The organism is Lysinibacillus sp. NPDC097214, from assembly GCF_050277945.1.
Lineage (GTDB): Bacteria > Bacillota > Bacilli > Bacillales_A > Planococcaceae > Lysinibacillus > Lysinibacillus xylanilyticus_B.
The window spans coordinates 1-115,343 of sequence record NZ_JBNNSS010000003.1 but is presented as its reverse complement, the minus strand read 5'-3'; the positions used below and the strand labels follow the sequence as shown (position 1 = coordinate 115,343).

The window sequence follows — 115,343 nt, the reverse complement described above, 5'->3', positions numbered from 1 at the left end:
ACGGTACACCATGAGCTTCCCTGTATCTGGCATAAAATCATTAGCAGGGTCTTCCGTTGTGACACGCGCTTGAATCGCATAGCCGATCATTGGAATATCGGCCTGTTGTGGAATATGGATTTCCTCACTATGCAGACCGTAGCCTGCTGCCACTTTGATTTGGGCGTGCACAATATCAACACCTGTAATCATTTCAGTAATCGTATGCTCTACTTGAATACGAGGGTTGACCTCGATGAAATAAAATTCATTGCCTGCAACTAAAAATTCTACTGTCCCTGCATTTATGTATGAGACATTTTTCATTAATTGAACCGCAGCATCGCAAATTCGGTTTCTTAAATCTTCCGAAATTGAATTAGATGGTGCGATTTCAACAACCTTTTGATGACGACGTTGAATCGAGCAATCACGTTCATATAAATGAATAATATTGCCCTGTTGATCGCCAATAATTTGGACTTCAATATGCTTTGGCTTAATAATAGCCTTTTCTACATAGACCTCATCAGAGCCAAATGCTGCCTTCGCCTCTGATTTTGCACGTTCATAGGAGGAAGCTAGCTCCTCTTTAGTATGAACAAGGCGCATTCCACGACCACCGCCGCCTAGTGCTGCCTTAATCATAATTGGATAGTCATATGCGCTAGCAAAAGCTTCTACCTCTGCTAAATTAGCTACTGGACCATCTGTACCAGGAATAACAGGAATACCTGCAGCAATTGCTTGTTCACGCGCCTTCACCTTATCTCCAAACATATCTAAATGTTGGGAATTCGGCCCAATGAAAACAATCCCCTCTTCTTCACATCGACGTGCAAATTCTACGTTTTCTGATAAAAAGCCATAACCTGGATGAATCGCATCAACATTAGCATCTTTCGCGATCGTTATAATGCCCTCGATATCTAAATAAGCATCAATTGGTTTCTTGCCTGCTCCTACTAAATAGGCCTCATCTGCTTTAAAACGATGGAACGCCCCACTGTCCTCCCGCGAATAAATGGCTACAGTTTGGATATTCAACTCCGTACATGCACGGAAAATACGAATTGCAATTTCTCCTCGATTAGCAACGAGAATTTTGTTGATTGATTCCATTGATATCCCCCTTTATGATTGTGTCTTTCTCCTTTCTATCTTTTCAAACATAGAAACATTGATTAATATTCCCATCGCTAAAGATAGAATAATTATAGATGTCCCGCCATAGCTAATAAAAGGTAGCGTTACACCGGTTAACGGGATTAACCCAGTTACCCCCCCAAGATTGATAAACGTTTGCCAGCCAATCCAGCTCGCAATTCCAGCCGTAATCATACGTGCTAGTGGATCTTTCGTACGCAACGCAATCGAAAATCCTTTATATACAATAAACCCTAAACCACCTAAAACGATAAGAACTCCCCAAATTCCTAGTTCCTCCATAATAATCGCCATAATAAAATCGGTTTGTGGTTCAGGTAAATACCCCAATTTTTGAATTGACTGACCGAGACCTCTTCCTTCTAAACCGCCTCCGCCAATGGCATAATAACTATTGACAACTTGGTGACCACTACCAGTCTCATACTCAAACGGATTAATGTATGATTTAAGACGTCCCAAACGGTTTGTCGTTAACATATTTCCTTTAAACAGCATTAGTATACCAAAGATGACTCCTCCAAACGCTCCTAATACCCCAAAAAACTTCCAAAATGTTTTAAATGGAATGCCACTCGCTGCTACAACACAAACAGCAATTCCACAGAGAATAATACTTGCTCCCAAGTCGGTTTCAAATGCTACACCAGCAACAACAAGAATCCAAAGGAATATAGGATAAAATATTTCCGTTGGTTGTAGCTTTTCAAGCGTATATTTTTGTCCTTTCCGATAAAAAGCTGCCGCAAAATATAAAATGATAAATAGCTTCGCATATTCAGAAGGCTGAAAATTACCAAAACCCGGAACATGTATCCAACTTTGAGAACCTATCCCTGCCTCATCACCATTACCAGCAACTTTTACCCAAGTAAATAGGACAACTAGCACAGCCGTCAGTAACAACATAACTTTTTTGTTCGCATAATGCTTATACGGGAAAAATGCCGCTACTAAAAATCCAAGAAAAGCTACAATTAAATTAATGACTTGCTTGTGATAATAGTAATCTGGTTCTTGTCCTTTTTGTGCAATCGCCACCATCATACTGGAGCTATAAATCATTACTAATCCAAATAAACTTAGTAATAGAACAGTAAAAAACAATGGATAATCAAAATTTTGTGCATAACGTTTTAAGTATTGTTTCATCGGAAAACCTCATTCTAGAAAAAAAACTCAAATCGCAAATTGCGTTTGAGTTTTTTCTTTTTATTTGTCTGTATACGCGTCATGTAGTACAGAAAGTTCTTTCTCGAGTGAATCGAGAATTTCTTTGCCTTTTTCGCGATCAATGAGTCCAAGCTTCACAGCAAATTCAATTTCACGTGAAAGACCGAACATTTGTGTATCTAATACTTCTTCATATAGAGGGCATTGTGGCATTGTTAAATGATCCATTTGTACTCGAATGAGGCGAGCAATTTTATCTGCATCAGCAACTAAAAGCTCCAAAGCCTTCTCTTGAAAAGAAGTTTGTGATTTAGTATCCATGAGGACGCCCCCATTATCTGATATTTCTTCGATTCTATCTTAATAAAGTTTATCTTTTAGTCGTTAAAATTGCAAGTGTCTACATTGGAAAATAGAGAAATCGAATTATATTTCTTTATTATCTCTAGTCATTAGCGTTATACTATTTCATGGATATACAAGATTTAAGGAGGATTTCTATTATGGAAACAATAATTCCTATCAAGGGCGCAGTTACATTCCAATTAACATTAGATCCCACTGTTTGGATTTTCGATGATCGTAAATTAGATTTAAAAACGTACTTCGATACAAAAGAGGCTGAGGAAGATTCGGATATTAAATATATGCGCGAGGTAGGTGCTCACTGGTCACGTGAGATTATGGAAGGAGCTACTTTCCCACCAACATTGAAATCAGAACGAAAATTTGACCGCAAAGGGATGGAAACAGGTACTTTCGGAATCGAATTAAGTCACTTCTTGAAAAATGCTGATATCAAACCTGAAGCAACAACAATCGTCATTGAATGTGAAGATAGCAAAGAATATCCATTTACAATCGAAGAAGCTTATACACTAATTTTAAAATATAGCCAAGATGGGAAGCCATTAATGGAAGATGGTCCTGTTCATGTGCTATTTAGAGACGGTTCAAATGTAGACAACCCTATCAAAAATGTATTAGCTATTCGTGCTGAGTAGGAGGGAATGCAATGCGCGTAAAGTGCGTTATTTGCGATACTATTAACAATTTAGATGATAATTTACCGTTAGCAAAAAAATTACGCAATCGACCAATTCATACGTATATGTGTGAAACATGTCATGACCGTATTGAAGATAATACCGTCGCACGCATTGAAACAGGAAATTTCCGTTTTTATCGTACTTCACCACAGATGGATAAAGAATTTTAACTGCAACTAAAGGAGGTGCCTCATTATTTGAGACACCTCCTTTATGTTGTTTAAAACTATTGTGTCAATTAAATAAAGGTGTCCTATTAAATATAGTATGCTCTTCGGCAAAACGAGGGGTTGATTTCCGTTTCGGCTGGGCGCTTTGTTGCTGTCGCTACGTTAGCACTACGCTTTCGCACAGAGCAAAGCTTCCTGGGGGCGTCCGATGAGCCGCTTCGCTTCGCTGCAGGGTCTCGGGCCAACACGATGTTGGTCACGAAGGCGTTATCACAGGATGTGATGGTTTTAGCCTTCGTTCCTCTATCGCTGATCCCCGAGGAGTCGCCCAGCCTCCACTCCAATCAACCACTTCACATAACATGCGTTTTAACAAAATGATATCCAACTTTTTATTTTTATCGACATCCACCTTCAAAACTTGTCAAAACCTTAAAAAGCGCGAGAAATCAATTTTAGAAACGTTGATTTTTCGCACTTTTCTGATGTGAAATTTTTAAATTTTGCTTTAAAGATATACTTATATCCCAGCCTCTTTAACCGTCTAGCCATTATTTTTTACAATCGCCTTCTCAATCAACTCGACAACTTGATACATAATCGTCGCAAAAAATGCGATGATGAGAAGTGACATAAGCACAAGATTAAAATTAAACACCTGGAAGCCATAAATAATTAAATAACCAAGCCCTTTTGAGGCAACTAAAAATTCACCAACTATGACACCTACCCAAGAAAGTCCTACATTTACTTTCAAAGTAGAAATAATCGTTGGGAAGGAAGCAGGTAAAATAACTTCTCTAAAAGTTTGCCATCTGGTTGCCCCAAAAGTTTGTAATACTTTGCTGTAATTTGGATCAACCCCTTTAAAAGCCGTATAAACTACGATCGTTGTAATAATGATTGAAATCAACGCACCCATCGCGACAATCGAAAAATAACCCGGACCAAGGGCGACTATTAAAATGGGTCCTAAAGCAACTTTCGGCATGGCGTTTAAAATGACTAAATATGGATCAAGTACCTTCGATATCATCGGTGACCACCACAATACAATTGCTATTAATGTACCTATTAGTGTGCCAGCAATAAAGCCAATAATTGTTTCCATTAAAGTAACGCCAACGTGAAGTGTTAACGTACCATCGCTCACTTTTTCTACTAATGTGTGCCAGACACGCGTCGGTGAACTAAAAATTAAACGGTCAATCCATCCAAATCTTGAAAGAAGCTCCCACCCACCGAAAAATACAAGTAAGATGATAAGCTGATATAATCGAACATAGCGCTTTTCTTTTTTTAGCATTTGCTGATACTGTTTAAACATTGTATTATCCAAGACTCTCCAGCTCCTTCCAAATAATTTGGAATATGTCTGAATAAGCCGGATGTTGTCGAACATCAAAAGGTGAAAGCTCTTGTAACTCTGAAGGTATTTCAAATACTTTATGCAATGTACCTGGATTTGCAGAAAATAGAAATACTCGTTCACTCATCGCAATGGCTTCACCAATATCATGTGTCACAAGAATTGCAGTTTTTTGATAGGCCTTTAACGTTTCAACAACTAAATCCTCCAGTTTTAATTTAGACTGATAATCAAGTGCCGAAAATGGTTCATCTAGCAATAAAATTTTAGGGTCCACCGCTAAAGTTCTTGCAAGTGCTACTCGTTGACGCATGCCACCCGATAACTCTCTAGGATAGTTGTTCCCTACATGCGGTAAACCAATTTCTTGCAAAAGTGCATTTGCAGTTACTTTATGAGTTTTACTGCTTCGCTCCATGATTTTCAAACCAATCGTGACATTTTCTTCGATGGTTTTCCAAGGAAATAAATAATCTTGCTGAAGCATGTAACCAATGAGCGACTGATTGTGTGTTGCAGTTTCCTCACCATCGATATATACTTTGCCTTCTGTAGACGAAAATAAACCCGCAATAATTGATAATAACGTTGTTTTCCCACATCCACTCGGTCCTATAAAAGAAACAAACTCACCTTTACGAATATCTAAATTAATATCACGTAAAACTTCCTTTGCCTGCGTTTTCGAAAAATAACTATGGTGAATATTTTCTACTTTTAAAAATTCCATCTTACTCAGCTGCCTTTTTAGCAAAGGTTGTATTCACAAGCTTTTCATAATCCACCCGTTGAGGAAGTTCACCAGCTTCTCCCATAATCGTTTGCAAGTTATCCCATTCCCCCTTATCCAAAATAGGATCTGTAGCATAGGAACCTTGTGATTTATAACGCTCTACCACTGTTTCGATTAATCCAATATCTACATTTTCAAAGTATGGCTGAATAATTTTCGCTATTTCTGCTGCACTCGATTTTTGTACAAAATCCTGTGCTCGCTTCAATGCATTTGTGAAACCTTGAACTGTCTTCGCTTTGTCCTTTAAATAGCTGCTTTTCGCCATAAACGATGTATACGGCAATTGCCCAGATTCAGTACCAAACGAAGCGACAATATAGCCCTTACCTTCTTTTTCAAACATACTTGCTGTTGGTTCAAATAGCTGTACATAGTCCCCCGTTCCAGAAGCGAAGGCCGTAGCAATATTAGCAAAATCAATGTTTTGAATGAGGTTTAAATCATTGGCAGGGTTAATGCCATGCTTTTTCAGTACGAACTCACCAGCCATTTGCGGCATTCCACCTTTACGTTGCCCTAAAAATGTAGAGCCTTTCAATTGATCCCATGAAAAGTTATCCATCTTATTGCGTGCAACTAAAAATGTGCCATCTGTTTGTGTTAGCTGCGCAAAATTTTGAATCGGGTCATTGGTACCTTGGAGCGTTACATATATAGAAGTTTCCGATCCAACTAAGGCGATATCAATTCCATCTGATAGTAACGCAGTCATTGTCTTATCGCCACCCGCAATTGTTTGTAGCTCAACGGAAAGCCCTTCATCCTTGAAGTACCCTTTTTCAAGTGCTACATACTGCGGCGCATAGAAAATCGAGCGCGTCACTTCTCCAACTTTGACTTTTTCAAGCTCCGTTTTATTACATGCTGTCAAAGAAAGGAGTAACAAAGCGACAACACTAAATAGTAAACCTTTTTTAAGCCAACGCATTCCATTTCCTCCTTGATTGATGAAATAAGCCTATCGACATTAACTTATTCACACTAGAAGATTTCGGTGCCAATCAATTTAGGTTTGAGAGACACAATCGATTGAAGATGGGTTCCGTAGCCAATCGTTTATATGTAGATGACTTAAAACGATAAAATTTTTTACTATACCAAATAAAACAGCCTTAGCAAATTAATGCTAAGGCTGTTTTATTATTTAAAAACTCAATACAAGTTTCAAGGTGTAGGAGCCAAGCTACTCTCATTGATTGGCAGCTTGTTGCTCTTCTCTTCTTTCACGCCACATACGTATTTTATATACAATCAAAATTAACGCCGCTACGATGAGACCCTCAATCATAGGTAGGAATAACGCGAAAAATGTCAACATAATACATCCCAGGAATAGGAACACATAAATGATAATATTTTGAGATAGCTTTAACTTCTTTGCAAAGCCTAGTTTATAGACAATTGCAGAAAGTACAAATACAAGAAGAAATACAACGTAGCCTGCAATGTCATGGTTCGGTAAATTTTCATATAAAAATCTTGTTATACCAGCCATTCTCTCATAAACCTTTGTTGTTTCCTCTGTATTTGTTGATGCAGCAACTTGAATAACATTTAGTTCACCCAATAAAGCGGACTTTATATCCAAGACTCCTCTTCCTTTCATGTCAGCGGAAAATTATAGTTCTGCGTTACGTAATTTTTTCGCTGCTTTCTCACGTTCGTTTTTATCTAGAATTTGTTTACGAAGGCGAATAGATTCTGGTGTGATTTCTAAGTACTCGTCATCACCTAAGTATTCAAGCGCTTCTTCTAGTGATAAAATACGTGGCTTTTTAATAACATTCGTTTGGTCTTTGTTTGCTGAACGGATGTTTGTTTTTTGTTTCATTTTTGTGATGTTTACAGTGATATCAGCGTCACGAGTATTTTCTCCAACGATCATACCTTCGTAAATATCTGTACCTGGCTCCAAGAACAGTGTACCACGGTCTTCAATTTGCATCATACCATAAGTTGTTGATTTACCAGTTTCCATTGAAACTAGTACACCTTGGTGACGGCCACCAATTTTTCCTGTTATTAATGGTTGATAGCAATCGAACGTATGGTTGATAATACCGAAACCTTTTGTCATCGACATGAATTCAGTTGTATAACCGATTAATCCACGAGCTGGTACTAAGAACGTTAAACGAACTTGACCACTGCCGTTGTTCACCATATCAAGCATTTCACCTTTACGTGTACCAATTGATTCAATAATTGAACCAACATTTTCTTCAGGCACATCGATTTGAACGCGTTCGAAAGGTTCACATTTCACGCCGTCAATTTCACGCACGATTACTTGTGGTTTTGACACTTGTAATTCGAAGCCTTCACGACGCATGTTTTCGATAAGGATAGATAAGTGAAGCTCCCCACGACCTGAAACTGTCCAAGCATCTGGAGAATCAGTATCTTCAACACGTAAAGATACGTCTGTTTGTAATTGAGCACGTAAACGCTCTTCTACTTTACGAGAAGTAACCCATTTCCCTTCACGACCTGCGAATGGAGAATTGTTTACTAAGAAAGTCATTTGTAAAGTTGGCTCATCAATACGTAATGGCGTTAGCGCTTCTGGGTGCTCAACAGGGCAAACTGTTTCACCAACGTTGATGTCTTCCATACCTGAAACGGCGATTAAGTCACCAGCTTTTGCTGTCTCAACTTCTTCACGTTTTAAGCCGAAGAAACCAAAGATTTTCGTTACACGGAAGTTTTTCACTGTTCCGTCTAACTTCATAAGAGATACTTGTTGACCTACAGAAATTGTTCCGCGGAATACGCGACCAATACCGATACGTCCAACGAAGTCATTATAGTCAAGTAAAGCTACTTGGAATTGTAATGGCTCTTCTGAGTTATCAATTGGTGCTGGAATAGCTTCGATAATTTTCTCAAATAGACATTTCATATCCGCTTCTTGCTTAGATGGATCAGCGTCTAAAGAAGCTGTACCATTTACACCTGAAGCATAGACAACAGGGAAGTCTAATTGATCTTCATCTGCACCTAGTTCAATGAATAATTCAAGTACTTCATCTACTACTTCTAGTGGACGAGCTGAATCTTTGTCTACTTTATTAACAACAACGATTGGTGTTAAACGTTGTTCTAATGCTTTTTTCAACACAAAACGTGTTTGTGGCATACAACCCTCATACGCATCGACAACTAGTACAACGCCATCTACCATTTTTAAAATACGTTCTACCTCACCACCGAAGTCAGCGTGTCCAGGCGTATCAAGGATGTTGATACGAGTTCCTTCATAGTTTACTGCTGTATTTTTAGCTAAAATCGTAATACCACGTTCGCGCTCAATATCGTTAGAGTCCATTGCACGTTCTTCAACACGTTCGTTTGAACGGAATGTACCTGATTGTTTTAGTAATTGGTCGACTAAAGTAGTTTTACCATGGTCAACGTGGGCGATTATTGCGATATTGCGAAGATCTTGACGTAAGTTTGTCATTATTCCACTCCATATTCTTTTTTCGAATGTTTAACTGTGATATTATAGCACAAGAAGGATAGAAATGTCCTTATTAGAATTTTCCTCATTCTAAAAAAATATATTTGATTTACAAATTTTACTATAGGAGGCTCGGCTATGAATCGTGCAAAATTCGTAATGGCCATTTACGCATTAGCAGCTGTTTTAGCAATGTGTTCTATCGGGTATTCAGTGGCAATTAGCAGTGTATTAGGTATAATAGCAGGCATTGTGGCTACTTGTGTCATTTTCATGACAGCCTTTAAAATGAAACGCAAACTACGTGAGCAAGGCTTACTTTAATAAGAGTTGATTGCTAAAGTAAGAAGGAGCCTGTCTAAAAAATAGACGGCTCCTTTTTTATTCATAAGGCACAATATAATTTTCTAATAACTCTTTGTGTATAGATGGATTGGCAATGATAAACGTATCCTGATGCAAGAAATCAAAGCCCTCTCCATGTAAATTAGTGGTGATGGCACCAACTTCCTTAGCGATAATAGTGCCCCCAGCAATATCCCATGGTGATAGTCGCATCGATACATAAGCATCTAGTTTACCACTGACAACAAACGCTATTTCCATTGCGGCTGAACCATATGACCGCGTACCGCGTACTTTCCGAATCATTTCAATAACTTTTTCATGGTGAATATGTCGATTGGGTGCTACCCAATGAGCGTTTATACCAATGACCGATTCCTCCATTTTGACTGACTGCAATTTACGTAATGGTGAGTCATTGTACCATGCCCCTTTACCTGCAATAGCATAAAATAAATCTTCACGCATGACATCAAATATGTAACCTAGCTTGCCTACCCCATTAACAAAAATACCGATAGAAATCATAAAATGACGATGTTGCTTCACAAAATTCATCGTGCCATCGATTGGATCAATAATCCATACAACACCTTCTAACGACTCTACTTTCTCTCCCATTCCCTCTTCCCCTAAAATTTTGTGGGTTGGATCGAAACTTCGTATTTTTTCGATAAAAAACAATTCTGTTTCACGGTCAATATTTGTGACAAGGTCATTGGCATTTGATTTTGTCTCAATAACTAAATTGTACGAAAAGGCATCCCGAATACGTCTTCCCGCTTCAAATATAATACTTTTCGCAAACTGATCAATTTGTTGTAAATCCATAAAAACCCACCCTTCGATTATAAGAAAAGGCCTCTTACATTTAGCAAAGCTTTTTAACTTTCTCACTACTTAAGGCTTGATTTCTCATGACGTTTTGTTAATACGTAGCACCTAATACTTCCTTAAAAATATAACTTTCCATTATGATATACTGTCTATTTTACCCTTTATAGCAATAAAAATCACCTGCTGTCGGAATATTCAGCAAGTGATTTTTCAAATCGGTATAAAATTTTGACTACGCATAGACGTGCAAACTCTCGAGTTCAAGCCGAATTTCAGCCAGACGTTTTTTACTTTTTTCAATTTCAAAATCATTTTTTTCATTCATTGCCGAAAAGAGCGAGGCTAATTCATAATCTAATTCTAATTGTAAAATGTGTTCATATTGCTTTTCAATGTCGACTTTACGTATAATTTTTACGATAGGTTTCATAAAAATCACTTCCTTTTTTTATTTTTTCACAATAACTTATCATCTTCGAGAAAGTTCTTGTTATAAGATTTTTTCCCATTTTCGTAATAAAATAAACCTTATAAATCGAAAGGAGTTAATAAAAAATGACGAAAATAAAATGGACGAATAAAGACTTCAATGTTTTTCAAATAGACGGATTAGAACATAGAATGGATGCCTTAAATGAATGTGTACGACCAAAATTCCAAATTCTAGGAGACGATTTTTCTTCCTTCTTTTCGAGTCATCTTGGGGAAGAATTTTATCCTCATGTTGCGAAGCATGCACGAAGAACAGTAAATCCTCCGAATGATAGCTGGGTTGCCTTCGCTCCGTATAAAAGAGGTTATAAATCATTACCTCACTTTCAGATTGGTCTTTGGAGCACACATTTATTCATCGTCTTAGCTATTATTTATGAAGCTCCACAAAAAAATGTGATGGCGGAACGTTTAATCGCCAACAGAGCAATGCTACAGCAACTTCCTGATGATTTCATTGTCTCTGGGGATCACATGTCTCCAGCAGCAATCTCCATGCAAGATGCAAAGGAAGACAAGCTAGATGAATTACTTGTTCGTTTACGTGATGTTAAAAAAGGTGAGTTTTTAGTAGGTCGACATATTCCAAAAGATCAAGCGATCAAGCTGTCAGCTAGTGAACTTCATCAATTAACGGAAGAAACCTTTAGCCGTTTACTCCCTATTTATAACATCATTGTTGGAAAATAAAGTTTGACGGATTGTGCTTCATGCTTGGTGGCATAATAACTAAAAATAATTTTCAATAACAAAACCTTATATTTATATATTGTGGAAAATTTACGTTATTATCCCTAGCAAACGAAAATTTGTTTGTGGAATATTCTTGTCGATGAGAGTTTGAAGGAATTATTATTTTTTCTCTTATTTTCAAAAAAATTGAAAAAGTTTTATATTGTTTAAGTAGTATATGAAATACGCTTATTTTTAACACTGCGATAGGGTAAAGCGATCAGAAAAAAATAGTCAAGAAACATGCTTGTGAAGCAGTTGATTGGAGCAGAGACCGGGGCGACTCCTTGGCCCGAGACCCTGGAGCGAGCAAGTATGGGAACGAAGGCTAAGAACATCACATCCTGTGATAACGCCTTCGTGACCAACATCGTGTTGGCCCAAGCGGCTCATCGGACGCCCCCAAGAAGCTTTGCTCTGTGCGAAAGCGAAGCGGCAGCTACAAATGTTTTACCTGTGCGAAAGCGCAGCGTCAGCAACAAAGCGCCCAGTCGGAGCGGAAATCAACCCCTCGTTTTGCCGGAGGGTCATCTGAATTGACACCTGGCAGCATATTTTTACAAAAAAATTTTAATAATTTCATCAGAAAAGCGCAAGAAATCAATGTTTCTACAATTGATTTCTCGCGCTTTTTAAGTTTTGACCAGTTTTTCCCGGCCTCTTTTTTATCTACGTTGCTTTGGGGCAACTTTAATAATTGTGCCATCAGTTGCATCTTTTGTTTGTTTCACAACAGGATAACTGACATAGCCACTTGCTTCTTCAAATTCACGGAAAATTGTTTTTTCCTCGGCCTGTGAAGGAACAATTTCTTTAAAACGACGATATTTCGCCATCATCACTTCACGCTTAATGCCTTTTTCATAAGCTTGTTCAATTCCTTCAAAAAATTGGACAACATCAACAATTTCCTCAGTTGACCAATCCGTTGAAAACGGATAAGAGTATTCCATTGGACATAACCACCTTTATGTTACTGACCCCATTTTACCCGGATACTTTCTGCTTCTGCAAGCATTCGAGTAATAAGGTCCTCGACTGTTGGAATATCATGAATCATTCCTGTAACTTGTCCAGCCCAGCCAATACCTTCTTCTTTTTCGCCCTCATAAATAAAACGTTTATTTGCTTTCCCGCTAATATAATCTTTTAATGCCTCATACGTAGGTGTAGTGCGTTCAATTTCTAAAATCTTTTCCGTAAATTCACTGCGTAACGCTCTTGCTGGTGCACCTATAGAGCGTTTTATAACAGTCGTATCTGCTTCGGTGCTTGCGACTAATGCTTCTTTATAAGCCTCAGAGGCATCAACACATTCCTTTGTCGCTATAAAACGCGTCCCCATTTCAATTCCCTCTGCTCCTAGTGCATGAGCTGCCATCCAGCCACGGCCATCACCAATACCACCAGAGGCAATGACAGGTATTGTCACACTATCTACAACCTGTGGCACGAGTACCATAGTCCCTATATCATCGCGTCCAAGATGACCTCCGCCCTCTTGCCCAACAACCATAACAGCATCCGCACCTAGTTCTTCAGCCTTTTGAGCTTGTCTACGTGCAGCAACAAGAACTAATTTTTTAATATCCGTTCCTTCCAAAATATCAAAAATAGGTGCAGGATTCCCGCCAGTCATTGTAACAACGGGTACTTGTTCTTCCACCGCTACGCGCACCATATCCTCATAACCAGTGCCATACATACCAATTGCAAAATTTACGCCAAACGGTTTATCCGTTAATGTTCGTACTTTATGAATCTCTGCGCGCAATAAGTCAGGATCCCGTAAACTCATTGCTGTTATTTGCCCTAGCCCTCCAGCATTCGACACAGCAGCTGCTAAATCAGCATAGGCTAAATAAGCTAATCCCCCTTGTATAATTGGATATTTAATATTTAAAAGCTCCGTCACACGTGTATTCCAATTCATAGTACATCCCCTTTCCTACGATACTAATTTCTCGAAATTATCAAAAAATCCTTTTATTTTTATTTTTTTCTGCAAAGTCTGTTTTTTCGTGCAATTAGGTGCTATAATTCATTTGTTTTGTTAGATATTAAAAAGTGAGGTGGTACCTGCGTTGTCACAACTAGAGACTCCATTGTTCGACGTATTACTAAAACATCGGAACAGACACCCTATTCAGTTCCATATTCCAGGCCATAAGAAAGGTCAAGGTATGGATCCTGCGTTCCGAGAATTCGTCGGCGACAACGTTTTATCAATTGATTTAATTAATATTGCTCCACTAGACGATTTACATTCACCAAAGGGCGCTATTAAAGAAGCGCAAGCTCTTGCTGCCCAAGCCTTCGGTGCTGATCATACATTCTTTTCCGTTCAAGGTACTAGTGGCGCTATTATGGCGATGATTCTGACCGTCGTCGGTCCAGGTGATAAAATTCTAGTACCACGGAATGTTCATAAATCCATTATGTCGGCGATTGTTTTCGCTGGAGCAATCCCGATTTTTATTCATCCTGAAGTAGATAGTGAATACGGTATTTCTCATGGAATTTCGCCTGAAGCTGTTGAAAAAGCTTTGAATGCTTATCCAGATACAAAAGCAGTACTTGTTATTAATCCAACGTACTTCGGCTTCACAGCAGACTTAAAGCGTATTGTAGAAATAGTCCATAGTCGTGATATTCCGGTAGTTGTCGATGAAGCACATGGTGTACACATTAAATTTCATGATGATCTCCCATACTCCGCAATGGAGGCTGGGGCAGATATGGCTTCAACAAGCGTACATAAGCTTGGTGGTTCTATGACCCAAACGTCTATTTTAAATGTTCGTGAAGGACTTGTTTCTGCAAAACGTGTACAAGCTGTCCTGTCAATGCTAACAACGACATCGACATCTTATCCATTACTTGCTTCCCTCGACACAGCACGACGTCAGCTAGCAATCCATGGTTATGATTTAATTGGTGATGCACTTCGCTTGGCAAAGGATGCACGTAAACGCATTAACCAAATTCCACATTTAAAATGTGCTGGTACAGAAAAATTAAATTCATCAGCAACTTATGATATGGATCCTTTAAAGCTACTAATAAGTATTAAAGATTTAGGCATCTCTGGTCATCAAGCTGAAGAATGGCTCCGTCACAATGCAAATATTGAAGTAGAATTATCGGACCTATACAATATTTTATGTTTAGTGACATTAGGTGATACAAAAAAGGAAATTAATCTCCTTATCAATGCCCTTAGTCGTATGTCAAAAGCATTCGATTCAGAAGCTGCTATTACTGAAACAATGGTCAATGTACCGGATATTCCTGCACTTGCTATGTCACCACGTGATGCATTTTATGCAGATACTGAAGTTGTTCCTCTTGCAGAAGCAGATAATTGTATTTGTGCAGAATTCGTTATGGTATATCCCCCAGGTATTCCGATTTTTATTCCCGGGGAAATAATTACACAAGAAAATATTCGTTATATTCAAATGAATATTGAAGCTGGTTTACCTGTACAAGGGCCAGAAGATACAACATTAAAAACGATCCGCGTCATAAAAGAACGTAAACCTATTATTTAATGGAGAAAGCTACCTCAGAAAGAGGTAGCTTTTTTTCTCGAATCAATTATGCCTCGGCATAATTGCGTCCGGAATCGGCCGGAGGCTTTGGGCCAACATGATGTTGGTCACTCAGTCGTTGCCACAGGACGTGGCGTTCTTAGACTGAGTTCCTATATTCAGCGGGTGTTTAGACACCCACTGAAAGAAGTTAATAATGGTAATAGAACCAAGAAGAGATCATCCCAAGCATAGGGAAAACGAGCCACCAATACCTCCACAAAAAATCACCAACAGTTTTATGATCGGATTTATTTGAATCAGGGGCTGAAACTGGGGCTGGGGCTAGGGCTTCTAGTTTATGGTATTTTTCTTCACCTGTAATAAGCTGATCTAAAGAAATTTTATATAAATCACTTAACCTTCTTAAATTATCAATATCAGGATAGCCCTTTCCTAACTCCCATTTTGAAACAGATTGTCTTGAAATATTTAAAAAGCGTGCGACATCATCCTGTGTATAATTATGTTGTTCTCTTAATTCCTTTAAACGGTTTTCTAAATTCATTGAACTTCACCTCCAACTTATAGTATTTTGATCAAATAATAATGGATACCTACACTTTATTCTAGAAGTTGTTATTTGCTAATTCGCAACGCATAGTTGCTTTCATGAACGAAGCAAAATATTCGATTCTAGCGCTTACTTCACTTACAATATAATCAATTATGCCTCGGCATAATTGCGTCCAGAATCGGCTTTGTGCTTAGGCCTGCATGAGGGCCGACACGATGTCGGTCATTTCGGTAATGCCACAGGACGTGACGTTCTTAGACTGAGTTCCTATTTTCAGCGGATGTTTGGGAATCTGCTGAAAGAACTTAAAAGGAGTGATGAGATGAATACATGGGATCAGCGATTCAACACAATCGAATATGTCTATGGTGAGCAACCAAATGCTTTTATAGAAGACTATGTTCACTATTTAAAAGATTATACAAACGTGGCTGCATACGCAGAAGGTGAAGGTCGAAATGCAGTATTTTTAGCTTTACAAGGCCATACAGTAACTGCCTTTGATTATGCTGAAAGCGGTCTTGAGAAAACAAATCAGCTCGCGGAAAAACATAATGTTGCAGTTCATACAAAGCTTACTGACTTACTTCAAGATGAATTACCAATCGAAACGTTTGATGCTGCTATTATGGTGTTTGGACATTTTCCGGCTGAGCACCAACAAGAAGTGTTTAAGAAGATTGTCAATTCCGTAAAGTCTGGAGGTCGTATTATGATGGAACTTTATTCAATTTATCAACTACCCTACGCCTCAGGTGGCCCAAGACAGCTTGATTTTTTATATGATCCATTAGATATTCTAAAATGGTGTCAGCCTTATAAAATCATTCATTTTTTCACAGGTGAACAAGTGCGAAATGAAGGTAAGCTCCACACAGGCCTTGCTCATACTATTCAGTTTATTATCGAAAAAAGTTAAAAAAAGCTATATACAGATTCTGTATATAGCTTTTTCACAAAAATAAATAAACAAATAATGGACATAAAAATGCGCCAATAATTGCAGTTAAGGCCATAGATAACGAGCCTACTGATAATTCTTGTTCTCCGTATTCTCTTAATTTAACAAGTCCAACACCGTGTGAAGCGCTACCTACCGCAACACCTCTACTAACGGCGGAGTCAATTTTGCCATATTTAATGACTAACGGCCCTATAATAGCGCCTACAAACCCTGCCAGCATGACAAGAACAGCTGTTAATGGTGGTATGCCTCCAATTGTCTCACTCACCTGCATACCTACAGGTGTCGTTAACGATTTAGGCAAGGCCGTCAGCAACCAGCTTTTATTAACACCAATCCATTTCAGCATAACAAATATTGTCACTAAACCTGTAATCATGGCAATAAAAATACCTGACAAAATAGCATATTTATATTTCATAATAATCGTACGCTGATTATAGAGAGGATAAGCAAGTGCTACAACTGCTGGACCTAGCATTTTTTGAAGCCACTTCCCTCCCTCCATATAAGTAGAATATGGAATATTAAAGACTAATAACATAACTGCACTAACGATAGTTGTCGTCACTAGCGGAATCATTAAAGGATGAGGGAAACGTTGATAAAGTTTTGTAAATAATACGAATAACACAACGGTGCCAACGACAACAATAATTTCAATCAACCGTTAATTCCCCCTTTCCTTCTTCTACAATGGTTTCCGTTTCTTTTTTAGTCAGCTCTTTCTTCTCAACAATTTGACTAAGTAATCCCGTAACATAAATAGAGATTAGCGTGCTTGCTATAACGGCTAGCATAATCAATAGACCAGTTGTTGAAACAAGTTCAGGGTAGTCAATCACTCCTACTGTTGCAGGAATGAAAAACAAGGTTAATACGCCAATTAAAAAGCCTGCTCCATCTTGAATGTATTCTACTTTAATTATTTTAAAATGGAGTGAAAGTGCTAATAATAGTAATCCAATTACACTTCCCGGAAGAGGTACATGTAGTAATGCAACAATACCTACGCCCATGTAATAAAAAATATTGAGTATCCCAATCTGAACAATAATTCGAACAACCTTCTTTAACATCGCAGCATAATTCTCGTTCAACATTTCGCCACATTTCACCCCCCATTACGTTTATTCTACAACTGCAGGAATTTTCTGTCTATTATAATTTTAGAAAAACAATAGAAAAAAGCCTACAATAGAAACAACATTTCAACAAACTATACTATTTAGGCACACGTATCTTTCTACTGTTTCTAGATACAAAAATAATTAGATGCTCCTCAACTCTATCAACCTTTGTATCCTTTTTATAGTTTTTGAACAATCATAGATTATAGAACATATTAGCTGTTATTATAGATTTACTATTTTAAATTTTCTAAATTCCAGCGAAAGGCGATGATTGCTTATTATAAAACCATTAAAATTACAAACACGCTTTGCCTACTATAGTAGTTTTTTCATTCTAATCATTGTAGTCTTTGCTGGCTTATTATTTTATTTAACAATTTCTGATGCACTGCAAACACAACTGGGAAAAAGAGCTCTTTATTTAGCAGAAACAACTGCTGATCGTGGTGATGTTTTAGCTGCGTTTAAAACAGATAATCCAACTGAAGCACTTCAAAAAATCAGCATCACTATTATGAACACAACAGAAGCTGCTTATGTAGTTATTGGCGATAAAAATGGGATTCGTTACTCCCATCCGATTACTGAAAGAATTGGTAAACCCATGGTTGGTGACGACAATGACCGTGCATTATTAGGTGGAGAATCCTATATTTCAATTGCAAATGGCTCTATGGGTGAGTCAATTCGAGGTAAAGCACCTGTGTTAGATACGGATGGAACGATTCTTGGTGTCGTTTCAATTGGCTACTTAACAAGTGAATTAGACCATCTATATTTGCAATATCTCGACAACATTTTTTATATTATGATGATTGCCTTAATAATTGGTATTCTCTGTTCCGTTTTTTTATCTCGTAGCATCAAAAAACAAATTTTCAATCTCGAACCAAATGAAATTGCCAATCTTTTCACAGAGAAAAATGCATTGATTGAATCTGTACGAGAAGCAATTATTACTGTTAATCATAAAGGCGAAATTACAACTCTGAACAATGCCGCCGCTAAAATTTTGCATTTATCTGACAAGGATTCCGTAATTGGCGAAAATATTAAATATCATGTTCCAAATACTCACCTTCTTGAAGTACTTACTTATGGAAAAAAACAACACGATAAACCAATGATTATTAATGGAAATGAAGTAATTGTGAACCGCGTGCCCATAAAGATGAAAGGTAAAATCGTTGGCGCTGTTGCTAGTTTTCGTTTGCAGTCTGAAATTGACCAGCTAGCGATCGAATTATCTCAAGTGAAGCAGTATACCGAAGCCTTACGTGCACAAACACATGAATTTAACAATATTCTCTATACAATATCTGGGCTAATTCAATTGAATGCCTCAGATGAAGCATTATCTATTATTCATAAAGAGGTACAAGGACAATCCTCATTAACTCAGTTCATTACAAATCGTGTCAAAGATCCATTTTTAAATGGACTTATTATTGGATTCTTCAATCGAGCCCGGGAATTAAAAGTCAAACTTATTTTCGATGAAGATAGTTATATAGAAACATTGCCTGATAACATCGAAAAAAGTCTCATCATTTCCATCATGGGTAATTTGTTGACAAATGCTTTTGAAGAGGTTGAGAAAAACAAAGATCGGCCACCAATTGTTAGACTTTTTGTTTTTGACAATGGCGAAGAAATTGTAATAGAGGTTGAAGATTCAGGGAACGGCATAGCACAAGAAAAGCTAGAAATACTCTTCTCAGAAAATATTTCGACAAAAGATACAAAATTTAGAGGATACGGTTTACGTAAAGTTATCTCAAGTGTTCATGAATTAAACGGCACACTGGCTCTTGGAGAAGGAGATTTAAGTGGGGCTTTATTCATTGTATCTATAAACAAAGGGGGCCATTTAGGAGATGCAAAGTATTGAAGTATTGATTATAGAGGATGATGTACGTGTGGCGGACGTGCATCGACGTTTTTTAGAAAAAATTGAAGGATTTCATGTCATTGCCTGTGCAAATACCGGTGAGGAGGCACTAGACTGGCTCATGTCTTTTTCGCCGCACCTTATTCTATTAGATGTTTTTTTACCTGATATTCTTGGCGTTGATTTGATCGATAAGATCCAAGCACTTCGACCATTTACTAACATTATTTTGATTACAGCCGCAACAGAAGCGCATATTGTGCATGACGCTTATCGAAAAAATGTGACGGACTATATTTTAAAACCCTTTACTTTCGAGCAATTGAAGGAGAGTATCGAAAAATTCCGCTTGAAACACGTTATTTTACAAAATGATGAAAAATTCACACAAGAAAAAATTGAACAGCTCTGGCCAAAAGCACCTTCCAATGAAAAAGTAAAATTATCGTTATTGCCAAAGGGGATCGATCCAACAACAATGAATTATGTAGTCAGTCATTTAAATACAATCGAAGATGGTACTACTGCAGAAGTACTAGGAAAAAATATCGGGGTTAGCCGTTCTACAGCTCGGCGTTATTTAGAATTTCTCGTTACACAAAGACAGGCACATACTGAACTTATTTACGGTACCGTCGGTCGACCAGAGCGTAGATACTTCATCACTCAATAAAGCGATACTTTTAGCAGGGGTTTTTCTTCATCCCTACTAATTATTAGTTTTCACCAATCGGGCTTTCACGCACAGTCAATCTCCCGCCTAACTTCTTCTTTTGGTACAGATAATTTACTAATTGTTCATGCAGGATAAACTTTATGATCAAAATGAAATAAATTATCATTATTATCACAACATTGTTATTGTCAGAATATACGGTAAATTTATGGTAGCGCTCGCAATTCCAGCGCTACCATATTTCTTTTACAAGGGGGATTTCTTATGCGGAAAACATTGATTAAATTTGCAACAGCTGCACTTTTATTAGCTACTTTAGCAGGTTGTACTTCTTCAGATTCTTCAAGCGCTGAGGGCACAAAAGAAAAAAAAGTAAGCAATTATCCAAAAAACAATATTACGATTGTTGCTCCTTCTGGCGCTGGAGGTGGCTGGGATCTAACGGCACGTGCAATTTCTAAAACGATGAATGATACGAAACTTATTGAAAAACCAATTCAAGTTGAAAACAAACCTGGTGGCGGAGGCGCAGTATTTATGGCTACTTTTGCAACTAAAGAATCTAATAATGACTACATGCTAATGGTAAAATCGCCACCTATTTTGATTAATCATGAAAAAGCTGAAGGAAACAGTAAATTTGGTTACAAGGATACAACGCCAATAGCACAGTTAACGCGTGACTATGGTGCAATTGTTGTTAAAAAGGATTCGCCTTACAAAACTCTAGATGACATGTTAAATGCTTTAAAAACTAATCCACAAGACGTAACACTTGCAGGAGGATCTGCACCTGGTTCCATGGACCATTTGATAGGTATTATTCCGGCATTTAAATCAGGAATCGATTTAAAAACAGTTAAATACGTTTCTTATGATGGTGGTGGTGAAGCTGTTGCCGCGCTTTTAGGAGGTAATGCCGATGTAATTGCCACAGATGCCTCTACAATTGCAACTTATGTAAAATCAGGTGATGTCCGCGTACTAGCAGTCAGTTCTTCAGATCGTTTAGAAGGTGAACTAGCTGATGTACCAACATTTAAAGAAGCAGGTATTGATGAAGAGTTTACAATTTGGCGCGGTATTTTTGGTCCGAAAAATATGTCTGAAGATGCTTTTGCATACTGGTCTGAAAAATTACAAGCAATGGTAGAAACGGATGAGTGGAAATCTGAAGTAGAGCGTAATGGCTGGCAAAGTGAGTACCGCAACGCTGAAGAATTCACAAAGTATTTAGATCAACAAAATAAAATAATCGTTGAACTTTTAACAGCCTTAGGTATGCAGAAATAAAGAAAAGCGACTTTAATAGTCGCTTTTCTCAGGGGGAGGGTAAAACGTTTGAGCCAAACTTTCGATAAAATTTCAAGTATTGTATTTTTCATCATTGGTATTTTATTTATCACAGAAGCAACACAAATTTCTGATAGTGCATATGGATCCACAGTTGGACCCAAAACATTTCCTTTGGGATTAGGTATAGTTCTAATTTTACTAAGTTTACGGCTCTTCTACGAGACATGGAAACAAGCTGCGAAGTCAAAAATAGTGAGAAACACAAAAACATCATCACAAACAACATCCATTGAACTAAAGAAGTTTTTAATACTATTTATTAGTGCGACCGCCTATGTATTTTTTCTTGAAATAGTAGGTTACGTTATTACAACATTTATCTTTTTATTAATCGGTTTCCAAACGATGGAACGAGGAAAAATATTGGCTTCTATTAGTATTTCAGTCGCTTTTTCAGTTGGCATTTATTATGTATTTTCAGTTATTCTAGGAGGATCTTTGCCTAGTTTCCCAACTTTTTAATGTAAAGGAGTGAACACATGACAACATTGCAATTTCTGGCAGATGGCTTTGCGGTTGCCTTTCAATGGCAAAATTTATTATTTGCGTTCGTCGGTGTTATTATTGGAACTGCGGTTGGAGTACTTCCTGGAATAGGTCCAATGAGTGGAGTTGCTTTACTCATTCCAGTTACTGCAACACTTACGTCAGGGCTACCAACTGAAGCTGCTGCTGCAAGTTCCATTATTTTACTTGCAGGCGTATATTACGGAGCTATGTACGGCGGCTCAACTACTTCTATCTTATTGAATACACCCGGAGAATCTTCTTCTGTTGTTACAACACTAGATGGTTATCAAATGGCGAAACAAGGTCGTGCCGGTAGTGCTCTTGCTATTGCGGCGATTGGCTCATTTTGCGCAGGCATTATAGCATTGCTTGGCCTTGTACTATTAGCAAAGCCTTTATCAAGTATCGCATTGAAATTCGGCCCTGCTGAATATTTTTCTTTAATGCTATTAGGTCTTGCCGCAGTTAGTGGACTAGCTGGGCGCTCGATTACAAAAGCTTTAATCATGACGGTGCTAGGTTTAATGATTGGTACAATTGGGATTGATGCTGTATCTGGAATCGAACGTTTTACATTTGGTCAACCAACGCTGTTCTCTGGGATTGAATTTTTGACAATTGCAGTTGGTTTATTTGCCTTAGGTGAAGTATTCAAAACAATACTTGAAAAAGACGACGATGATGGTCAAATTGCGAAGATTAATCGCATTTTCCCAACAAAGCAAGATTTTAAAGATAGTGTGGTACCCATTGCACGTGGCTCATTTTTAGGATTTTTCATTGGTGTCTTACCGGGAGCTGGGGCAACTCTTGCTTCTTTCTTTTCTTATATTACCGAGAAAAAATTCAGTAAAACACCAGAGCAATTCGGTAAAGGTCATATTGCTGGTGTAGCTGGACCTGAATCAGCGAACAACGCAGCATCTGGTGGTGCAATGATTCCATTATTAACATTAGGTATCCCTGGTTCTGGAACTACCGCTATTTTAATGGGGGCACTCATTATGTATAATATTCAGCCAGGTCCCTTACTTTTCGACGAGCATCCTGAAGTGGCTTGGGGTTTAATTGCGAGTATGTTTATCGGTAACTTAATGTTATTAATTTTGAATATGCCACTTGTTCGTGTTTTTGCAAAGGTCATTGAAACTCCAAAGAAATATTTATTGCCTATAATAATAGCTATATCGTTCTTTGGCGTTTATGCTGTTCAATATACAACGTTCGATTTATATTTATTACTTGCCTGTGGTATACTCGGATATCTTTTCGCCAAGAATGACTATCCTGTAGCACCGCTAGTACTAGCGCTAGTTTTAGGCCCTATGATTGAGAACAATATGCGTCGCGCTTTAACTATTTCAAATGGTGATTTTTCAATTTTTGTAAGTAAGCCATTATCATTAGTATTTCTAATTGTTGCAGTGTCTTGGTTACTCATACCGATTTTTATGAAAATGCGTGGTAAAAATGTCATTATTAATGAAGAAGAATAAAAAAGAGTGGAGAGAACCTATTCTCTTCACTCTTTTATGTATCTATAATGCGTGTCCAGAACCACCATCAATGTTTACAGAAGTGCCTGACACATAACTAGCGGCATCAGATACTAAAAAAGTAATGACATTCGCCGCTTCTTGAGTGTCCCCTACGCGACCAAGTGGAATTGCTTGACCTACCTTGCGAGAATACTGGTCCCACGATAGCTCTGGTTCTGCCTCTTTCCAATTCTTCTCTATTTGGTCACTACGAATAAGCCCAATACAAACAGAGTTCACACGAATATTATCTTTACCTAAGTCTTTGCTCATAGCTTTCGTTAATGCCAGACCTGCCGCACGACTTACAGTAGTAGGAAGTGAGCTTGCTGGTGGTGTTTTAGCCATTACCGCAGTCACATTAACTATTGCACCGCCACCAACATTACGTAAGTGAGGTACAGCATATTTTGAACAATTGACAGCACCAAACACTTTTAAATCTAAATCAGCCTGCCATAGCTCACTACTAACCGATTCAAATGGATTTGCTGAAGCTGTACCAGCGTTATTAATAAGAATATCAAGGCGACCAAAATGCTCTACTGCTCGTTCAATTAAGTACTTACAATCCTTTTCCTTTGTAATATCCGTCGGTACAATCAAAACGTCTTCACCTGTTTCGTTTTTAATACAGCCAGCAGCCACTTGAAGCTGTTTTTCACCACGAGCACAAAGTACAACCTTCGCCCCCTCTTTCACAAGTTGCAGCGCTGTATAATAACCAATTCCCTTACTTGAACCTGTAATAACTGCTACTTTCCCCTTTAAGCCTAGTTCCATTTTTTTCACCCCAGTTTTTTGTTCAATTTCCCTTGTTTCATAGACATCGTTACCATTCCCGGACATCTAGCAGTCAATTACTAGATCCATTGGACACTAAGTCTATCCGGTATTTAATATATTCCCAATCGAATACTATTTTTCGAATATTCATTCGATATAATTACTTTATCAAAATTACAAGTAATATACAAAAAACGGCTACAAAGCAAATGCTTTATAGCCGTCTTCATGAACATTATTATTTTTTTGCTACAATATGGATTGGGTTGCCAAGTAATACTTCAGCAGCTTCCATTGTAATTTCACCTAATGTTGGGTGAGCATGGATTGTTAACGCGATATCTTCAGCAGTCATACCGCCTTCAATTGCTAAGCCCATTTCAGCGATCATATCTGATGCACCAGCACCTACGATTTGAGCACCGATTAATAAGCCATCTTCTTTACGAGCAACAAGCTTCACGAAACCTTCTGTTTGGTTTAATGCAAGTGCACGACCATTTGCTGCGAATGGGAATTTCGCTGCAGTGTATTCAATGCCTTCAGCTTTCGCTTCATCTTCGTTATAACCAACTGTTGCCATTTCTGGATCTGTGAAGCATACAGCAGGAATAGCTAAATAATCAACGATTGATTTTTCACCAGCGATTGCTTCAGCAGCAACTTTACCTTCGTAAGATGCTTTATGAGCAAGCTGAGGACCAGCTACAATATCACCAATTGCATAGATGTTTGGAATATTTGTACGGCATTGTTTGTCAACATTGATAAGACCACGTTCACCGAATTCAACACCGATTTCAGCAAGGCCCATTTCATCTGTATTTGGACGACGACCTACAGTTACTAATACATAGTCAGCTTCAACTTTTTTCTCTTCTCCGCCAACTTCATACGTTACTACTACGCCGTTTTCTGTTTCTTCAACGCCTTTTGCAGATGCGTTTACTTCCATTTCAACGCCTTTCTTCTTAAGGCCTTTTTTCACGATTTGTGTCATTTGTTTTTCGAAGCCAGCTAAGATATCTTTTCCGCCTTCGATAATTGTTACTTGTGAGCCAAGGTTAGCATAAGCTGAGCCTAACTCTGTACCAATATAACCTCCACCGATAACGACTAATTTACCTGGTACTTCTTGTAAAGAAAGTGCGCCAGTAGAATTTAGTACGCGATCAGAGAATTTAAATGTTGGAATTTCAACTGGACGAGAACCCGTTGCGATAATTACATTGTTAAATGTGTAAGTTTGAGCAGATTCACCATTGATGATACGCACTGAATGAGCGTCAACGAAATAAGCTTCACCTTGTACAATTTCAACTTTATTACCTTTAAGTAAGCCTTCAACACCGCCAGTTAATTTTTTAACAACGCTGTCTTTAAATGCTTGTGCTTTTGAGAAGTCTAATTTTACATCAGAAGCGATGATACCCATGTCATCTGAATGTTTAGCATGCTCAAAACGGTGACCTACTGAAATTAATGCTTTTGATGGGATACAACCTACGTTTAAGCACACACCACCAAGTACATTTTTTTCAACGATTGTTACTTTTTGGCCAGTTTGAGCTGCACGAATTGCTGCTACATATCCTCCAGGACCTGAACCAATGACAAGAGTATCTGTTTCGATTGGAAAATCTCCTACTACCATTTTTGTTACGCCTCCATTAATAATAATTCTGGTTCACTTAACAAACGCTTTAAGTGATTTAAAGCATTTTGCGCAGTGGCTCCATCAATCATACGATGATCAAAGCTCAATGATAATGCTAACACAGGTGCGGCTACAATTTCACCATTTTTTATTACAGGTTTTTCTGAAATTCGACCAATACCTAGTATCGCTACTTCAGGATGATTAATTACCGGAGTAAACCATTGTCCTCCTGCAGAGCCGATATTCGTAATCGACATCGAAGCGCCCTTCATTTCATGTGGTGCAAGTTTGCCTTCACGTGCTTTAGTCGCTAATTCATTAATCTCATTTGATACTGCAAAAACAGATTTACGATCCGCGTGCTTAATAACTGGTACTAGTAAGCCTTTTTCTGTATCTGCTGCAATACCAATATTGTAATAATGCTTCTGAATAATTTCTTGTGTTGCATCATCTAATGAGCGGTTAAATTCTGGGAATTCGCGTAAAGTTGAAATAAGCGCTTTAACTACGTATGGTAAGTACGTTAATTTAACACCTTTTTCAGCAGCGATATCTTTGAATTTTTTGCGATGTGCTACTAGAGCTGTTACATCGACTTCATCCATTAGTGTAACATGTGGAGCCGTTTGTTTCGAGTGAACCATCGCTTTTGCAATCGCTTTTCGAATGCCCGACATTTTCTCACGTGTTTCTGGGAATTCACCTTCAAGGACTACTGGTGCTACTTGTGTAGTTGTTTCTTGCTGCACAGCTTCTTCATTAGCCACTGGTGCTGCTGCTTCAGCTTCTACAGCGCCTCCACCTTTTAGGAAATTCTCAATATCTAGTTTTAAAATACGTCCATTTTTGCCTGTACCTTTAACTTCACGAATATTCACATCATTGTCTCGCGCAAATTTACGTACTGAAGGCATTGCAATGATACGCTTATTATCTTCAGCTACCACAACAGCTTCAGTCTTTTCAGGAGTTTTCTCTGGAGCCTGCGCCTCTTCAACAGGTGCCTTTACTACTTCCTTGCCATACTCAGCTGTCGCTTGAACTTGAGCCTCTGTTTTCGCTTCAGCATGGTCATCACCTTTTAGCTTTAAGTCTTCATAGCCAGGTGCATCAAAGCGGATTAAGACATCACCAACAACTGCTACTGTGCCTTCTCCTACTAAAACTTCCTCTACTGTCCCTTCAACTGGAGAAGGAATCTCTACTACTGCTTTATCATTTTGTACTTCACAAAGAATATCGTCTTCTTTTACTGTATCTCCAGCTTTAACGAACCATTTAACGATTTCGCCTTCGTGAATACCCTCGCCAATATCCGGTAATCTAAATTCAAATGCCATGTGTACCCATCCTTTCTATTTGCTGTCCTTCAAGTTTAGAAGTTACATTAGAATGTTAAAACTTTTTTCGCTGTTTCCATTACATCTTTATAGTTCGGTAACCAAACACCTTCAGCTTGTGGGAATGGGTACACAGTATCTGGTGCAGCTACACGAAGTACAGGTGCTTCTAAACTTAAAATCGCGCGCTCTGTAATTTCAGCCACTACGTTTGCAGCAATACCTGCTTGTTTTTGAGCCTCTTGTACAACGATGGCACGACCTGTTTTTTCAACTGACGCAATAATTGTTTCAATATCAATTGGTTGGATTGTACGTAAATCAATTACTTCTACAGAGTGACCTTCTTTTTCTAGCTCCTCTGCTGCCTTTAAGCTTTCGTGAACCATTAAACCATAGGCAATAATTGTTAAATCTTTACCTTCACGTTTTACATCCGCCTTACCTAGTGGAATTTCGTATGCTTCCTCAGGTACCTCTTCACGGAATGAACGATATAATTTTAAATGCTCTAAGAAAATGACTGGGTTATCATTTCGAATAGATGAAATAAGTAAACCTTTAGCATCGTATGGTGTTGATGGGACAACAACCGTTAAACCTGGCTGTGATGTCATTAAGCTTTCTAAGCTATCAGAGTGCATTTCAGGTGTATGCACGCCCCCACCAAACGGAGAACGGATTGTTACTGGTGCATTATAAACACCACCGCTACGATAGCTCATACGTGCTAATTGACCACTGATTGAGTCCATTACTTCATATACGAAGCCGAAGAACTGGATTTCAGGAACCGGACGGAAACCTTGTAGAGAAAGACCTACTGCTAAGCCACCAATACCTGATTCTGCTAACGGTGTATCAAATACACGGTCAACACCAAATTCTTTTTGTAGGCCTTCAGTTGCGCGGAATACCCCACCGTTGACACCTACATCTTCCCCGAATACAAGAACGTTTTCATCATTCTTTAATTCTGTGCGAAGTGCATCTGTAATTGCTTGAATCATCGTCATTTGTGCCATAGGTTATTTCGACTCCTTCTCTTTGTAGATTTCATACTGTTCTTTTAAGTTAGATGGCATTTCGCCTTTATACATGTTTTCCATTAATTCTGTTACTTTTTGTTTTGGAGCAGCATCGGCTTTTTTGATCGCTTCTTTAATTTCTTCTTTTGCACGCTCAATAACAGCTTCTTCTTTTTGCTCATCCCATAGACCTTTCGCCTCTAGGTATTTACGGAAGCGTACAAGTGGGTCTCTTTGTGCCCATTCATTATCTGTATCCGATGTACGGTAACGTGTTGGGTCATCCCCCGCCATTGTATGAGGACCATAGCGATAGCACATTGTTTCAATTAAAGTTGGACCTTCACCATTAACTGCGCGCTCGCGTGCATCACGTGTTGCTACGTAAACTGCTAGCGGATCCATTCCATCTACTAAAATACTTGGCAAGCCTGCTGCTACACCTTTTTGAGCAATTGTTTTCGCAGCTGTTTGTAATTCACGCGGTGTTGAAATGGCAAATTGGTTATTTTGTACAATGAAGATTGCTGGTGATTTAAATGCACCTGCAAAGTTAATGCCTTCATAGAAATCTCCTTGTGATGAACCACCATCACCTGTATAAGTTACTGCCACAGCCTTTTTACCACGTTTTTGAATACCAAGAGCCACACCCGCAGCTTGAATATATTGTGCACCGATAATGATTTGAGGTGCTAATACGTTTACGCCCTCAGGAACTTGGTTCCCTGCAAAATGACCGCGTGAGAATAAGAACGCTTTATCTAAAGGTAAACCATGCCATACGATTTGTGGTACATCACGGTAACCTGGTAAAATCCAATCTTCTTTTTCTAATGCAAAGTGTGACGCAAGTTGTGAAGCTTCTTGCCCAGCCGTTGGTGCATAGAAACCTAAGCGACCTTGACGGTTAAGAGAGATAGAACGTTGGTCTAAAATACGTGTATAAACCATACGTGTCATTAACTCAACTAGTTCCTCATTAGAAAGTTTTGGGTCTGCCTCTTCATTTATAATTTCGCCTTCTTCATTCAAAATTTGAAACATTTCAAACTTATCTTCGATTTCAGTTAGCGTTTGTTTAGCATCAAAAATATTATTGTTTTTCTTGCTCATTTGTGACATCTCCCTTTCAGCTGTATTAAAATAAATCACCGTTTCAACTAGTACAACTTATTCTTTGCACTCAGTATACTGAATAAAATACTGTCGGTCAATCATATATTACGCGTACAAACAAAGATTTTTTCTAAAATAACGACTAAACAACTCTGTTTCATACTGTATCACCAATTAATTATAACTGTATTATAACAATACATTATAGGTAAGTAATTATTAAGTTCTCCTACATGATTACCTATAGTAGAGTGCCCAGTTTCAGACAATCTAATAGCTATTGAAAAATTTTTTAAGTATATTCAAATAAGGTCTTTTTTCATGTGATTGTTTTAATACGTGATGTATACTTATAAGTAAGGCACTACAAAGTTGAAAGGAAGATTCATATATGATTTTAATGGATGATATTATTCGCGAAGGTCATCCGACTTTACGCACAAAAGCTGAGGAGGTAAAATTCCCTTTAACTGATGAAGTAAGACAACTCGCAGAAGACATGCTTCAATATTTAATAAACAGCCAAGATCCCGAAATGGCCGATAAATATAACCTACGTAGCGGCATTGGATTAGCTGCCAATCAAGTAAATAGCCTCCATCGAATGTTTGCCCTTCATTTAACAGACGAGAATGGTGAACAATTAAGTTTTGTAGCAATCAACCCAAAAATCGTTAGTCACTCCGTAGAAAACACATACCTTGCAACAGGCGAGGGCTGTCTTTCTGTAGATCGCAATGTTCCAGGCTATGTACCTCGCCATGCCCGTGTTACAGTTAAATTTAAAACCGTTGACGGTGAAGAGAAAAAAATGCGACTTAAAGGAATGCCTGCTATAGCCTTCCAACACGAATTAGACCACCTTAACGGCATTATGTTTTACGATCGCATCAATGAAAAAAATCCATTTGTTGAAATTCCAGATTCTACACCTTATGAGCGCGATTAGGAGCACAGAAAGAAAGCAAACCCCTGCAGTTATTTTAAACTGTGGGGCTTACTTTCTTTTCGACCTCGTTATGAAGTCCTATCTGACACTCTAACTTCGGGATCAGTCTAACATCCGCCGGAGACTTTAGGCCATTACGATTGCTCGTTCTAAACGCGCATTAATTTTTTCCAACAGCGCAGGGAGCTCTTTCATCGTACGAATCGTATAATGCGCACCTGTTTCTTTAAATATTCGTGCTGTTTTTTCAATAGCCAATTGCTGCTCTTCTTCAGACAAAGCCATATACTCTTCTTTAGATAGCCCCATTTCAGAGCTTCCAATAATAACACCAACAGCCCATACTCCTGCATTTAGAGCCTCTTGAATATCTGAAGTTGTATCACCAACCTTCATCACTTGCTTCGTTGCCTTAATACCCAATGCCTCCATATTTTTGAAAATCATATATGGGTATGGGCGTCCTTTATCTCCTATTTGAGTAGGCGTGACTAAAAAATCAGGTTCATATCCTTTAGCCGCTGCATGTGAAGTCACTACCTCCATCATCGAGTCTGTATATCCCGTCGTGGAACCGATACGAATACCCGCTTCTTTTAATTGCTGTATCGTTTCTTTCACATACTGAATCGGGTCAGTGTAAGTCGCTAATGATTCCATTAATTTCGATTCAAACTGCATATATAAAGCGTGGACATCCTGTTCCGTAAAATCTCGTTCATACTTTTGGTTCCATGCCTCACGAATTCTTGGCATTTCAAGCATTGTACGAATATGATCAATTTTCAACATGCCCATCGGTTTACGCGCTTCCTCTAGCGACACCTCGATTCCCGCATCTTCAAAAACTGTAAGAAAAACATTCACAGGAGCAAAACAACCAAAATCAACAGTTGTACCTGCCCAATCTAAAATAATCGCTTCAATCTTCATTATTTAATCACCGCCATATAATTTTCGATAACCTTACATAATGTTTTCATATCATCTTCATGAATGTCTCCAATATTGCCAATTCGGAATGTATCCACATCTGTTAGTTTCCCCGGATAAATGACAAATCCTGCTTTTTTCATCGCATTATAGAAATGCTCGAAGGAGAACCCTTCATAAGGGAATAAAAACGTTGTAATAATAGGTGATTGTAACTCCTCTGAAATATAGGCATTAAACCCAAGTGCTTGCAATTGAGAACGAAGTATACGATTATTATTCGCATATCGTTCGTAACGAGCATGTATTCCACCTTCTTCCGCAAGCTCCTCTAATGCCTTCGCAAAAGCTGCCACTACATGTGTAGGTGATGTAAAACGCCATTTTCCATCTAGTTTCATCGCTTCCCATTGATTATATAAATCTAATGCAACGCTTCTAGCTTGCCCTTTACACTTTTCTAATTCATCAATCTTCGCTATAACAAATCCAAACCCAGGTACTCCTTGGATACATTTATTAGCACTGCTAATTAAATAATCAATCCCTAATGCTGCCGAATCCATTGGTACGCCACCGAAGCTACTCATCGCATCAACGATAAACGTTTTATCCAACCCTTTCACAACGCCTCCTATTTCTTGAATAGGATTTAAAATGCCAGTTGTCGTCTCACAATGTACAATAGCAACATGCGTTATTGTTGAATCATTTTCCAACAGCGCTTTCACTTCGAGTGGTGATGGCTGTTCATAATAAGGAACACTATAGACCGTATGCTGTAGTTTAAGCACTTTCGCCATTTCAACAATGCGTTCACCGTAAGCACCATTTGTGATAATAAGGACTTTATCTTCTTCTCCAATAGCAGTTGTTAACACAGATTCTACAACAAAACTACCACTTCCCTGCATAAGAACAGTTGTATAATCTGTTCCCTTCACTTGCGCTAACTCTAAAAGCTGCTTACGTATTGTTTGTGTAACATTTTTATAATCATCATCCCATGTGCAACGATCCTTCAACATCTCTTGTTTTACTGTTACAGTTGTCGTTAAAGGTCCCGGCGTTAATAATTTATAGTTGTTCATAAATTAATATCTCCTTATTTTTGCGCTTCTTTAAAGAAAGCTTGATGTTTTTCTAATAGGTCTACCGTTAATGTTGTGTCCCATTTCTTTAAATATTTAGGTATGTACTCTTCATTTACTTGCTCACCTTCATAAAGAGCCACTGGATATTGCTTCAATAAATCGGGGCGGGCCTCCGTCGCTATTACTTTGGCTATTTCGCGCGCTAACGCTTCATCCCCCTCTTTATCTACCACAGCCACTGATTCTGTTAATGTAAAGTTACCTTCTTTTGGATCGATGTAATCAATCGGTAGCCCTTCTTTTTTAGCATCAATAGCTTGAATACGTAGACCAAACCCTACAGCTACTTCACCTGTTTTTACTTTTTTAATAGGCCCTGAACCTGAACTTTCGATATGCGGTCCAGCATTTTTGATTAAATCAGCTAATACTTGTTTGCCCTCATTTTCTCCATACTCATTAATAATGGCCTGCACTAACAACCAACCCGTTGACGAGTCAAGAATATTTGGAAATGACAATAAATCTTTATAGGCAGGGTTTGTTAAATCCTTTATAGATGTTGGAACTGGCAAATCTTTTTGTTTTAATAAATCTGTATTGATAAAAATCGAGCCGATATTCCCTAAAATCGGTAATGCAAATGTAGAACCATCATCTAAAGGCTTTAAATCAGAAGATAAATCTGCAAACATTGACTTAGATTTTTGCGCACTTTCAATAAAATAAGAAGCCGTTGTTACGACATCCGCCTCAATGTCTTTCCCCTCCGCCATTATTTTCCCACCCAGTTCAGAAGTTCCGAATGATTGGATTAAATATTTTCCTTTATACCCCTTGTTATCTAAAGTCGCTTCCATGACATCAATTGCTTCATCATCTGCATTTGAATAAATAATGACCCGATCTTTCGAACCCGCTTCCGCTCCTCCACAAGCAGCCAATACAATCGCTGAACTAACTGTACCTAACATCATTACTGTTGATTTTTTCATCTTTATGCTCCTTTGTTTTTTCTTTAGGTGTTGCTATATAGTCACAACCTAATTTCACAATGAGGTTAGTACATAAAATAAAAATCGATAGAACAAAAATGTCTGTATACTTCGCGAAATGTTGAAGTTCTTTTATACGTGTCGATACAAGCATTGTTTTCGTGCTAACAAGGAAAATTACCCCGCTAACAGTCACCATGGCATTTAAAAAATAATAGCTAAACATTTGATAAATCGTAGGTCTGATATTCGGTAAAATAACGCGAATAACCGTTTTTAACCACGAGTCTTTTAATAGCTCTGCTGTTACTTCCCATGTCGGATCCATTTTTTGCAATGAATTTTTCGCCATTAAATATGGTGTTGTAAAGAAGTGAACAACATTACACGCAATAATGATGAGGAAAGTCCCTTTTAAGGAACTCCCGTTAAAGAAAAACAAGTAAGAAAGACCAAGTACCATGCCTGGCACAGTATTCGTAATCATTGAAGCAAAATCTATGCTTTTCTTTCCTTTAAGTGGTGTTCGTACATTTAATAGAGCAGATACAAATGATACGCCTACACCTAAAACAGCTGTCAAAACAGCCACAATTAGCGAATTCACATAAACTTTCTTCAGGCCTGGTTCAGCTAGTACATTTTTCACATGTTCAAATGTAAAACTGAAATCATATGGATAACCTTTCGTAAAAGGTACTATAAATATTGTTGAAAACATGATTAACACTGCGCCTACACAAACAAATGAGAATGCAGCAAACATCAAGTCACGTAAACGATGGATAACGAGGTCACTTTTAGAAACTTCCTTATATTGAAAATTGAACCGTTCTAAAATCGTTAACATTACAACTCCAAGTACTGCAGGCACTAACATTAAAATCGAAATCACTGCACCTCTCTCGAAATGTACAATGGAGCCAAGCATTGCTTGATATAGCTCGGTAGCAATAACTTTGTAGTTACCCCCAACTGACGCAGGTATCCCGAAATCTGTAAAGCTTAAAACAAACGATAATATGAATGCCCCGCCAATCGTCCCTAGCATCGGTCGAAATACTGTATGATAAAATCTTCGGTATGGACGATCATGCATCAGCATAGAAACTAGCAGAAAGCGTTTATCAATGTACTGCATAGAATTTTGCATTAATATAAAGGCAACTGGTAATGTATAAAGAACATAACCAATTAACAAACCGTTAAATCCATATATAATAAACAAAGGCTGACCAAGTATCTTCGTAATAATCCCTTGATTACCAAAGGTATAAATTAGTACAAAACCATATGTAATGGTTGGTAATAGCATTGGTAATGTAATACCCACTTGGACAAGCTTTTTCGTAAAGCGATGCATCGTTGTAAAATGAACGGCATAAGCCAATAAAAAAGCCAAAATTGTCGTGATCAAAGCTGCCATCAAAGAGACTTGAAAACTATTTAAAAATGCATCACGAATCTCCACATTTTGCAATGTTTCCACATAGTTTTGAATGGTGATGGCCTTCCCCTTTTTTAAAGATTGCCAAAACATATACATTAATGGAACAATTAAAAAGAAGACAAAAAAGAAAAGAATCGGAAGAAAAATCAATTTCATCATTTTATTTGTTTTAAGCATAAGATTCTCCAAATAGCTGATAAATGTTATGACGTTTTATATGAAGCTGTCTTAATATAAAATCTTCAACAAATTGGTTTTTTGGTGTATGTAATATTTCTTGCGGCGTTCCAAATTGCGAAACAGTTCCCTCATTAATAATTAGCACCTTATCTGATAGTGTGAGCGCCTCCTCTGGATCGTGCGTGACAATGATTGTCGTTAAATTAAATTGGCGAGCGATGGATTGAATACGTTCCTTAATCGATTCCTTTATCACGCCATCAAGCGCACTTAACGGTTCATCCAACAATAAAATTTTAGGCTGCATCACAAGTGTTCTAGCAATAGAGACACGCTGTTTTTGTCCACCTGACAACTCATGAATCTTTTTATGTAAATGTGGGGTCAGTTCTAAAAAGTCTATATATTCCTGGACCTCCATTTTTGACATTCCTTCTTTTTTATTTTTCAAACCATACACGATGTTGTCATATGCACTTAAATGCGGAAACAATGCAAAGTCCTGAAAAACAATATTAAACCCTCGATCTTGCATGGATTGTTTCGATATATCTTGTCCATTGTAAAAAAGCTGTCCATCCGTTTGTTGAGTAAGACCTAAAATAATATTGAGTAAAGTTGTTTTTCCACAGCCACTCGGTCCTAGCAACGAAACTATTTCACCCGGTTGAATGTTTAAATTTATATTCATTAAAACTTTTTTATTTTTATAGTTTTTCGAGATATTCTTTAGTTCTAACAAATCGTTCACCTCTCTTTAGTTCTTACCCTTAGTATAGGGATAATTTGTAAAGGGAATTACACATTTGTGTAAATGTTGAGTAAATCTTGACCAATTGTTGACAAAGTCGTGATTACTTTGATTATTATTTAGTAGAGGTGATGAAATGTATACAATAGAAAGGCAACAGCATATTTTGCAATTTGTGCGAAAACATAAGGTAGTAAAATTAGTAACGCTAACAAAAGAGTTTAACGTTTCAATGGAAACAATCCGTCGTGATATTCAACAGCTTGTGCAGGATAAGAAAATAGAGAAGTTTTATGGTGGTGTTAAATATATTGAACCTACCGAGGGGTTGATGGATAACCGACTTCATGAACAGCTACCAGAAAAAATCGCGATCGCAAAAGCTTGCGCTTCTTTAGTACAAGATGGAGAATGTATTTTTTTAGATAGTGGAACGACCACATATCAGATGACACCATTTTTAGTAGAGAAAGAAAAATTAACCGTCATTACAAACTCCCTTCCCGTAGCCTTTGATTTAATTGGCTCCAATATCGAAGTGATCATTATCGGCGGTAAAGTTCGTCATTCCGAAAAGTCTGTAACGTCTAATGATTTCCTCTTCCGCTTCGATCACCTTAATATTAATAAAGCTTTTATTTGCGCTAGTGGGGTGTCGATTGAAAAGGGAATTTCAGATTTCAATCTAGAAGAGGCGATCACCCGAAAACAAATTATAAACATTTCCCAAACTGTATATGTAGCAGCTGACTCTTCAAAATTTGATAAAGATGTCGCTATTCAAGTTTGTCCAGTAGATGAGGTAAATATGATTATCACAGATAACGGACTCTCTAAAGACACGATCAATCATTTCACGGATACAGGTGTACAGCTAAAAATAGTAAGCGCAAACTTAGAAACTGAATAAAATTTACAGGCGTGCTGATTAGGAAAATATAGGTTTATTATTGGTTGATAAAAGGATTTTTTTGTTGATATTTTGCTAATGTATGACCATTTTAACTGATTGTAGCGTAGCTACTCGACTCCCGCGGGAAAGCGAGACAGACGAGACCCTGAGGCCAACATGATGTTGGTCACGAAGGCATTGTCACAGGACGTGACGCATTTAGCCTTCGTTCCTTTAGGGAGGAAGCGGCTCGACGCTCGCCCGCAGGAAGCTTTGCTCTGCGCGAAAGCGAAGCGTCAGCGACAAATGTTTTATCTGTGCGAAAGCGTAGCGGCAGCAACAAAGCGAGTAGCCCGTAGCGGAAATCAGAGTCTTCTAATCAATCAGAGTGGATAAAAATGGTTAATCAACACGCTTGTGAAATTTACTAAAAAAAGCAACTAGCTGTAGTTAATACCCCCAACTAGTTGCTTCTCTTTAATTTCTTTAGATAATATTTAATTGGCGCATGATTTTAGCAAGACCGTCCTCATCTACATGCTCTGCAATATGGGTAGCAACTGCCTTTACGCTCTCATGTCCATTCCCCATCGCCACGCCTGTCCCAACAGCCTGCAGCATTTCTATATCATTGATACCATCTCCAAAAGCAATGGCATCATTTAGTGTCAGCCCCATTTTTTCAAGGACCTTTTCAATACCAGCAGCCTTTGAGCCTCCCTTTGGTAAAATATCACAAGAATAGCGATGCCAGCGCACAAACTGTACGTTAGGAAATGCTTCACAATATAAATGTTCATCTTTTTCTTCCATAAAAATAAGTGTTTGATATACAGCGTTCTGCATATAATAAGTTGAGTCTAAATTTGGATACGGGTATTTTAAAGTATTTAAGCTTTCTGCTACCATATCGTTATTTTCAACAGATGCAATCATTTGCTTGTCATCTAAAAATACTACAGGTTCGTTTCGTGCTTCACCAAAGGCAATGATTTTGGCTAACTCGTCTTTCTCAACACCATTTGTATAGACAACCTCACCACGATAAACAACATATTGTCCATTAAATGTCACATACGTATTAATATCTAACTCTTCTAGTAAAGTTTGAATCATAAAAGGTGCACGGCCAGTTGCAATCGCTAGCTCATAGCCATTACGACGAGCTTCAAAAAGTGCTTCTTTCGCAGAAGCAGGTAATATTTTCTCACTATTATAAAGCGTGCCATCCACATCAAAAAATAATATTTTCTTCATCTTATAGTCCCCTTCATTATGTATTAATCTGCAAAGGCCAATGACTTTACAGAGGTATGATTTTTCATTATAATGATCCTAAGGAGTGATGTGCCATGCTGAAGAAACTCAAACGCAAATTATTGAAGCAACTTCGCGGCATACTCGGAAAAAAATCAATTGCCTAACATTTGCCCTTCATTATTTGAAGGGCTTTTCTTTATTTTAGAGTAACTGCGTGATAATATAAAGGAAATGCATTTATTTGGCTATGTGCAACCACTGTCTCATCGCTTTATTCAATTGCACCTTGTTGTAATTACGTCTGGATTGAAACACAGAGATACAAGAACTTCAAACGCCTAATTTCGCCCTTAGATACTAGAAATTCGCTGTTTTTTCTTGTAGCACGTGCGTGGTATTAGTCAAAGGTGCAATAAAATTGTACGCAATAAAAGGAGAGCAAACTATGATTTACAAAGTTTATTATCAAGAAAAAGCAAATGAAATTCCAGTTCGCGAAAATACTAAAAGTCTATACCTTGAAGCTACTTCAGACCGCGAAGTACGTGAAAAGCTAAAAGACCGAGACTACAACATCGAGTTCATACAACTGCTTGAAGGTAACTATTTAGATTACGAACAAGCAAGTCCGAACTTCATCTTAGAGGAAATTTAACAAACATGAAGTTTGTTAAAAATGACCAAGCAGCTGTTTTCGCGCTCGGCGGACTGGGCGAAATCGGCAAAAACACTTACGGCGTTCAATTTCAAGATGAAATCATTTTAATTGATGCCGGCATTAAATTCCCAGAAGACGATTTACTCGGTATTGACTATGTTATTCCAGATTATACGTATTTAGTACGCAACGTCGACAAGATTAAAGGATTATTCATTACCCATGGACATGAAGACCATATTGGTGGTATTCCCTACTTATTACGTCAATTAAATGTCCCTGTCTACGGCGGTAAGCTTGCACTTGGCTTATTACGCAATAAGTTAGACGAGCATGGCTTGCTTCGTACAACAAAGCTTATCGAAATTAAAGAAGAGGATGTTATTAAGTTCAGAAAAACATCTGTCAGCTTCTTTAGAACAACACATAGTATTCCAGATGCTTACGGGATTGTTGTAAAAACACCACCCGGTAACATCGTGCATACAGGTGACTTTAAATTTGATTTTACACCTGTAGGCGAGCCAGCCAACTTAACAAAAATGGCTGAAATCGGACGTGACGGAGTACTATGCTTACTTTCAGATAGTACAAATGCAGAAAAGCCGAATTTCACTATGTCAGAGCGTACAGTCGGAAAAAGTATCGACGAAATCTTCCGTAAGGTTGATAGTCGTATCATTTTTGCAACTTTCGCATCCAACATTCACCGTTTACAACAAGCAACAGATGCTGCTATAAAATACGGACGAAAAATTGCTGTCTTCGGACGTTCAATGGATAATGCCATTACAATTGGTCGTGAACTAGGCTATATTAATGCACCAAAGGATACATTTATTGATGCCCAAAGCATTAATCGTCTTCCTGCCAATGAAGTAATGATATTATGTACAGGCTCTCAAGGTGAACCGATGGCGGCCCTTTCTCGTATTGCAAATGGTACACATCGTCAAATCCAAATCCAGCCTGGTGACACAGTTATCTTCTCTTCTTCACCAGTGCCAGGAAATACTGTAAGTGTAAACAAAATTATCAACTTACTTTTCCGTGCAGGTGCAGAAGTTATTCATGGTGCACTCAATAATATCCATACTTCTGGTCACGGTTCTCAAGAAGAACAAAAACTAATGCTGCGCTTAATGAAGCCTAAATTCTTTATGCCGATTCACGGTGAATTCCGTATGTTGAAAATGCATACTCATCTAGCAGAAGATTGTGATGTTCTACTTGAAAATACATTCGTTATGGAGAATGGTGACGTGCTAGCACTAAGTGCCAATGAAGCACATGTAGCAGGTCGTATTCCTTCAGGAGACGTTTATATTGATGGTAATGGTATTGGAGATATCGGCAATATCGTCTTACGTGATCGACGTATTCTTTCTGAAGAAGGTTTAGTGATTGTTGTTGTAAGTGTAGATATGGAAAACCAAAAAATGGTTTCCGGCCCAGACATTATTTCACGAGGCTTTGTTTACATGCGTGAGTCAGGTACGATGATTAATGAAGCACAAAAAATGCTAAATCGTCACCTGAACGAGTCAATTCAAAGCAAAACTCCTCAATGGACTGAGCTGAAAAATGAAATTACTGACGTATTAGGACCATATTTATTTGAAAAAACAAAACGTCGACCTATGATTTTACCGATTATTATGGAGGTTTAACCTCATTACAAAAAACTACGCAAAACTGCGTAGTTTTTTATTTCCATTTTTCTGAAACCTCTTTGCTATTTTTTTCGTATATAGTAATAACAACTCAATTCTACTCCCTAGACTATTACATAAGCGCCACTAACACTTCAATTTTTCGTACGACCCCTTAATTTCAATAAAATAGGATTGTTCACTCTTTAGAGTGAGCAATCCTGTTCCATGCCTAAATATTAAAATATTTAGCTATTACATAAGCAACCCATCTATGATCTGGCTGTAAACGTATGTTTTCGATTAAACCTTTTAAAATTGGTTTACTATAGGTTGGATTTTCAACTTGAAATTTTAATAATTCCAGAGACTCGCGTTCTATAGACTCTTCAAAACCATCTAGATGTTGCTCGATTAATTCTAGTAAAGATTCCTGTGAAACTTCTTCATTACAAGGTTTTGCTGTCAATTGAACGAGCTCCTCGGTTATAAACGGGATCGTTGTATACCGGGCAATAATTTCCGTCTTTTCAGCTAGAGATTTAGCCAATAGCTCTAAATCGAGTGGTATATCAGAAAAAATAAAAAGTTCTGAATAACTTTTCATAAATCCTTTAATACAATATATGACATCATATTTTGTCTCGGAGAGTTCATCCTGATATAACTGCTCAAGCATATAGATAATCGATTTAGTAATATCCGCATCATAGACCATTATTTTCTGAAACAACTCGTTTTTTGCAAGAAGTACTTTCTCATTAAAAAACACACGGGCAGATGCAGCATTTTTTTTAAATGCTTGAAAAATACTTTTGTAAAACTCGACTAAAATGATATCTTTACTAAGTGAACTTCTGACTACTTGGTCAATATCAGTAACAAACTGTTGTAGATAATACTCTACCATGGAAATTAGAAGCTCGTCTTTTGTTTTGAAAGATAAATAAAATGCACCTTTTGAAATTCCACATCGTTCTGTAATTTGCTGTACAGATGTAGATTCAAAGCCTTGTTCTGAGAATAGCTCCAATGCTTTCTCCATAATAAGTTGCTTTTTTAACATACTTTTAATTCTCTCCTAATGTATTTCGTTGACAAATGACTGAATAGTCATTAGTATAAATAATTGAATCAAGTTAGTCAATAAAGGGTAGGTGTGAAGGTGAAAGGTTTAGTTAATTTCGTATTGAAAAACAAATTGGCAGTGTGGTTATTAACAATTATCATCACTGTCTCTGGTATTTATTCAGGTACAAAAATGAAAATGGAATCCATACCTGATATTTCTATACCATATTTAATTGTAATGGGTGTTTATCCTGGCGCAACACCTGAACAGGTTATGAATGAGCTTTCCATGCCATTTGAAAAGTCAATAGAAAGCTTAGAAGATGTAAAGGCTGTTTACTCAAACTCCTCTTCAAACGTAGCACAAGTTCAAGTTGAATACGACTACGGAATTGATATGGATGAGAAAAAACGCCAATTAGAGTCCGCTTTAGAATCTATCAAATTACCTGAAGGTGCTCAAAAGCCGACAGTTATGGCAATTAGCATGAATATGATGCCTGTTGTCGCTTTATCAATTAGTAGCTCTAAGGAAGATATTGTTGATTTAACGTCAACAGTCGAAGACATTTTACTTCCTAAAATCGAAAAAATTGATGGCGTTGCTTCAGCAACTATCAATGGCCAGCACATTAACGAAGTATCATTTAAATATGATCAAGCGAAAATGGCTGCTCTCGGCTTAACAGAGGATTCTGTCAAGCAAATGATTCAAGCAAGTGATATGTCACTATCACTTGGTTTATATGAATTTACTGTTGGTGAACAGGCCGTATCAGTAGACGGTAAAGTACAATCTATCGATCAGTTAAAAGAATTATTGATCCCAGTCACACCTTCAGCTACAAATCCTTCACCATTCGTTCGCTTAGGCGATATTGCAACGATTGAAGTCGAAGGTAAAGTACAATCTGTATCACGTACAAATGGCAAAGATGCGATTGCGATTCAAATCGTTAAAGCTCAAGATGCAAATACGGTAAAAGTCGTAAATGCAGTGAAAGATTTAATGAAAGACGAAGAAAAATCATTAGCCGGCTTAAATGTGGATATCACACTTGACCAAGGTAAACCAATTGAAGATTCAGTCTTCACAATGATTGAAAAAGCAGTCTTCGGTGGTGCCATTGCCGTATTAATTATTTTACTATTTTTACGTGATTTCAAATCAACAATTATTTCGATTATTTCTATCCCAGTTTCAGTATTCATGGCATTACTACTATTAAACTGGATGGATATCACATTAAACATTATGACTCTCGGTGCGATTACCGTGGCGATAGGTCGTGTCATCGATGACTCCATTGTAGTTGTTGAAAATATTTATCGACGTATCCATTTAAAAGGAGAAAAACTAACTGGTCGTGCTCTTATTCGTGAAGCGACAATTGAAATGTTCAAACCAATCCTTTCTTCTACATTAGTAACTGTGGCAGTATTCGCCCCACTAATGTTTGTAGGCGGTATGGTTGGTGAATTATTCATGCCATTTGCGTTAACAATGTCATTTGCGCTAGGTGCTTCATTAATAGTGGCGATTACAATAGTTCCAGCTTTATCTCACTTCCTATTCCGTAAAAAAATATACGGCGAGAAAAAAGAAAGTCAACATAAAGAAGTTGGTAAACTAGCTCTTTGGTATAAAGGTGTATTAGCGAAAGCATTAAACCATAAAATCATTACATCCGTTATAGCGATTGTAATGCTTGTTGGTTCTCTTGCTTTAACACCACTTATCGGCTTCAGCTTCATGGGCTCTCAAGAAGAAAAGGTTATGTACTTAACGTATACTCCTGGTACAGGCGAGCTAATGAAAGATACAGAAGCAAATGTTGCAAAAGTAGAAAAAGAATTAATGAAACACAAAGACGTTGATATTTTACAAGTTTCTATCAATGACCCTAAACATGTTGATCCTTCGGCAATGATGATGGGTGGCGGTGCTGGTGGTGCCTTAATGTACCTCATCTTCGATCCAGATATGAAGGACTTCCCTGCAGCACGTCAAGAAGTTGAAGACTATGTAACGAACATCGGTCAATCAGGTGAATGGAAATCTCAAAACTTCTCATCAATGTCGGGGTCTTCAAATGAAGTAAGTTACACATTATATAGTGAAGATCTAGATAAGCTTCGCAAAGCAGTGAAGCAAGTGGAAGGCGCATTAAAAGAAGTTGATGCATTAGAAGAAATTAAGTCTGATAATGAAGATCCATTTGTTGAAAACACTTTAAAAGTAGATCAAAAGAATGTTCTACAATACGGTTTAACTACTGCTCAAATTGTTATGGCTTTAAATGAAAATACATCAACAGAAGTTTTAACTAAAGTTCAGCATAACGGTGAAGATATTGATGTTATTGTACAACGTGAAGAAAAAGCTGCAGCCAAATCTCTTGATGATGTATTAGCTACTAAAATTCAAACAGCTTTAGGCACTACAATGACAATCGGTGAGTTAGTAAAAGTAGAAGAAGGCACTACATTAAACACATTATCTCGCTCAAAAGGTGAATATTTCGCAAAAGTTTCAGGTACGATTATCGGTGACGATATTTCAAAAGCAACTTCAGCTGCTGATAAGAAAATCGATAAATTAGATTTACCTAAAGGTGTAACGACTGGCGTTGGAGGCGTTGCTGCAGACATGCAAGAAACGTTCACACAGCTCGGAATCGCTATGTTAGCTGCAATCGCGATTGTTTACTTCATCCTAGTAGTAACATTCGGTGAAGGTTTAGCACCATTTGCTATTCTGTTCTCACTACCATTCGCAGTAATTGGTGCATTTGTCGGCTTGTACGTTACAAATCAAACAATTTCTGTTTCTGTTATGATGGGACTATTAATGTTAATAGGTATCGTTGTAACAAACGCCATCGTATTAGTAGACCGCATTATTCATATGGAGCGTGACGGACTTCCTATGCGCGAGGCCATTTTAGACGCTGGCGCAACTCGTTTACGTCCAATCCTAATGACTGCTATCGCAACAATCGGTGCGATGATTCCAATGGCGATCGGTAATGGTGGCAGTGGTCTAATTTCAAAAGACCTAGCGATTACCGTAATTGGTGGTTTACTATCTTCGACATTATTAACATTAGTAGTTGTACCAATCGTGTATGAAATGCTATCTAAAATGTTAAAGAAAAACCGAAAAGATACTGAAGAAAATTAATAAATACATGTAAAAACGGGCTCTCCTTTAAAGGGGGCCCTTTTTTCTATATATTGAAGAAACACTATCGTCTTTTATACAAACTACATTCTGTTGATTGGAGTGGAGGCTGGGCGACTCCTTGGGGATCAGCAATAGAGGAACGAAGGCTAAAAGCATCACATCCTGTGATAACGCCTTCGTGACCAACATCGTGCTGCTGCCGCTACGTTGCACTCACGCTTTCGCGCAAAAGACATCTGTTGGCCCGAGACCCTGCAGCGCAGCGGATGGTTTCTGTGCGAAAGCGTAGTGTTAACGTAGCGGCAGCAAATGTTTTAACTGTGCGAAAGCGAAGCGACAGCAACAACAAAAGCGGCTCATCGGACGCCCCAGGAAGCTCTGCTCTGCGCGAAAGCGAAGCGTCAGCGGCAAATGTTTTAACTGTGCGAAAGCGAAGCGGCAGCAACAAAGCGCCCAGCCGTAACGGAAATCAACCCCACGTTATGCTAAAGAGCTATAAAAATTAAAAATAATCAACATGACATACGTTTTAATAAAATGCCATCCCCTATCTATCTCTAATAAAAAGCTTAACGAGAATTTACATATCTTGTTATAATTAAATACACTAAAATGATTTCAAATAAGGGGGAGTTTTGTGAGCGATAATATTTTTATACAAGCACCACCTGTTTTAAAAACTGCAAGATTAACATTAAGACCGATTTCATTAAATGATTTAGAAGCCATGTTTAATTATACGTCCAGTGAAAACGTAGCACGCTATGTTACATGGGATCCTCATAAAAGTTTAGACGAAACAAAAGTGTTTGTAGAATTAGTTTTAAATGGCTATAAACAAGGTAAGCATCTATTATGGGGCATTGAATATGAGCAGAAATTGATCGGCACTATCGACTTTGTTTCTGTTAATGACCAGCATAAATGTGCGGAAATTGGCTATGTTCTTTCTGAAGAATATTGGAATCAAGGGATTACGACCGAAGCAGTAAAAAAATTAATAGACTATGGATTTAACGAATTAAAAATGGTTCGAATACAAGCACGCTGTTTTGAGGACAATATCGGTTCTCAAAAAGTAATGGAAAAATCGGGTATGCTTTTTGAAGGTATTTTACGAAAAAGTATGTTTGTTAAAGGTTATCATCGAAATGTGAAAATGTATGCCATTACAGATGGTGACTATGTTAAATCATAATTGGATTAAGCCCTGCAAAAATTCAGCAGGGCTTATTTAGCTTACAACCATTCCTCAATACAATAGACTTTTTTGGCCGTTGCATCTAGTCTTACTCGAGATGGCTAAACAATGCAGTACCAATTTTCTGTCCTCTATATTTACTATGGATGCCTACGACTATATAGGCACGATGTGAAACACTAGATGGCATATGATTACCTTGAACGATTAAATAACCAACCAACTACCGTCATTTCAATTTCAGCTATAAATAAAGCTGAATGGCTGTTATTGTTCATATTCTCGATAAATTTAGTAAACTGCTCAGTCTCTAACTTTCGTTCGCCTGGCCTGAATAACATAAAATTAGACTCTTCCGCATTTTTTATGACAGCTATTACCTGTTCAGCATCTTGACCTATTGCCTCTCTTACTAACATCTTTATCATACTCCCTTCTTTATCAATTAGAATTTAGTGACATGTATCGTCAAATCTTTCGTATTCATTTGAATTTCACCACCTATAGGAAACGTAAAGATCGGTTGTGTATGTCCGAAATCTACATCATAGATAACTGGAATTCTTTTCAAATTTGGATGCTTATCTAAAATAAAATGTAGCTGCTCCGCTGTCATATTAGAAGCTCTTTGAAAACGCCCTATCGCTATACCTTTAATATTGCTAGTAGCTTGCAATAATGAGGTGAAATCGCGGGCAAATATTTCTGGATTAACTATTTCATCATCCTCTAAAAATAAAATACTATTCGATAGATCAGGCATATACGGTGTCCCTTGAAGTAAATTTAACGTACATAAATTCCCACCAAATAATTGTCCACCTGCTTCTCCGTCAGAATACACCTTCCAGCTAGCTGCTTCAAAATGACGATTATGTTGATCTAAATACCATGCATCATCACTCCAAACGCTGGATGCTTTAATTGTATATGGTTTATTTTCTATTAAACATTTTTGGAAATAGGATAGCTGATAGTCTTGTGCCTCTTCCATTTGAAAGCTAGAAAAATGGGGACCCGAATACGTAACAAATCCACATTTTTTTGTAATCGCTGTTGCTAAAGCTGTGATATCACTGAAGCCACAAAGGATTTTTCGGTTATTTGCTATCATGTCGTAGTCCAAATAGGGTAATACTTCATTACAGTTAAAACCACCAATAGCTGTTAATATAGCCTTTACATTGTTATCACGAAAGGCATCATGAATGTCTGCAACTCGATGCTCAATTGAGGATGAATGTTGTAGATCACATTCAAAAATATGTCGACCAAAAGATACACGAAAGCCTAGCTCTTCAAGCTTTTTCTTTGTTTGTTCAGCGCCTTCTACCGTGATGATTGCCGCACTACGACTAGGTGCGATAACACGTATCTCATCACCAACTGTTAATTTTTCCGAATACGCAAACTGCTCCCTCCTCTAATAAGTTTTAAATTTTTATTATAAGATTGCCTTTCTAATCCGTTCAGCTACCTCACCAGGATTGGTAAGAGGCAAAAAATGATAGCTATTAGGAATAATCTCGACTTGTGCATTTGGTTGTCTCTCTTGAAATCTATTTAACTTCTTGTCTAACAAACTATCTGGATGGTCATCAGCCAACAGTAATAACACCGACAATGGAATTTCATTTTCTATACAATAATTATTTTTTTCAATTGCTTTTGACAAATCATTTAAGGCTTTTACATTGCTGTGATGGTAAAAGATATTATTTTTTTCTACGAAATTACGAAGGAAGTAATTGTACAAATATTCTTGATTTTCAGTCGATACGTTCACCATGTTGCTTACCTCTTCATTAATAGCTTCCTGTAAATCTTCTAATCGATCAATGATTGGTAATTGTATTTCTGCTTTATCATCAGGTTGATATTCACCTATAAAATAATACCCACCGTCTAACAATATTAATGATTTTACTGAATCTGGATAGTTTGTATAAAAATTTTGAATGATCCATGCACCTATTGAATTTCCAAGAAAATGAGCTTTAGTAATTTTTAAATACTCCATAATTTCCTTTATCGCTTTGTTATACGACTGAAATGAAAAATCACTGTCTAGTTGACCATTATGCCCCGGTAAATCGATTGCTACAATATCGGCTTCTGGAAGGGTGCTAGCTAATGCTGCATACATTTCTTTACGTTCACCAAGCGCAGGTATCGCAATGATTACCTCTTTATTCTGAAATGCATTGTATTGAATATAATTTTTCATGATTCTATCCCTTCCCCCTTGTCATCATAATGTTCTCCCTGTAAAGGTCCTACTTTCAAAATTTTAGGTAATTACACTATCATCTAACAACCAAAATTTCCTTTATTATCACAAAGCATTAACGGAAAATCAATGGCACATCACCAAAAGTGTAGATGACATTTGTTAAAACGTATGCCCTGCATATAGGTTGAGTGGCGTATTCTCCACCATTTCTCATTACGAAACGTACCTTCTAAATAAAAAAAGTCCTAATTCTATACCTAACTAGAATTAAGACCGTAAAAATTATTATTTAGATTCCCACTCTTCTCTAAATAAGCAGTGAGATTTCAGCTCTACTTTCTCTTTTTGCCAATCAATAGCGTGACTTGTGCCATTGTAAATGGCAATGAAGATTTCTTTCGATACGCTATATATTTTGGCTCCCAAAAATCTGCATATTTTAATTTAAAGTTTTTTAAGCCTTTAAAATGATAGAAATGCTGCCCATGTAAAAATATTTGTGCTGCAATTTTTTCACTCAAAAAGGAATACCTAGACCGTCCGACATTCGACAATGGCGACATCCCCATATTAAAAACACGATAGCCTTCTTCTTTTGTCCATTCAAAGAGCGATAGGAAAATGAAATCCATCGTTCCAGATGGTGCTCCCGGCTTAAAACGCATGAGATCTACTGAGACTCTTTCGCCATTATCGTACATGGGCATGATACTGGCAAAGCCAATAGCTCCCCCTGTGCCACGTAAAACGGCAATGTTTGAAGTGTTTAAATAGTGTTCATCAAAAAAGCCAAGTGAAAAGCCTTTTTCTGCCCTTCCCTGCAACCATTTCGTTGATACTTCTTTCAATTCATTCATTAATTCCTGGGAGTAAGGAGGGCTTACTATGTCAACAGTAAAATTTTCTCGTTCAAATTTATTTTTTACCGCTCGACGTCCCTTCATTCCCTTGCCTGTAAGTGTAAACTTATCTAAGTCCACAAAAGCTTCCTCGCCCAGCTTAAAAAAACTATATCCATGCTCATGTAAGGAAGGAAAATTTTTATTGTTAATTTCATAAAAGACCGGTGTATAGCCATGCTTGTCCGCCAATTCCAAAAACTCCTGAATAGCAGATGAAAAATCAGCTTCATTTCCCACTGGATCTCCCAGCACAACGATCTTATCAGCATATATTTGATAAGAAAATAAAACTGTTCCTTCTTTATTCCAATGTACAAATTTGTCATGTAAAAAAATTAAATGTGAATACTCTGTCCCTTTATAGGTCATCAAATGATGTTTGATGCGCTCTTCTTGCTCACAAGATAAAAGTTTTTCCATTTTCTTAGGTGCACGGATAAAATAACCTATATAAAAAATAACAATAGCTATTAAGATACCCATTACCGCACTATAAAATAGGTCTCGGTAATCTGTAATGATGTATTCCTGTAGAGTGGCCGTAATACGAATTTTGGAAGTAGGTAAGTTCACATAGCCAATCAATACATACATTGCTGTAATGATTGTCACTGCCGCAAGATCAACTAAAACGATCCCCCATGTCAAAACGTAACTTTCTCGGTAAAATTGTTTTTTGGAGGCAATTAACAACACTGCGACAATCACTAAAAAAATCGCTTCTTCATAGTCGAAGCCTTTAAAAATAGAAAATAGTGCAGAACTACTTAGCACAATAAGGCTAAGCTGATACGCCCTTTTTACTTTATATTTAATCCCCCTACATAGCCCCAAGAGAATAAAGCCCGCTGCAACAGTCAGTTGATGAGAGACATGCATGATTGGCGAAGATAAAAATTCCTGCGCTATTTTTAGCCGACTTAACACTCCCGGCACCGAAGCTGATAGCAATAATACAATGCCCGAAAGAAATACCAATATCGTTAATAACGTGTGACTAAGCTTCTGAGAAATAACATTTGGCAAGTCATCCCACGATTGATTCCAACGATTCCAATATTCTTTTACAAATAAAAGAGCAGACACTAAAAACGGAAGCACAAAGTAGCCCATCCGGTACAAAATTAATAGAAAAAGCACTTTCTCATCAGCGATTCCTACACTTTGAGTCCCCCATAAAAAAACAAGGTCAAATGAGCCAACTCCACCAGGTATCATACTGACAATTCCCGCACAAGAAGCAATTAAAAAGATAGGAATTAAATTAGATAATTCTATTGGTATCTTCAAAATAAAAGTTAAAATCCAGATCACTAAAAAGACCGCAAGCCATTCAGTGACTGAAGTTACCATCAATTGAAGTGAGCTTTTTGGAGTTATAGAACTCGCTTTTTTATAGCGAATGATGTGCATAGCAATAAAAATTGGAACATATAAGCTAACAAGAATAACCGCGATCTTTAACCATCGCACCTCTTTCAGCAATGGGAAGTCCCAAAAGAATATATACATCATCCAAGCTAACAGTGAAATCCCTGTTAAATAAAAAAGTGTGACGGAGGCGATGCTTTTTAACAAGTCTTCCTTATCCTCTTTATATTTCGAGTAGAAATAATTACGCAAAAACACACCAACTAAACCGCCAAAGCCAATAAGATTGGAGAAGGTGTTGACAATAAATGAATGATTCAGCAAAGTACGTTTGTTTATTTTGATTCCTACTATTTTCACTAAAATAACATCATAAAAAATCATCGGTGTAATGGCACAGAAGGTGATGAAAAGAATAAATAAGAGCTCCCATATCTGCAGTTCATTCACTTCTTTCTTAAGTAAATGAACATCTATCCCACTTATCGATTGTAGAATTTCATAAATAGCTATCGCTAAAAGTACTATTGGAAATAGAACTTTCAAAAACTTCAATAGCGCCTCTTTTCGAACGTTGAACATGTGCTAAACCTACTCTCCATAAGCTTTCTTGAAACGTCTAAGTTCATTGACAGTAGATTCTTTCTTTCTTTTGAAGAAATCTTCTGAAAACTAACACACCATTATTGTAGCGTATTCTCTGCTATATGTATCGTCAAAGCAAGTTTGACTCTTGCGATAAAGCTTACTATTCGCTGCATAATGTATTCCTCAATCAATAAATGTCTATAACCCTTCTTCTTTCAAAAATCTATTTCGTATATTGGTGAGATACTAAATGATACTTCCAAAGATTCCTATAGTTGCTATAATAAAAAGGTTTGCCCTATTAAAGATGTCCCTATTAAAGATGTATTAAACCGCTTTATAAGATAACCCAATCTGAATCTGATTAAATAAAATATCGATGGATAGGACGTCCCACACTTCCATATTGTATATCCACTTTTAATAAATTTTGTTTTTCTAAAAAGTCCAAGTAACGTCGAGCCGTTACGCGCGCTGTTCCAATGTATGTAGACACTTCTTCCGCTGAGACCGCTTCGTTACTTTCTTGAATATAGGCAAGCACTTTGCCTAATGTTGCCCGGTTAAAACCCTTTGGTAGCTCTTCTATTACAATTGTCTCAGTGATTGGGGGAGCTGCTACTTGCTCCGGGATACGTTGCTGCATTAGATGATCCACATCATGCTGTGTTAGATCTTGCATACCGCTTATTTTCTTTTTATATGTTTGATAATTCTTTAAAGTTTGCTCAATTCGTTCAAACGTAAAAGGTTTCATAATATAATCATAGACACCTAGATGTAAAATTCGCTGCACAGTAGGCATATCATTCGCAGCAGTTACAGCAATAACATCAACCGGAAGATGTTCTTCACGAATTTTCCCTAGCGTAATGATGCCATCCTGCTCAGGCATAAAAATATCCATAAAGACAAGCTCAGGGTTTAATTGTTTAATCCTCTCAATCCCTTCTATCCCATTACTAGCATAGCCTATTAGCGAAAATCCTTTGATTTGCTCAATAAATTGCCTGTTCACTTCTCGTACCATCGGATCATCCTCAATTAATAACACATTTATTACATCCATCTACTCTTCCCCTAACTCCAATAAGATTAAGAAACTTGTCCCCTTCATAAATTCACTCACTACCTCAATATCACCGTTACCTTTTCTTACAATTTCATGTATTAAATGCAAACCAATACCACGATTCTCATTTGCCTTTGTAGAAAATCCATTTTCGAACATACGAGCTTGCACCTCTTCAGACATCCCAATCCCATTATCAGTTACAGCAATTGCTAGCACACCGTCATGCTCATCTACAGAAATCGCTACATATTTATCATCCTTTGAAAGTGCATTTAGCGCTTCAAAGGCATTTTCAATTAAATTTCCTAACAAGACAACAAAATCGTGGTGATCTAATAATGGTGGAAAGCGTTTAAAATGACTTTTTCGATCGATTTCTACTTGTATGCCTAATTCCTTGCCATAACTAACTTTACTTAGCAATAATCCTGAAATATTTTCATTATGAAAGCGTTCATTTAAAAACTTCGTTAAAGAAGCTTCATTTTCGGTAGTAGCAGTAACGTATTCAAGTGCTTGCTTTGTATGTCCCAATTGTAGAAGTCCTGCAATCGTATGAAGCTTATTTTTATGCTCATGTGTTTGTACACGCAGCGCTTGAACAAAAGCTTTAACTCCCGTTACCTCTTCCGCAAGCTTTTTCACCGCGGTTAAATCTTTAAACATGGCAACTGCTCCGACTAACTCACCATTTACAATAATCGGGACACGATTACTCAAAATACTATGATGATTGATGTAAAGCTCTTGATTGTATACAGGACTTGCTGTTTCAACAATTTCTGGCAATCGTGTGTCAGGCAAAACATCATAAATATTTTCCCCGATACAATCCTCTATCTTTCTAGTAACGCCTAATATATCAGCTGCTTTTTCATTAAAAATTGTAATATTCATTTCTTTATCGACCGCTATAATGCCTTCATGCATAGCATTGAACGTTTCTGTTCGTTCTACATACATCTTCGCAATCTCATGAGGTTCAAGCCCAAACATTTGCTTTTTAATATGTCGGCCAAGTGTATATGCCCCCCAAATACTAAAAACAAGCGATATTAGAATAGTAATAAAAATTTCATGCTCATAATTTTTCAGCATTTCTATAAAAGTTAGCAGTGAATACCCTACAACGACAATGCCTACTTGTTCCTTTTTCTCATCAATAATAGGGACGAACGCTCGAATCATTACACCGGCTTCCCCTTGCGCCTTCGATACATAATAATGCTCACTAAAGGCAGCATTTAAATCCTGCGATTCACTACGCTTCCCTATTTCTTTACTAACTGGGTGAGATAGTTTAATACGGTTCTTATTCATCACAACAATATACTCAGCTTTATTAACAACACGAATTCCATCTACAATTTTATTAACATTTTTCGCCGCTTCTTTCATATTGTCATCTTTCAAATGCACACTAATTTCTGGCACATTTGATACAGTCCGCGCAACGAGCATAGCACGCTGACCAAACTCCTTTTCTTGCTCCGTTAAAAGGTTACCAAGTACAAAAATGCCACCAAATAAAAAGGAGAATGCGATGATTAAAAATGTCACTAACAGTATTTTGCCGTTTACAGGCATTTTCATCATTTGAAATCCTTCCCCTTCCAAATCTGCATTTACACTACAAAAGCCCTTAATCGAACTCGGTTCTACAAATGATATGCTTTTAAGATTATCTTCAAAAAAATCTTTTGACAACACTTTTAGTTGACATAAGTAGGAGAAAGTCATGAACTTAATGAACAATATTACGAAAAATTGGTATAAAACAAAATTTTCTATCACTAATTACTATTGTATTATAACAATAGTAAATTCACTAAACAGTATCATAACAACTTGAGCTATTGAAACACTATGTTCCATTAAAAATATGGATGAATGTACTTAATGAACGATATGTTTCTTATTTTCTAAATCTCTTTTTTTCAAAAGGATTCGCTATGATAATTCTAGTGAAAACGATATCAAAAAGAAAATTCAGAAAAGAGGTAGCATAAAATGAAATTACTGAAAAATTTGACTGTTCAGGTTATAGCTGCGATCATTTTGGGGGTTATTGTTGGAGCCATCTTCCCCGAGTTTGGTGCAAGCCTTAAAATCCTGGCAGACTTATTCATTAAATTAATTAAAATGTTAATCGCCCCTATTATCTTCTTAACAGTTGTCATCGGAATCGGTAGTATGGGAGATATGAAAAAGGTTGGAAAAATCGGAGGAAAGGCGTTACTGTATTTCGAAATTGTCTCTACCATTGCCTTAGCAATCGGGATTGCTGTTGCAATGATCGTTAGTCCTGGTACTGGGTTAGATACATCAGGTGCTTCCGAAGCTGATATCTCTAAATTTACAACAGCTGCAGCAGAAAGTGAGCAAGGTTTAGGCGCTTTCATCTCTAGCATCATTCCTGAAAACGTTGTCGGTGCACTTGCAGCTGGGCAATTACTTCCTGTATTATTCTCTGCAATATTGTTCGGTTTAGCTGCTGCTTCTATTGGCGCACCTGCAAAACCAGTCATTACATTTTTTGAACAAGTGGCAGAAATTTTCTTCAAAATCGTAAGTATGGTGATGAAAATTTCTCCAATCGGTGCCTTTGGTGCAATGGCCTATACGATTGGTAATTTTGGTTTGAAATCTTTAAGCAACTTAGGTCTATTAATGGCTGCCGTCTATATTACTATGTTCTTATTCGTAGTCTTTGTTTTAGGCACGATTGCAAAATTCTTTGGCTTTAATATTTTTAAATTTATCGCTTATATTAAAGATGAAATTTTCTTAGTAATTGGTACTTCATCATCTGAATCTGCCTTGCCATCTATGATGCGTAAATTGGAGAACTTTGGTTGCTCTAAGCAAGTTGTTGGATTAGTAGTACCAACGGGTTATTCCTTCAATCTTGACGGAACTTCCATCTACCTTTCAATGGCTGCATTATTTATTGCACAAGCATACGGAATGGAATTAACGTGGATTCAAATCATTACTCTACTTGGGATTTTAATGATTACATCTAAAGGAGCTGCCGGTGTAACAGGTTCTGGCTTTATCACATTAGCAGCGACACTTGCTGCTTTCCCAATGATTCCAGTCGAAGGGATCGCGCTACTAATTGGCGTTGACCGCTTCATGTCTGAGGCACGTGCCGTAACAAATTTAATTGGTAACGGTGTAGCTTGTGTAGTCGTATCGAAATCTGAAAAAGAATTTGATGTAGAGATGCAAGAACGTGCACTGCAGGGGAAAACTACTATTGTGTCCTAGAAATAAAATCGTTAAGTTAAAAATCTATAGTTTCTAAAAAAAGGGTAGTGATTACAGCTAGTTGCTGTTTTCACTACCCTCTTTATTTAACATATTGTTCAAGTAAGCGTTGCGTATTTGTTGATTGTTCAAGTGCTTTTTTCTCTTTTGCCCAATAGATCAAATATTGCTGATCTCCAACATTAAAAACCATCTGCTGTAATTCCTCATTTAGCTCAGAGCTAATAGCGACCTTTAAAATATCCACCTCATATAAAGGCTCTCCTTTTATTTCGTAGACAATATGATAAAGTGGTTTTTCTTCAAATATAGATCGTTCTTTTTTGCTTAATTTCTTAACATGGCTTAGAGGATAGTTTTCAATATAGGCTGTTGCATCCTGACTTGTTGCTTTAACTACAGATTGCTCCCCTTTAAATAGCTCGATTGCATCAATTTCTGCTGCATGATCTAAAATGTGAGAAATAGCCTCTTCCTCATTTTTTTCGCGAAACTGCAATGTAAAAGCGCCAATCAGAAAAATTGCAGCAAATATAACTAGTTTCCATCTTCGTTTATTCATTTTCATTATCCATTCAATGCCTTTTTAACAAAGCGGTTAATATCTACATCTGCCCCAATGACAAGCATAATATCTCCTAGCAAAATTTTATCACTTGCCTGCGGAGATACGATGATATCCGAACCACGTTTAAGGCCTACAATATTAAGCCCGTACTTCGCACGAATATCTAAATCCATAATGGAGTAACCTGCAATCGCATCATTGGCCTTAAGCTCCATAATGGAATGTTCATCTGAAAGCTCTAAATAATCAAGCACTGTATTAGACAGCATATTATTGGCAATACGTATCCCCATATCACGCTCAGGATGCACGACAAAATCTGCACCAATTTTACGCAGAACTTTTTCATGGTAATCATTTTGAGCCTTTACAGTAATCTGCTGAACACCGATTTCTTTTAAAATAATAGTCGTTAAAATACTGGCTTGAATATCTTCACCAATTGCTACGATCACATGCTCAAAATTACGAATACCTAATGAATTTAATACCGATTCATCCGTCGAATCTGCAATAACGGCCTGTGTGGCAATGGAAGCGAATTCGTCCACTCGCTCTGAGGAATGATCGATCGCCATAACTTGTGCCCCTTGACTCATTAGTTCGCGGACAATACTTCCTCCAAAACGTCCAAGTCCAATGACAGCAAACTCTTTTTTCATCATTATAAATCCCTCCGAAAACTACTATACCCTTATTGTAACGCATTCTCTGCTATATGTATCGCCAAAACAAGAGACTATTCGTCAATAAAAGACAGCTCTTAGAAATATTTGAAGGAATACTCTGGTTATAGTTAAGAGCACTCGATTCTCTTCTTTGCTCAGGGGTACTCTTTTGGACGCTCGAGTTACGTCATCAGGTTGCCCCTTTTTCTTCTTCAAAATTTGGTAGATCAAGTTGCCATATTCATGAACCAAGCACATGAGAGTTGTAGGTTGTCGGATGAACCAAAACACCACATTCCTTCAGGATTTCATCAAAGAAGCCTGCCTGGAACCTTTGCTCATGTATTTGTATAATATTGTCCTCTCCAAAGCCTCGTAAACACCCAGTATAAGGTTGGTGTGTAATAACAATAAAGTTGTTTCATTTCAAAGTGTAAACATGTAAAACACCGTTCAGAAAATAATTGTTTAATTACATAAACCCACACTTATTTTTCGCAAATCAGATATCAATAAAATCTTTTAAAAAATCTTTTAAAATCCTGAGTATTCTTCCACATATCTTAAGAGCACTGCTAGATTACAAAAAAGTGCTTATGGCACTTCAAAGTGCGTACTTCTCAAGTGTGGTTCCTTGATACAAAATAACAGTGAACAAAGTAGATTATAGAAGGAGCTAAAACACTATGAATAATGAATCTCAATCAACACGCAAAGTCGCCTTAGTTGTAGGCGCAAATGGTGTCATCGGTCGCAACCTCATTGATCACCTAATTACTCTCCCTGATTGGGACGTGATAGGTGTATCCCGTCGAGGGGGAGAATCTGTTGGCCGTGTCAGGTATGTGGCTGCGGATCTACTCAATATAGACGACACCCGGGAGAAGTTAGGCGATTTAACTGAGGTAACACACATTTTCTATGCCGCCTATCAGGACCGTCCAACTTGGGCCGAACTTGTTCACCCTAATCTCACCATGCTAGTAAACACCGTAGAAGTGATCGAATCAGCCGCACCAGGCTTAAAACATGTAAGTTTGATGCAGGGTTACAAGGTATATGGCGCACACCTCGGTCCATTCAAGACTCCGGCTCGTGAGACAGACGCTAACCATATGCCGCCCGAGTTCAATGTTGATCAGCAAAATTTCTTAGAACAAAGGCAAAAAGGTAAGGCTTGGACTTGGTCGGCGCTCCGTCCTTCTGTAGTCTGTGGCTTCTCGCTTGGAAATCCAATGAACCTCGCTATGGTTATTGCGATCTACGCTTCAATTTCGAAGGAACTTGGACTGCCGCTGCGGTTTCCGGGCAAGCCAGGTGCTTACGATAGCCTCTTGGAGATGACAGATGCTGGACTTCTCGCGAAGGCAACAGTATGGGCGGCAACTGAAGAGCGTTGTGCTAATCAGGCATTCAACATTACGAATGGCGATTTGTTCCGCTGGAATGAATTATGGCCGAAAATCGCTCACTACTTCGGCTTGGAAACGGCGCCTCCATTGCAAATGTCCCTGGACGTTGTCATGGCGGACAAGGAGCACCTTTGGAACAAAATGGTTGAGAACCATGGGCTTGCTCAGCATTCCTATAAAGACGTATCCTCCTGGGGATTCGGTGATTTTGTGTTCTCTTGGAATTACGATTTCTTCGCTGACGGAACTAAGGCCCGTCGCTTAGGTTTTCATGAATACGTCGATACCGAAGCGATGTTTATGAACATCTTCGACGACTTCCGCAAACGCAAAATCATTCCATAATCGAAAAGCCAGCATTTTTATATAAACTGCATCCCAATTGCTAGACACAGTCTAACAATTGAAGGTGCAGTTTTTCTATGGCTAAATTTTCTTCTCAAGCGGTAAAAAATATTTAAAGGGGACTGAAGGTGGGAAAACAATTGCCAAATCTCAAGGTGTTGCTTCCAGTATATTAATTAAGAATAAGAAAAGCCTATTTTGAAAAAGTTTGTTCAAAATAGGCTTTAATCATATTTTATTAATTTATGTTTTTATAAAAAAGATTGATCAAATTAATTACCATGAACCCTATATGAAAACCGACTAATAATTATTTCATCTGTCCTTTCTATAAATAGACATAAATTCGAGAAATTTCATGATCCTATAACATACAATAGCCTACTTGAATCTAATTGTTCAATACCGTTAAACAGGCTATTTAATGCTAATTATCGAATCTAATATGCTTATTACACTTTAAAATTCATGATTCTAATCGGTCTCTAGTTAAAACATTTATCTAATTACAGATGGCTTCCACCAGTCACATCCATATTATGCCCAGTAATAAAACTCGCTTTTTCACTCGCTAGAAATGAAACAACATTTGCAATTTCTTCTGGTTGACCCTCTCTTTTTAAAGCACTCATATTCTTTGCATTTTCTTGACCTTCTTCTGTATGCAGCCAGTTAGCAGTTGAATCCGTATCAATGATTCCAGGCATTATGGAATTAACCGTAATTCCTTTTTCACCCAATTCCTTTGCTAGCGTAAACGTCATTGTATTAATTGCGCCTTTTGTCATACTGTATACCATCATATGTGGAAACGCGATACGTGTCACACCTGATGATAGATTTATTATCCTACCATTGGATTCGATAAGTCCGATTAAAGATTGTGTGATAAAATATGGTGCTTTAACATTTGCATTAAATAGCCGATCGAATTCATCATAATCTACGTCTCCAAATCCATTTGATGTAGCATGTCCGGCATTGTGAACAATTGTATGCAATGATACATTATTATCTTGGATTATCATTTTTTTGATTTTTATGATAAACTCTTCAATCCCTTCACTGGAATTGAAATCACCTTGAATTAAATGTACTTGTCTGCCAATTGATTCTATTTCTTCTTTGATTCGATTAGCTTTTTCAATATTTTGATTATAATGTAATAGTAAATTGAATCCATCATTTGCAAGTTGGATTGCGATTGCTTTTCCTATCCCTCTAGAAGCACCTGTTACTAATGCGTAATTATTTTTTTTCATGTATTATAACCTCCCTTTAAAGAGAGTGTAAGGGTTAACCTAAGGGGGAAGGTCAATTACTTAATACTTAGACGGAAAAATAAATTCCGAAAGGCGCTTGGAGGAATATAGATACTCATCTGGGTTTAATATACGTTCATAAATATATGGTTCGGATAATTCTATTTCGTTATTTTTCAGGATCTCATTTATTTTTAATACCGATTCTTCTTGATAAGGATCAATTTCATAAAAAAAATTTTGCGTTTGAAAGCCAAAATAACTTGTGATTCCCAATTGATTCAATTTGTGATTTTCCAATTGTAAAGCGACACAAATAGGGTGAATCTTATTATCTATCAGTTTATATTTGATGATTTTTTCATTCTTTTTAACATGAAGTTCGCTAACTAATTCCTCGATGTTATTCAGCGCTACACATATATTTTCATTTGGCAATAATTCATATTCATATACGAGCACTGCTTCTAAATACTCTTTTTGGACTTCATTATTTAACATCATAATTGCAGGACTCAGGGCTTTCAAATTATTTATTGTTTGATTTGCATCTTTTATCTTATTCATTTCCAATTGAAGCTTTTCTTCTATCAAATTATTTATTTCATCATCTGATAATTTTCTATGGATGATTTTACTGATTTCATTTAAGCTAAACCCTGCTTGTTTTAACAAATTTATTCGTTTAGCAGTTAGTAACTGATTCTTATCATAATATCGATAATCATTATTTGGATCAACAAATGTTGGATTCAAAATATTATGTTCATCATACAGATACAAAGTTTTTCGTGATAAGCCAGTCAACTTGCTAAAATTCTTTATTAGAAGCAAATTATTATTCACTAATAAATCACCTACTTTCAATTTTATTTTGATTTATAATACACATTATAGGATTTAAGTTCAATTTATTAAAACGTGGTTCTTCCACTTGAAGAGACGTTCTGAATAAATACAATACGAAAAATAAAACCCATTCATATACAAATGGGTTCAGTTCATCTACTTTCAAACCAATATCTCGTTCGTATGAAGAAAATCGTTCTTATAAAGGGAAAGTTGGAAAAATCGCACCAAATCTTTTACACAGTAACTTCCAAGCGGAAAAAACAAATGAAATATTGGTTACGGAGTTTAAAATTATTAGGCGAGAAATTATACCTATCACCGATGACCCTATATGTCATTTTCGTCTCCAAGCTCTGGATTGGCCAGAACGGTAGCTCTTCCCCCGTACTTTCTTTCGAGATGCGAATCCCCCCACCTACACATCATATGAAGAATCTCCTTTAAACTCCAACCGTAGTCGGTCAACTCATACTCGACTTTTGGTGGAACCTGATTGTACGAAGTGCGTAAGATGACCCCTTCCTCTTGAAGCTCTCGAAGCTGTTGCGATAACATTTTTTGAGTAATTGCAGGTATCAACCTTTTCAATTCATTATTACGTTTCTTGCCAAATGTCAGATGAAAGAGAATCACAGGTTTCCATTTTCCTCCAATTACCTCCAAAGTTGCCTCTACCGCCGTATTGTAAATCTTATGAGAATCCTTCATTACACACCACACCTTACTTTTATGAATAATCCAGCACATGTCACTGTAAATATCCGATGAATTTGATCCATTAGTGTCCATCATTGATATTATAACTGCAACCAAAAAAGCTAACCTCTAGTTCTCGCTCGGAACGAAAGAAATAAGATAAATCAATTTTTTAAAAAATAAAGATTAATCAAAATGGATTTGTCTCTAGCAAATTTAGGCTTTTTAATCTGCTTCATTTAATTCAGCTTTGTTACATTTTTCATCATTAGTCATTTCTATCTCTAAAATTAAATTAAGGGAACTATATTTCTTTTGTATCCTCTACTTCTTTCTTCGGGGTTCGGGACTTGCACCCCATAGTGCATACGCATGCCGGGCGCACATTAAGTATATCTTCGCCAACGCGGCAAAGATATACTAAAAACACACAGATCACCTCTTGATTTGATCGGGTTACTCCCTTTTTTTCCCCTCAGGTAACAACTTAGTGGTGACTAACCGTATATTTTTACATTAAAAAAGACGAGGAATAAAATATCCCCGCCTCTTAATCTGCTATTTTATGCGTTACGCATTTCATCTAATACACGATTTACACGTTTTTCCAGCATTTTCATGCCGCTACCACCAGCTTGCATGTGTCGAAGCTGACCATCTTTATCAAACACAAAATATGCAGGGACGTATTGGTTTTCAAATGCATCTGTAAGCTTTAATTCGCTATCAACAAAGATTGGTTGAACAATGTCATGCTCTGCTGCTACCGATTTGATCGTTTCTAAGTTTGTATCTTCCTCAGAACGTGGCATATGCACGGCAATAACGTTTAACTCATCTTTGTATTGATCACGGAAATTGTTCACATCCGGCATCGCTTCTTTACATAAATGGCAACTAACTGACCAGAAGTGAATTAACGTTGGTTTTTCGCCTACTAATTCTGCTTTTGTTACTTCACCATTTAACCAAGTTGTTGCGCCTACAAGTTCAGGCATTTGTTCACGTAGTTTCATAAAACATTCTCCTTTTTCCTTTTTCTAGGATCATTATCAAAACGTGTGGTTGATTTCCGTTCCGGCTGGGCGCTTTGTTGCTGCCGCTTCGCTTTCGCACAGTTAAAACATTTGCCGCTGACGCTTCGCTTTCGCGCAGAGCAGAGCTTCCTGGGGGCGTCCGATGAGCCACTTCGCTTCGCTGCAGGGTCTCGGGCCAACAGATGTCTTTTGCGCGAAAGCGTGAGTGCAACGTAGCGGCAGCAGAGGGTTTTGTTTGTGCGAAAGCGCAGCGACAGCAACAGCACGATGTTGGTCACGAAGGCGTTATCACAGGATGTGATGCTTTTAGCCTTCGTTCCCCTATCGCTAATCCCCAAGGAGTCGCCCAGCCTCCACTCCAATCAACTTATTTACATAGTAGACGTTTTAACAAAAGTCATCCGCAATTTTTGGTGATGAACCTTTTTCTATATCAAGTTTAAAAAAATCCCCACAAACTTGCTGTGGGGACTCTTTATTTTTGAATGATCAATTTCGCCAAACCTCGAATTCAGTTCAATGCCTGACATAAAAACTCTATTTAAATTATAGAGTTGCTTGACCTGGGCGCCAGTTTGCTGGGCAAAGACCACCAGTTTGTAAAGCTTGAAGTACACGTAAAGTTTCGTCTACATCACGGCCGATGTTGTTATCGAATACTGTTTGGTATTTTAATTCGCCTTCTGGGTTGATGATGAATAAGCCACGTAGTGCGATACCTTCTTCTTCAATTAACACACCATATTCTTTTGAAATTTGGTGATTTGTATCTGCTGCTAATGGGTATTTTAACTCACCAAGACCATTTTTAGTGCGGTCAGTGTTAATCCAAGCTAAGTGAGTATGGATTGTATCAGTAGAAACACCGATTACTTCTGCATCTAAGTCTTCGAACTCATCGTAACGATCGCTCATTGCAGTGATTTCTGTTGGACATACGAAAGTGAAGTCCATTGGATAGAAGAAAAGTACTGTCCATTTGTCTTGTGCTTTGATGTCTTCTAATGATACTTTGCCAAATGATTTGTCTGCAAGTACCGCTTCCATTGTAAAGTCAGGTGCTTGTTTACCTACCATGCGTTCTGCCATTATAAATCCCTCCGATTATATATGTAGTGTATATATTCCATTCGCACCAGCGAACTCGTCTTCTACGATAGCAGAGTAATCGTAGTTTTTCAAACAAGTAAACTTCACAAAAGTGCACACTTTTAATTATCTGACAAATTTTCGTCAAATCCCCAAATGGAATAGCTGCTACAGCCTATTTATTAGCTATTTTTAACAACTTTATTCTAGTTTAAACAAAAATTTTCTATGCGATATTTATGTATAATTTCTAAAAATTTCATCTACTTTTTTTTGATAAAAAACGATTGCAAATTCTTTATTATTATGTATAATTGTAATGGTTTTAGTAAACTAAAAGTTTCGTTAAAGTAAACTTCATATTTCAAAAGTTTATGATTGCTAAACTTCTTCTAGGAGGGAAAAGATGCAAATAGGAGCAAAAATCAAAGCGCTTCGTTTAAAAAAAGGTCTTACCCAAGAGGAACTTGGAGAACGTACAGATTTAAGTAAAGGGTATATCTCTCAATTAGAACGTGATCTAAATTCACCTTCCATTGAAACATTATTTTCACTATTAGAAGTTTTAGGGTCAACACCTAAAGAATTTTTCGATGATGGAGCACCTGAACAAAAGGTTGTATATACAGAGGAAGATCAATCCACTTATACAGATGAAGAAAAAAAATATGAAATTCAGTGGTTGATTCCTACATCAAATGAAAAAGAAATGGAGCCCATTTTCTTAACACTTGCTGCTGATGGTGAATTTAAGCAGTTTGAACCCTCCCTCTCAGAAACATTTATTTATGTTGTTGAAGGGCGTATTCGTCTCGTTTTAGGAGATGAACAGTACATAGCGAGTGAAGGCAATGCTCTCTATTTTGACGCGACAGATCATCATCAAATTTTTAATGCACATGCTGATGAAACCAAAATTTTACTTGTCGCAACGGATTCATATTTATAGCTTAAGGAGGCGCATCTATGACAACTAATTCGATTATCCGCTTTGAAAATGTTTCAAAGTCCTATAATGACGGCACTGTCGTCTTAAAAAACATTAATCTGGAGCTAGAAAAGGGAAAATTCTATACACTTCTAGGTCCGTCCGGTTGTGGTAAAACAACTATTTTACGTATGATTGCTGGATTCACAGAACCAACAACAGGAAATATCTATTTTCATGATAAAAAAATCAACTCAGTGCCAGCAAATGAACGCCAAGTAAATACTGTTTTTCAGGATTATGCGTTGTTTCCTCATTTAAACGTCTTTGAAAACGTCGCATTTGGGCTTCGTATAAAAAAGCTTCCTGAAAGTGAAATTAAAAACCGAGTTGCTGAAGCATTAAAATTCGTTAACTTAGCAGGCTATGGCAATCGTGAAATTTCTGAAATGTCTGGTGGTCAACGTCAACGTGTGGCCATTGCTCGTGCGATTGTGAACGATCCTGAAGTAATTTTACTTGATGAGCCCCTTTCTGCTTTAGATTTAAAGCTACGTACAGAAATGCAGTATGAATTACGTGAGTTACAACAACGACTTGGGAAAACATTCGTATTTGTCACACACGATCAAGAAGAAGCACTTGCCATGAGTGATGAAATCTTTGTCTTAAGTGAAGGTGAAATTCAACAATCTGGTACACCAGTAGATATTTATGACGAGCCAATTAACCGCTTCGTTGCTGATTTTATTGGTGAATCAAATATTGTTCCTGGCGTGATGATTGAAGATTTCAAAGTAGAATTTGCTGGTAAAGTTTTCGAATGTGTTGACCAAGGTATGAAGCAAAACGAAAAAATTGATATTGTCATTCGTCCAGAGGATTTAGAAATGACAACAATCGATAAAGGAAAACTTGTCGTTAAAGTTGATACTCAATTGTTCCGCGGGGTGCACTATGAATTATCTACGTACGACAAAGATGGCAATGAGTGGCTCGTACATTCATTGAAAAAAGCTGAAGTAGGGACAGAAATTGGTTTAGACTTTGATCCGGAAGCAATTCATGTAATGCGCTTAAATGAAACCGAAGAAGAATTCGACAAACGTTTAGAGGCGTACGGGGACGACGAAGATGCAAACTAAGACTTCGAAATCAGCCTTATTTCCTTATGTTTTATGGATTGCGTTTTTCGTTATCGCGCCGATTGCACTTGTTGTTTACTATTCCCTACTAGATATACATGGCAATTTCACGCTCGATAACTATAAAGCATTCTTTACTTCTGTCTATTTAAAAATGACATTAAGTTCATTCTGGTATGCGTTTTTAATTACGTTCTTTACGTTACTTGTTTCGTATCCAACAGCCTATTTTTTAACAAAGACGAAACATAAACAGCTTTGGCTTTTACTAATTATTATTCCTTCTTGGATTAATCTATTGCTAAAAACATATGCCTTTATTGGGATTTTCGGCTTGTACGGCCCATTGAATGCATTTATCGAAGTATTTGGTTTTGATCCGAAGCAAATGCTATTCACTGATATTAGCTTTGTGTTCGTATCCGTTTATATTTTTATTCCATTTATGATTTTACCGATTTTCAACTCATTGGATCGTTTAAATCCGGCTCTTGTTTATGCAGCACGTGATCTAGGGGCATCTGCCTTTACTACATTCCGCCGTGTTGTGTTGCCGTTAACAATGGACGGTGTTAAATCAGGTATTCAAGTTGTATTTATTCCTGCATTATCACTCTTCATGATTACTCGTTTAATTGCAGGAAACCGTGTTATTACACTGGGTACAGCTATTGAACAACAATTCCTTGTCACTCAAAACTGGGGAATGGGTTCAACAATTGCTGTGTTCTTAATTTTATTTATGGTCATCATTATGTTAATTACAGGACAGAAAAAGGATAAAGGAGGTCGCGTACGATGAAAAAACTATCTGCTACAGCAAGAGTGTATTTAGCGATTGTTTTTATCGTTTTGTATGCACCTATCTTCTATTTAATATTCTATTCATTCAATAGTGGCGGAACGATGAATAGTTTTGAGTCCTTTACGTTAGAACATTATAAAGCTGTGTTTGAGGATTCACGTCTACTCGTCATTCTAATTAATACAGTGATCGTGGCATTGCTCTCTGCATTGATTTCTACAATCATCGGGACACTAGGAGCTATTGGCATTGTTACTGTTAAAGATTCTAAAATGCGCAATACACTACTTTCTTTAAACAATGTGTTAATTGTTAGCCCGGATGTCATTATTGGTGCAAGCTTTTTAATTTTATTCACAATGGTTGGTATTAAATTAGGCTTTACCTCTGTGTTATTAGCTCATGTAGCGTTCAGTGTTCCAATTGTTGTTCTGATGGTCTTACCGAAACTATTAGAAATGAATAAATCATTAATCGATGCTGCATTAGATTTAGGCGCAACAAAAAAAGATGTCATGATGCGTGTTATTTTACCGTATATTCAACCTGGTATTTTTGCAGGATTCTTCCTTGCCTTGACGTATTCTCTAGATGATTTTGCAGTAACGTTTTTCGTAACAGGTAACGGCTTTAGTACATTATCTGTTGAAATTTACTCGATGGCACGTGCCGGTATTTCCTTAACGGTTAATGCCATTTCTGGTTTAGTATTCTTTGTAACGGTTATTGTCGTAGTTGGCTATTACTTCATTACAAGCCGCGCTAATAAAAGAACGGGGGGAACACAATGAAGCAATTAATTCAAGCTACAGTCGCAATCCTTGTCGTTTCCGCCCTTTTATTCTATGCTGCTGACGCTCTAAGTGCCGGTGGTGGAAAAAGTGGTAAAGATACGTTAACCATCTTTAACTGGGGAGAATATATTGACCCGGATTTGCTGAAGCAATTTGAAAAAGAAACAGGCATTCACGTCATCTATGAGACATTTGATTCAAATGAAGCAATGATGACAAAAATTCAACAAGGTGGTACAGCTTACGATATTGCGGTACCTTCTGAATATATGATTGAAAAAATGAAGGAAGAAAACTTACTTATTCCTTTAGATAAAACAAAAATTCCTAATTTTAAAAATATCGATCCGTATTTTTTAGATTTACCATTTGATGACGACAATAAATATTCTGTTCCATATTTCTGGGGGACAGTTGGCATTGTCTATAATCCAAAGCTCGTTGGAAACCTTGACTTCTCATCTTGGGAGGACTTATGGGATCCTTCATTAAAGCGTAAAGTCTTTTTAGTAGATGGTGCACGTGAAGTGATTGGTATGGGCTTAAACAGCCTTGGCTACTCTCTCAACTCTTTAAATAAACAGGAGCTACTTCAAGCTACTGATAAACTAATCACATTGGCGCCAAATGTAAAAGCTATTATCGGGGATGAAATTACACCGCTGATGGTTAATAATGAAGCTACCGTGGCACTCACTTGGTCTGGTCAAGCAGCTGACATGTTGTCAGAAAATGAAGATTTAGACTTTGCTGTACCAAAGGAAGGCTCAAACTTATGGTTTGACAATATGGTCATCCCAAAAACGTCAAAAAATATAGATGGCGCACATGCCTTCATTAATTTCATGCTAAAAGCTAAATCAGGGGCTAAAAACGCTGATTATGTAGGCTACTCTACCCCTAATATTGCAGCGATGAAGTTAATGGATAAGGAAGTTGTATCTGATAAGCGATTCTATCCTTCAGAAGAACAACGTAAAACGTTAGAAGTTTATAAAAACTTAGGCCCTGATTACCTAGGTAAATACAATGAGCTGTTTTTAGAATTTAAAATGAGTATTCGATAACCTCAAAACTGAAATCCTTAAAAAGCGCAAGAAATCAATTTTAGAAAAGTTGATTTCTTGCGTTTTTTTGATGTTATATTTTTTAATTTTACTGTCAGGTGTGGGATTCAAATTATTAAAACAACTGCACCAAGTTTCATCATAGAAGTCTACCATTAGCTAATCGAAAAAAGAGGTTAGGATACATCGCCTTATTACTATAAATTAGAGTGATATGTAAGAAAGATACATTCTTGTGAAGTGGTTGATCTTCGTTACGACTGGGCGACTCTTTGGGGATTAGCAATAGAGGAACGAAGGCTAAAACCATCACATCCTGTGATAACGCCTTCGTGACCAACATCGTGCTGTTGCTGTCGCTGCGCTTTCGCACAAACAAAACCCTCTGCTGCCGCTACGTTGCACTCACGCTTTCGCGCAAAAGACATCTGTTGGCCCGAGACCCTGCAACGTAGCGAAGCGGGAGGGGAACGAAGGCTAAAAGCATCACGTCCTGTGATAACGCCTTCGTGACCAACATCCTGTTGCCCCGACGCCCCCAGGAAGCTTTGCTCTGTGCGAAAGCGTAGTGCTAACGTAGCGACAGCAACAAATGTTTTATCTGCGCGAAAGCGAAGCGTCAGCGGCAAAGCGCCCAGTCGGAACGGAAATCAACCCCTCGTTTTGCCGGAAGGTCATCTGAACTCTTATTTCAGACTTATAGTCAATAGTAAACGCACAAACCTTGTGGTAGACTGTAATATATTTCAATAAAGAAAGGGGTATTTGATGACCCAGCAGAAGTCTAATAAGGCGGCTCTATATATTTTAATGTTTAATATGTTTATCGCAATGGGGAGTATTGGAATTATTATTCCTGTCATGCCTGAGTATTTAAAACTATTCGGTGCTGCAGGACAAGTACTTGGCATGTTGATCGCAACGTTCGCCTTAGCGCAATTCGTTTTTTCACCAATTGCTGGGAATCTTTCAGATCAATACGGTCGAAAAAATCTCATTATCTTCGGTCTTATTGTAACAGGACTTGCACAAATTGGTTTCGGGCTTTCTACAGATGTGTGGATGCTCTTCTTGGCACGCTTTTTAGGTGGCCTTGGTTCTGCATTTGTGGCACCTCCTATTATGGCTTTTGTGGCAGACGTCACAACGTACGAGGAACGAGGAAAAGGTATGGGTATGCTAGGAGCAGCAATGTCCTTTGGCTTTATGATTGGACCTGGTATCGGTGGATTCCTCTCAAAAGTTAGTTTACATTTCCCATTTTATACAGCTGGATTTGCAGCTATCTTAGCAGCCATTTTATCGTTCTTTTTATTGCCTGGTACAAAACCAAACACAGCACAAAAAGCGCGGAGGCAGGATAATCTTGCAAAGCAGATGGTGCGTTCAGTCCAAATGCCTTATTTTGTCATGCTAATTATCATGCTAGTATTCTCATTCGGAATTGCGAACTTCCAAACAACATTATCATTATTTGTGACAGAGAAGTTTAATTACACACCTACTGATATCGCCATTATATTAGTTGTCGGTGGCGCTTTTGGTGTTGTTGTTCAAATGTTTGTTATTACACCACTGTTTAATCGCTTCGGCGAAATGAAAGTAGTGTTAGTCAATTTATTTATTGCATCCGTTTCAATTTTCTTAATACTATTTGTATCTGGCTTTGCTCTTATTCTAGTTGTAGCGACAATCTTCTCTACAGCTACGACATTGATTCGTCCAGCAGTCAACACATTGATTTCTAAGCTTGCTGAAAATGAACAAGGCTTTGCAGCTGGTATGAACAATGCGTACATGAGTCTTGGTAATATGATTGGTCCAGCTTTAGCAGGTATATTATTCGATTGGAATATGAACAGTCCTTATATTTTCGGGGCTATTATTTTAATGGCTTGCTTCTTCCTTGCCCTTATTTGGACAATGAAAAAAGCACCTCACCTTATGCATCCTGATACAGAATAGCCTGAAAAGTGATTGACTATTTTTAGTAGCATGCTACATAATTATGAGGAAAACTAACAATTAAATTTTTACCACTAGGGGAGTCTTTAAAAGGCTGAGACGTATATTGTCATATACGGACCCTTTGAACCTGATCTAGTTCACACTAGCGGAGGGAAGTGGCGACACTTGCTTTTTACTTTTTAAATGCAAGGCCGCTTCCTAATGTTTTTAGGGAGCGGCTTTTTTTACGCTCTAGTGGTAAAATTCCCTAGTTTAGTGGGGAAAACCAATAAATTCATATTTCAAAGGAGTGGAAATGATGTCAATTCGAAAATTAACAATCATGGCCTTATTAGTAGCAATTGCCGTAGCAGGTTCTACCTTCGTTTCAATACCAACAGGAATTGCACGCGCCTACCCTGTACAGCATGCTATTAATGTTATTGGTGCGATCATTCTTGGACCAGTACCTACTGTTATGGTCACCTTTGTCACAGCCATTATTCGTATTTTAACAGGCACAGGCTCATTATTAGCTATACCTGGCAGTGTCATTGGTGCTTTATGTGCAGCCCTTGCCTATAAATACAGCGGCAAACAATGGCTAGCAGGTGTCGGTGAAATGTTTGGGACAGGTATTATTGCCTCACTCATTGCAGTGCCCTACGCACATTTATTAATGGGGACATCTGTTGCTGCTTTATTTTTCATGCCAGCCTTTTTAACTTCAAGTACTATTGGTGCTGTAATAGGCATCGTCGTTGCTAACAATTTGCGTAAAACTGTGTTTGTAACTGATCTTAACACTCAGCTTAAATAATGATTTATGGCAATATAAAAACGTTACTTCTTAATAGCAGTTAATTAAGAAAGTAACGTTTTTTTGGCTCATCACCAAAAGTTGTGGATGACATTTGATAAGACCTATGTTTTGTATATAAGTTGATCTTCGTTACGACTGGTCGACTCCTTGGGGATTAGCAATAGAGGAACGAAGACTAAGAGCATCACATCCTGTGATAACGCCTTCGTGACCAATATCGTGCTGCTGCCGCTACGTTGCACTCACGCTTTCGCGCAAAAGACATCTGTTGGCCCGAGACCCTGCAGCGTAGCGGATGTTTTCTGTGCGAAAGCGTAGTGCTAACGTAGCGGCAGCAACAAAAGCGGCTCATCGGACGCCCCCAGGAAGCTTTGCTCTGTGCGAAAGCGAAGCGGCAGCAACAAAGCGCCCAGTTGGAACGGAAATCAACCACACGTTATGGTGATGAGCCGTTTTTTGTCCAACCAAATTCACCCATACTTCAACGGTAATCCCATTTCATGAGCAATTAATAAAAAGTCTTTTTTGCTTATTTCAAAATGACCAAATCTGAATTTATAGCCATATTTCGATTTATCTTCTACAAATTCTAAATAATCTAAGATCCTTTTTATTGGTACAGCCTTAGCATCTTTGTAAAAGTCTATATCTCTTCTAAAAGGAATAAAATTTTCTGCCATTTGAAACTCGTATATTCGCTCGTCTTTTACCCTTCCAATTGCGGTAAATGCTCTTACAGGTTCATTACAATCTAGACTTTTTTTAGGAGAATAATAAATAATCCAATCTCCTTTTTGCATTCGTTTCAAAGGTCTTTCTTTACCATGACATAACTGGCCGAATCCTCCCTCAACCCCTTTTTGTACATGATTAAGAGATACTACGCCAATCCAGTATTTCGTGTCTCTTTCAGGCGTAGGGAGAGGATTTTTATTAGGATATAATGACATAACTTCCTTCTCCTTTTATTTTGGATTCATTGTAAATGATTTAATTTTTTCATTATCAAGAATCAACTTTTCTTCCAAAGTCACTGGGTTTGGCAAACCATCCCAAGTAGTCGAAATGATAGCTCTACATTCTATATCATCACCTTCAATATTTTGGATCGTTAATTTAAAGCCTTTCGGCATAGGTGACATGTAAAAGTTCTGTATTTCTTTTTTTCCTTTAAAAGTTTGACCTTTAAAATTTTTTAATTCCCCATGATCTGCATACATGTCAGATAAGTCTTGTCCCTCTTCTTGCGCTCTTCTTAAATACTCCTTCATAACTTGCACTGCCTTCATATCTCATCACTCTTTCTTTTTTTATTTATAAGGTTTTAATCCCTATGAACGATTTTCATATACTTTTTTCATAATACTTTTCAATAGTTCTTTTTCTTCCAATGAAAGTACGTTTAAAACTTCATTCTCAGAAATCGCAAGGGTCTTCATTAATTCTTCTGCCAAATTTTCACCCTGTTCTGTAAGGCATATTAAATTCTCTCTTCTATTTTCTTGATTTTTCTCCCTATAAACATACTTTCTTTCTTCTAGACCATCGATAAAAAAGCGGACACTATTTTTATCCAACTTTAAAATCTGCCCTATTTGAATTTGGCTAAGTTTTTTTTCTTTTACTGCCATCATGATCCCGACTTCTCTGGATTTCATTTGAAATTTTTCGCTAATATATTGCTCGAGATTTCCCTCTAAAGCCTCCGCTAATTTAAAACTTAGAAAACCAAATGAATTCATTATATTGGTCATACTTGATACCTCAAATCTTTAGTATTTAAAAATGATAGTAATATTTTATTACTATCATCGATTGTTACATTTATACACATTATTTACAAGGTAAATTTTAACCTATCGCAAAAAATTCTCTAATTTCACGAAAGTTGCAATCTAAAATTAGCTCATCATCATAACGTGTGGTTGATTTCCGTTCCGACTGGGCGCTTTATCGCTGCCGCTTCACTCGCGATGCTCGCTCCAGGGTCACGGGCCAACAGATGTTTTTTGCGCAAAAGCGAAGCGGCAGCAGAGGGTTTTGTTTGTGCGAAAGCGCAGCGACAGCAACAGCACGATGTTGGTCACGAAGGCGTTATCACAGGATGTGATGCTCTTAGCCTTCGTTCCTCTATTGCTGACCCCAAGGAGTCGCCCAGTCGTAACGAAGATCAACTTATATACATAGCTCCGTTTTAACAAATGTTATCCCCAAGCTCTTGATGATAGCCCAAAAATAGAATCACAAAAAAAACGATGGCTCATTGCTATATAGCGATGAACCATCGTTTTATTAAGATCGTTTTTTCATGCCCTTTAATAGCTGGGCAACATTTGTGTCCTCTGCCTGTATTGGCTTTTCCTCTACATGCTGTTCTTTTTTCTTCGGTCTTGTTAGGAAGCCCCAACCAAAGCGTCGAATGGTTATATCAATGAAGAATAGTAGCATCCCTGCTAATAAAAGCCATGTTGCAATATTTTGGCGTTCCGCACCTTTTTTAGTAAATTCACGGAACGCTTCGCTTGGTTCTTTCAAAATAGAGCCGCCTGTTTGCTTTGTTAGTTCTTCGACTAGCTTTTCATTCACTGGACGTAATTCATATTCAGCACTATAAGGCACACTTTGGCCAGCCTGGTAAATAGCTTGTTCTTCATCGGCAATGCGGAAGAAGATTAGTCCTGGTTCTGCTTGTACGACTGCCCGAACTTGTGATGCTGAAATTGTTTCAAGCTGTGTTTCAAGTTCTTCACCCGCTTCATTGACAGCAACAATATCTAAGAACGCCGCTTCATTTGTTGGGTCAGTGATGACAAAGGAGCCGTCTGATTCTAGGCGTACATCATAGGCAACATCGTTATAGCTTGGTAGCATTTTTGAAATAAGCGTTTGCCAAAACGTGCCCCAATTTTGCCATCTTGTCCAGTCGCCCGTCCATTTTCCTGTCGAATCAGAAGTAAAGGCAAATGTTTTGCCAAGGCCATATTGCCATTCTGCAAGTACCGGATCTTCCTTCTCACTTTCTGCAATAACAGTAGTTCCCTGCTTTGCTGTCGTACCTATATAAGCATTCATTTTAGGTACCCCATTTGCAAATAGCGTATTCCAGCCAGATGCATTAAATATAGTTGGATAGAATGGGTTGTCTTCAATATATGTGCGTGAAATCATGGCCGTTTCACGAGATAAAATAGAGGGGATCGTCTGCTCATCAATAACATCGTAAAAACGCCCACTGCCCATTTCACTTAGCGCTTCAAGTAAATTGACATCTGCATCCTGACCAATTGCAACTGTTGAAAGAGTCGTACCATTTTCTTTTCCTTGTGCAATTAAGTTTTCATAGTTACCCGACTGTGACTGTCCATCCGTTAATAAAATAATATGCTTACGCTGTAGCTTTAAATCGGCTAGATTTTCATAAGCTTTAGCAAGTGATCCATATATTTCAGTACCCCCACCTGGCGTTACAGATAAAATCGTATCTACAGCTTCTTCCTTATTGCCAAGTGGCCCTGTCTCAATAATTTCCCAAGGTCGGTCATCAAAGGCAATAAATCCGAGCGTATCCTCATCTCGTAGCATTTCAACTGAACGAGCGGCTGCTTCCTTAGCGAGCTCTAGCTTTGCTCCAGACATACTTCCAGAACGGTCAAGTACGATTTCCAGCCCTAATGATGGTAATTGCTCCTTACCTTTAATCTCCATCTCAACAGGTAGTAAAGTTTCGATTGGTGTTTTAAAATAGCCGCCTAAGCCAAAGCTATTTTCGCCACCGACCATTGTAAAACCGACACCAAAATTTTTCACTGCCTGCTCAATAACAGTCATTTTTGCCTCGCCTACTAAATGGCCTGGCACATTATCAAAAATGATTGCATTGTATTGTAAATAACTAGAAAGCTCATTTGGTAGACTTTTAGCATCTACAACATCATAGGAAATGGATTGAGTGCCAAGTGCTACTGCGATTGGTGATGGTGTTTCATAGCCATTAACAATTAGTAAATGTGGTTCACTTTGCACCATCGTGACGCTCGTTAATTTATTATTTTCTAAAATTGCATCTTGATCAACCTGCACGAGTGCCTCATATTTTACAAGCCCTTCAGCCGTTGCGGCATGTTTATACGTAAAAATATTTGAACCTTCTGCAAGCTCCACTGTCTCACGATGGATGAGCTGATCATTTTCGTATAATAATAGCTCACCTCGTTCTGCTACAGTTGCATTTATTTCAGTGACTAACTGCTGCTGTTCACCTGCATAAGCAACTTGTGGTGTTACAAAGCTTTTCATAGATACATCCTTAGCTACAGGTTTGTTAAATGACACTACATCAACACTACTATTCGATCCTTTAAACTTTGATGCAAATTCTAAGGCATCTCCTTTTGTTTCATTGCCATCAGTTAAGAGCACAAGCCTTGTTGCTTTTTTCGGATCTACAATACCTGAAGCGAGCTGTAGACTCTGTTCGATATTTGTTTGATCTGTTGCTTTTATAGCTGTAAACTTCGGCACTTCCTTTAAAGTATTCGATAACATAGCTTCTGTTTGTAATGTCGATGAAAAAGAATATATCCCTGCAAGCTGTTCATCCTTTTTCGACTGTAAACTTTCCGCTATAAAATTGGCCATCTCATCATCTGTACCATTCATCGAAGCAGAACGGTCAACTAAGAATAATACTTGTTCTTCCTTTACAGGCAATAAAATATAGGGCCCCGCAAGTGCAAAAACCAAACAGCATATTGCTACCATACGGATACCTAGAACGACGATATGACTTTTTTTAAGTCGCTGACGCTCACGCCAAAAGGTCCATCCAAAATACACGAGTAACGGAAGTAAAAGCAACAATGCTAATGGCATATCAATTCGTAAATCCACGACGTCGTTGCACCTCCCACTCTAATACAAGTAATACTAAGATGATAAGAATCAGCCAAGGTACGAACGAGGTTTTCGATATTTCTTTCTTCCCATTGTCCTGAAGCTCTCCAAGCGTATAGCTTGTTCCTTTTTCAATAACACGTTCTTGCGCTTGAAGCTGTACGATGAAGCGCTTTTCTTCATCGTTTGAACGAGCTGTATAAATTCCTGGTGTCATTGGAGCTGTTAATAGACCATTTGTAATGGACGTTAAAAACTCATCTTTCTGCGAATATATACTCCAATCACCCTGCGCTAAAGCAACTGCACGTTGCTCATTTGGCGAAAAAATACCAAGTGAACCAATTGACGCTGAAAGCTCCTGTTTGACACTCCATAAAAATAGTGGGAATGAAGGATGTAACGGCCAATCAGTATCTGCAATATCGGCTAATATAACAATATCCCCTTCAGGAGAGCGCTGAATAAATGGCTGGTCTCCAATTGATGCAATCGTTTTATAGTCGTCGAATCCAGGATATACGGCACTGACATAAACATCCTTTAGCTCACTAAATGCAAACAATGAATCGCTTGTCGTACCGATTTCCTCCGTAGCTTCAACTTTCTCAACGTCATCCCGTCCCAATAATACAATTGGCTTATCCATCTTTTCGAGTAGCGCCGTCTGATTTGTCACAACAGTGGCATCCTGATTGTCAATCAATTGTGAAGATGGAACAATTTTCACACTACTATTAATCGTTTGAAAACCTTTTTGAATAAGTTGATGCATACTTTGATCAACAACTACTTTTGAAGTTGCTGTTTGTAACAATACAGTTTGTGAATTATCAACAGCGTAATCGTCCTTAGCATCTATCTTGGCCGTCATAGTATCTTCTAACGGTAGGTCTTTAAAATTTTTGGCTACAGCTTCATTTGGAGGCAATGCGACACTCTCTGAAACTAACTCCTTACCTTTTGCATTTTCTATCGAAAGTGTTACTTGTTGCTCTTCGTCCGTATCATTTTGTACTTGTACAAGTGCCACTGCAGCAGATTGTCCATCTGTAGTAGCAGCAAAACGGGTAATTGCGATGTTGCTTAAATCTTTAGCAGCCCCTCTTACGATCCACTTCACTGTATCTTTTTCCATCGGTAATTGCTTTTTATCGAGCGCATCTGTAAAGACATAAATAGATGTTGGTGTATTACTGACAAAAGCCTGTGCCACATCAAGAGCTTTATTCATTTGAGCTGTTTCATAGGTTACGTGTAATTCTTGTATGGCTTTTTCAATATCTTTTGTATTTGTTTCTTGCTGTAATATAGCTTTTGGGGTATTACCTGTTGTAATGAGTGTCACGGGTCTTCCATCAAGCTCATTGACCAATGACAGCATTTCTTTTTTCTGTGTGTCAAATGTTGACTGCCCTTTCCCTGCTAACATTGTTGCAGACGTGTCTACAATGAAAATCGCCTGCGCGCCAACAATCGTTGACTTTTTAACATAAGGATTCATTAATGCTAGTACAAGTAAAAGAAGAGCTAGCAGTTGTAAATAAAGCAGAGCATTTTTTTGTAAATGTTTTAAGTATGGTGATACACGTGTTTCTTGCATAATTTCCGACCAAAAAAGTGTGGAGGATACGGTTTGATCGGTATATTTTTTTCGAAAGAAATAATATAGAAGGACAATGACCGGGATGATGGCCGTCCAGCTAAAAAGTATTTGACTAAAGCCCAATACGGCTCACCTCACCTAATCCAATGTGCTTTTAATAATTGTTGAAAGATGGCATGCTGTAATCCATCTTCTACTTTAAGCTGTAATTGTCGAACACCGAAACGCCGACAAATTGCCTCAAATTCCTCTTCATGTAATAAACGTCTTGCCAAATATGTGTCTAGAACTTTAGAAGACATCGTAACATTTACATCTCTGCCCGTTTCACGATCGAGTAAGCGCACATCACCCGTATATTCTGGTGATAGTTCTTCTTGCGTCACTATTTGCAAAATACGTACATCCCCTGCAAAGCGTGGTAGCCTTTTTAAAAGTTGCTCCCATTCCTCGATTGGCTCCAGTCCGTCCGTCACAATAAATAGTACTGTACTATCTTTAGGCAATGCTTTTAAAGCTCCCTGTGCGAAGCTATTTGTATAAGTTGCTTGCTCTATGTCTGTGACCACCTGTAAAAAGGCACGACGATACATGGCACCTTTACGACGAAATGGTGGCTTCACCTCATCCTGTACAAAAGAAAATGATAAGCGATCATCGCGACCAAGCACCATTAAACCAAGTGAGGCGACAATTTGCCGGGCAAAAGTCCATTTTGCTTGATCACCCATAGACTTAGTTGTATCTAGTAAAATGTGAACACGCATCTCTTGTTCATCCAAAAAACGTTTAATGAAGTATTTATCCGTTCTCGCAAAGACATTCCAGTCTACCTGACGAACATCATCTCCTAAATGATATTCACGAAAATCTGAAAAATCGAGTGATGCCCCGAAGCGTTGCGAACGGTGCGAGCCCTTGTGCTGCCCACGTAATTTGGAGGCCGTCGCTACTTGGAAGCGACTGATTTTCGCTAGCCAATCCTCGGGCAATAATAATTTTTGTGTCACCTATTAACACCTTGCTGTACTTTTTCTAAAATGACATCAATCACATCGTCTGCTGTTTTACCCGAAGCCTCCCCTTCATAATTCAACAGCATACGATGGCGTAACACTGGCTTCGCCACAGATTTAATATCTGCTACAGAAACGTGGAAACGTCCGTTCATAAGTGCTCTTGCCTTCGCTAATTTGATTAAACTTTGTAAACCTCGAGGGCCGCTACCATACATGGCATATTGCTTGACCTCATCAATGGCATCTACTCTCTCAGGATGTGTAGCCACAACAAGGTCCGTCGCAAATTCGAGCATTTCATCAGCAACAAGTACTTCCTTCACCATTTGCTGCGCTTCAATAAGCTCTTCTGTATTCATAATCTTTTGTAAGCCAATTTCCTGAGCACCTGTTGTACGCTTCATAATTTCCATTAGCTCACTTTTCTCAGGATACGGCACAAGAATTTTACATAGGAAACGGTCCATTTGTGCCTCTGGTAAAGGGTACGTTCCCTCCATCTCAATCGGATTTTGTGTTGCTAACACGAAGAATGGTTTTGCCATCTTCTTCGTATCTCCCAAGATCGTTACCGTTTTTTCACCCATTGCTTCAAGCAATGCACTTTGTGTTTTTGGTGTTGCTCGGTTAATCTCATCCGCTAATACCATTTGGCTAAAAATCGGACCTTGCTGGAACGTAAACTGCTGCTTGCCATCAGATGTGCGCTCAATCATACTTGTCCCTGTAATATCCGCTGGCATTAAGTCTGGTGTAAATTGAATTCGCGAAAATGATAAATCTAGCACTTCAGAAATTGTACGGATTAACATCGTTTTCCCTAAACCCGGTAGGCCCTCTAATAATGCATGCCCATCAGCAAGGACTGCGTATAATGTATAATCAATTGCTTCCTCTTGTCCGACGATAAAGCGATGAATTTCTTCCTTTACTTGTAGTAATTTCGTACTCATTTCAACATATTGTTGCTCTGTAAATGCCATTCCTTTTCCTCCTACTGAGACTCAATTGACGTGAAATAAGATTGCACGACATTTTGTAAATCCTTCGGTAATTGTAAACGCTCTGAGCTTTCTAAATAGCTATCTTTATAGGAGCCTATAACTTCCTCATATGGACGGATAGAACCTTTAGTAATAGGGCCATTTCCTTGTTGCTCTGAAACATGTGATCCATCACCTAATGCTCCACTATCAACTGAAGTCTGACTAGAACCACCCAATCGTTTCGGTGTCGTTAATAAATCGCGGCCACCCTGTCCTGTGCCTGCACCGCTACCACCTGCTGATCCAGAACCATTGCCTTTGCCCTGACCTTGACCTTGACCCTGACCTTGACCTTGACCCTGACCTTGGCCGTTCCCTTGACCTTGCCCTTTTCCTTGTTGAGTGCTTTGACTCGATCCTTGTCCCTGACCTTGACCACTAGGCTGTTGAGAACCATTTTGTGAATTAGGTTGGCCTTGTTGCCCTGTTTGACCTTGCTGATTACTCGGCTGTGAATTCGCTGAAGACTGTTGATTTTGATTTGAATTAGCATTGTTTTGCTGATTGTTATTGGCACTATTGGCACTCGCAATAGCATTTTGTAAGGAATTACTTGCTGGTTTCCCAAGCTTACTCATAGCTGTCTGAGTAGCATTTGCATTTTGCGTTAGCTCCTGCTGCATTTGGGCAAGCTCTTTCAATTGCTCCACTTCTTCTTTCGATAAGCCTTTCTCGTCAGAAGCGCCATCCTTACTAGCCGTTTGCTTATCTTTTAATTGTTGTTCCTTTAAAGCAAGCTCCTTTTGCTTTTTCACGACTTCACGTAATGCTTCTTCAGCTGTTTCTGCCTCTTTTAACGTATTTTGCAGTTCTTTTAATTGCTCTTTCACTTCTTTTGTTTCTGCTGTTTTCTCTAATTTAGCAACTTCCTTCTTAACGTCCTCAATGACAGCCTTTTCTTTTTCCACTTCAATTGCTTCAATTTGTGTAGCTGCTGGGAACATATAAAGAATGGCTAGTACGACAGCTGTTCCAAATAATCCAATCAATGCTTTTGGACGGAATAAGTTTTTCTTTCGAGACTTAAAGTCAGCAAACGCCTTTTCAACATTTTCTACCGCTTTCGTTAATAAAGATTGAACGAGTGGGTCTTGATCATCCTCGAACGATAAGGCTGTCACTAGCTCATTGTGAGAAAAATAATCATCCAGTATATGCAATGCTGCCTTTTCCTTTACACGCTTCCACCACATAAATAGTACGGTTGCTAGTATGACAACGAAAAAGGTTGCAAGAGCCGTTTGGCGATAATACGGCCAAACAAAGAGCCTTGAAACGAGGAAGAGGGAAGCACTCGAAAGCAATGCCAAAAACAAGCCGTACTGTGCAATTGGAATGCTTCTTTCTACTGTTAAACTCTTCTTAGCACGTTGAATATATTTTCGTAATTGCTTACGATGCTCCATAAGATTTCCTCCTTATCGGTTGCTTTTCATATTGGCACGTAATTTTTTAATCGCAATAGTTAAACAAAAAACAATAATCAATGAATAGGCTATTAAGTAACTAATCCATACAGGTAATTCCACTCCCGAAATTTGTGCTAACGCATCGCCCATAGATGGAGAAGTAAGCGTCAGCATTAATGCACCTGGGTTAATAGAAGCCCAAAAGTAAGCCATATAAGAAGTCGTCGTACCTACGGCAGTATTACCCATTTGATGGAAGGCAATTGTTAAAAAGAAGAAAAACGCTGTGATGCCACCTAAAAAGATAATCGAACCATACGTAGAAATCATCGCAACAATTGTTCGCTTTGTAATAGTTGAAAACATAACACCAATACTTCCAATTGCTACGACTGTTAATAAATAAAATAAAAATATCGAGATTAATTGAGATGGTGATACGCCACCAAATAAAAATACTAAACTATATAGTGGTAACCCCGCGATTAGCATTAATACTAAAAATGCTACCGAGGACAATAATTTTCCGATGATGATTTGGGTCGAGCTTTGTGTCGTTGTTAGTAAAATATTTAATGTTTGCCTTTCCCTTTCGCTACTAATTGCACCGGCCGTTAAGCTTGGTGTAATGAAAAGAACAAGAGCCATTTGTAATATTGTTAAAACCGCAAACATCATAAAGCTTGTTTCTGGTTTAAAGAAACCCTTGCCTGTAAATCCAGTAGTGATAAGCAAAAACCCTGCGATAAAAATACAAATAACCGCTAAATAAAACATTAAACCTGAAAAGCTTTTAAAAGAACGGAAGCGCAACTTCAATTCTTTTACGAATACTGGATTATAAAATCGTTCCATCATTGATTGTCCGCTCCCTTCGTAATAGCCATAAAGACGTCCTCTAAATCTTTTTCCTCTTCACTTAACGCATAAATAGGTAAATTCGCAAGTATAGCTTTTTTCAATAGTGCTACCTGATCAGCATCTGTTCCGCGGTAGTTAAAGGCTATCTCTAAGCGATTCTCCATTATATCGATAGAAGAGATCAGTGGATCCTCCTCCAAAAATGCACGTACCTCGTTTAAACAATCCGTTACTTTAACTACGATACGCTTCTCCCCCTGGAGCTGTGCTTGAATGGAAGCCACATTACCATGAGCGATAAGCTTACCATTATCAATTACACCGATTTCATCACACATTTCTGCAAGCTCAGGCAAAATATGTGAGGAGATTAAAATCGTCTTTCCCATGGATTTTAAATTCCGTAAAATATCACGCATTTCTATGCGTGCACGTGGATCCAAACCTGATGCAGGTTCATCTAAAATTAATACTTTAGGATCGTGGATAAGAGCACGTGCTAAACATAGACGCTGCTTCATCCCACGTGACAGTAAATCAACATAGTCATACCGTTTATTTGTTAAATTTACTAGCTCTAGCAGCTGTGGAATAAGTACTTTTCGTTCGGCTGCCCCAATGCCGTAGCTGGCACCGTAAAAGTCTAAGTATTCGTCTACTTTTAGTTGATCATAGACACCAAAGAAATCTGGCATATAACCAATTTGTTTTCGTACTTCCTTTGGTTCCTTAATAACGCTTTTCCCATTAATAAGAGCATCGCCTGAAGTTGGAGACAGCAACGTTGCTAAAATCGAGAATGTAGTCGATTTCCCTGCCCCATTGGCACCTACAAAGCCAAAGACAACCCCTTCCTCCAAAGATAGATTCAAATGATCTAGTGCTGTAAAGGAGCCATACCTTTTCGTTAAATCACGAATTTCAATCATTATTTCGCCACTCCCTTCAGCTCTACATCTGGTAATTTTGTTTCATCACCCGTTTGATCTGGTCCAAATTTAACCTCAATTAACAATTCATCATTTTCATTGAAGTATTTTTTTACATTATCTGCAAACACCTGTTTCGTATCTACCAATGGCTCATAAGTTTTCGTCTCGTTATTCCAAATCGATAGCTGCATACGATTGCTATCCTTATTCGAAATCGTCAGTTCGTTTAATGTTTGAACTACATTCATAAAATGATCTGGCATCGCAATGGATACTTCATATGAACCATCAGACAAGCGCCAATTATTTAACTGTTCATCCATTTTTTCAGCATACGAATTAGGAGATAATGGGTTTACTGAATACGTAAAGTTGTTACGTTTCATCGTGAATGGACCTGATAGCTCTACTTTGCCATCAAATGGCTGAACAAAATAAGTAAGAGGAGACATATCGGCACCTTTTTCCAGCTCAACCCCAGCAATAGCTTGATCAGCCCATGCTGTAATGACAGGCTTCTTATCACTTTCTACAAGCGGTAATGCCATCGTTTTCATTGATTCGATACGTGAAGGATTCACTTCTTCCTTCTTCGTTGGATAAATACCGTAATTGTAATTAATAAAAGCAGATGGTTTTTGAAGAACTGTTGCTTTTAGCTCTTTATCGACTTTAAGTGTACCGTTCGCTTCAATGTCGCCAAGTTTAACTTCTTTAATGCCAGAGATTAACGTAACGTCCTTTAGGGCAAACGGGAAATTATTCTTAATTGTCCCAGTCAGCTTTTCATTTTTTAACGTAATATCGATATCCATTTTGCCAATATTTTGTGCCGCCGTCTTCCCTGCAAACGACTGAATAGACCAATAGCTTAAATCACGTAGTGTTAACGTTGACCCATTGGCATTTTCCTTAATATAGGATATTTCATGTAAATCCTCCATTGTCCCTGCGAAATTATTAGAATTTCGCAGCGCGAATGCACTTGTATTCTTATCTGTATTCACAACAAAATCACCACTACGATTTGTTAAAATGGACTCTACATAATAACCATTTAAACTACTATCTGCATTTATTTTATAAAATGCAGATTGTTGAATTTGCGGTTGCCCAATTCGATCTTTTGCACCAAAAATAAATAGAGCAATAGATAACACAATCGATATCGCAGGAATGATCCACCATGCATGCTCACGTTTGTCTATTTTCTTTAAAATGAAATATAAAATAGGTCCGATAATTAAAATATATAAAATGATAACAATGAGCATATAGCTAACAGATACTTCAAACGAAGGGAATAATTCATTTATATAACTCAGGTCATTTGAAATTTGCTCCAGCGATGACTGTCCATGAACCACTTGTTGTGACATCTTTTGAATATTTATCAATTTCGCCACTAATGATGGGTAACCAGCCATAGACGCAAGTGGTTGGTCCCCTAAAGAAAAGGCTGTTTGAATAATTTCTCCACTGCCCACTTTTTTCTTAGACGCTAAAATCTTATTGTTTTCTGCTAATACAGGAATACTTCCTTGATTTTCAGTTGCTCCATAAATAGAAATAGGCTGTGTAAAAGCTCCTCCGCCTGATAATTTCGATAGGCTATCTGCGGAAACAGATGTCATTTGTTGTGATAATGTTAATGGTAAATAATCCTTAAAAATCTCTGCTGTAGCATTTAATTGATCAGCAGCTCCTATTAATAATGTTCCACCATTCTGTACCCATTTTAGTAAAGACTCTTGTTGCTTTTGGGATAAATCAGCACTAGCAATTTCATCGATGACGATAACATTCGCCATTGCAAATCCTTGTGTATCCTCTGGCAATGTGTAATCCTTGATTTGCTTTAAATTGAACACTTCAACATTATTTTGAGGAGCTAATTGAGAAAGGCGCAAAAATGCTGATAAACGATCACTTTTATCCGTTAATGTATAAATAAAAACGGATGAAGGATCTAAAAGATTACTTTGTAGCTGCTTTGTTCCTTTATATGCAACCTTTTTTCCTTTTTCTATGCCTCCTTCAAAAAATGCAAACACATCTGAATTCGAGTAATTATAGTTATCGATACCATCTAGATAAATATCAAATGTTTTTTCTTCTCCTGCCGCTATATCTATCGGAAGCACCTTTGCTGTTGCAGCTTGATAGGAACCGGAAGCATTGATGACCATATCTCCAGAAAAATCTGCACCAATATTTTTTACTGTTACTTGAAGTGGCACAACTGATTGGTATTTAGCCTTACCTGCAATCCCTACTTTAGCCTGTACTTCTAACGTAGCAGTTGCAGTAGCACTCGCCTGCTCCACAGGCAGAATAAGGCTAATCACAAGCATGAATAGTAGTATGAGTGCCGTTATATTCGTTTTTTTCAAAAACTCAACCCCTTTTTATACAAATTGATGGTTAAATAATTATACGTTTTATTTTGCATTTTGTTCCATTTCTTATGACATCTTCATGAATATTCATAAACTCTTAAGAATTAGCTAATCAATAAGGTTAGGCATGTCATTTGTCAAAACTTAGATTGGAGGCTGGGTGACACCTGGGGATTAGCTTCGCAGATTAGACCCTGAAGCGAAGCGGCAGCAATAAAGCAACAAAGCGCCTAGTCGGAACGGAAACCAACCCAACTTTATAGCAATTGGTTGCATTAATAAATTTTTGTTCATTATTGCATGTTAGGAATGACATTCTCTTAAAACGTATGTGATATGAATTAGTTGATTGGAGTGGAGACTGGGCGACTCCTTGGGGATTAGCGTCACAGATGAGACCCTGCAGCGAAGCTAAGCGGCTCATCGGACGCCCCCAGGAAAGCGCCCAGTCGGAACGGAAATCAACCTCACGCTATGGTGAGATTAAAAATTGGCTAAAAAAAGCAGCCCCTAGTGAAAATAATCACTTGAGACTGCCTTGAGAGTATTCTTATTTCGTATAATCAAACAAACATCGTGCATGGTCTTGTACTACCTCTACGAAAGCCTCTACTTGTCGTAACTCAAATGAGGATTCATAGCCAATTAACCAAGTATCGCGCGTTAAACCAAATTCTTTTTCATTATTAGTTAATGCTATTTTATTAATACCATCATTATCATTTAACGTTATTGAAGGCAAAATAGCATAACCGATACCATTCAATGCCATTTGCTTACAAATTTCAATTTGATCAACTAAAATTTGTTTGCTTGGATTTGAAGCGAAATGCTGCCGCCACCATTGTTGAATTTCCTGATAGTAATTGGAATCACTTTTAAATTGAATAAAAGGTCGGTCTGTCGTCAGAACATCTTCTATCGTTTTTAACTCTTTATCTACTAAATAAAGGGTGTCACGAAAAAGGTGAATTTTTTCCCCTTTCCAATCAACCTGCCCACGTACAATCCCTACATGAGCCTCACCCTCATAAAGTGCTTCTACAATTTCAGAGCTCCAACCGGTCATAAGAGAAATTTTTGCCTCAGGATATTTCGATACAAAATCCTTTAATATGATCGGAAGCCAGTTTTGTCCGACAATCGATGCACAGGCAATCTTCAATGTCCCGTTTACTTTCGTCGTTAGTGATTGGATTGTTTCATAAATCTCTTCTTTTTTGCTGAGCATTTCTGTTGCATAGGCAATAATAAGCTCTCCAGCAGGTGTCGCCGTAAGTCCTTTTTGCGAACGAATAAATAACTGCGTGCCCCAGTCTTTTTCAATAGTTTGGAGCCTTTGAGAAAGTGCTGGTTGCGATAAAAATAAACGTTCTGCTGCTTTACGCATATTACGTTCCTCTGCTAGTACTTTTAAAACTTCAGCCTCCGTTGCCATCAATCAGTAAACCTCCGATACAAGCAAAGAGGGCCTCATGATTTTCATCTGAGTCCCCTCTTAAACTACTACTCTTTTTGATAAATATATTTTTTCAATTGCTTTAGAATAACTCGTCTCGTTAAAATTCCTGCAAATGTTCCATCTTCGTCCACAACACATAAAAAGGCGTGGTTAATAACTAAGTCTAGAGCCCGCTGAAAAGTATCCGTCAACTTTAATACAGCGATATCTTTATCCATTATCGTATCCACTTTAATATCGGGTAGCTTTTCATATTCAATATGTTCTAGTCCAAGAATGGATTCAGTAATCATTTTCATACTTAGTAAACCTTGAAGTCGATATTTCAAATCTAAAACAGGTATCGAAGAATACCCTGTACGTGTCAGTACTAGGAGTGCATGTTCCGCACTATTTCCACTTTGTACATGCGCAACCTTTTCAGATGAAATAATAAATTCACTAATTGGCATTGCTAATAAGTCTTTGCTGTTAGTTGAAATCATGAACTTCTTCTCCTTTTCTGTCCCCGCTTTGCAGAACAGGATGCTTCCCTTTTATCATATCATAACTTTTCCTTATATGACCACGACAAGGCCGAGAAGAGTTTTTATTAGCAACGAATTATTTAAGCAATTTGAAGCAAAACTAAGTATCGAAAGTGCATATATAAAGAGGGTTTCACCTGAGGGAAATGGAAATATCTTCATTCAGCTATATTGAAAAATATGAACTGAATGAAGAAAAAAATCTTTTTAATAGCCAGCCTTACTCCAATAATAAAAAATCATTATCCCTAGAAAAAGTAAAAAAATGATATATACCCAAACAACCGGGTTGAGCATCGTCGAATACTCTTCAACGGTTTCTGAAATCGGCGTATCATTTTCCGATTTCCGCTGAGACGTCATTTTGGCAATCTTCAGCGTTGACACAAGCGAAATAGCAGAAATAATCGTAATGGCAATAAGAGCCGGTATTAACCACATACCCATCGGCAAAACTCCTTTCTTTACCCTTAGTATGCGTCAACCCAGCTCTCCATTATGCAAAGATTTTTTGTTATCAATTATCCCCGGCATAATTACATCCGGAATCGGCTTTGTGTGAAGTTAGAATGGATACTGATTGAGCCATTGCCCGCCATCAAGTGTCACACATTCCCCATTCATATATCTTGCCTTATCAGACATCATAAATGTTGCCAAATCAGCAATTTCTTCAGGCGTCCCTATACGACCTAACGGAACAGAGTCCAATGTACGAGCAGCTGCAGCCTCTGACTCCCAAAGCTTATCTGCACCACCTGTACGCTCAATTGGACCTGGAGCAATTGCATTGACTCGAACGCCATATTGTTTTCCCCATTCAACAGCCAACGTTCGAGTCATTGACAATACACCCGCTTTCGCTGCTGCAGAATGAATAACACCAGCTCCTGCACTCCATGCGTAAGTTGCAACCATATTAAGAATAGATCCTTTAATATTATGTTGAATCCAGTACTTACCGACCGCAGAAGAACAAAAGAATGTCCCATTTAAAACGATATCAACAACAGTCTTCCAACCATTTGGTGATAAATCCTCTGCACGTACGATAAAATTCCCAGCTGCATTATTCACAAGCCCATCAACCTGTCCAAACTTTTCAACAGCAAATGCTAACATTGCCTCCGCATGCTCAGGCACTCGAACATCCATTTGGAATGTTTCAATCGTATTTCCCGCCTCTAAAATAAAAGCTTTCGCCTCTGCCAACCGCTCCTCATTTCGACCTGTAATGACAACATTTGCCCCTTCAGCAACGAATTGCTTCGCCATATAAAGCCCCATTCCATTTGATCCACCTGTAATAATAATTGTTTTCCCCTGCAACATACGATTTCCCCTTCCGAAAAATGAATGATGATTCACTTAAAATATTACTATATTTTCTCGAATATGTCATATTAATTCTACAAACCAACAGAGTGGATGCAAGATTGAAAGGTCTTGCTAGCTGGGATTCTTATGTTGCTGGGTATTCGCGGGTGTTTTATTGCTATGCGCGGATTTCCGCTTCTCTTTCGCGGGTATTTCACTGCTACGCGCGGGTTTTCTCTTCTCTTCCGCAGGCACTAGACTCCATTAATCTTGATTACTCGCTCTAGTGGCTTCCTTTGAAATATTCACTTTCCAGAAAACTATAGTAGTGCTATCTCTGACACCATTTTTTTTGATATTCTTTAACATTGACCCAATGCTTTCTTTATCCTTAGCGTTACAAAAGGAATTGTAAATGTTAATCGGGTTAGCGTATGGTTCATGAGGACATTCAAGTAAGCCATCTGTGGTTAGAAATAGACGATTTTCTCCTTTTCTTAATTCTTTAATTCCAACGCTATAGCAAGGGACGTCCTGTTCAAACGTGTTGATTTGTCCTATCCATTCATAAAATTGCCTTTGATTTAATTGAAACTGACCTAATGCAGCCAATTCTTCGTGAAATAAAAAAAGAACACAGTCTCCAACTGAAAACCACCATACATATTTATCCTTTCTTACGACAATTAAACATGCAGTTTCTCCGGTAATATTCCTGCAAACAGACAAGAACTCTTCCGATTGAAATATAGTTAAAATCTTCTCTTCAATCCTTTTAAAGGTTTGATGGTTTGTCGGTAAAGATAATAAATGTTTAATTCCATTTTTATGATAAAAAAATTGTTCGATAATTATTTGGGCACTCTCAGATGTATTATGAGCATCCAATAAAACTGAGAATTCCCAATCTTGCTTTTCATCTAGCCATACTAAGCAACCGTCTTCGTTTTTATATTGTCCTGCATCGGAGTTACCGCCATATCGTCCAACAATAACATGTTTGATTTGATAAAGATTTGGATGATCTATGAAGTTGTCCTGGCTACCTATCCAGCTAAAATCTTCTACGGATTTACTCATACGCATTATTCTCTAGATATGTTTTTATTCGAGTACAAAGCTTAACAACTTCGCTATTGTCGCCCATCGGAGCATCTTCCCAATCATAAACATCATTTGGTCCCCAATACTGTTGAGGGGTATGAGGATATCGAGGAACTAAATGCATATGTAAATGTGGCACTGAATTCCCAGAAACCAATGAATAGATATGCTCTGCCTTTTCACATCCAATTATTGCCTTACTGACTCTAGCCATAATGACACCAAATGCTTTTGCCTCGTCTATAGTCATATCTCCTAGAGTAGGAGCATGTCTTTTTAAATCAATCATGATATGACCTAAATAATTAGGTGCTCCATTTCTGTCTATATGCCCAACATAAACATATTCGTCTTCATAAATCATGACCCCTGAGGTTTGAATGTTGCCCTTGTGTTTATTGCAAATAAAACATTGTTCCATTAAACCCATCCCCTTAGTGTTTCAAAATTATAATATGCAATTAATAAAAAATAGAGTTACAAATTACATATGATTTGTAACTCTATTTTAGACAGATTCCTTTCGTAACCCTAAAACTCATAATGATAGGCAATTTTATAAAGTTCCATAAGCTCTGCCTCTGTCGGAACTTTAGGATTATTTCCGGGGCTACCGCTGGCAATTGCATCAGCTGCCATTTTCGGAATCGCATCGTAAAAGGAATCTTCATTAATGCCCCATTGTTTTAAATTACCTATATCCATCTTCTTGCACATTTCCTTAATCGAAACAATAGCTAAATCGGCAAGCGCTTCTTGAGATAACTGCTCATTATCTTTATTGAAAAACTTACCGAGATCCGCGAGCCGATCGACACAAGCATCCTTTGAAAATTCTAATACTGCCGGTAAGAGCATGGCATTTGAAATACCATGAGGTACATGGAATAATGCTCCTATTGGTCGAGACATGCCATGTACTAAAGCGACAGAAGCATTTGAGAATGAAAGACCTGCTTGCATGGAGCCTAGCGACATTGCTTCCCGAGCATCAATATCATGACCTTGCTCGTAAGCTTTTAAAATATTATGAACGATTAACTCCATGGCTGATAGTGCAAGTACATTCGAGTAAGGATGTGCTAAACGAGATAAATAACTTTCAATAGCATGACTTAATGCATCGATACCTGTCGCCGCAGTGATGGAGGGTGGAGAGGTAACCGTTAAAATCGGATCTACAATAGCGATGTTTGGCATAAATGCAGGCTGCTTAATCATCATTTTCACTTCATTTTTCGTATTAGTAATGACTGTTACATCCGTCGCTTCTGAGCCAGTCCCCGCAGTTGTCGGTATCGCAATATGTGGAATCGGTGCTTGCTCTGCGATTTTTGCCAGTTTCATATAATCGCCAATATAGCCACCGTTCGTTGCAACTACTGCAATTGCTTTGGCTGTATCGATACAGCTCCCGCCACCGACAGAAATAATAAGATCACAGCCCTCAGCTTGTAAAATATGAAGCCCCTCTGCTACATACGTATCCACTGGTTCCGTTGTTACGCCTAAATATGAAAATGTTTCTACTCCATTAGCTCTTAATAAAGTGCTACATTGATTAACAAAGCCTAAGCTATCCATGATCGGGTCACTAATGATAAGAGCCTTAGTCCCTAATTTTTTTGCGTATTCGCCTAGTTCATTAAAAGAATCTCGACCATAAACGATCGTTCCTGGCGAATGAACCGTATAGATTGTTTTTGTTTGAATCATATTTCACCCTCCTAAGCTATTGTGCTGTATAACCGCCATCCAAAATAATTGCTTGACCTGTTAACCCCTTTGCCATATCACTAGCTAAATAAAGCGCAAGTCCTGTAATTTCCGATACATCTAGTAAACGTTTTTGAGGAACGAGTGGATAAAGTACCTGCTCAAGCACTTCCTCTACTTGGATTCCCCTTGTTTTTGCTAACTCCGTAAACTGATTACGCACTAATTCTGTATCGACATACCCTGGACAAATCGCATTCACTGTTATATCTTCATTTGCTACCTCCAATGCAGCAACTTTTGTTAAACCAATAACGCCATGCTTTGCCGCATTGTATCCAGCCTTACCGGCAAACCCGATAACGCCATTAATGGATGCCATATTAATAATGCGTCCAAACTTATTTTTCTTCATATGCGGTAACACATATTTCATTGCTATAAAAGGTGCAACAAGCATCACTTTTTGCATGGATTCAAAGATTTCTGTCGCGAAATCCTCTATAAGAGAAACATGCTGAAACCCTGCGTTGTTAATGACAATATCTATTGTCTTGAACTTTTGAACCGTAAAGTCAATCGCATCACATATTGCCTGTTCATCCGTAACATCACATGTGTATGCAGTTAATTGCGGATTGTGTTTAATCACCTCCGCTAAAAGCTGTTCATTCATATCTGTTATCACTACATTCGCTCCCTGTTCAGCAAACGCTAATGCCATAGATAACCCAATACCACGTGCTGCTCCAGTAATAAAAACTGTTTTTCCTTTCACGCAATCCCTCCTGAGAATAAAGGATTATACCTATTATTTGAGCCATTTAAAAAGAGCTGTAAAAGAATACAGCTCTTCATTTGTATTAGTCGTTATTACTTGGGAATGCAAACGTAGATGCTGTCGATGCCTGACCTGTCATCCAACGCTCTGATATTGTTTTTGTTTTTGTGAAGAAGCGTGCTTGATCTGGGCCAAACATATGACCTTCTCCGAAGCGAGAACCTTTAAATCCAGCAAAGTTATGGTAACCAACAGGAATTGGAATTGGTACATTCACGCCCACCATACCAACATCGATTTCTGTTGTAAATTTACGAGCTGCTAAACCGTCATTCGTAAAGATTGTGACCCCATTTCCAAGCTCATGCTTATTAATAAGTTGGATGGCTTCGTCCAATGAATCAACACGTACAACATTTCGAGCTGGACCGAATATTTCTTGTTCATAAATTTCCATGCCTGGTTTTACGTTATCTAGCAATGTTGGCCCTACAAAAAATCCTTTTGACTCTTTGACAATATCGAGTTCACGACCATCACAAATAACTGTTGCCCCTTCAGACTCGCCTCGTTTGATAGCCGCAATAATCGCTTCCTTCGATTGCTGTGAAATGACAGGGCCAAAGTCTGACTCTGGATCTGTATATGAACCTACCTTCAAGTTAGCGATTTTCTCCTTTAAGATTTCAACAAGACGATCTGCTGTATCCTTTCCGACAGGCATAATCGTGGAAATGGCCATACAACGCTGAGAGGCTGCCCCATAAGCTGCTCCGATAAATGCATTTGCTACCTGATCAAGATCCGCATCAGGCATCACAACCATATTGTTTTTCCCTCCACCAAGCGCTGTAACACGTTTACCGTATTTCGAGCCTGTTTCATAAATATATTGGGCAACTGGTGTCGATCCTACAAATGAAATTGCTTGTACAATCGAGTTTTCTAATAGTTCATTTACTGCATCTTTATCTCCATTTACTACCGTCCATATACCATCTGGTAACCCAGCTTTTTTCCAAAGCTCACTCACGTACAAAGCAGTCATAGGTACACGCTCGGAAGCTTTTAAAATAACTGCATTGCCGACAGCAATTGCCATACTTGTTTGTGCTAAAGGCACCATGATTGGGAAGTTAAATGGCGAAATAGCCGCTACTACACCTAATGGATACTTTGCAGAGTAGGCATTAATCTGACCACCGACATTGACAGAATACTCCCCCTTCATTAAATGAGGTGCACCAATAGCTAAGTCAACAGACTCCAAACCACGTGTAATTTCGCCTTTCGCATCCTCAATTGTTTTACCGCTCTCTGTACAAATAATTTGTAAAAGCTCCTCCATATTTTCAGTAATAAGATGACGGAACTTTAATACAATCTCAGCACGTTTAGCTACTGACGTATCTCTCCACTGCGGAAATGCTTCCTGTGCTTTATCAATTGCCTCCCGAGTTTCTTCTACAGTTGCAAGTGGCACCTTGGCAATCACCTCACCCGTCGTAGGATTGTATACAGAACCAAAGCGATTACTTTTTCCTTCCACAAGCTCTCCACCAATGAAATGTGTTAATGTTTTAACCTCATGTGCTGTTGTCATATTTATTGTCCCCCTTAAAATTGTTCAATTTTAGACTTAAAAAGCTATAGAAATATCATTTTGAAAATCCAATGCACACTAGCCAACTCCAGTTTTTTATCGTAACATTAGTACGATAAAATTCGAATGACCACAGTCATTGACTTCGGTCAATTAAATCATAATCAAATTAATTCCATATCGTCAATCAAAATTTTTATATTTTCAGAATTTTTAACAAAAACATTTTATTCTATTTTTATTCGGAGGAATACGAGAACATGAATTCATTAACGAGCCGTCAAAAAAAGGCATTAGAAACACGGGAAAAGTTACTCAAAGCATCATTAGATTTATTTTATAAACATGGATTTGAGCATGTATCTATTGAACAAATTACGAAAGCATGTAATGTATCGAAGGGAACGTTTTACACCCATTTCCCATCTAAGTACGATGTTATTTTAGAAAAATTTAAGGAACTTGATAGTTTTTATAGCACTGTAGAAAAAAATATCGACTCTACTTTACCAGCAAGCGAAAAAATTTTAACGCTTTATAAAGAGCAGATGATGTATTTAACAAACGTTGTAGGCAAGGATTTAATGCGCACAGTCTATACTGCGGCGATGACAAATCAAGTGGAACAAGATCATTATTTAATTAATCCACAAAGAACAATATTCCAAATTATTAATACCTATATAGAGGATGGCGTTCGACTTGGAGAATTTCGTCAAGATTTGCAGGTTACTCAAGTGCAGGCTATTATTCAGCGTTGCATGCGTGCAAATGTCTATGATTGGTTAATTCATAATGAAGACTTCAATTTATCAGTCGAAATGGCGCAATTTACAGTTATTGTGTTAGATGGATTGAAAGTAGACAATAAATAGCTAATTTTAGAAGAGTTTGCATAGGTCGAAACTGCTTGAGCTCGGGTGAAGCTATTTTCTAATCCGGTTGTATCTTCGTTCGCTCAGGCTACCGGGAGAAGTGATCAGGTTGAGCCACTATTCGATCGGGTAGCCCGGAGAACTGATCGGGTTGAGCCACTATTCGATCGGGTAGCTCGGAGATTTGATCGGGTAATCGGAAGAAGTGATCAGCTCAAGCTTTTTTTGATCGGGTTGAGCCTACTCGAATTGTACCTTCGTTTCGCCTAGATCTCCCAAGCCTCTACAACAAAGTAGCACTTCACCCAATTTCATGATGAAGTGCTACTTTGTTTGTTGGCTTTAGCTAACAAAATATTTATTCACAATAGTTTCTACGGGTAATGGCTTGTTATATAAATAGCCTTGCCCTTTTTGGCATCGGTGGCGTTTTAGAAAATCAACTTGTGATGGTTCCTCGATCCCTTCAGCTACGACCTCCAACCCCAAATTATGGGACATTGAAATGATGGCTTTAATAATGGCCTCATTTTTATCATCTTTTGTAATATCCGCTATAAACGATTGATCAATTTTTATAATATCTATCGGATAACGCTTTAAATAGCTTAGAGATGAATAGCCCGTTCCAAAATCATCAACGGAAACATAAACACCTAGCTGCTTCAATTCGGTTAAAATTGAAAATGTTTCATGGACATTTGTCATGGAGCTTTCGGTAATTTCCACCTCTAATAATTCAGGTGGGACATTATATTTTTTCAAGGCCGCTTTAATTTTCCGAGCAAAATTTTCTTTTCTAAATTGTTTTGGCGAAATATTGATGGCAATTCGTACTGGTCGATAGCCATTCATCCGCCACTCTTTTTGATAACGACACACCTCGTCAATAATCCAATCACCGATTTCAATGATTAAGCCTGATGCCTCTGCAATAGGTATAAACTGTGCAGGAGACACAAAGCCAAATTTTCGGTTATTCCATCGTAATAATGCCTCAAAGCTATTTATACTATTATTCGTTAAATCCATTTGCGGCTGTAAATGAATACTTAGTTCATTAAATTCGATAGCACGACGTAAATGCGCCTCCATCAGTGCCTCATTTGCAAAAATAGTTGTCGTATCTTCACGATAGTAACGGTAGTGTGAACGACCATGCTCTTTTACAGAAAATAATGCTTTATCTGCTTTACGTACAAGTGTTTCTAAATCTTTGCCATCCGCGGGACTTTGGGAGATACCAATCGACACGCTAATAAAATATTCCTGCCCATCAATTATGAATGGCTGTTTTAATGCATCTAAAATAGCGTTAGCCGTCTGTTCAATTTTGTTGACGGTTGCATTTTTTAGAACAAAAATAAATTCATCGCTATTATAACGATAAAGAGAGCATTTTGAGTAACAGAGCTCATGAAGTCTTTGACTAAACATTCGTATAAGTTCATCCCCCTTACTTTCACCAAGGGATTCATTAAACTTCTTAAAACGATCAATATCCATTAAAATAATAGCGGCTTGCTTATTTTGCTTCTTATCATTTAAATGTTGAAGCCACTGTTCCTTTAAAGCCTTACGATTCCAAATACCCGTTAATTCATCCATTAATGCTAGGTAATAAAAGGCCTGATGATCATTCATAAATGACGTGGCGTCTTTCACAAATAAATGCACACCTATAATTTCACCATTAAAGTATGTTGGATGCGTTCTTAAATAAAATGGTTCTTTACTTAACAGTTGCTGTTTAAACAAGCATTTTGGCATCCCAAATGCTGAGCCCTCAATAGTTTTTGCAAATAGTAATTTAAATTCGTTGATATACTTGCTCTCTAATAATGAAAAAATATTTTGTCCAATCAAGCTTTGTTGTTCTTTTTGCAAGAGAGAAGTGGCAGCAACGTTTTGATGAATAATGCGACCTTGCAAATCAGTTGTTAACACCGGACATACGTGCTGTTCCACAAATTGCAAATAGGGTTCTACTTCATTCTGCTTCTCACGGAAAATAACTGCTACAACTGAATTTTCTAAGTGCTGTACACGAACAATAAATGTTTTTACTTTGTGTTCTGTATAAACCTCTAGCCTTTGCTCTATATTCAATTCTTGTTGTACTATATTCGATAATTGCAGCCAGCATTGCTCCGTAAAAAATTGTTCAGCATTGGTGGCTTTCACATCTTGTAGCGTCATAAATGACGGTAGTTTATCGTTAAAATTAACGACTTCAAACGCTTTTGTATCCACTTTTCTCAAACATACGACCGCATCAAATGGATTAAGTTGTATGATTTGATGATAGTCTGCAAATTGCGCTACACTCTCTTTATATTTTTTCATTATATCCCTCACTAAGTAGCGTGTTTGCTTATTCTTCGTCTAGCGTAGGTTTTAGTGCATCCTTTAGGAAAATTTCCTGACTATTAATCGGATCTTCACCACGATCAAATTCTTTGTAATGATATTTCCCATTGGAGTCTTGAATACGCGCTTTTGCTGTATCCTCAAGTTGTGTATTCATTATGTTAATAATACGAGCTTTCGCTTCGCTTGCATATACTGGGAATAAAATTTCCACACGTTTAATCATATTACGAGTCATCATATCTGCAGAAGACAAGTATACTTTATTTTCCCCATTATGGTGGAACCAATAAATACGCGAATGCTCAAGGAAACGACCAACAATACTCGTTACTGTTATGTTTTCACTAATACCAGGGATGCCTGGTCTAATGCAACAAATACCACGAATGATAAGCTCTACTTTCACACCTGCAATGGACGCCTCATAAAGCTTCATCATTAAGTCTTTGTCCGTTAGTGAATTCATTTTAGCTCGAATAAAACCATTACCATGCTTCTTATGACATGCAATTTCCTCATCCATTAAGCGGATAAATTCATCTCGAATATCAAACGGGGCCACAACTAAATGATTAAACGTTGGTTTCTCCGTATAACCACTTAAATAGTTAAAGAAGTTAGTGGCATCAATGCCAAATTCCTTATCTGTCGTTATGATACCCATATCTGTATAAATTTTTGCAGTTGCATCATTATAATTTCCTGTGCCAAGATGAACAAAACGCTCAATTTTTCCATTTCGACGACTTACAACAAGCGTTATTTTCGAGTGTGTTTTTAAGTTATTCATGCCGTAAATAACAAGGCAGCCAGCTTGTTCAAGTTGCTTTGCCCAAAGCACATTATTTTCTTCATCAAAACGTGCTTTCAATTCAACTAAAACTGTTACCTGTTTACCGTTTTCTGCTGCAAACTTTAAGGCTTGTATAATGGGTGAATTACCACTTACACGATATAATGTTTGTTTGATAGCTAAAACGTTCGGATTAACGGCCGCTTCTGCAATAAAATCTACTATTGGCGCAAACGACTCAAATGGGTGATGGAAAAAAATATCTTGTTGCAGAGCTTTTTCAAAAATATTTTCATCCGACTGCAAATCTAATGGCGGCTGTGGGATAAAGCTTTCATATTCTAGATGTTCTCGGCCAACAGATATGCCTTTTACAAAAGAGAACATAAATGTTAAATCTAGCGGTCCATCTATATGAAAAACATCCGTTTCTTCAATTTCAAATTCATCTAGTAAGTATGTAAGAACTTCCTCGCTCATCTCGCCCTCACGAACTTCGAGACGACTGCCTACACCCCACTTACGTTTTTTCAGCTCTTTTTCGATTTCTACAAGTAAATCTCTTGCACCTTCTTCATGAATCGTTAAATCGGCATTACGTGTCAAACGGAAAGCCTGCGCTGATTTGACACTGTAACCATAAAAGAGTTTTTCTATATGCGCTACAATCACGTCTTCTAATAAGACAATAACTGTCTCTCCGTCTGCTGATGGTACTTTAATATAACGATCTAAAACAGATGGAACTTGTACAATGGCTACCCTTTCACGATTCTCTAAGAATGTTTCATCTTGCTCTAATAAAACAAGTAAATTTAATGTTTTACCAAGCAAAGTTGGGAAAGGACGGTACGCATCTACAGCTACGGGTGTTAAAACAGGGAAGATGGTTTCTGCAAACATTTCATTGACAAATGCTTTCTGTGTACTAGTTAAATCTTTCATGTCTGCGATATGTACATTATGTTGTGGTAATAAATCATATATTAAGTGTCTATAAACTTCAGTTTGTCGGCGCACTAATGCCTGCGTTCGCTCTGCAATTTTCGCTAATTGCTCTTTTGGTGTTAAACCTGACTTATTTTCGGCCTTATGAAAACCTGCACGTACTTGATCCTGTAGACCTGCAACACGTACCATGAAAAATTCATCTAAATTCGAACTAAATATTGCTAAAAATTTCAATCGTTCTAGCAGAGGATTATCAACATCCTCTGCTTCCTCTAAAACACGTTCATTGAAGGCGAGCCAGCTTAATTCACGATTATTATAATATTGCGGTTTAGCGATTTCCTCTAGTAATCGACCTTGTATTTCTGTTGATTCTTCTTCACTTAGCTGATTTTTCGTAACTTCAGTTGTCATAATTGTTCACCCTACTTCCACAAAGTTTATTTTTATCGGTATCTTTAATGCGCGTTCTAGATGTTTTTTTTGTCGGTTTGCTTGGTATTCTTCAGCGGCCGCATTGTGTTTCACATAGATGCTAAGCTGTATATAATCCTCTTTTGTTTGCATTTTAATAGCTTTGACAATTCTTCTTTTAGATACATTTAACGCATAGACAAATTTCAAAAAAGCACCAAAGTCTCGTATTTTACGATACTCCTCACGACTCATCCATTCTGTAAACGGAGCAGCGAATCGCTGATAATAATCTTTATTTTTATATGAGGCTAAAAGTGCTAATTTTACACGTTCCTTATGACTTAGCCCATCGATAGATTGGTTCGCAATTAAATAGAAAGTATGCTGACTCGCCGAACTTAACTCAATATACTCCCCGATATTAAGCACCCTTGCCGCTTTCGCCAATAAGTGCAAATCTTTCGGATGATGTTGCAAATAACCAAAGCGACAACATTCACGGTACAATTGATCCGTTAAATGCATCAAATAGTCCGCTTCTTCTTCAGAACGGCCATACTGACGAGCCAATCTTTTAGCGTTTCCCTCAAACACATTGTACTTATCAAACGCACTTTTATCTGTTTGCAAAATACGCTTTATAATGAGCCCTTCTCGCAAACCCTTCTTTGTTATTTGGAACAATTCACTACCGACAACTTCCATTAACACATTGAAAACCTCTAATGCAGGGACAATGATATCCGCACGATCTGCCGAAAGCCCATCTAACTGTTTCAAATCATGGAAGCTTAAATTATTTAAAAATACACTGAGCTCATCTAAATTTCCCTTCGTCATTTCGTAGCCATGTACACTTGCGATTGGATATGCATGTTTTTGTTGATGAATTTGGGCAATATTTCGAGCACTACCACCAATAGCGATAATCGGTAAACCGATATCCTGAATCCATGAAAGTGATTTGAACTGTTCCTTCACAAATGCAATAAGTTCCTTTTTTTCACTTCCATTCATAATCTCGCCCTTTACAAAACGTTGCTTTAAAGAAACGGTACCAAACGGAAAACTATGAGATTTCTGTAGTTCTTTATTTTCAAAAAACGTTATTTCTGTACTACCGCCACCAATATCGATCGTTATAGCGGACTTCGTGCCCATTGAATGAGCTACCGCAACAAAGCCATAATATGCCTCTTCTTCTTCAGATAAAAGCTCTATTTGAATGCCTGTCTGTTTTTTCATTAAGGTCATTATTTTTTCTCTATTGGTCGCCTGACGGATTGCAGCTGTTGCAGCAGCTTTAACATCAGTCACTTCATAATCATCAAGTATTGCTTTAAAAGTCAATAATGTTTCTGTTAATACTTGTATACCTTCTTCAGACATTTCACCAGATGGCTGTATATATGTACGTAAACGTGCAACCGTCTTAATATTTCCAATCTCACGAAGCCCCTCTTCTTTATCGTATTGATACAATACTAATCGAACGGTGTTTGAGCCAATATCGATGATAGCGGTTTTTAATTCATTCAAATAATCACTTCCTTAATGCATGCATAGTATTATTGGTTCTACATCAAATATTGAGGGAACCGTATCTATGACCATTGTATAGACACCTCAACATATAGAACCTTATTATTTTGTTCCTAGCCTCATGTATCTATACAAAAAAGCCGGAGCCTATAAAGAGGCATCCGACTTTCTTACATTATTATTATACTTTCAGGATACCCATTATTAATATTGTGAAGTACCTTTTCCAACTTTATCTTTATTGTAAAATCCTGATCTTTATATGATAAGTTGGTCGATTCGTAAAATAAGCTCCGCAATTTCTGGCTTACTAATTTGATCCTCTGCACCTACTTGGTCACCTTTATGACGAAGATCGTCCGTAATTAAGCTTGAGAAAATAATGACAGGAAGCTTTTGGAGATCTGGATGCTCCTTTATTTTACGCGTTAAATGATGCCCATCCATTTGTGGCATTTCAATGTCCGTCACAACTAATTGAATATGCTCGGATATATCGCTACCACTCTTGACGATAGCTTGGAGGTATTCATAAGCATCATGGCCGTTTTCAAAGAATTCAACATTCTCATAACCTGCTTCTTTCATAGTATCGAACAAGAGCTTACGTAGTAATGGTGAATCCTCTGCAATTAAAATTCGTTTTTCAGAGCGCTCACGTTTACCAAGCTTTTTAACGGCTTCTACACTAATGCCAGAGTCTGGATTTATGTCTACCATAATTCTTTCGAAATCAAGCAATAAAATCATTTGCTCATTTTGCTTAATAACACCTATTACTTGTGATGTTCCTCCCTGATACATATCAGAAGGTTTCTCGATTTGATTCCATGAAATACGGTGAATCTGTGTTACATTATCTACATGAAATACTACACGCTGTTTATTAAACTCAGCTACAATATATTTTTGCTGAGAACTACGCTCTTGACTTTGAATACCTAATACTCGGAGCATATCAACTACTGGTAAAACCTCACCTCGTAATTGAATAATCCCTTCTACATGCGGGTGCGCGTGTGGAATAAATGTTACTGGAATCGGTTGAATAATTTCCTTTACTTTAATAACGTTAATACCAAATTTATTATTAGCTACTTCAAATTCAACAATTTCTAGCTCATTTGTGCCACTTTCTAATAATATACCTTTATGTTCCATAGCAACACCGCTCCTTTCTATCCAACTTCTATTTATAATTCAATTGTATCATAGGCACTACATTTCTCCCACTTGCTTTTCCCAATTTTATTATTAACATGGCTCGCCATCCATAACACGGGTTGATTTCCATGCAGATAACAGTTAGTGCTGCCGCTTCGCTTTCGCACAAAAAACTATCCTTTAGCCCAGGTGGCTCATCAGATGCCTTCAGGTAAGCGCTCAGCCGATATTCATGGCTTACGTGGATGTTTTATCAAATATCATCTCCAACTTTTGAGCCATTGACTTTTAGATGTATCAATAAGCCAATTATCGTCATCACAATTAATGTTGATAGCGCAACACGACTTGCTAGCGTTCCGTAATCTTTCATCCATAACGTAACCGTTCCGTAGACTGCTGGCCCGATAATGGAGGATACTTTACCTGAAAATGCAAATAAGCCAAAAAACTGACCTCGTTTTTCTTCTGGAGACAATTCAATAATATATGTTCTAGATGTTACCCACATGGATCCTAGCGATACGCCAAACATACTACCTGCAAGCCAAAACATCCATTGCTCTGTCGCAAAGACAGCAAATGTTAAAGCAACAATCATTAATATTGCCACGATAGTTATCGCACGTTTGGCTCCGATTGCTTTTGTAATATACCCAAATGCAAAAGAGCCAATAATAGTTGAAACCGTAGACACTAAATAAAGCACGATAAATTGACCTGAAGTAAAACCTACGATTGTTGTTGCATATACAGCCATCATTGCAATCGTTGTTGCAATTGCATCGTTTAAAAAGAAGTACGCAATCATAAAAGTGAAAATAGCTTTATATTGCTTCATGTCCTTAAACGTTTGAACAATTTCCTTATACCCATCTAAAAATTTAATAGGCTTTCGTTGAGACGTTGGTATCGGTGTATCTTTATTAATAAAAAATAATGGCAAAGAAAATAATAAATATAAAATGGCAGTCGGAATAAATGCTCGATGGAAGTCACTGTTTCCTACGTATAAATAAACAAGTAGTCCCAAAATTGTTCCAAGATACCCAATCGCTACACCATAGCCAGAAATAAGGGGCATTTCCTCTTTTGTCCCTAAATCACCCATCATGGAATCATAGAATACTAGACTGGAATTAAAGAAAAATTTAGCAATGATAAAACTAGCTACAACTAAAAATAAACTAAGTGGCACACCTGAAAAATTTGTTGGCATTTGTAAATTCGCAAAAACCCCCATCATAAAGGTAAAGAAGATGGAAATAGATGCAAACCATACGATAAATCTCTTTTTATAGCCGGTCTGATCTATCCATACACCAAAAAGTGGCGAAAAGATAACGAGGAAAAAGCTAGCAATCGCATTCGCATAAGAAATAAATGTGCTTGCCACCTGCTGCATTACCTCATTCGTCCCTAAAACCTCATCCATATAAAACGGGAAAAATATCGTATTAATATTTGAAGAAAATATTGTATTCGCAAAATCATAAAATGCCCACGACAAAATTGGCAATGATAAATAAAGAGCTAACTGACTGCGATGTTGAACGTCCACTGTTGAATTTCGCTTCATAAAACCCTCCTCCCATTCTCTATACTATTAAATAAATTCCCCCATGTAATAAAAAATACCTTTTATTTAATGAAAATTAACACTATTTACAATATACATTCATTTTTATTTTACTAACACTCTAAAATGAACAAATCTTCTCCTTTGCTGCGAGCTACTTAAAATTTACTTAATAAACAATGACTTTAGTACTTTTATAAGAGAAACAGTATCTCCTATATCTTCATAATAAAAAAAGGATATCCAAGCCCCTCCTCGCTGAATATCCTTTTATTATTGAAAAACTATTGTCTTAAAATAGGATGTCTATCCATGCTATTCGCTTTCTTGCGGGGAGAGTCGAGCCGCATACTTCGCTTTGTAGCTGTTGTCGCTAAGTTAGCACTCCGTTTTCGCATATAAAAAACATTGCTGAAGTTTTGTCTTGTCAATTTTATTAGTGCTCATACTAGATGATACACGCTATGTGAAGTGATTGATTGGAGTGGAGGCTGGGCGACTCCTTGGGGATTAGCGTCACAGATGAGACCCTGCAGCGAAGCGAAGCGGCTCATCGGACGCCCCCAGGAAAGCGCCCAGCCGGAACGGAAATCAACCCCTCGTTGCGCAGAAGAGAGCCATACTTTTGAAAATTACCCTCAATTTCCTTGACCATTTTTTCAACACTCAAAAAAATATCCAAGCCCCCTCGCTTGGATATCCTTTGTCTATTCTTCTATATTCACCCACATAGAAGACCATTGTTCAATTGCTTTAAGAACCGGTGCAAGTGCATGTCCTTTTTCTGTTAGCTTATATTCAATCACGACTGGTGTTGATGGAATAACTGTGCGCTCCACAATATTCTCAATTTCTAATTCTTTTAATCTCTCCGTTAACACACGACTGCTAATACCCACCTGATTTTTTATCGTTGAGTATCGTTGAGGTCCTTCTAATAACTGATAAATAAGCAGGGTGTTCCAGCTATGATTCAATATTTTTAATGCTTTTTCAAATCGTGGACAAATATTTTTTTGATCCAATTTTCCTGCCTCCAATGTATTTTGTTCTTATATAAGAGTATATCATTTTTTAAAAAATCATTTTTAAAAATAAAATTTAGTTACTTGACAAAAGTTGTTTTTAAAAATAAACTAAGTTACGAAATGTAAGCTAAAAACAAAAAGGAGTTTATTAAACTATGCAAAATATCGGTTCAACTATTTTACGTGTGGTGCTTGGCATTATTTTTGCAACTCACGGTTTCCAAAAGTTTCAGGGAGGTATCAGCTTCACAGCAGATTATTTTGATTCCATTGGTATTCCAGGCTTCATGGCTTATATTGTTGCCATTATAGAACTAGTCGGTGGTGTAGCCATTATTCTAGGTTTAGGCACAAGACTTATCGGCGCTTTATTGACAGTGACAATGATTGTTGCCATTTTTACAGCGAAGCTTAGCGTTGGCTTTATCGGAGAAAACGGCTTAGCTGGATATGAATTAGATTTAGCTTTAGCTGCAATGGCTTTATACTTTGCACTTGCAGGGGCATCTAGTTTTTCTTTAGACACAAAACTTTTTGAAAAAGAGTGATGCATCCGTAGTTAACTATTTTCTCAGGTGTGTTGATTAAGCATTTTTATCCACTTGAATTCATTGGAAAACACTGTTTTCCGCTACGGGCAATACTCAACAAGCATGCTATTTTATATGTGTTAATGAGCTGCTTTATATAGAAAAACCCGAAGTATTCATCCTTCCAAAAGATGATACTTCGGGCTTTCTAAAATTAGAATTCTTCGTTTTGTTAACCTTTAAGATAGGCCTTTAAAAGTGCCTGAGTACCGTTTTCACCATAGCCCTCTTCTATTAGCCTTTCATACATATCATAAGCAAGTGTTAGACCTGGTAATGTAATCCCCATTTTTTTAGATTCATCTAATGCTATTTTCATATCCTTTACAAAATGCTTTATATAAAAGCCTGGTGCGAAATCTTCTTTGATCATACGGGGTGCTAAATTACTTAACGACCAAGAACCTGCTGCACCAGACGAAATGGATTGCAATACTGTCGGTAAATCAAGTCCAGCCTTTAAACCGTAAGCCAGTGACTCACACACACCAATCATTCCAGAAGCAATAACGACCTGATTACACATTTTAGCATGCTGCCCTGCACCAGCTTCTCCTTGATAAACAATATTTTCACCGAACTGTTTCATGATTGATAAAACTTTATTGAATGTAGCTTGGCTACCTCCAACCATAATTGATAATGTCCCATTTTGAGCACCAATATCACCTCCGGAAACAGGTGCATCAAGCGTTTCTACTCCAAGTTTTTGGGCATGCTCAAAAATTTCCTTTGCCAATGTTGGTTCGGAAGTGGTCATATCAATAACGATATTGCCGGATTCAGCTGTTTGAAATAAACCGTTATCTCCAAAATAAACTTCCTCTACATCCGAAGGGTATCCAACCATCGTAAAGGCAATATCCTTATGTTTAAATGCTTCTGCTGGTGTACTTGCCCAAGTTGCACCTAACGCCAACAGCGGCTCAGCTTTCTCCTTTGTGCGTGTATAAACTGTTACCTCATGACCATTTTTTAATAAATGCTTGATGATACTGGCACCCATAACACCAGTGCCGATAAATGCAATACTCTCTTTTCCCATATGTACATACTCCTTTGTGATCAAGGCATCGATTGATTTTTCACATCATTAACCAAAAGAGCGCTTATTCTTATACTTCAGTGTAGTTGAATAGGTCAGATAATTCAAACTTCTTTTGGTAAGTTGTACTAAAAACTTTAGACGCTGCATATATACGAGTAAATCAATTTCACTTTGACCTAATGAAGACAAAAAAAAGAGCAGTTGATGGGGTATCACTGCTCAAAAGGGGAAATGAGAATGTTGCTGTGTTCAAAATAAGTATTCCCCACCAAATGCTTTTTAAACATATTATTTAAAAAGTTTATACGCTGAATACTGGAACATTCTTTCAGTCTTCTTGACTTTCTTCTTCTTCAAATGTTGTCTGTCTATAATAAGTATTCATTAACTGATCTAATCTGCGACTCAGTTGAATGGTTTTCGCATTTTGTAACCCGTTCTCTACACCTGAGCGAATCATCATCTCACGAGTTTGTTCCATTTGTTTCAAGAGTAGATTGACCATTCATATAACCCTCCACACACAAATAATCATACCATTATTATACATTTATATTTCATTTCTTACAGCATTAACTTACGACAATGTTCGACAAATTAGCTTCTTGGAATTTCTTGATAAGTATAGATTACACGTCCATTTTGTTTGGCCTCACCTCTAAAATGTTTAAATAAAGGATGTTTTACAAGTACTTCTCGAAACTCATAAAATTGTTCCTTTTCTATTTCTATACTGTTTAATTCCCCATTTTGTAATTGTTTAAGCATATTTTCGTATTTTTCCATTTTTCTATTCCTCTCTTTTTTTAGCATTCTGTGTAATTAATTATGAATTATTCAAAAAAGGCTTTACGTTTTCCATTTTTTCATGCAAACTGTATATTATTAGTCGATGAAGGAGCTGACTGTCTGTGAAAATAGCTGAAGTTGGAAATATTATCGAGTTTAAAGATGGCTTACAAGGTATAGTCGAAAAAGTAAATGAAAATTCGGTGATCGTTGATTTAACATACATGGAGAATTTTGATTCTCTTGAAATTGAAGAAAAGACGGTCGTCAACCATAAACGTTACAAAATTTTATATACAAATGAAGCTTAATAGTCTGAATAGTCCCTATTTGTCTTTATAGATGATAAGGGACTTTTTTTTTGATAAAATTAAAAGCATGGAGGTCGAATGATGCTTACAAATTCGAAACAAACAATAATATGGCTCCTTTCTTTATTATTCGTTTATGGCATGCTTGCTTTTACCTTTGCTAACCAAGCTGTATTTTGGCACCTATATGCATTTACTTTACTTGTATGTATTGCCATTGCCATTTTGACTGGTAAAATTGAAGATCAGTTACCAACCTGGAAATTTTTACTTTTCGGTATTGGATACGGTACAATAACATACGGTATTATACGCTTGGGCTATTGGCTTGCACCATATATTAATTCTTCATTGGTACAATCAGTACAAAAGTTTTTAGCAAATTACGGACCACAGACTATTTGGCACTATATTTTACTCGTATTCATTGTTGCTATTGGTGAAGAGCTCTTTTGGCGTGGCTATGTTCAACAACAGCTAAAACGCTTTATGCGACCTACTTTTGCCGTCATTGTAACAGCGATTTTATGTGCAATCGCTATTGCAATAAGCGGCTTTATGCTTGGTATGATTGCTGCACTTGTAACTGGTCTTATTTGGGGCTTTTTATATGAATGGCGTAAGAGTATGCCACTTGTTATTGTATCCCATGTAGTTTTTGTACTACTCTTGTTTTTAGTGTTACCTTTAACATAATAACATTAAAATTTGGAAACATTTTCTCTTTACCAACGTTTAATTAAAAAAGGAGGGCTTTTCATGCAAAAAAAATTATTTACTCTACCTGCATTATTTCTAACAGCCATTTTAGTCGTAGGATGTAATACTTCTGATAAAACAGAGGATTCTGATGTTCAAAAAAATGAGCCATCAAATACTGAACAACAACAAAAACCAACAACTGAGGATAAAACTGTAGAGGACTCAAAAGAGACTCCTACATCAACTGAAACAGATAAAGGCACTACAGAAACTACTGATAGTGCAACTGCACCAAAACAAGAAGTTAACTATGTTCAAAAAGGCAAAGACAAAACTGAAACAGCAACCGAATCAAAAAGTGCTGATCAAGGCTATAAAATGCAACAACTACCTGGATTTACACTTTCTCAAGAAGAACCAGGTAAAGACATGTTAGTTTCTAATGAAAATGCTGAAGTATTCATGCGTATCGAAGATGTGTCACAATCAAGCTATGATGAAGCAAAAACATCTATGCAAGATTATATGAATGCTGTTGGTGAAACATCATCTTTATCTTCTGAGGATTTAGCTGCATTTAAAGGTATTAAAAACATTGAAGGTTATGTTGTGAATTTTGAGGAAGACAAAGAAAAAGTAATCGGCGTTGTTTTTGAAAAAGATGGTTTAATTATAAAATTAACAATTCACGATAACGACGAACTAGATTTAACAGATGCTATGTTTAAAATGGCAGCAACTATTTCTAAAAAATAATAATTCAAAAAAGACTGTAGACAAACTTGTTTGCTCTACAGTCTTTTTATTATTATCAATTATACCTCGGCATAATTGCATCCAAAATCGGCTTGAGGCCTTAGACCAACATGATGTCGGTCACTCAGTCGTATGTTGTTGTTGTTGTTGCTGTTGTTGCTGTCGCTTCGCTTTCGCACAGTTAAAGCCGTGTTGCTGTCGCTTCGCTTTCGCACAGATAAATTGCCACAGGACGTTGTTAAATAGGTTTTTACCATATCGTGAGGCTCATTTCCCTTCCGATTGGTCGATTGGTGCGATGGGTGGCTAGGAGCGGTTACAAGGGCGGATACGCTGGACGGGATACGTTTGTCGCTCTCTCCATTCCCTTATCTATGACGCTAATCTCCAAAAGGTCTAGAATCAAATTTAAGATTCACCGTGTTCTCCCTCTACATGTATAAGCCTTTTAAAGAAAGTATTTGTTCAAAATAAAAAGTTGCCTCAAATTCATTGAGACAACCCTTTTTAATAAGACAAATCCTTAATAGACAGTCCTAATTTTTTTAATAAAGTGATAGCTTGATCTTTTTCCTCAATAGATAGCACACTCATCAATTCATGTAAATGCAGTTCATGTTTCGGAAATAGTTCGCCCATAAATGCTTCACCTTTGTCCGTAATTTCTGCATAAGTGACACGGCGATCTGACGGACAGGAAACACGTAATAAATATCCTCTTTTTTCAAGTTTGTCAATGACATACGTAATAGACCCACTAGCAAGCAAAATTTTATTGCCAATTTGCTGTAATGGCTGTCTTCCTTTATGATAAAGAAGCTCTAAGACAGCGAATTCAGTAGGGTTTAGTCCATTCTCTTGAAAAAATTGTTGGGTTGTCTCATTAATTGCTTTATGCGCACGTGATAATACGATATATAATTTTAAAGATTGCTTTATATCTTCTGACGTCATATCCTTTTCCTTTCATTTCGCTTTTATACATGCCATTATAGCGATATTAGAAAAGCCTTGTCAAAAGCAATATATGATTTTAAGCCTTGAATGGTCGTTTACGGTGCACATTGACTCTTTTTATGTTACTAAATAAGCAGAATCTTTCGTGGATACATCCATCGTATCCACCTGATTAAATGTGTAAATTGGGAATTGTAAGTGGAAGCATGTCCCCTTTTGTAATTCACTATTCACACCTATTACACCTTCATGCTCTTCAATCACCTTTTTCACGAAAGCAAGGCCTAGTCCTGTCCCTGCTGATTTCGTCGTGTAAAAAGGTTGGAATAAGTTTTGAAGGGTAGCGCTGTCCATGCCGACACCTTCGTCTTTAATCAGTAATTCTACAATCGCACAGTCAGCATTCATTTCTACCGTGATCGTTCCACCATTATTCATGGATTCCATCGCATTTTTAATAAGATTCATGAATACTTGCTTTAAGCGATTCTCATTGCCACCAATGTATACTTGTGTAGAAGGAGAAATGTATTGAATCATAATATTTTTCATAAGTGCATCTGGAAGCATAAACTCAATCACTTGCTTCACAATGTTATTTAGCTCTAATAATTCTACTTTCATACTTGTTGGCTTGGACAATACTAAAAGCTCGGATAAAATTTGTTCCATCCGTTGGAGTTCACTATCGATGACAGATAAATACATACGGGACTCTTCATCAGCATTTAGCTTTAATAATTCGGTAAAGCCCTTTAAAGAAGTTAATGGATTACGAATTTCATGGGCGATACTTGCGGCCATTTGACCGACAACATTTAAAGCTTGCTGATGTTCAACTTTATGTTGAAGTTGTTTCTTTTCTGTTTCATCATTAATGACTGTGACAATAATATTGTTATATTCATCATAGATACTTGAAATTTCATAATAGCAAGGGTTTATAACTGGCGTTTCATCGACTACATGAATATTTGCATGCTTTTCACCCATCAGTTTAGAAAGGTACGATGTAATTTGGCCTTTCTTGAGTGTAAATGTATCAAAGATGTGCTGGTGTGCTTTATGAAGTAGCTGCGATTTTTCTATTTTTAAATACATCTCAGCATACTTATTTAGCCCAAGAATAATCCCGCTAGCGTCACTTATAATAACAGCGTACGGTAAGTGATCATAAGCATGGAAAAATTGTGATCTCTCTTGCTCTTGACTAACATATAATTCATGAGCCATGTCATTATTTAATGGTGAAATTTGCGCAACAATTTCTTCTGTGTTCGGATCATAAAAACATTTAAAAGACATCATTTCAAACTCATTACTAGCTGTTTGAATATTGAAGATTTCTTCTGATCTCAACTCACTTTGTAATTGCTTAACGAACTTTGCCCAATTTAAATTAGATGACTCGTCCATTGTTAAATATCCAATATACGTTGAATCGAGGTTAAAAAGTTTCATAGCAGCCTCATTCACGTTCAAAATTTTACCTACTTTATTAAGAATAAGTGTTGGTGACGAAGTACTTGTCATAAGATTTCCAAAACATTGATTAATATCATTTTGCTTCAACTTTCTCACCGAACCTTTCAATAGAGTAAAAAACCTCTTAATCGAATTTTGAGCCTTTACTATACTTTATGACTGCACGATTCTATTATTACAAAATTTAGTAAATTTAAGTATTTAAAATTATTTCACGAACTGTTCACAAAATAAATAGGCAAAAAGGATTATATTGTTTGACAGCAACTTGACTGTTACAATTAGAAATTGAAAGGAAGATTATTTCATGAATACTATTTTAACTACTTTAAATGCAAAGTATATTCACACAAATTTAGCACTGCGTTATTTAAAAGGTGCTGCTTTACCAGAATTTAATCCAATCATTGCAGAATATACAATTAAAGATCCTGCTTTTAATATTGTATCAGATTTATTTCAAAAAAAACCTGATATTGTAGGATTCAGTTGCTATATTTGGAATATTGAAGAAACTATTCACGTCATCAAAATGTTAAAAACTGTCTGTCCAAATGTTAAAATTTTGCTCGGCGGACCTGAAGTTTCTTACGATTCCCACCATTGGTTACGTAGAATTGAAGAGGTTGATTTCATTGTTATGGGTGAAGGAGAAACTTCCTTTAAACAGTTACTACGCCATTTGCATGGAGAAATTGCATTGGAGGATGTTCCAGGGATTTGTTACTTAGAGGATGGTAAAGTACGGATTCACGCACAAGCACCAAAGATAGATTTACGTGAATTGCCAAGTCCATTTCGTTTTGAGGAGGACCGCCCTCATCTAAGCAAACGAATTCAATATATCGAAACAAGTCGAGGCTGTCCATTTAGCTGTCAATTTTGTTTATCTTCTATTGAAGTAGGGGTTCGATATTTTAACCGAGAAAAAATAAAAGAAGATATTCGATTCTTAATGGACAATGGTGCACGTACTATTAAATTTGTTGACCGTACGTTTAATATAAGCCGCAGCTATGCAATGGAAATGTTCCAATTTTTAATTGATGAACATAAGCCAGGGGTTGTATTCCAATTTGAAATTACCGCAGATATTATGCGTCCTGAGGTTATCCAGTTTTTAAATGATAACGCACCAAAAGGTCTTTTCCGTTTTGAAATCGGTGTTCAATCAACGAACGATTTAACAAATACTCTTGTGCAGCGCCGTCAAAACTTTGAAAAACTAACGCGTACAGTAACGATGGTCAAAGAAGGTGGAAAGATTGATCAGCATTTAGATTTAATCGCTGGTTTACCAGAGGAGGATTATGCAAGCTTCCGTCAAACCTTTAATGACGTTTTCGCAATGCGACCAGAAGAATTACAGCTTGGATTCCTTAAGCTTTTACGTGGTACAGGCCTTCGTCTAGAAGCTGAAAAGTTCGGCTATACGTATGTGGACCAATCTCCTTACGAGATTTTCTCTAACAATGTCTTAACATTTGATGATATCGTACGCATTAAACATGCGGAGGATGTGCTTGAGAAATACTGGAACGATCACCGTATGGATCATACGATTGAATATTTAGTAACTGAAGTGTTTGAAACACCATTTGATTTCTTCCAAAACTTCGGTACTTATTGGGAAACAAAAGGTTGGTCGCGTATCGGACATCAGCTCGAGGACTTATTCCTTCGTTTATTAATGTTTTTAGAAACTGTTGAGGGTGCTGATTTAACTATCGTTCAAAGCCTAATGCAACTAGATTATTTAATGATTCAACAGTTCCAGCCTCGTAAATTATGGTGGAAGGAGCGCCCTACAGAGGAGCAACAAAAAGCACTTTATACGGCTTTACGTGAAAATCCTGCCATTGCAGGTGAGCCATTCGCCAACTTCAATCTATCAGAAAAAGAGTTGTTTAAACATACGCTCATTATTCCGCATCACATTGATTACCAGAATTTTTCAAAAGGCAAAATTGTACAAAAAAGTGGCTATCTTTTAACTTACTTCCGTCACGGTCAAGCACCATATTTTGCAACAATCAACTCTATATAATAAGAAACGCTAGTCCATAATAAAATTTAGGACTAGCATTTTTTATACATCACAAATACCTAAATTTCCCAATAACCTTCAAACACAATCTTGTGATTACATTTTTTACCGAATATACGTAGTCAAAAAAATCATAGTTTTATTGCGCTTAACAGATGTTTTTTGAGGTAATACAATTATCCTAAAAAAGCTTAGTTCGAAAATCTCAAAGCATTGACACCTATTTCTTGTAAATATTACCTATTAAAAAGTCATAATAACCAGGAAAAAATAATTTAAAATCTTTCGACAATTTTGTGTCAACAGCAATTTTTCGTCAATTAAGCAATCAAAACTCATTTTTATGAATAGATTTTCTACTAAGATAACCTATCAATTATGCCTCACATAATTGCGTCCGGAATCGGCTTTGTCACAAAGAACTCCTTTCCGATTCGGTGACACCCGCTGAAAGAAGTTAAAATCCTCATTTTCATTTATGGTATTTCAATAAACTTATGGGTAATCGGGAAAATAGTACGGAAATTAAAAAAGAGCTAAATTAGTAACCGGTTCTGTTTTGAAGTACAAAAAGCTAAATCGCGTTGTACAACTTGGTTTGATATTTCGTGAATCAAAATTTAACTAAATCCCCCGGTAATTTAAGAAGAACAGCGAAGCTTATTAAACAATCGCGCCCTGTTGAAGATCACAAAATATAAAAAGTGACGACTGCATACATACGTTGTAATGAAGTAAACTATATTATCAAAAGCACAAATGATTTTGTGCATTTTAAAATATAGTTTGACTCTTCAATAGGAGTTGGGTAATTATTTAATATAAGGTAGGAATTATTAAGAAAAGAAGGAGAGATACGATGTTCGATCAAGTTGCGTATTTTATTTTTGAAGCCCTGGTAATTCTAACGGTTTTGGTTGTTGTGGTTGGAATCCCTCTTGGGGATACACTGTTAAGAAAAAAATAAAACTGCATCCAAATGGATGCAGTTTTTTGATTTTACATCTTGCTTCGTTTCTATAAAAGATTTAGGGATTGGTGAAAAATAGTGGACCATATTGAAGTAAAGCCCTCCGTTAGTTTAAGAAGAACAGCGATTTTAATGGCGCCTGTTAATGGAACAACTAAAATTATGCCATATTCAAATTCCTTATGATGGGTTTACCGGTTTCATACCAAACCCCTAAATCTTTGATTGAGAATAGTTCATCTGTCATAATCTTCCCCTTATTTCGTATTTGTTTTTCTTTTAGCTGTGACGACAAATACTACACCAACTAACAAGCAAAAAGCAGCCGTTAAAAAATTAGATTTAACTAAACATACGATTGCACCGATGATCCAAATCAAACCAATCAATAATCTGAATGTTATCCTGTTCACTCTTTTCATCTCCATTATTTTTCAAAGTCAAAATGGAACAAGTCGTCAATTGAGGCGTCCAATTCTCTTGCGATTCGAACGGCTAATTCCAAAGAGGGATTATATTTTGCGTTCTCCAAACGCATAATCGTTTCTCTACGAACACCCACACGCTGCGCAAGTTCTTCTTGGGTAAAATCTTTTAAAAGACGATATTTTTTTATCTGTGTTGTAAAAGCTGTCATAATTATTCACCCATATCATATTTGTAAGTCAAATACGCCCACAAATTAGTTCCCAAAGCGAAGGTCAGAGCTAAAATGATCAATTCAGCTCGATATAAAAACGCATAATCGTGAGAAAGAAAACTTAATACCAAGCTGCTTAGAAATCCAAAACAGAAAGCAATGCGAAAAGCGATTGTCCCCGCAATATTGCGATTTTCGATTAAACGTTCATCTTCCCCTGCGCCTAATTTATACCACCAGTAATATTGAAACCCTCCAAAAAAGGCAAAAAATAAATACATAGCAGGGGACTCGTTAGTCCCTGAAAACCCCAAAAATCCTAACAGCCCGATGAGCCAACTCTTGTTAGTCAATGTTCGTTTCATTAGTTATACCCCTCCTAAGTGATATATTTATCTCTCTATGAGATAAATATATCACTTTTACAAATAATTGTAAATGAAAAGACAGCCCCAGCGGACTGTCTTAAATAAAAAATCATTAGTGATAATCTTGTTGCAATGATTGGCCTTAATAAGCGCACTAATTGTTGCTTTTTTCCGCACAAGTGGCTATTTTGTGTCGCAATATCCACACAAGTTAAACAGCATTCTTCAACTATCCTGCCCCGTTAGTTCAATAAAGAAAAAAAGAGCTGCATATGCAACTCAATGATCTTCAAGTAAAGCCTCCGTTAGTTGAACAAGAAAAGTGAAGCTTATTCAACAATCGCGCCCGATCGTATTATAAGGTCAGCCAGAAAATATTTCTGGTTGACCATTTTTTATATCGATATATGATAACGGTAGCCGGGGTAGAACGTTCGCGCCCGT

The 115,343-nt window shown here is 37.5% G+C and carries 107 protein-coding genes, 2 pseudogenes and 1 riboswitch (1 of these 110 running past the window's edge); of the genes and pseudogenes, 33 read left to right on the top strand and 76 right to left on the bottom strand.

Translation table 11 applies throughout. The features are described 5' to 3' along the window. The 3 genes in view from pyc to ACQKMI_RS07805 are tightly spaced (at most 60 nt apart) and all read right to left on the bottom strand, a layout consistent with a single transcriptional unit that may run on beyond the window. Positions 1 to 1,101: the 5' end (the start) of a pyruvate carboxylase gene (gene pyc / locus ACQKMI_RS07815; protein ID WP_427488059.1), read on the bottom strand. It extends 2,334 nt beyond the left edge of the window; only the first 1,101 of its 3,435 coding nucleotides appear in the window; its start codon is at positions 1,099 to 1,101; its stop codon lies beyond the left edge, outside the window. Between the two features lie 12 nt (positions 1,102 to 1,113). Beyond that, on the bottom strand, positions 1,114 to 2,298 hold the full coding sequence (locus ACQKMI_RS07810; protein WP_427488058.1) for an FtsW/RodA/SpoVE family cell cycle protein: 1,185 nt from the start codon (positions 2,296 to 2,298) through the stop codon (positions 1,114 to 1,116). 60 nt (positions 2,299 to 2,358) lie between these two features. Then, positions 2,359 to 2,640, bottom strand: coding sequence for a DUF1507 family protein (locus tag ACQKMI_RS07805; RefSeq protein WP_427488057.1), 282 nt, complete (start codon positions 2,638 to 2,640; stop codon positions 2,359 to 2,361). A gap of 182 nt (positions 2,641 to 2,822) precedes the next feature. Here ACQKMI_RS07805 and ACQKMI_RS07800 point away from each other — a divergent pair, with 182 nt between their 5' ends. Together ACQKMI_RS07800 and ACQKMI_RS07795 are read left to right on the top strand one after the other, a co-directional pair. After that, on the top strand, positions 2,823 to 3,323 hold the full coding sequence (locus tag ACQKMI_RS07800) for a peptidyl-prolyl cis-trans isomerase (protein ID WP_427488056.1): 501 nt from the start codon (positions 2,823 to 2,825) through the stop codon (positions 3,321 to 3,323). A gap of 11 nt (positions 3,324 to 3,334) precedes the next feature. After that, entirely contained in the window at positions 3,335 to 3,538 is a 204-nt protein-coding gene (locus tag ACQKMI_RS07795) for a YlaI family protein (RefSeq protein ID WP_079559728.1), read from the top strand. A gap of 544 nt (positions 3,539 to 4,082) precedes the next feature. Here the strand turns inward: ACQKMI_RS07795 and ACQKMI_RS07790 are convergent. The 5 genes from ACQKMI_RS07790 to typA form a co-directional block, all read right to left on the bottom strand. After that, on the bottom strand, positions 4,083 to 4,877 hold the full coding sequence (locus tag ACQKMI_RS07790; RefSeq protein WP_427488055.1) for an ABC transporter permease: 795 nt from the start codon (positions 4,875 to 4,877) through the stop codon (positions 4,083 to 4,085). Further along, a complete protein-coding gene (locus tag ACQKMI_RS07785) occupies positions 4,870 to 5,637 on the bottom strand; it encodes an ABC transporter ATP-binding protein (protein ID WP_427488054.1) in 768 nt (255 codons plus the stop codon). The genes ACQKMI_RS07790 and ACQKMI_RS07785 overlap by 8 nt, the downstream gene beginning before the upstream one ends. Position 5,638: 1 nt before the next feature. Further along, positions 5,639 to 6,631 (bottom strand): ABC transporter substrate-binding protein, encoded by a 993-nt coding sequence (locus ACQKMI_RS07780; protein ID WP_427488053.1) that lies wholly within the window; start codon positions 6,629 to 6,631, stop codon positions 5,639 to 5,641. A 261-nt stretch (positions 6,632 to 6,892) separates the two neighbouring features. Further along, positions 6,893 to 7,291, bottom strand: coding sequence for a YlaH-like family protein (locus tag ACQKMI_RS07775; protein ID WP_427488052.1), 399 nt, complete (start codon positions 7,289 to 7,291; stop codon positions 6,893 to 6,895). A gap of 30 nt (positions 7,292 to 7,321) precedes the next feature. Beyond that, positions 7,322 to 9,166: a translational GTPase TypA gene (gene typA, locus ACQKMI_RS07770; RefSeq protein WP_427488051.1), complete on the bottom strand. Its 1,845-nt coding sequence runs from the start codon at positions 9,164 to 9,166 to the stop codon at positions 7,322 to 7,324. 138 nt (positions 9,167 to 9,304) lie between these two features. Between typA and ACQKMI_RS07765 the strand changes: the two genes are divergently transcribed. After that, positions 9,305 to 9,490 carry a DUF5325 family protein gene (locus tag ACQKMI_RS07765; RefSeq protein WP_079559722.1) on the top strand — a complete coding sequence of 62 codons (186 nt, stop codon included), beginning with the start codon at positions 9,305 to 9,307 and terminating at the stop codon, positions 9,488 to 9,490. 57 nt (positions 9,491 to 9,547) lie between these two features. Here the strand turns inward: ACQKMI_RS07765 and ACQKMI_RS07760 are convergent, their stop codons facing one another. Beyond that, positions 9,548 to 10,342, bottom strand: a complete 795-nt coding sequence (locus ACQKMI_RS07760; protein ID WP_323645334.1) for an inositol monophosphatase family protein — start codon at positions 10,340 to 10,342, stop codon at positions 9,548 to 9,550. Between the two features lie 238 nt (positions 10,343 to 10,580). After that, the gene (locus ACQKMI_RS07755; protein WP_323645335.1) at positions 10,581 to 10,778 is read right to left on the bottom strand and encodes a hypothetical protein; all 198 of its coding nucleotides are present in this window, start codon (positions 10,776 to 10,778) and stop codon (positions 10,581 to 10,583) included. Positions 10,779 to 10,903: 125 nt separating this feature from the next. Here ACQKMI_RS07755 and ACQKMI_RS07750 point away from each other — a divergent pair, with 125 nt between their 5' ends. Then, entirely contained in the window at positions 10,904 to 11,530 is a 627-nt protein-coding gene (locus tag ACQKMI_RS07750; protein ID WP_323645336.1) for a DUF1054 domain-containing protein, read from the top strand. 707 nt (positions 11,531 to 12,237) lie between these two features. Here the strand turns inward: ACQKMI_RS07750 and ACQKMI_RS07745 are convergent. Together ACQKMI_RS07745 and ACQKMI_RS07740 are read right to left on the bottom strand one after the other, a co-directional pair. Then, positions 12,238 to 12,525, bottom strand: a complete 288-nt coding sequence (locus ACQKMI_RS07745) for a UPF0223 family protein (RefSeq protein ID WP_079559718.1) — start codon at positions 12,523 to 12,525, stop codon at positions 12,238 to 12,240. A 20-nt stretch (positions 12,526 to 12,545) separates the two neighbouring features. Continuing rightward, on the bottom strand, positions 12,546 to 13,505 hold the full coding sequence (locus ACQKMI_RS07740; RefSeq protein WP_427488050.1) for an NAD(P)H-dependent flavin oxidoreductase: 960 nt from the start codon (positions 13,503 to 13,505) through the stop codon (positions 12,546 to 12,548). Positions 13,506 to 13,656: 151 nt separating this feature from the next. Here ACQKMI_RS07740 and ACQKMI_RS07735 point away from each other — a divergent pair, with 151 nt between their 5' ends. Then, positions 13,657 to 15,126: an aminotransferase class I/II-fold pyridoxal phosphate-dependent enzyme gene (locus tag ACQKMI_RS07735; protein ID WP_427488049.1), complete on the top strand. Its 1,470-nt coding sequence runs from the start codon at positions 13,657 to 13,659 to the stop codon at positions 15,124 to 15,126. Between the two features lie 190 nt (positions 15,127 to 15,316). Here the strand turns inward: ACQKMI_RS07735 and ACQKMI_RS07730 are convergent, their stop codons facing one another. Then, the gene (locus tag ACQKMI_RS07730; RefSeq protein WP_427488048.1) at positions 15,317 to 15,673 is read right to left on the bottom strand and encodes a helix-turn-helix transcriptional regulator; all 357 of its coding nucleotides are present in this window, start codon (positions 15,671 to 15,673) and stop codon (positions 15,317 to 15,319) included. Positions 15,674 to 16,004: 331 nt separating this feature from the next. Between ACQKMI_RS07730 and ACQKMI_RS07725 the strand changes: the two genes are divergently transcribed. Next, on the top strand, positions 16,005 to 16,601 hold the full coding sequence (locus ACQKMI_RS07725) for a class I SAM-dependent methyltransferase (RefSeq protein WP_427488047.1): 597 nt from the start codon (positions 16,005 to 16,007) through the stop codon (positions 16,599 to 16,601). Positions 16,602 to 16,635: 34 nt separating this feature from the next. On the opposite strand, the gene ACQKMI_RS07720 is transcribed toward ACQKMI_RS07725, so the two are convergent. After that, positions 16,636 to 17,313, bottom strand: coding sequence for an LrgB family protein (locus tag ACQKMI_RS07720; RefSeq protein ID WP_427488046.1), 678 nt, complete (start codon positions 17,311 to 17,313; stop codon positions 16,636 to 16,638). Continuing rightward, positions 17,306 to 17,749 carry a CidA/LrgA family protein gene (locus ACQKMI_RS07715; protein WP_427488045.1) on the bottom strand — a complete coding sequence of 148 codons (444 nt, stop codon included), beginning with the start codon at positions 17,747 to 17,749 and terminating at the stop codon, positions 17,306 to 17,308. Before ACQKMI_RS07715 ends, ACQKMI_RS07720 begins: the two co-directional genes overlap by 8 nt. A gap of 301 nt (positions 17,750 to 18,050) precedes the next feature. On the opposite strand from ACQKMI_RS07715, the gene ACQKMI_RS07710 reads away from it, so the two are divergent. The 5 genes from ACQKMI_RS07710 (at position 18,051) to ACQKMI_RS07690 (ending at position 23,708) form a co-directional block, all read left to right on the top strand. Further along, a complete protein-coding gene (locus ACQKMI_RS07710; protein WP_427488044.1) occupies positions 18,051 to 19,670 on the top strand; it encodes an ATP-binding protein in 1,620 nt (539 codons plus the stop codon). Beyond that, positions 19,657 to 20,343, top strand: a complete 687-nt coding sequence (locus tag ACQKMI_RS07705) for a response regulator (RefSeq protein WP_427488043.1) — start codon at positions 19,657 to 19,659, stop codon at positions 20,341 to 20,343. The genes ACQKMI_RS07710 and ACQKMI_RS07705 overlap by 14 nt, the downstream gene beginning before the upstream one ends. 267 nt (positions 20,344 to 20,610) lie before the next feature. Further along, the gene (locus ACQKMI_RS07700; protein WP_427488042.1) at positions 20,611 to 21,639 is read left to right on the top strand and encodes a tripartite tricarboxylate transporter substrate binding protein; all 1,029 of its coding nucleotides are present in this window, start codon (positions 20,611 to 20,613) and stop codon (positions 21,637 to 21,639) included. Positions 21,640 to 21,687: 48 nt separating this feature from the next. Further along, entirely contained in the window at positions 21,688 to 22,164 is a 477-nt protein-coding gene (locus tag ACQKMI_RS07695; protein ID WP_427488041.1) for a tripartite tricarboxylate transporter TctB family protein, read from the top strand. Positions 22,165 to 22,181: 17 nt separating this feature from the next. Then, on the top strand, positions 22,182 to 23,708 hold the full coding sequence (locus ACQKMI_RS07690) for a tripartite tricarboxylate transporter permease (RefSeq protein WP_427488040.1): 1,527 nt from the start codon (positions 22,182 to 22,184) through the stop codon (positions 23,706 to 23,708). 42 nt (positions 23,709 to 23,750) lie between these two features. On the opposite strand, the gene ACQKMI_RS07685 is transcribed toward ACQKMI_RS07690, so the two are convergent. The 5 genes from ACQKMI_RS07685 to pdhA all read right to left on the bottom strand — a co-directional run bounded on the left by ACQKMI_RS07685 (position 23,751) and on the right by pdhA (position 29,683). Beyond that, positions 23,751 to 24,533, bottom strand: coding sequence for an SDR family NAD(P)-dependent oxidoreductase (locus ACQKMI_RS07685; protein WP_427488419.1), 783 nt, complete (start codon positions 24,531 to 24,533; stop codon positions 23,751 to 23,753). 241 nt (positions 24,534 to 24,774) lie between these two features. Continuing rightward, on the bottom strand, positions 24,775 to 26,190 hold the full coding sequence (gene lpdA / locus ACQKMI_RS07680) for a dihydrolipoyl dehydrogenase (RefSeq protein WP_053483451.1): 1,416 nt from the start codon (positions 26,188 to 26,190) through the stop codon (positions 24,775 to 24,777). A gap of 5 nt (positions 26,191 to 26,195) precedes the next feature. Then, complete coding sequence (locus ACQKMI_RS07675; RefSeq protein WP_427488039.1) at positions 26,196 to 27,539, bottom strand: dihydrolipoamide acetyltransferase family protein; 1,344 nt, start codon at positions 27,537 to 27,539, stop codon at positions 26,196 to 26,198. 47 nt (positions 27,540 to 27,586) lie between these two features. Continuing rightward, positions 27,587 to 28,564 carry an alpha-ketoacid dehydrogenase subunit beta gene (locus tag ACQKMI_RS07670; RefSeq protein ID WP_323645350.1) on the bottom strand — a complete coding sequence of 326 codons (978 nt, stop codon included), beginning with the start codon at positions 28,562 to 28,564 and terminating at the stop codon, positions 27,587 to 27,589. A 3-nt stretch (positions 28,565 to 28,567) separates the two neighbouring features. Continuing rightward, positions 28,568 to 29,683: a pyruvate dehydrogenase (acetyl-transferring) E1 component subunit alpha gene (gene pdhA, locus ACQKMI_RS07665; RefSeq protein ID WP_427488038.1), complete on the bottom strand. Its 1,116-nt coding sequence runs from the start codon at positions 29,681 to 29,683 to the stop codon at positions 28,568 to 28,570. A gap of 394 nt (positions 29,684 to 30,077) precedes the next feature. On the opposite strand from pdhA, the gene def reads away from it, so the two are divergent. Next, a complete protein-coding gene (gene def, locus ACQKMI_RS07660; RefSeq protein WP_323645352.1) occupies positions 30,078 to 30,635 on the top strand; it encodes a peptide deformylase in 558 nt (185 codons plus the stop codon). 126 nt (positions 30,636 to 30,761) lie between these two features. On the opposite strand, the gene phnX is transcribed toward def, so the two are convergent. From phnX to ACQKMI_RS07635, 5 genes are read right to left on the bottom strand one after another with little or no spacing between them, the layout of a single operon-like run. Then, positions 30,762 to 31,568: a phosphonoacetaldehyde hydrolase gene (phnX, locus tag ACQKMI_RS07655; protein ID WP_427488037.1), complete on the bottom strand. Its 807-nt coding sequence runs from the start codon at positions 31,566 to 31,568 to the stop codon at positions 30,762 to 30,764. After that, a complete protein-coding gene (gene phnW / locus ACQKMI_RS07650; protein ID WP_427488036.1) occupies positions 31,568 to 32,659 on the bottom strand; it encodes a 2-aminoethylphosphonate--pyruvate transaminase in 1,092 nt (363 codons plus the stop codon). The genes phnX and phnW overlap by 1 nt, the downstream gene beginning before the upstream one ends. 14 nt (positions 32,660 to 32,673) lie before the next feature. Beyond that, positions 32,674 to 33,657 (bottom strand): extracellular solute-binding protein, encoded by a 984-nt coding sequence (locus tag ACQKMI_RS07645; RefSeq protein ID WP_427488035.1) that lies wholly within the window; start codon positions 33,655 to 33,657, stop codon positions 32,674 to 32,676. Beyond that, positions 33,620 to 35,284 (bottom strand): ABC transporter permease subunit, encoded by a 1,665-nt coding sequence (locus tag ACQKMI_RS07640; protein ID WP_427488034.1) that lies wholly within the window; start codon positions 35,282 to 35,284, stop codon positions 33,620 to 33,622. Before ACQKMI_RS07640 ends, ACQKMI_RS07645 begins: the two co-directional genes overlap by 38 nt. Continuing rightward, on the bottom strand, positions 35,277 to 36,029 hold the full coding sequence (locus ACQKMI_RS07635; protein ID WP_323645357.1) for an ABC transporter ATP-binding protein: 753 nt from the start codon (positions 36,027 to 36,029) through the stop codon (positions 35,277 to 35,279). Before ACQKMI_RS07635 ends, ACQKMI_RS07640 begins: the two co-directional genes overlap by 8 nt. A gap of 145 nt (positions 36,030 to 36,174) precedes the next feature. Between ACQKMI_RS07635 and ACQKMI_RS07630 the strand changes: the two genes are divergently transcribed. Continuing rightward, positions 36,175 to 36,948 (top strand): DeoR/GlpR family DNA-binding transcription regulator, encoded by a 774-nt coding sequence (locus ACQKMI_RS07630; RefSeq protein WP_427488033.1) that lies wholly within the window; start codon positions 36,175 to 36,177, stop codon positions 36,946 to 36,948. A 468-nt stretch (positions 36,949 to 37,416) separates the two neighbouring features. Here the strand turns inward: ACQKMI_RS07630 and ACQKMI_RS07625 are convergent, their stop codons facing one another. Next, positions 37,417 to 38,187, bottom strand: a complete 771-nt coding sequence (locus tag ACQKMI_RS07625) for a Cof-type HAD-IIB family hydrolase (RefSeq protein WP_427488032.1) — start codon at positions 38,185 to 38,187, stop codon at positions 37,417 to 37,419. A 448-nt stretch (positions 38,188 to 38,635) separates the two neighbouring features. On the opposite strand from ACQKMI_RS07625, the gene ACQKMI_RS07620 reads away from it, so the two are divergent. Together ACQKMI_RS07620 and rnjA are read left to right on the top strand one after the other, a co-directional pair. After that, positions 38,636 to 38,845 (top strand): DNA-dependent RNA polymerase subunit epsilon, encoded by a 210-nt coding sequence (locus ACQKMI_RS07620; RefSeq protein ID WP_427488031.1) that lies wholly within the window; start codon positions 38,636 to 38,638, stop codon positions 38,843 to 38,845. 5 nt (positions 38,846 to 38,850) lie between these two features. Then, a complete protein-coding gene (gene rnjA / locus ACQKMI_RS07615) occupies positions 38,851 to 40,518 on the top strand; it encodes a ribonuclease J1 (RefSeq protein WP_427488030.1) in 1,668 nt (555 codons plus the stop codon). A gap of 214 nt (positions 40,519 to 40,732) precedes the next feature. Here rnjA and ACQKMI_RS07610 read toward each other — a convergent pair whose 3' ends face one another. After that, complete coding sequence (locus ACQKMI_RS07610; RefSeq protein WP_427488029.1) at positions 40,733 to 41,566, bottom strand: TetR/AcrR family transcriptional regulator; 834 nt, start codon at positions 41,564 to 41,566, stop codon at positions 40,733 to 40,735. A gap of 99 nt (positions 41,567 to 41,665) precedes the next feature. Here ACQKMI_RS07610 and ACQKMI_RS07605 point away from each other — a divergent pair, with 99 nt between their 5' ends. Together ACQKMI_RS07605 and ACQKMI_RS07600 are read left to right on the top strand one after the other, a co-directional pair. Next, on the top strand, positions 41,666 to 44,755 hold the full coding sequence (locus tag ACQKMI_RS07605) for an efflux RND transporter permease subunit (protein WP_427488028.1): 3,090 nt from the start codon (positions 41,666 to 41,668) through the stop codon (positions 44,753 to 44,755). Between the two features lie 640 nt (positions 44,756 to 45,395). Then, entirely contained in the window at positions 45,396 to 45,956 is a 561-nt protein-coding gene (locus ACQKMI_RS07600; RefSeq protein WP_427488027.1) for a GNAT family N-acetyltransferase, read from the top strand. A 91-nt stretch (positions 45,957 to 46,047) separates the two neighbouring features. Here the strand turns inward: ACQKMI_RS07600 and ACQKMI_RS07595 are convergent, their stop codons facing one another. The 7 genes from ACQKMI_RS07595 to ACQKMI_RS07565 form a co-directional block, all read right to left on the bottom strand. Beyond that, a complete protein-coding gene (locus tag ACQKMI_RS07595) occupies positions 46,048 to 46,149 on the bottom strand; it encodes a GNAT family N-acetyltransferase (RefSeq protein WP_427488026.1) in 102 nt (33 codons plus the stop codon). 4 nt (positions 46,150 to 46,153) lie between these two features. Then, the gene (locus ACQKMI_RS07590) at positions 46,154 to 46,378 is read right to left on the bottom strand and encodes a hypothetical protein (RefSeq protein WP_427488025.1); all 225 of its coding nucleotides are present in this window, start codon (positions 46,376 to 46,378) and stop codon (positions 46,154 to 46,156) included. Between the two features lie 26 nt (positions 46,379 to 46,404). Then, positions 46,405 to 47,334, bottom strand: a complete 930-nt coding sequence (locus ACQKMI_RS07585) for a S66 family peptidase (RefSeq protein ID WP_427488417.1) — start codon at positions 47,332 to 47,334, stop codon at positions 46,405 to 46,407. Positions 47,335 to 47,403: 69 nt separating this feature from the next. Continuing rightward, positions 47,404 to 48,186, bottom strand: coding sequence for an alpha/beta fold hydrolase (locus tag ACQKMI_RS07580; protein ID WP_427488024.1), 783 nt, complete (start codon positions 48,184 to 48,186; stop codon positions 47,404 to 47,406). Between the two features lie 338 nt (positions 48,187 to 48,524). Continuing rightward, entirely contained in the window at positions 48,525 to 51,047 is a 2,523-nt protein-coding gene (mprF, locus tag ACQKMI_RS07575) for a bifunctional lysylphosphatidylglycerol flippase/synthetase MprF (RefSeq protein WP_427488023.1), read from the bottom strand. Positions 51,048 to 51,417: 370 nt separating this feature from the next. Further along, positions 51,418 to 52,122: a response regulator gene (locus ACQKMI_RS07570; RefSeq protein WP_427488022.1), complete on the bottom strand. Its 705-nt coding sequence runs from the start codon at positions 52,120 to 52,122 to the stop codon at positions 51,418 to 51,420. Further along, the gene (locus ACQKMI_RS07565) at positions 52,123 to 53,724 is read right to left on the bottom strand and encodes an ATP-binding protein (protein ID WP_427488415.1); all 1,602 of its coding nucleotides are present in this window, start codon (positions 53,722 to 53,724) and stop codon (positions 52,123 to 52,125) included. 414 nt (positions 53,725 to 54,138) lie between these two features. On the opposite strand from ACQKMI_RS07565, the gene ACQKMI_RS07560 reads away from it, so the two are divergent. After that, positions 54,139 to 55,401 (top strand): dicarboxylate/amino acid:cation symporter, encoded by a 1,263-nt coding sequence (locus ACQKMI_RS07560; RefSeq protein WP_427488021.1) that lies wholly within the window; start codon positions 54,139 to 54,141, stop codon positions 55,399 to 55,401. 82 nt (positions 55,402 to 55,483) lie between these two features. Here ACQKMI_RS07560 and ACQKMI_RS07555 read toward each other — a convergent pair whose 3' ends face one another. The 3 genes and pseudogenes from ACQKMI_RS07555 to ACQKMI_RS07545 form a co-directional block, all read right to left on the bottom strand. After that, positions 55,484 to 55,963, bottom strand: a complete 480-nt coding sequence (locus ACQKMI_RS07555; protein ID WP_427488020.1) for a hypothetical protein — start codon at positions 55,961 to 55,963, stop codon at positions 55,484 to 55,486. Positions 55,964 to 55,968: 5 nt separating this feature from the next. Continuing rightward, positions 55,969 to 56,631 (bottom strand): TrkA family potassium uptake protein, encoded by a 663-nt coding sequence (locus ACQKMI_RS07550; RefSeq protein WP_323645594.1) that lies wholly within the window; start codon positions 56,629 to 56,631, stop codon positions 55,969 to 55,971. A gap of 210 nt (positions 56,632 to 56,841) precedes the next feature. Next, a pseudogene (locus tag ACQKMI_RS07545) lies at positions 56,842 to 56,950 on the bottom strand (IS6 family transposase); the annotation flags it as partial. 373 nt (positions 56,951 to 57,323) lie between these two features. On the opposite strand from ACQKMI_RS07545, the gene ACQKMI_RS07540 reads away from it, so the two are divergent. Further along, positions 57,324 to 58,394 carry an SDR family oxidoreductase gene (locus ACQKMI_RS07540; protein ID WP_427488019.1) on the top strand — a complete coding sequence of 357 codons (1,071 nt, stop codon included), beginning with the start codon at positions 57,324 to 57,326 and terminating at the stop codon, positions 58,392 to 58,394. Positions 58,395 to 58,900: 506 nt separating this feature from the next. Here the strand turns inward: ACQKMI_RS07540 and ACQKMI_RS07535 are convergent. Next, positions 58,901 to 59,656 carry an SDR family NAD(P)-dependent oxidoreductase gene (locus ACQKMI_RS07535; protein WP_427488018.1) on the bottom strand — a complete coding sequence of 252 codons (756 nt, stop codon included), beginning with the start codon at positions 59,654 to 59,656 and terminating at the stop codon, positions 58,901 to 58,903. Between the two features lie 60 nt (positions 59,657 to 59,716). Then, complete coding sequence (locus ACQKMI_RS07530) at positions 59,717 to 60,502, bottom strand: MerR family transcriptional regulator (protein ID WP_427488017.1); 786 nt, start codon at positions 60,500 to 60,502, stop codon at positions 59,717 to 59,719. Positions 60,503 to 60,679: 177 nt separating this feature from the next. Here ACQKMI_RS07530 and ACQKMI_RS07525 point away from each other — a divergent pair. Continuing rightward, positions 60,680 to 60,832 (top strand): annotated as a pseudogene (locus ACQKMI_RS07525) (IS3 family transposase); the annotation flags it as partial. A 3-nt stretch (positions 60,833 to 60,835) separates the two neighbouring features. On the opposite strand, the gene ACQKMI_RS07520 reads toward ACQKMI_RS07525, so the two are convergent. The 3 genes from ACQKMI_RS07520 to ACQKMI_RS07510 form a co-directional block, all read right to left on the bottom strand. Beyond that, the gene (locus ACQKMI_RS07520; RefSeq protein ID WP_427413683.1) at positions 60,836 to 61,216 is read right to left on the bottom strand and encodes a winged helix-turn-helix transcriptional regulator; all 381 of its coding nucleotides are present in this window, start codon (positions 61,214 to 61,216) and stop codon (positions 60,836 to 60,838) included. A 551-nt stretch (positions 61,217 to 61,767) separates the two neighbouring features. After that, complete coding sequence (locus ACQKMI_RS07515; RefSeq protein WP_370045930.1) at positions 61,768 to 62,220, bottom strand: TlpA family protein disulfide reductase; 453 nt, start codon at positions 62,218 to 62,220, stop codon at positions 61,768 to 61,770. Between the two features lie 567 nt (positions 62,221 to 62,787). Then, positions 62,788 to 63,330, bottom strand: a complete 543-nt coding sequence (locus ACQKMI_RS07510) for a peroxiredoxin (RefSeq protein ID WP_285397472.1) — start codon at positions 63,328 to 63,330, stop codon at positions 62,788 to 62,790. A 406-nt stretch (positions 63,331 to 63,736) separates the two neighbouring features. On the opposite strand from ACQKMI_RS07510, the gene ACQKMI_RS07505 reads away from it, so the two are divergent. From ACQKMI_RS07505 to thiW, 7 genes are all read left to right on the top strand, one after another. Further along, positions 63,737 to 64,279 (top strand): XRE family transcriptional regulator, encoded by a 543-nt coding sequence (locus ACQKMI_RS07505; protein ID WP_323645375.1) that lies wholly within the window; start codon positions 63,737 to 63,739, stop codon positions 64,277 to 64,279. 17 nt (positions 64,280 to 64,296) lie between these two features. Further along, entirely contained in the window at positions 64,297 to 65,403 is a 1,107-nt protein-coding gene (locus tag ACQKMI_RS07500; RefSeq protein ID WP_427488016.1) for an ABC transporter ATP-binding protein, read from the top strand. Continuing rightward, positions 65,393 to 66,205: an ABC transporter permease gene (locus ACQKMI_RS07495; protein ID WP_427488015.1), complete on the top strand. Its 813-nt coding sequence runs from the start codon at positions 65,393 to 65,395 to the stop codon at positions 66,203 to 66,205. Before ACQKMI_RS07500 ends, ACQKMI_RS07495 begins: the two co-directional genes overlap by 11 nt. Continuing rightward, entirely contained in the window at positions 66,202 to 66,999 is a 798-nt protein-coding gene (locus tag ACQKMI_RS07490) for an ABC transporter permease (RefSeq protein WP_427488014.1), read from the top strand. The genes ACQKMI_RS07495 and ACQKMI_RS07490 overlap by 4 nt, the downstream gene beginning before the upstream one ends. Beyond that, on the top strand, positions 66,996 to 68,069 hold the full coding sequence (locus tag ACQKMI_RS07485; protein WP_427488013.1) for an ABC transporter substrate-binding protein: 1,074 nt from the start codon (positions 66,996 to 66,998) through the stop codon (positions 68,067 to 68,069). Before ACQKMI_RS07490 ends, ACQKMI_RS07485 begins: the two co-directional genes overlap by 4 nt. 768 nt (positions 68,070 to 68,837) lie before the next feature. Further along, complete coding sequence (locus ACQKMI_RS07480) at positions 68,838 to 70,034, top strand: MFS transporter (protein WP_427488012.1); 1,197 nt, start codon at positions 68,838 to 68,840, stop codon at positions 70,032 to 70,034. Between the two features lie 66 nt (positions 70,035 to 70,100). Beyond that, a riboswitch (TPP riboswitch) is annotated at positions 70,101 to 70,208 on the top strand. Positions 70,209 to 70,335: 127 nt separating this feature from the next. After that, positions 70,336 to 70,836 carry an energy coupling factor transporter S component ThiW gene (gene thiW, locus ACQKMI_RS07475; protein WP_427488011.1) on the top strand — a complete coding sequence of 167 codons (501 nt, stop codon included), beginning with the start codon at positions 70,336 to 70,338 and terminating at the stop codon, positions 70,834 to 70,836. Positions 70,837 to 71,309: 473 nt separating this feature from the next. On the opposite strand, the gene ACQKMI_RS07470 is transcribed toward thiW, so the two are convergent. The 20 genes from ACQKMI_RS07470 to ACQKMI_RS07375 all read right to left on the bottom strand — a co-directional run bounded on the left by ACQKMI_RS07470 (position 71,310) and on the right by ACQKMI_RS07375 (position 93,514). Continuing rightward, the gene (locus tag ACQKMI_RS07470; protein WP_427488010.1) at positions 71,310 to 71,789 is read right to left on the bottom strand and encodes an EVE domain-containing protein; all 480 of its coding nucleotides are present in this window, start codon (positions 71,787 to 71,789) and stop codon (positions 71,310 to 71,312) included. A 15-nt stretch (positions 71,790 to 71,804) separates the two neighbouring features. Then, positions 71,805 to 72,128 (bottom strand): ketosteroid isomerase family protein, encoded by a 324-nt coding sequence (locus ACQKMI_RS07465; RefSeq protein WP_427488009.1) that lies wholly within the window; start codon positions 72,126 to 72,128, stop codon positions 71,805 to 71,807. A 42-nt stretch (positions 72,129 to 72,170) separates the two neighbouring features. Beyond that, on the bottom strand, positions 72,171 to 72,593 hold the full coding sequence (locus tag ACQKMI_RS07460; RefSeq protein WP_427488008.1) for a MarR family winged helix-turn-helix transcriptional regulator: 423 nt from the start codon (positions 72,591 to 72,593) through the stop codon (positions 72,171 to 72,173). A 538-nt stretch (positions 72,594 to 73,131) separates the two neighbouring features. Continuing rightward, positions 73,132 to 75,729 (bottom strand): VWA domain-containing protein, encoded by a 2,598-nt coding sequence (locus ACQKMI_RS07455; protein ID WP_427488007.1) that lies wholly within the window; start codon positions 75,727 to 75,729, stop codon positions 73,132 to 73,134. Continuing rightward, positions 75,713 to 77,461: a vWA domain-containing protein gene (locus tag ACQKMI_RS07450; protein WP_427488006.1), complete on the bottom strand. Its 1,749-nt coding sequence runs from the start codon at positions 77,459 to 77,461 to the stop codon at positions 75,713 to 75,715. Before ACQKMI_RS07450 ends, ACQKMI_RS07455 begins: the two co-directional genes overlap by 17 nt. Positions 77,462 to 77,472: 11 nt before the next feature. Beyond that, a complete protein-coding gene (locus ACQKMI_RS07445; RefSeq protein WP_427488005.1) occupies positions 77,473 to 78,348 on the bottom strand; it encodes a DUF58 domain-containing protein in 876 nt (291 codons plus the stop codon). Next, positions 78,345 to 79,340, bottom strand: coding sequence for a MoxR family ATPase (locus tag ACQKMI_RS07440; RefSeq protein ID WP_323645389.1), 996 nt, complete (start codon positions 79,338 to 79,340; stop codon positions 78,345 to 78,347). The genes ACQKMI_RS07445 and ACQKMI_RS07440 overlap by 4 nt, the downstream gene beginning before the upstream one ends. 11 nt (positions 79,341 to 79,351) lie before the next feature. Continuing rightward, positions 79,352 to 80,809, bottom strand: a complete 1,458-nt coding sequence (locus ACQKMI_RS07435; protein WP_427488004.1) for a hypothetical protein — start codon at positions 80,807 to 80,809, stop codon at positions 79,352 to 79,354. A 12-nt stretch (positions 80,810 to 80,821) separates the two neighbouring features. Further along, positions 80,822 to 81,670, bottom strand: a complete 849-nt coding sequence (locus ACQKMI_RS07430; protein ID WP_427488003.1) for an ABC transporter permease — start codon at positions 81,668 to 81,670, stop codon at positions 80,822 to 80,824. Further along, complete coding sequence (locus tag ACQKMI_RS07425; RefSeq protein ID WP_427488002.1) at positions 81,667 to 82,602, bottom strand: ATP-binding cassette domain-containing protein; 936 nt, start codon at positions 82,600 to 82,602, stop codon at positions 81,667 to 81,669. Before ACQKMI_RS07425 ends, ACQKMI_RS07430 begins: the two co-directional genes overlap by 4 nt. Then, the gene (locus ACQKMI_RS07420) at positions 82,602 to 84,998 is read right to left on the bottom strand and encodes a DUF7408 domain-containing protein (RefSeq protein ID WP_427488001.1); all 2,397 of its coding nucleotides are present in this window, start codon (positions 84,996 to 84,998) and stop codon (positions 82,602 to 82,604) included. The genes ACQKMI_RS07425 and ACQKMI_RS07420 overlap by 1 nt, the downstream gene beginning before the upstream one ends. 556 nt (positions 84,999 to 85,554) lie before the next feature. After that, positions 85,555 to 86,442 (bottom strand): LysR family transcriptional regulator, encoded by an 888-nt coding sequence (locus ACQKMI_RS07415; RefSeq protein ID WP_427488413.1) that lies wholly within the window; start codon positions 86,440 to 86,442, stop codon positions 85,555 to 85,557. 68 nt (positions 86,443 to 86,510) lie between these two features. After that, on the bottom strand, positions 86,511 to 86,951 hold the full coding sequence (gene cbpB, locus ACQKMI_RS07410) for a cyclic-di-AMP-binding protein CbpB (protein ID WP_323645395.1): 441 nt from the start codon (positions 86,949 to 86,951) through the stop codon (positions 86,511 to 86,513). A gap of 249 nt (positions 86,952 to 87,200) precedes the next feature. After that, a complete protein-coding gene (locus ACQKMI_RS07405; RefSeq protein WP_323645396.1) occupies positions 87,201 to 87,440 on the bottom strand; it encodes a short-chain dehydrogenase in 240 nt (79 codons plus the stop codon). 117 nt (positions 87,441 to 87,557) lie between these two features. After that, positions 87,558 to 88,325, bottom strand: coding sequence for a 2,4-dienoyl-CoA reductase (fadH, locus tag ACQKMI_RS07400; protein ID WP_427488000.1), 768 nt, complete (start codon positions 88,323 to 88,325; stop codon positions 87,558 to 87,560). A 249-nt stretch (positions 88,326 to 88,574) separates the two neighbouring features. After that, the gene (locus ACQKMI_RS07395; protein WP_427487999.1) at positions 88,575 to 89,390 is read right to left on the bottom strand and encodes a protein phosphatase 2C domain-containing protein; all 816 of its coding nucleotides are present in this window, start codon (positions 89,388 to 89,390) and stop codon (positions 88,575 to 88,577) included. Beyond that, positions 89,383 to 89,835: an HIT family protein gene (locus ACQKMI_RS07390; protein ID WP_427487998.1), complete on the bottom strand. Its 453-nt coding sequence runs from the start codon at positions 89,833 to 89,835 to the stop codon at positions 89,383 to 89,385. The genes ACQKMI_RS07395 and ACQKMI_RS07390 overlap by 8 nt, the downstream gene beginning before the upstream one ends. Before the next feature lie 110 nt (positions 89,836 to 89,945). Continuing rightward, on the bottom strand, positions 89,946 to 91,130 hold the full coding sequence (locus tag ACQKMI_RS07385) for an iron-containing alcohol dehydrogenase (RefSeq protein WP_427487997.1): 1,185 nt from the start codon (positions 91,128 to 91,130) through the stop codon (positions 89,946 to 89,948). A 16-nt stretch (positions 91,131 to 91,146) separates the two neighbouring features. Continuing rightward, entirely contained in the window at positions 91,147 to 91,908 is a 762-nt protein-coding gene (locus ACQKMI_RS07380; protein WP_323645406.1) for a 3-hydroxybutyrate dehydrogenase, read from the bottom strand. A gap of 85 nt (positions 91,909 to 91,993) precedes the next feature. Continuing rightward, complete coding sequence (locus ACQKMI_RS07375) at positions 91,994 to 93,514, bottom strand: CoA-acylating methylmalonate-semialdehyde dehydrogenase (RefSeq protein ID WP_427487996.1); 1,521 nt, start codon at positions 93,512 to 93,514, stop codon at positions 91,994 to 91,996. 260 nt (positions 93,515 to 93,774) lie between these two features. On the opposite strand from ACQKMI_RS07375, the gene ACQKMI_RS07370 reads away from it, so the two are divergent. Continuing rightward, the gene (locus ACQKMI_RS07370; RefSeq protein WP_427487995.1) at positions 93,775 to 94,389 is read left to right on the top strand and encodes a TetR/AcrR family transcriptional regulator; all 615 of its coding nucleotides are present in this window, start codon (positions 93,775 to 93,777) and stop codon (positions 94,387 to 94,389) included. 342 nt (positions 94,390 to 94,731) lie between these two features. Here the strand turns inward: ACQKMI_RS07370 and ACQKMI_RS07365 are convergent, their stop codons facing one another. From ACQKMI_RS07365 to ACQKMI_RS07340, 6 genes are all read right to left on the bottom strand, one after another. Continuing rightward, the gene (locus ACQKMI_RS07365) at positions 94,732 to 96,735 is read right to left on the bottom strand and encodes an EAL domain-containing protein (protein ID WP_427487994.1); all 2,004 of its coding nucleotides are present in this window, start codon (positions 96,733 to 96,735) and stop codon (positions 94,732 to 94,734) included. 28 nt (positions 96,736 to 96,763) lie between these two features. Next, on the bottom strand, positions 96,764 to 98,920 hold the full coding sequence (locus tag ACQKMI_RS07360; RefSeq protein WP_427487993.1) for an RNA degradosome polyphosphate kinase: 2,157 nt from the start codon (positions 98,918 to 98,920) through the stop codon (positions 96,764 to 96,766). Between the two features lie 6 nt (positions 98,921 to 98,926). After that, on the bottom strand, positions 98,927 to 100,462 hold the full coding sequence (locus tag ACQKMI_RS07355) for a Ppx/GppA family phosphatase (RefSeq protein WP_427487992.1): 1,536 nt from the start codon (positions 100,460 to 100,462) through the stop codon (positions 98,927 to 98,929). A gap of 261 nt (positions 100,463 to 100,723) precedes the next feature. After that, positions 100,724 to 101,626 carry a chemotaxis protein gene (locus tag ACQKMI_RS07350; RefSeq protein WP_427413654.1) on the bottom strand — a complete coding sequence of 301 codons (903 nt, stop codon included), beginning with the start codon at positions 101,624 to 101,626 and terminating at the stop codon, positions 100,724 to 100,726. Positions 101,627 to 101,882: 256 nt separating this feature from the next. After that, the gene (locus ACQKMI_RS07345; protein ID WP_323645413.1) at positions 101,883 to 103,208 is read right to left on the bottom strand and encodes an MFS transporter; all 1,326 of its coding nucleotides are present in this window, start codon (positions 103,206 to 103,208) and stop codon (positions 101,883 to 101,885) included. Positions 103,209 to 103,915: 707 nt separating this feature from the next. Then, positions 103,916 to 104,233 (bottom strand): winged helix-turn-helix transcriptional regulator, encoded by a 318-nt coding sequence (locus tag ACQKMI_RS07340; protein ID WP_427487991.1) that lies wholly within the window; start codon positions 104,231 to 104,233, stop codon positions 103,916 to 103,918. A 158-nt stretch (positions 104,234 to 104,391) separates the two neighbouring features. On the opposite strand from ACQKMI_RS07340, the gene ACQKMI_RS07335 reads away from it, so the two are divergent. Further along, a complete protein-coding gene (locus ACQKMI_RS07335; RefSeq protein WP_427487990.1) occupies positions 104,392 to 104,784 on the top strand; it encodes a DoxX family protein in 393 nt (130 codons plus the stop codon). 214 nt (positions 104,785 to 104,998) lie between these two features. Here the strand turns inward: ACQKMI_RS07335 and ACQKMI_RS07330 are convergent, their stop codons facing one another. The 3 genes from ACQKMI_RS07330 to ACQKMI_RS07320 all read right to left on the bottom strand — a co-directional run bounded on the left by ACQKMI_RS07330 (position 104,999) and on the right by ACQKMI_RS07320 (position 106,660). Beyond that, positions 104,999 to 105,871 carry an NAD(P)-dependent oxidoreductase gene (locus ACQKMI_RS07330; protein WP_427487989.1) on the bottom strand — a complete coding sequence of 291 codons (873 nt, stop codon included), beginning with the start codon at positions 105,869 to 105,871 and terminating at the stop codon, positions 104,999 to 105,001. 331 nt (positions 105,872 to 106,202) lie between these two features. Next, entirely contained in the window at positions 106,203 to 106,379 is a 177-nt protein-coding gene (locus ACQKMI_RS07325) for a Spo0E family sporulation regulatory protein-aspartic acid phosphatase (protein WP_427413649.1), read from the bottom strand. A gap of 92 nt (positions 106,380 to 106,471) precedes the next feature. Continuing rightward, positions 106,472 to 106,660 carry a hypothetical protein gene (locus ACQKMI_RS07320; RefSeq protein WP_323645418.1) on the bottom strand — a complete coding sequence of 63 codons (189 nt, stop codon included), beginning with the start codon at positions 106,658 to 106,660 and terminating at the stop codon, positions 106,472 to 106,474. A 125-nt stretch (positions 106,661 to 106,785) separates the two neighbouring features. Between ACQKMI_RS07320 and ACQKMI_RS07315 the strand changes: the two genes are divergently transcribed. The 3 genes from ACQKMI_RS07315 (at position 106,786) to ACQKMI_RS07305 (ending at position 108,432) form a co-directional block, all read left to right on the top strand. Then, on the top strand, positions 106,786 to 106,974 hold the full coding sequence (locus ACQKMI_RS07315) for a YkvS family protein (protein ID WP_053483503.1): 189 nt from the start codon (positions 106,786 to 106,788) through the stop codon (positions 106,972 to 106,974). Positions 106,975 to 107,055: 81 nt separating this feature from the next. Continuing rightward, on the top strand, positions 107,056 to 107,670 hold the full coding sequence (locus ACQKMI_RS07310; protein WP_427487988.1) for a CPBP family intramembrane glutamic endopeptidase: 615 nt from the start codon (positions 107,056 to 107,058) through the stop codon (positions 107,668 to 107,670). Between the two features lie 63 nt (positions 107,671 to 107,733). Continuing rightward, the gene (locus ACQKMI_RS07305; protein WP_427487987.1) at positions 107,734 to 108,432 is read left to right on the top strand and encodes a hypothetical protein; all 699 of its coding nucleotides are present in this window, start codon (positions 107,734 to 107,736) and stop codon (positions 108,430 to 108,432) included. A gap of 507 nt (positions 108,433 to 108,939) precedes the next feature. On the opposite strand, the gene ACQKMI_RS07300 is transcribed toward ACQKMI_RS07305, so the two are convergent. Together ACQKMI_RS07300 and ACQKMI_RS07295 are read right to left on the bottom strand one after the other, a co-directional pair. Next, complete coding sequence (locus ACQKMI_RS07300; protein WP_323645421.1) at positions 108,940 to 109,386, bottom strand: MarR family transcriptional regulator; 447 nt, start codon at positions 109,384 to 109,386, stop codon at positions 108,940 to 108,942. A 120-nt stretch (positions 109,387 to 109,506) separates the two neighbouring features. Next, positions 109,507 to 110,922, bottom strand: a complete 1,416-nt coding sequence (locus tag ACQKMI_RS07295) for a PAS domain-containing sensor histidine kinase (protein ID WP_427487986.1) — start codon at positions 110,920 to 110,922, stop codon at positions 109,507 to 109,509. Positions 110,923 to 111,181: 259 nt separating this feature from the next. Here ACQKMI_RS07295 and ACQKMI_RS07290 point away from each other — a divergent pair, with 259 nt between their 5' ends. After that, positions 111,182 to 112,921: a B12-binding domain-containing radical SAM protein gene (locus ACQKMI_RS07290; RefSeq protein WP_427487985.1), complete on the top strand. Its 1,740-nt coding sequence runs from the start codon at positions 111,182 to 111,184 to the stop codon at positions 112,919 to 112,921. A 1,227-nt stretch (positions 112,922 to 114,148) separates the two neighbouring features. On the opposite strand, the gene ACQKMI_RS07285 is transcribed toward ACQKMI_RS07290, so the two are convergent. The 3 genes from ACQKMI_RS07285 to ACQKMI_RS07275 are packed head-to-tail and all read right to left on the bottom strand — an operon-like array spanning position 114,149 to position 114,896. Continuing rightward, positions 114,149 to 114,304, bottom strand: a complete 156-nt coding sequence (locus ACQKMI_RS07285; protein ID WP_427487984.1) for a hypothetical protein — start codon at positions 114,302 to 114,304, stop codon at positions 114,149 to 114,151. A 14-nt stretch (positions 114,305 to 114,318) separates the two neighbouring features. Further along, positions 114,319 to 114,528, bottom strand: a complete 210-nt coding sequence (locus ACQKMI_RS07280; protein ID WP_223555763.1) for a helix-turn-helix transcriptional regulator — start codon at positions 114,526 to 114,528, stop codon at positions 114,319 to 114,321. Between the two features lie 2 nt (positions 114,529 to 114,530). Further along, entirely contained in the window at positions 114,531 to 114,896 is a 366-nt protein-coding gene (locus ACQKMI_RS07275) for a DUF3796 domain-containing protein (RefSeq protein ID WP_427487983.1), read from the bottom strand. Positions 114,897 to 115,343 lie beyond the last annotated feature (447 nt).

Excerpts from the sequence above, each read along its gene's own strand:
- ACQKMI_RS07810 (WP_427488058.1), bottom strand. The coding sequence starts at position 2,298 with ATGAAACAATACTTAAAACGTTATGCACAAAATTTTGATTATCCATTG.
- ACQKMI_RS07805 (WP_427488057.1), bottom strand. The coding sequence starts at position 2,640 with ATGGATACTAAATCACAAACTTCTTTTCAAGAGAAGGCTTTGGAGCTT.
- ACQKMI_RS07800 (WP_427488056.1), top strand. The coding sequence starts at position 2,823 with ATGGAAACAATAATTCCTATCAAGGGCGCAGTTACATTCCAATTAACA.
- ACQKMI_RS07795 (WP_079559728.1), top strand. The coding sequence starts at position 3,335 with ATGCGCGTAAAGTGCGTTATTTGCGATACTATTAACAATTTAGATGAT.
- ACQKMI_RS07785 (WP_427488054.1), bottom strand. The coding sequence starts at position 5,637 with ATGGAATTTTTAAAAGTAGAAAATATTCACCATAGTTATTTTTCGAAA.
- ACQKMI_RS07780 (WP_427488053.1), bottom strand. The coding sequence starts at position 6,631 with ATGCGTTGGCTTAAAAAAGGTTTACTATTTAGTGTTGTCGCTTTGTTA.
- typA (WP_427488051.1), bottom strand. The coding sequence starts at position 9,166 with ATGACAAACTTACGTCAAGATCTTCGCAATATCGCAATAATCGCCCAC.
- ACQKMI_RS07765 (WP_079559722.1), top strand. The coding sequence starts at position 9,305 with ATGAATCGTGCAAAATTCGTAATGGCCATTTACGCATTAGCAGCTGTT.
- ACQKMI_RS07760 (WP_323645334.1), bottom strand. The coding sequence starts at position 10,342 with ATGGATTTACAACAAATTGATCAGTTTGCGAAAAGTATTATATTTGAA.
- ACQKMI_RS07755 (WP_323645335.1), bottom strand. The coding sequence starts at position 10,778 with ATGAAACCTATCGTAAAAATTATACGTAAAGTCGACATTGAAAAGCAA.
- ACQKMI_RS07750 (WP_323645336.1), top strand. The coding sequence starts at position 10,904 with ATGACGAAAATAAAATGGACGAATAAAGACTTCAATGTTTTTCAAATA.
- ACQKMI_RS07745 (WP_079559718.1), bottom strand. The coding sequence starts at position 12,525 with ATGGAATACTCTTATCCGTTTTCAACGGATTGGTCAACTGAGGAAATT.
- ACQKMI_RS07740 (WP_427488050.1), bottom strand. The coding sequence starts at position 13,505 with ATGAATTGGAATACACGTGTGACGGAGCTTTTAAATATTAAATATCCA.
- ACQKMI_RS07730 (WP_427488048.1), bottom strand. The coding sequence starts at position 15,673 with ATGAATTTAGAAAACCGTTTAAAGGAATTAAGAGAACAACATAATTAT.
- ACQKMI_RS07725 (WP_427488047.1), top strand. The coding sequence starts at position 16,005 with ATGAATACATGGGATCAGCGATTCAACACAATCGAATATGTCTATGGT.
- ACQKMI_RS07715 (WP_427488045.1), bottom strand. The coding sequence starts at position 17,749 with ATGTTGAACGAGAATTATGCTGCGATGTTAAAGAAGGTTGTTCGAATT.
- ACQKMI_RS07705 (WP_427488043.1), top strand. The coding sequence starts at position 19,657 with ATGCAAAGTATTGAAGTATTGATTATAGAGGATGATGTACGTGTGGCG.
- ACQKMI_RS07700 (WP_427488042.1), top strand. The coding sequence starts at position 20,611 with ATGCGGAAAACATTGATTAAATTTGCAACAGCTGCACTTTTATTAGCT.
- ACQKMI_RS07690 (WP_427488040.1), top strand. The coding sequence starts at position 22,182 with ATGACAACATTGCAATTTCTGGCAGATGGCTTTGCGGTTGCCTTTCAA.
- ACQKMI_RS07685 (WP_427488419.1), bottom strand. The coding sequence starts at position 24,533 with ATGGAACTAGGCTTAAAGGGGAAAGTAGCAGTTATTACAGGTTCAAGT.
- lpdA (WP_053483451.1), bottom strand. The coding sequence starts at position 26,190 with ATGGTAGTAGGAGATTTTCCAATCGAAACAGATACTCTTGTCATTGGT.
- ACQKMI_RS07675 (WP_427488039.1), bottom strand. The coding sequence starts at position 27,539 with ATGGCATTTGAATTTAGATTACCGGATATTGGCGAGGGTATTCACGAA.
- ACQKMI_RS07670 (WP_323645350.1), bottom strand. The coding sequence starts at position 28,564 with ATGGCACAAATGACGATGATTCAAGCAATTACAGATGCACTTCGCACA.
- pdhA (WP_427488038.1), bottom strand. The coding sequence starts at position 29,683 with ATGAGCAAGAAAAACAATAATATTTTTGATGCTAAACAAACGCTAACT.
- def (WP_323645352.1), top strand. The coding sequence starts at position 30,078 with ATGATTTTAATGGATGATATTATTCGCGAAGGTCATCCGACTTTACGC.
- phnX (WP_427488037.1), bottom strand. The coding sequence starts at position 31,568 with ATGAAGATTGAAGCGATTATTTTAGATTGGGCAGGTACAACTGTTGAT.
- phnW (WP_427488036.1), bottom strand. The coding sequence starts at position 32,659 with ATGAACAACTATAAATTATTAACGCCGGGACCTTTAACGACAACTGTA.
- ACQKMI_RS07645 (WP_427488035.1), bottom strand. The coding sequence starts at position 33,657 with ATGAAAAAATCAACAGTAATGATGTTAGGTACAGTTAGTTCAGCGATT.
- ACQKMI_RS07640 (WP_427488034.1), bottom strand. The coding sequence starts at position 35,284 with ATGCTTAAAACAAATAAAATGATGAAATTGATTTTTCTTCCGATTCTT.
- ACQKMI_RS07630 (WP_427488033.1), top strand. The coding sequence starts at position 36,175 with ATGTATACAATAGAAAGGCAACAGCATATTTTGCAATTTGTGCGAAAA.
- ACQKMI_RS07625 (WP_427488032.1), bottom strand. The coding sequence starts at position 38,187 with ATGAAGAAAATATTATTTTTTGATGTGGATGGCACGCTTTATAATAGT.
- ACQKMI_RS07620 (WP_427488031.1), top strand. The coding sequence starts at position 38,636 with ATGATTTACAAAGTTTATTATCAAGAAAAAGCAAATGAAATTCCAGTT.
- rnjA (WP_427488030.1), top strand. The coding sequence starts at position 38,851 with ATGAAGTTTGTTAAAAATGACCAAGCAGCTGTTTTCGCGCTCGGCGGA.
- ACQKMI_RS07610 (WP_427488029.1), bottom strand. The coding sequence starts at position 41,566 with ATGTTAAAAAAGCAACTTATTATGGAGAAAGCATTGGAGCTATTCTCA.
- ACQKMI_RS07595 (WP_427488026.1), bottom strand. The coding sequence starts at position 46,149 with ATGCCATCTAGTGTTTCACATCGTGCCTATATAGTCGTAGGCATCCAT.
- ACQKMI_RS07590 (WP_427488025.1), bottom strand. The coding sequence starts at position 46,378 with ATGTTAGTAAGAGAGGCAATAGGTCAAGATGCTGAACAGGTAATAGCT.
- ACQKMI_RS07580 (WP_427488024.1), bottom strand. The coding sequence starts at position 48,186 with ATGAAAAATTATATTCAATACAATGCATTTCAGAATAAAGAGGTAATC.
- mprF (WP_427488023.1), bottom strand. The coding sequence starts at position 51,047 with ATGTTCAACGTTCGAAAAGAGGCGCTATTGAAGTTTTTGAAAGTTCTA.
- ACQKMI_RS07570 (WP_427488022.1), bottom strand. The coding sequence starts at position 52,122 with ATGGATGTAATAAATGTGTTATTAATTGAGGATGATCCGATGGTACGA.
- ACQKMI_RS07565 (WP_427488415.1), bottom strand. The coding sequence starts at position 53,724 with ATGATGAAAATGCCTGTAAACGGCAAAATACTGTTAGTGACATTTTTA.
- ACQKMI_RS07560 (WP_427488021.1), top strand. The coding sequence starts at position 54,139 with ATGAAATTACTGAAAAATTTGACTGTTCAGGTTATAGCTGCGATCATT.
- ACQKMI_RS07555 (WP_427488020.1), bottom strand. The coding sequence starts at position 55,963 with ATGAATAAACGAAGATGGAAACTAGTTATATTTGCTGCAATTTTTCTG.
- ACQKMI_RS07550 (WP_323645594.1), bottom strand. The coding sequence starts at position 56,631 with ATGAAAAAAGAGTTTGCTGTCATTGGACTTGGACGTTTTGGAGGAAGT.
- ACQKMI_RS07540 (WP_427488019.1), top strand. The coding sequence starts at position 57,324 with ATGAATAATGAATCTCAATCAACACGCAAAGTCGCCTTAGTTGTAGGC.
- ACQKMI_RS07535 (WP_427488018.1), bottom strand. The coding sequence starts at position 59,656 with ATGAAAAAAAATAATTACGCATTAGTAACAGGTGCTTCTAGAGGGATA.
- ACQKMI_RS07520 (WP_427413683.1), bottom strand. The coding sequence starts at position 61,216 with ATGAAGGATTCTCATAAGATTTACAATACGGCGGTAGAGGCAACTTTG.
- ACQKMI_RS07515 (WP_370045930.1), bottom strand. The coding sequence starts at position 62,220 with ATGAAACTACGTGAACAAATGCCTGAACTTGTAGGCGCAACAACTTGG.
- ACQKMI_RS07510 (WP_285397472.1), bottom strand. The coding sequence starts at position 63,330 with ATGGCAGAACGCATGGTAGGTAAACAAGCACCTGACTTTACAATGGAA.
- ACQKMI_RS07505 (WP_323645375.1), top strand. The coding sequence starts at position 63,737 with ATGCAAATAGGAGCAAAAATCAAAGCGCTTCGTTTAAAAAAAGGTCTT.
- ACQKMI_RS07500 (WP_427488016.1), top strand. The coding sequence starts at position 64,297 with ATGACAACTAATTCGATTATCCGCTTTGAAAATGTTTCAAAGTCCTAT.
- ACQKMI_RS07495 (WP_427488015.1), top strand. The coding sequence starts at position 65,393 with ATGCAAACTAAGACTTCGAAATCAGCCTTATTTCCTTATGTTTTATGG.
- ACQKMI_RS07490 (WP_427488014.1), top strand. The coding sequence starts at position 66,202 with ATGAAAAAACTATCTGCTACAGCAAGAGTGTATTTAGCGATTGTTTTT.
- ACQKMI_RS07485 (WP_427488013.1), top strand. The coding sequence starts at position 66,996 with ATGAAGCAATTAATTCAAGCTACAGTCGCAATCCTTGTCGTTTCCGCC.
- ACQKMI_RS07480 (WP_427488012.1), top strand. The coding sequence starts at position 68,838 with ATGACCCAGCAGAAGTCTAATAAGGCGGCTCTATATATTTTAATGTTT.
- thiW (WP_427488011.1), top strand. The coding sequence starts at position 70,336 with ATGTCAATTCGAAAATTAACAATCATGGCCTTATTAGTAGCAATTGCC.
- ACQKMI_RS07470 (WP_427488010.1), bottom strand. The coding sequence starts at position 71,789 with ATGTCATTATATCCTAATAAAAATCCTCTCCCTACGCCTGAAAGAGAC.
- ACQKMI_RS07465 (WP_427488009.1), bottom strand. The coding sequence starts at position 72,128 with ATGAAGGCAGTGCAAGTTATGAAGGAGTATTTAAGAAGAGCGCAAGAA.
- ACQKMI_RS07460 (WP_427488008.1), bottom strand. The coding sequence starts at position 72,593 with ATGACCAATATAATGAATTCATTTGGTTTTCTAAGTTTTAAATTAGCG.
- ACQKMI_RS07440 (WP_323645389.1), bottom strand. The coding sequence starts at position 79,340 with ATGGCATTTACAGAGCAACAATATGTTGAAATGAGTACGAAATTACTA.
- ACQKMI_RS07435 (WP_427488004.1), bottom strand. The coding sequence starts at position 80,809 with ATGGAGCATCGTAAGCAATTACGAAAATATATTCAACGTGCTAAGAAG.
- ACQKMI_RS07430 (WP_427488003.1), bottom strand. The coding sequence starts at position 81,670 with ATGATGGAACGATTTTATAATCCAGTATTCGTAAAAGAATTGAAGTTG.
- ACQKMI_RS07425 (WP_427488002.1), bottom strand. The coding sequence starts at position 82,602 with ATGATTGAAATTCGTGATTTAACGAAAAGGTATGGCTCCTTTACAGCA.
- ACQKMI_RS07415 (WP_427488413.1), bottom strand. The coding sequence starts at position 86,442 with ATGGCAACGGAGGCTGAAGTTTTAAAAGTACTAGCAGAGGAACGTAAT.
- cbpB (WP_323645395.1), bottom strand. The coding sequence starts at position 86,951 with ATGATTTCAACTAACAGCAAAGACTTATTAGCAATGCCAATTAGTGAA.
- ACQKMI_RS07405 (WP_323645396.1), bottom strand. The coding sequence starts at position 87,440 with ATGGGTATGTGGTTAATACCGGCTCTTATTGCCATTACGATTATTTCT.
- fadH (WP_427488000.1), bottom strand. The coding sequence starts at position 88,325 with ATGTTGCAGGGGAAAACAATTATTATTACAGGTGGATCAAATGGAATG.
- ACQKMI_RS07395 (WP_427487999.1), bottom strand. The coding sequence starts at position 89,390 with ATGAGTAAATCCGTAGAAGATTTTAGCTGGATAGGTAGCCAGGACAAC.
- ACQKMI_RS07390 (WP_427487998.1), bottom strand. The coding sequence starts at position 89,835 with ATGGAACAATGTTTTATTTGCAATAAACACAAGGGCAACATTCAAACC.
- ACQKMI_RS07385 (WP_427487997.1), bottom strand. The coding sequence starts at position 91,130 with ATGATTCAAACAAAAACAATCTATACGGTTCATTCGCCAGGAACGATC.
- ACQKMI_RS07375 (WP_427487996.1), bottom strand. The coding sequence starts at position 93,514 with ATGACAACAGCACATGAGGTTAAAACATTAACACATTTCATTGGTGGA.
- ACQKMI_RS07370 (WP_427487995.1), top strand. The coding sequence starts at position 93,775 with ATGAATTCATTAACGAGCCGTCAAAAAAAGGCATTAGAAACACGGGAA.
- ACQKMI_RS07365 (WP_427487994.1), bottom strand. The coding sequence starts at position 96,735 with ATGAAAAAATATAAAGAGAGTGTAGCGCAATTTGCAGACTATCATCAA.
- ACQKMI_RS07360 (WP_427487993.1), bottom strand. The coding sequence starts at position 98,920 with ATGACAACTGAAGTTACGAAAAATCAGCTAAGTGAAGAAGAATCAACA.
- ACQKMI_RS07350 (WP_427413654.1), bottom strand. The coding sequence starts at position 101,626 with ATGGAACATAAAGGTATATTATTAGAAAGTGGCACAAATGAGCTAGAA.
- ACQKMI_RS07345 (WP_323645413.1), bottom strand. The coding sequence starts at position 103,208 with ATGAAGCGAAATTCAACAGTGGACGTTCAACATCGCAGTCAGTTAGCT.
- ACQKMI_RS07335 (WP_427487990.1), top strand. The coding sequence starts at position 104,392 with ATGCAAAATATCGGTTCAACTATTTTACGTGTGGTGCTTGGCATTATT.
- ACQKMI_RS07330 (WP_427487989.1), bottom strand. The coding sequence starts at position 105,871 with ATGGGAAAAGAGAGTATTGCATTTATCGGCACTGGTGTTATGGGTGCC.
- ACQKMI_RS07325 (WP_427413649.1), bottom strand. The coding sequence starts at position 106,379 with ATGGTCAATCTACTCTTGAAACAAATGGAACAAACTCGTGAGATGATG.
- ACQKMI_RS07320 (WP_323645418.1), bottom strand. The coding sequence starts at position 106,660 with ATGGAAAAATACGAAAATATGCTTAAACAATTACAAAATGGGGAATTA.
- ACQKMI_RS07310 (WP_427487988.1), top strand. The coding sequence starts at position 107,056 with ATGCTTACAAATTCGAAACAAACAATAATATGGCTCCTTTCTTTATTA.
- ACQKMI_RS07305 (WP_427487987.1), top strand. The coding sequence starts at position 107,734 with ATGCAAAAAAAATTATTTACTCTACCTGCATTATTTCTAACAGCCATT.
- ACQKMI_RS07300 (WP_323645421.1), bottom strand. The coding sequence starts at position 109,386 with ATGACGTCAGAAGATATAAAGCAATCTTTAAAATTATATATCGTATTA.
- ACQKMI_RS07295 (WP_427487986.1), bottom strand. The coding sequence starts at position 110,922 with ATGACAAGTACTTCGTCACCAACACTTATTCTTAATAAAGTAGGTAAA.
- ACQKMI_RS07290 (WP_427487985.1), top strand. The coding sequence starts at position 111,182 with ATGAATACTATTTTAACTACTTTAAATGCAAAGTATATTCACACAAAT.
- ACQKMI_RS07280 (WP_223555763.1), bottom strand. The coding sequence starts at position 114,528 with ATGACAGCTTTTACAACACAGATAAAAAAATATCGTCTTTTAAAAGAT.
- ACQKMI_RS07275 (WP_427487983.1), bottom strand. The coding sequence starts at position 114,896 with ATGAAACGAACATTGACTAACAAGAGTTGGCTCATCGGGCTGTTAGGA.